Annotated in this window: 103 protein-coding genes and 3 tRNA genes (2 of these 106 only partly in view); 59 read left to right on the top strand and 47 right to left on the bottom strand. The window is 32.7% G+C overall.

Going from position 1 to position 115,343, the window contains the following annotated elements; genetic code table 11:
• Positions 1-1,072, bottom strand: the 5' portion of a protein-coding gene (locus tag B0A75_RS07490; RefSeq protein ID WP_089053667.1) for a S8 family peptidase. The gene continues 563 nt to the left of window position 1, outside the view; the window shows 1,072 of its 1,635 coding nt (coding positions 1-1,072); it begins with the start codon at positions 1,070-1,072; its stop codon lies beyond the left edge, outside the window.
• Positions 1,073-1,352: 280 nt separating this feature from the next.
• On the opposite strand from B0A75_RS07490, the gene B0A75_RS07485 reads away from it, so the two are divergent.
• The 3 genes from B0A75_RS07485 (at position 1,353) to B0A75_RS07475 (ending at position 11,888) form a co-directional block, all read left to right on the top strand.
• Positions 1,353-6,551 carry a T9SS type A sorting domain-containing protein gene (locus B0A75_RS07485; protein WP_089053666.1) on the top strand — a complete coding sequence of 1,733 codons (5,199 nt, stop codon included), beginning with the start codon at positions 1,353-1,355 and terminating at the stop codon, positions 6,549-6,551.
• Between the two features lie 2 nt (positions 6,552-6,553).
• Entirely contained in the window at positions 6,554-7,252 is a 699-nt protein-coding gene (locus B0A75_RS07480; protein ID WP_123872337.1) for a glycoside hydrolase family 78 protein, read from the top strand.
• Positions 7,253-7,463: 211 nt separating this feature from the next.
• Positions 7,464-11,888, top strand: coding sequence for a T9SS type A sorting domain-containing protein (locus B0A75_RS07475; RefSeq protein ID WP_089053664.1), 4,425 nt, complete (start codon positions 7,464-7,466; stop codon positions 11,886-11,888).
• 75 nt (positions 11,889-11,963) lie between these two features.
• Here the strand turns inward: B0A75_RS07475 and B0A75_RS07470 are convergent, their stop codons facing one another.
• Together B0A75_RS07470 and B0A75_RS07465 are read right to left on the bottom strand one after the other, a co-directional pair.
• A complete protein-coding gene (locus tag B0A75_RS07470) occupies positions 11,964-12,821 on the bottom strand; it encodes an MBL fold metallo-hydrolase (RefSeq protein WP_089053663.1) in 858 nt (285 codons plus the stop codon).
• An 83-nt stretch (positions 12,822-12,904) separates the two neighbouring features.
• Positions 12,905-13,816, bottom strand: coding sequence for a hypothetical protein (locus tag B0A75_RS07465; RefSeq protein WP_244284359.1), 912 nt, complete (start codon positions 13,814-13,816; stop codon positions 12,905-12,907).
• 389 nt (positions 13,817-14,205) lie between these two features.
• Here B0A75_RS07465 and B0A75_RS07460 point away from each other — a divergent pair, with 389 nt between their 5' ends.
• The 5 genes from B0A75_RS07460 to sufD all read left to right on the top strand — a co-directional run bounded on the left by B0A75_RS07460 (position 14,206) and on the right by sufD (position 18,706).
• Positions 14,206-14,535 carry a HesB/IscA family protein gene (locus tag B0A75_RS07460; protein WP_073483816.1) on the top strand — a complete coding sequence of 110 codons (330 nt, stop codon included), beginning with the start codon at positions 14,206-14,208 and terminating at the stop codon, positions 14,533-14,535.
• An 85-nt stretch (positions 14,536-14,620) separates the two neighbouring features.
• Entirely contained in the window at positions 14,621-16,069 is a 1,449-nt protein-coding gene (gene sufB, locus B0A75_RS07455) for a Fe-S cluster assembly protein SufB (protein WP_089053661.1), read from the top strand.
• 7 nt (positions 16,070-16,076) lie between these two features.
• Positions 16,077-16,565, top strand: coding sequence for a flavodoxin family protein (locus B0A75_RS07450; RefSeq protein ID WP_089053660.1), 489 nt, complete (start codon positions 16,077-16,079; stop codon positions 16,563-16,565).
• 11 nt (positions 16,566-16,576) lie between these two features.
• The gene (gene sufC, locus B0A75_RS07445; protein ID WP_089053659.1) at positions 16,577-17,323 is read left to right on the top strand and encodes a Fe-S cluster assembly ATPase SufC; all 747 of its coding nucleotides are present in this window, start codon (positions 16,577-16,579) and stop codon (positions 17,321-17,323) included.
• A gap of 66 nt (positions 17,324-17,389) precedes the next feature.
• A complete protein-coding gene (gene sufD, locus B0A75_RS07440) occupies positions 17,390-18,706 on the top strand; it encodes a Fe-S cluster assembly protein SufD (RefSeq protein WP_089053658.1) in 1,317 nt (438 codons plus the stop codon).
• A 116-nt stretch (positions 18,707-18,822) separates the two neighbouring features.
• Here sufD and B0A75_RS07435 read toward each other — a convergent pair whose 3' ends face one another.
• Entirely contained in the window at positions 18,823-19,293 is a 471-nt protein-coding gene (locus B0A75_RS07435) for a hypothetical protein (protein WP_089053657.1), read from the bottom strand.
• 3 nt (positions 19,294-19,296) lie between these two features.
• Positions 19,297-20,646 carry a serine hydrolase domain-containing protein gene (locus B0A75_RS07430; RefSeq protein WP_089053656.1) on the bottom strand — a complete coding sequence of 450 codons (1,350 nt, stop codon included), beginning with the start codon at positions 20,644-20,646 and terminating at the stop codon, positions 19,297-19,299.
• 220 nt (positions 20,647-20,866) lie between these two features.
• On the opposite strand from B0A75_RS07430, the gene B0A75_RS07425 reads away from it, so the two are divergent.
• From B0A75_RS07425 to B0A75_RS07400, 6 genes are all read left to right on the top strand, one after another.
• Complete coding sequence (locus B0A75_RS07425; protein ID WP_089053655.1) at positions 20,867-22,081, top strand: aminotransferase class V-fold PLP-dependent enzyme; 1,215 nt, start codon at positions 20,867-20,869, stop codon at positions 22,079-22,081.
• 11 nt (positions 22,082-22,092) lie between these two features.
• The gene (locus B0A75_RS07420) at positions 22,093-22,518 is read left to right on the top strand and encodes a hypothetical protein (protein WP_089053654.1); all 426 of its coding nucleotides are present in this window, start codon (positions 22,093-22,095) and stop codon (positions 22,516-22,518) included.
• Positions 22,519-22,520: 2 nt separating this feature from the next.
• Entirely contained in the window at positions 22,521-22,946 is a 426-nt protein-coding gene (locus B0A75_RS07415; RefSeq protein ID WP_089053653.1) for a SufE family protein, read from the top strand.
• Positions 22,947-23,081: 135 nt separating this feature from the next.
• Positions 23,082-23,405: an SUF system Fe-S cluster assembly protein gene (locus B0A75_RS07410; RefSeq protein ID WP_071636312.1), complete on the top strand. Its 324-nt coding sequence runs from the start codon at positions 23,082-23,084 to the stop codon at positions 23,403-23,405.
• A gap of 82 nt (positions 23,406-23,487) precedes the next feature.
• The gene (locus B0A75_RS07405) at positions 23,488-23,997 is read left to right on the top strand and encodes a DUF2480 family protein (protein ID WP_089053652.1); all 510 of its coding nucleotides are present in this window, start codon (positions 23,488-23,490) and stop codon (positions 23,995-23,997) included.
• Positions 23,998-24,076: 79 nt separating this feature from the next.
• Positions 24,077-25,027 (top strand): DUF3078 domain-containing protein, encoded by a 951-nt coding sequence (locus B0A75_RS07400; RefSeq protein WP_089053651.1) that lies wholly within the window; start codon positions 24,077-24,079, stop codon positions 25,025-25,027.
• A 139-nt stretch (positions 25,028-25,166) separates the two neighbouring features.
• Here the strand turns inward: B0A75_RS07400 and hflX are convergent, their stop codons facing one another.
• The 11 genes from hflX to B0A75_RS07340 all read right to left on the bottom strand — a co-directional run bounded on the left by hflX (position 25,167) and on the right by B0A75_RS07340 (position 37,932).
• Positions 25,167-26,399 (bottom strand): GTPase HflX, encoded by a 1,233-nt coding sequence (hflX, locus tag B0A75_RS07395; protein ID WP_089053650.1) that lies wholly within the window; start codon positions 26,397-26,399, stop codon positions 25,167-25,169.
• Between the two features lie 167 nt (positions 26,400-26,566).
• Positions 26,567-27,430 (bottom strand): hypothetical protein, encoded by an 864-nt coding sequence (locus B0A75_RS07390; protein ID WP_089053649.1) that lies wholly within the window; start codon positions 27,428-27,430, stop codon positions 26,567-26,569.
• A 121-nt stretch (positions 27,431-27,551) separates the two neighbouring features.
• Positions 27,552-28,901, bottom strand: coding sequence for a DUF5689 domain-containing protein (locus tag B0A75_RS07385; protein WP_089053648.1), 1,350 nt, complete (start codon positions 28,899-28,901; stop codon positions 27,552-27,554).
• A 17-nt stretch (positions 28,902-28,918) separates the two neighbouring features.
• Positions 28,919-31,735 carry a peptidase associated domain and porin domain-containing protein gene (locus tag B0A75_RS07380; RefSeq protein WP_089053647.1) on the bottom strand — a complete coding sequence of 939 codons (2,817 nt, stop codon included), beginning with the start codon at positions 31,733-31,735 and terminating at the stop codon, positions 28,919-28,921.
• A 246-nt stretch (positions 31,736-31,981) separates the two neighbouring features.
• Positions 31,982-33,199 (bottom strand): MFS transporter, encoded by a 1,218-nt coding sequence (locus B0A75_RS07375; RefSeq protein ID WP_089053646.1) that lies wholly within the window; start codon positions 33,197-33,199, stop codon positions 31,982-31,984.
• Positions 33,200-33,384: 185 nt separating this feature from the next.
• Positions 33,385-34,425, bottom strand: coding sequence for a Gfo/Idh/MocA family oxidoreductase (locus B0A75_RS07370; RefSeq protein ID WP_089053645.1), 1,041 nt, complete (start codon positions 34,423-34,425; stop codon positions 33,385-33,387).
• A gap of 164 nt (positions 34,426-34,589) precedes the next feature.
• On the bottom strand, positions 34,590-35,660 hold the full coding sequence (locus tag B0A75_RS07365; RefSeq protein ID WP_089053644.1) for an NADH:flavin oxidoreductase/NADH oxidase: 1,071 nt from the start codon (positions 35,658-35,660) through the stop codon (positions 34,590-34,592).
• Between the two features lie 328 nt (positions 35,661-35,988).
• Positions 35,989-36,606, bottom strand: a complete 618-nt coding sequence (locus B0A75_RS07355; RefSeq protein WP_244284358.1) for an HlyD family secretion protein — start codon at positions 36,604-36,606, stop codon at positions 35,989-35,991.
• A 261-nt stretch (positions 36,607-36,867) separates the two neighbouring features.
• Complete coding sequence (locus B0A75_RS07350) at positions 36,868-37,065, bottom strand: hypothetical protein (protein ID WP_089053643.1); 198 nt, start codon at positions 37,063-37,065, stop codon at positions 36,868-36,870.
• Between the two features lie 583 nt (positions 37,066-37,648).
• Positions 37,649-37,774, bottom strand: a complete 126-nt coding sequence (locus tag B0A75_RS20790) for a hypothetical protein (protein WP_262490098.1) — start codon at positions 37,772-37,774, stop codon at positions 37,649-37,651.
• 17 nt (positions 37,775-37,791) lie between these two features.
• Positions 37,792-37,932, bottom strand: a complete 141-nt coding sequence (locus B0A75_RS07340) for a bacteriocin (protein ID WP_109191337.1) — start codon at positions 37,930-37,932, stop codon at positions 37,792-37,794.
• 311 nt (positions 37,933-38,243) lie between these two features.
• Between B0A75_RS07340 and rseP the strand changes: the two genes are divergently transcribed.
• The 3 genes from rseP (at position 38,244) to B0A75_RS07325 (ending at position 39,856) form a co-directional block, all read left to right on the top strand.
• Positions 38,244-39,584: an RIP metalloprotease RseP gene (gene rseP, locus B0A75_RS07335; RefSeq protein WP_089053640.1), complete on the top strand. Its 1,341-nt coding sequence runs from the start codon at positions 38,244-38,246 to the stop codon at positions 39,582-39,584.
• Positions 39,585-39,670: 86 nt separating this feature from the next.
• A tRNA-Asn gene (locus B0A75_RS07330) sits at positions 39,671-39,744 on the top strand.
• Positions 39,745-39,782: 38 nt separating this feature from the next.
• Positions 39,783-39,856 (top strand) — tRNA-Asn (locus B0A75_RS07325).
• Positions 39,857-39,911: 55 nt separating this feature from the next.
• Here the strand turns inward: B0A75_RS07325 and B0A75_RS07320 are convergent.
• The 18 genes from B0A75_RS07320 to B0A75_RS07235 form a co-directional block, all read right to left on the bottom strand.
• Positions 39,912-40,601, bottom strand: coding sequence for a tetratricopeptide repeat protein (locus B0A75_RS07320; RefSeq protein WP_089053639.1), 690 nt, complete (start codon positions 40,599-40,601; stop codon positions 39,912-39,914).
• A 202-nt stretch (positions 40,602-40,803) separates the two neighbouring features.
• Positions 40,804-42,000 (bottom strand): C1 family peptidase, encoded by a 1,197-nt coding sequence (locus tag B0A75_RS07315; protein ID WP_089053638.1) that lies wholly within the window; start codon positions 41,998-42,000, stop codon positions 40,804-40,806.
• Positions 42,001-42,211: 211 nt separating this feature from the next.
• Positions 42,212-43,300, bottom strand: a complete 1,089-nt coding sequence (locus B0A75_RS07310) for a BamA/TamA family outer membrane protein (RefSeq protein ID WP_244284357.1) — start codon at positions 43,298-43,300, stop codon at positions 42,212-42,214.
• Between the two features lie 170 nt (positions 43,301-43,470).
• Positions 43,471-44,436, bottom strand: a complete 966-nt coding sequence (locus B0A75_RS07305; RefSeq protein ID WP_089053636.1) for a SphA family protein — start codon at positions 44,434-44,436, stop codon at positions 43,471-43,473.
• A 57-nt stretch (positions 44,437-44,493) separates the two neighbouring features.
• Positions 44,494-45,687, bottom strand: coding sequence for a helix-turn-helix domain-containing protein (locus B0A75_RS07300; protein ID WP_089053635.1), 1,194 nt, complete (start codon positions 45,685-45,687; stop codon positions 44,494-44,496).
• A 143-nt stretch (positions 45,688-45,830) separates the two neighbouring features.
• Positions 45,831-46,409 (bottom strand): DUF4136 domain-containing protein, encoded by a 579-nt coding sequence (locus tag B0A75_RS07295; RefSeq protein WP_089053634.1) that lies wholly within the window; start codon positions 46,407-46,409, stop codon positions 45,831-45,833.
• Between the two features lie 254 nt (positions 46,410-46,663).
• Complete coding sequence (locus B0A75_RS07290; protein ID WP_123872335.1) at positions 46,664-47,413, bottom strand: DUF6515 family protein; 750 nt, start codon at positions 47,411-47,413, stop codon at positions 46,664-46,666.
• 20 nt (positions 47,414-47,433) lie between these two features.
• Entirely contained in the window at positions 47,434-48,174 is a 741-nt protein-coding gene (locus B0A75_RS07285) for a DUF2092 domain-containing protein (RefSeq protein WP_089053632.1), read from the bottom strand.
• Between the two features lie 26 nt (positions 48,175-48,200).
• Entirely contained in the window at positions 48,201-49,601 is a 1,401-nt protein-coding gene (locus tag B0A75_RS07280) for a DUF2252 domain-containing protein (RefSeq protein ID WP_089053631.1), read from the bottom strand.
• A gap of 124 nt (positions 49,602-49,725) precedes the next feature.
• Positions 49,726-50,553 carry a hypothetical protein gene (locus B0A75_RS07275; protein ID WP_089053630.1) on the bottom strand — a complete coding sequence of 276 codons (828 nt, stop codon included), beginning with the start codon at positions 50,551-50,553 and terminating at the stop codon, positions 49,726-49,728.
• 130 nt (positions 50,554-50,683) lie between these two features.
• Positions 50,684-52,306, bottom strand: coding sequence for an arylsulfatase (locus B0A75_RS07270; protein WP_089053629.1), 1,623 nt, complete (start codon positions 52,304-52,306; stop codon positions 50,684-50,686).
• A 90-nt stretch (positions 52,307-52,396) separates the two neighbouring features.
• Entirely contained in the window at positions 52,397-53,416 is a 1,020-nt protein-coding gene (locus B0A75_RS07265; protein ID WP_089053628.1) for an HAD family hydrolase, read from the bottom strand.
• 68 nt (positions 53,417-53,484) lie between these two features.
• On the bottom strand, positions 53,485-55,170 hold the full coding sequence (locus tag B0A75_RS07260; RefSeq protein ID WP_089053627.1) for an arylsulfatase: 1,686 nt from the start codon (positions 55,168-55,170) through the stop codon (positions 53,485-53,487).
• Positions 55,171-55,842: 672 nt separating this feature from the next.
• Positions 55,843-57,276: a pyruvate kinase gene (gene pyk, locus B0A75_RS07255; RefSeq protein ID WP_089053626.1), complete on the bottom strand. Its 1,434-nt coding sequence runs from the start codon at positions 57,274-57,276 to the stop codon at positions 55,843-55,845.
• A gap of 5 nt (positions 57,277-57,281) precedes the next feature.
• Positions 57,282-57,770, bottom strand: a complete 489-nt coding sequence (locus B0A75_RS07250) for an IPExxxVDY family protein (protein ID WP_089053625.1) — start codon at positions 57,768-57,770, stop codon at positions 57,282-57,284.
• 125 nt (positions 57,771-57,895) lie between these two features.
• Complete coding sequence (gene rnc, locus B0A75_RS07245; protein WP_089053624.1) at positions 57,896-58,636, bottom strand: ribonuclease III; 741 nt, start codon at positions 58,634-58,636, stop codon at positions 57,896-57,898.
• Between the two features lie 9 nt (positions 58,637-58,645).
• Positions 58,646-59,899: a beta-ketoacyl-ACP synthase II gene (gene fabF / locus B0A75_RS07240; RefSeq protein ID WP_089053623.1), complete on the bottom strand. Its 1,254-nt coding sequence runs from the start codon at positions 59,897-59,899 to the stop codon at positions 58,646-58,648.
• 237 nt (positions 59,900-60,136) lie between these two features.
• On the bottom strand, positions 60,137-60,373 hold the full coding sequence (locus B0A75_RS07235; RefSeq protein ID WP_007137004.1) for an acyl carrier protein: 237 nt from the start codon (positions 60,371-60,373) through the stop codon (positions 60,137-60,139).
• 175 nt (positions 60,374-60,548) lie between these two features.
• On the opposite strand from B0A75_RS07235, the gene purN reads away from it, so the two are divergent.
• Positions 60,549-61,127 (top strand): phosphoribosylglycinamide formyltransferase, encoded by a 579-nt coding sequence (gene purN, locus B0A75_RS07230; protein WP_089053622.1) that lies wholly within the window; start codon positions 60,549-60,551, stop codon positions 61,125-61,127.
• A 126-nt stretch (positions 61,128-61,253) separates the two neighbouring features.
• Positions 61,254-61,733 (top strand): ribonuclease HI, encoded by a 480-nt coding sequence (rnhA, locus tag B0A75_RS07225; RefSeq protein WP_089053621.1) that lies wholly within the window; start codon positions 61,254-61,256, stop codon positions 61,731-61,733.
• 52 nt (positions 61,734-61,785) lie between these two features.
• On the opposite strand, the gene B0A75_RS07220 is transcribed toward rnhA, so the two are convergent.
• A complete protein-coding gene (locus B0A75_RS07220; RefSeq protein WP_089053620.1) occupies positions 61,786-62,133 on the bottom strand; it encodes a DUF6249 domain-containing protein in 348 nt (115 codons plus the stop codon).
• A gap of 274 nt (positions 62,134-62,407) precedes the next feature.
• On the opposite strand from B0A75_RS07220, the gene B0A75_RS07215 reads away from it, so the two are divergent.
• The 3 genes from B0A75_RS07215 to B0A75_RS07205 are packed head-to-tail and all read left to right on the top strand — an operon-like array spanning position 62,408 to position 64,306.
• Entirely contained in the window at positions 62,408-62,995 is a 588-nt protein-coding gene (locus B0A75_RS07215) for an RNA polymerase sigma factor (RefSeq protein WP_089053619.1), read from the top strand.
• Entirely contained in the window at positions 62,979-63,374 is a 396-nt protein-coding gene (locus B0A75_RS07210) for a hypothetical protein (protein ID WP_089053618.1), read from the top strand. Before B0A75_RS07215 ends, B0A75_RS07210 begins: the two co-directional genes overlap by 17 nt.
• An 8-nt stretch (positions 63,375-63,382) precedes the next feature.
• Complete coding sequence (locus B0A75_RS07205) at positions 63,383-64,306, top strand: alpha/beta hydrolase family protein (RefSeq protein WP_089053617.1); 924 nt, start codon at positions 63,383-63,385, stop codon at positions 64,304-64,306.
• Positions 64,307-64,386: 80 nt separating this feature from the next.
• On the opposite strand, the gene B0A75_RS07200 is transcribed toward B0A75_RS07205, so the two are convergent.
• Positions 64,387-64,947 carry a hypothetical protein gene (locus tag B0A75_RS07200; RefSeq protein ID WP_089053616.1) on the bottom strand — a complete coding sequence of 187 codons (561 nt, stop codon included), beginning with the start codon at positions 64,945-64,947 and terminating at the stop codon, positions 64,387-64,389.
• Positions 64,948-65,191: 244 nt separating this feature from the next.
• On the opposite strand from B0A75_RS07200, the gene B0A75_RS07195 reads away from it, so the two are divergent.
• A complete protein-coding gene (locus B0A75_RS07195) occupies positions 65,192-66,115 on the top strand; it encodes a PfkB family carbohydrate kinase (protein ID WP_089053615.1) in 924 nt (307 codons plus the stop codon).
• Positions 66,116-66,194: 79 nt separating this feature from the next.
• Complete coding sequence (locus tag B0A75_RS07190) at positions 66,195-68,093, top strand: amidophosphoribosyltransferase (RefSeq protein ID WP_089053614.1); 1,899 nt, start codon at positions 66,195-66,197, stop codon at positions 68,091-68,093.
• A 660-nt stretch (positions 68,094-68,753) separates the two neighbouring features.
• Here B0A75_RS07190 and B0A75_RS07185 read toward each other — a convergent pair.
• The 4 genes from B0A75_RS07185 to B0A75_RS07170 all read right to left on the bottom strand — a co-directional run bounded on the left by B0A75_RS07185 (position 68,754) and on the right by B0A75_RS07170 (position 72,257).
• Entirely contained in the window at positions 68,754-69,362 is a 609-nt protein-coding gene (locus B0A75_RS07185) for a superoxide dismutase (protein ID WP_089053613.1), read from the bottom strand.
• A 141-nt stretch (positions 69,363-69,503) separates the two neighbouring features.
• Complete coding sequence (gene pth / locus B0A75_RS07180) at positions 69,504-70,181, bottom strand: aminoacyl-tRNA hydrolase (RefSeq protein WP_089053612.1); 678 nt, start codon at positions 70,179-70,181, stop codon at positions 69,504-69,506.
• 399 nt (positions 70,182-70,580) lie between these two features.
• Positions 70,581-71,192 (bottom strand): 50S ribosomal protein L25/general stress protein Ctc, encoded by a 612-nt coding sequence (locus B0A75_RS07175; protein ID WP_089053611.1) that lies wholly within the window; start codon positions 71,190-71,192, stop codon positions 70,581-70,583.
• Between the two features lie 123 nt (positions 71,193-71,315).
• Positions 71,316-72,257: a ribose-phosphate pyrophosphokinase gene (locus B0A75_RS07170; protein WP_089053799.1), complete on the bottom strand. Its 942-nt coding sequence runs from the start codon at positions 72,255-72,257 to the stop codon at positions 71,316-71,318.
• Positions 72,258-72,548: 291 nt separating this feature from the next.
• Here B0A75_RS07170 and B0A75_RS07165 point away from each other — a divergent pair.
• Positions 72,549-72,628: transfer RNA gene (locus tag B0A75_RS07165), tRNA-Leu, on the top strand.
• 117 nt (positions 72,629-72,745) lie between these two features.
• Here the strand turns inward: B0A75_RS07165 and B0A75_RS07160 are convergent.
• The 5 genes from B0A75_RS07160 to B0A75_RS07140 form a co-directional block, all read right to left on the bottom strand.
• A complete protein-coding gene (locus B0A75_RS07160) occupies positions 72,746-73,213 on the bottom strand; it encodes an OsmC family protein (protein ID WP_089053798.1) in 468 nt (155 codons plus the stop codon).
• 288 nt (positions 73,214-73,501) lie between these two features.
• On the bottom strand, positions 73,502-74,680 hold the full coding sequence (locus B0A75_RS07155) for an aldose epimerase family protein (RefSeq protein ID WP_089053610.1): 1,179 nt from the start codon (positions 74,678-74,680) through the stop codon (positions 73,502-73,504).
• Between the two features lie 106 nt (positions 74,681-74,786).
• Positions 74,787-76,295 carry an L-arabinose isomerase gene (gene araA / locus B0A75_RS07150; RefSeq protein WP_089053609.1) on the bottom strand — a complete coding sequence of 503 codons (1,509 nt, stop codon included), beginning with the start codon at positions 76,293-76,295 and terminating at the stop codon, positions 74,787-74,789.
• A 100-nt stretch (positions 76,296-76,395) separates the two neighbouring features.
• Positions 76,396-77,097, bottom strand: a complete 702-nt coding sequence (locus B0A75_RS07145; protein WP_089053608.1) for an L-ribulose-5-phosphate 4-epimerase — start codon at positions 77,095-77,097, stop codon at positions 76,396-76,398.
• A complete protein-coding gene (locus B0A75_RS07140; protein WP_089053607.1) occupies positions 77,081-78,772 on the bottom strand; it encodes a ribulokinase in 1,692 nt (563 codons plus the stop codon). Before B0A75_RS07140 ends, B0A75_RS07145 begins: the two co-directional genes overlap by 17 nt.
• Before the next feature lie 833 nt (positions 78,773-79,605).
• Here B0A75_RS07140 and B0A75_RS07135 point away from each other — a divergent pair.
• Positions 79,606-80,295: an NUDIX hydrolase gene (locus B0A75_RS07135; protein ID WP_089053606.1), complete on the top strand. Its 690-nt coding sequence runs from the start codon at positions 79,606-79,608 to the stop codon at positions 80,293-80,295.
• A 297-nt stretch (positions 80,296-80,592) separates the two neighbouring features.
• On the opposite strand, the gene B0A75_RS07130 is transcribed toward B0A75_RS07135, so the two are convergent.
• Positions 80,593-81,591 carry a GntR family transcriptional regulator gene (locus B0A75_RS07130; RefSeq protein ID WP_089053605.1) on the bottom strand — a complete coding sequence of 333 codons (999 nt, stop codon included), beginning with the start codon at positions 81,589-81,591 and terminating at the stop codon, positions 80,593-80,595.
• A gap of 102 nt (positions 81,592-81,693) precedes the next feature.
• On the opposite strand from B0A75_RS07130, the gene B0A75_RS07125 reads away from it, so the two are divergent.
• From B0A75_RS07125 to B0A75_RS07110, 4 genes are all read left to right on the top strand, one after another.
• Positions 81,694-82,749: an aldose epimerase family protein gene (locus tag B0A75_RS07125; protein WP_089053604.1), complete on the top strand. Its 1,056-nt coding sequence runs from the start codon at positions 81,694-81,696 to the stop codon at positions 82,747-82,749.
• A 24-nt stretch (positions 82,750-82,773) separates the two neighbouring features.
• Entirely contained in the window at positions 82,774-83,934 is a 1,161-nt protein-coding gene (gene galK / locus B0A75_RS07120; protein ID WP_089053603.1) for a galactokinase, read from the top strand.
• 16 nt (positions 83,935-83,950) lie between these two features.
• Positions 83,951-84,994 carry a UDP-glucose--hexose-1-phosphate uridylyltransferase gene (locus B0A75_RS07115; protein ID WP_089053602.1) on the top strand — a complete coding sequence of 348 codons (1,044 nt, stop codon included), beginning with the start codon at positions 83,951-83,953 and terminating at the stop codon, positions 84,992-84,994.
• Between the two features lie 247 nt (positions 84,995-85,241).
• On the top strand, positions 85,242-86,927 hold the full coding sequence (locus B0A75_RS07110) for a sodium/sugar symporter (protein ID WP_089053601.1): 1,686 nt from the start codon (positions 85,242-85,244) through the stop codon (positions 86,925-86,927).
• Positions 86,928-87,028: 101 nt separating this feature from the next.
• On the opposite strand, the gene B0A75_RS07105 is transcribed toward B0A75_RS07110, so the two are convergent.
• Complete coding sequence (locus tag B0A75_RS07105; RefSeq protein WP_089053600.1) at positions 87,029-88,279, bottom strand: NAD(P)/FAD-dependent oxidoreductase; 1,251 nt, start codon at positions 88,277-88,279, stop codon at positions 87,029-87,031.
• Positions 88,280-88,380: 101 nt separating this feature from the next.
• Here B0A75_RS07105 and B0A75_RS07100 point away from each other — a divergent pair, with 101 nt between their 5' ends.
• The 29 genes from B0A75_RS07100 to B0A75_RS06960 form a co-directional block, all read left to right on the top strand.
• Positions 88,381-89,901 (top strand): HAL/PAL/TAL family ammonia-lyase, encoded by a 1,521-nt coding sequence (locus B0A75_RS07100; RefSeq protein WP_089053599.1) that lies wholly within the window; start codon positions 88,381-88,383, stop codon positions 89,899-89,901.
• A gap of 37 nt (positions 89,902-89,938) precedes the next feature.
• Positions 89,939-91,174, top strand: a complete 1,236-nt coding sequence (locus B0A75_RS07095; RefSeq protein ID WP_089053598.1) for a WG repeat-containing protein — start codon at positions 89,939-89,941, stop codon at positions 91,172-91,174.
• Positions 91,175-91,183: 9 nt separating this feature from the next.
• Positions 91,184-91,915: a 3-oxoacyl-ACP reductase FabG gene (fabG, locus tag B0A75_RS07090; protein WP_089053597.1), complete on the top strand. Its 732-nt coding sequence runs from the start codon at positions 91,184-91,186 to the stop codon at positions 91,913-91,915.
• Between the two features lie 192 nt (positions 91,916-92,107).
• Entirely contained in the window at positions 92,108-93,343 is a 1,236-nt protein-coding gene (locus B0A75_RS07085) for a beta-ketoacyl-[acyl-carrier-protein] synthase family protein (protein WP_089053596.1), read from the top strand.
• Positions 93,336-93,590, top strand: a complete 255-nt coding sequence (locus B0A75_RS07080) for an acyl carrier protein (RefSeq protein ID WP_089053595.1) — start codon at positions 93,336-93,338, stop codon at positions 93,588-93,590. Before B0A75_RS07085 ends, B0A75_RS07080 begins: the two co-directional genes overlap by 8 nt.
• Positions 93,590-94,468 (top strand): LpxL/LpxP family acyltransferase, encoded by an 879-nt coding sequence (locus B0A75_RS07075; RefSeq protein ID WP_089053594.1) that lies wholly within the window; start codon positions 93,590-93,592, stop codon positions 94,466-94,468. Before B0A75_RS07080 ends, B0A75_RS07075 begins: the two co-directional genes overlap by 1 nt.
• 304 nt (positions 94,469-94,772) lie before the next feature.
• Positions 94,773-95,675: an NADPH-dependent FMN reductase family protein gene (locus tag B0A75_RS07070; protein ID WP_089053593.1), complete on the top strand. Its 903-nt coding sequence runs from the start codon at positions 94,773-94,775 to the stop codon at positions 95,673-95,675.
• Positions 95,676-95,691: 16 nt separating this feature from the next.
• Entirely contained in the window at positions 95,692-96,825 is a 1,134-nt protein-coding gene (locus B0A75_RS07065; RefSeq protein WP_089053592.1) for a beta-ketoacyl-ACP synthase III, read from the top strand.
• Positions 96,825-97,256 carry a hypothetical protein gene (locus tag B0A75_RS07060; RefSeq protein WP_089053591.1) on the top strand — a complete coding sequence of 144 codons (432 nt, stop codon included), beginning with the start codon at positions 96,825-96,827 and terminating at the stop codon, positions 97,254-97,256. Before B0A75_RS07065 ends, B0A75_RS07060 begins: the two co-directional genes overlap by 1 nt.
• A gap of 8 nt (positions 97,257-97,264) precedes the next feature.
• Positions 97,265-97,729 carry an ABC transporter permease gene (locus B0A75_RS07055; RefSeq protein WP_244284356.1) on the top strand — a complete coding sequence of 155 codons (465 nt, stop codon included), beginning with the start codon at positions 97,265-97,267 and terminating at the stop codon, positions 97,727-97,729.
• A gap of 24 nt (positions 97,730-97,753) precedes the next feature.
• Entirely contained in the window at positions 97,754-98,158 is a 405-nt protein-coding gene (locus B0A75_RS07050) for a hypothetical protein (protein ID WP_089053590.1), read from the top strand.
• The gene (locus B0A75_RS07045) at positions 98,158-99,156 is read left to right on the top strand and encodes a BtrH N-terminal domain-containing protein (protein WP_089053589.1); all 999 of its coding nucleotides are present in this window, start codon (positions 98,158-98,160) and stop codon (positions 99,154-99,156) included. The genes B0A75_RS07050 and B0A75_RS07045 overlap by 1 nt, the downstream gene beginning before the upstream one ends.
• Positions 99,157-99,162: 6 nt before the next feature.
• Positions 99,163-99,915 (top strand): ABC transporter ATP-binding protein, encoded by a 753-nt coding sequence (locus B0A75_RS07040; protein WP_089053588.1) that lies wholly within the window; start codon positions 99,163-99,165, stop codon positions 99,913-99,915.
• A complete protein-coding gene (locus B0A75_RS07035) occupies positions 99,905-101,185 on the top strand; it encodes an ABC transporter permease (protein WP_165765098.1) in 1,281 nt (426 codons plus the stop codon). The genes B0A75_RS07040 and B0A75_RS07035 overlap by 11 nt, the downstream gene beginning before the upstream one ends.
• Entirely contained in the window at positions 101,160-101,609 is a 450-nt protein-coding gene (locus tag B0A75_RS07030; protein ID WP_089053587.1) for an acyl-CoA thioesterase, read from the top strand. Before B0A75_RS07035 ends, B0A75_RS07030 begins: the two co-directional genes overlap by 26 nt.
• Positions 101,610-101,695: 86 nt before the next feature.
• Complete coding sequence (locus B0A75_RS07025; protein ID WP_089053586.1) at positions 101,696-102,835, top strand: beta-ketoacyl-[acyl-carrier-protein] synthase family protein; 1,140 nt, start codon at positions 101,696-101,698, stop codon at positions 102,833-102,835.
• Between the two features lie 96 nt (positions 102,836-102,931).
• Complete coding sequence (locus B0A75_RS07020; RefSeq protein WP_089053585.1) at positions 102,932-103,549, top strand: beta-ketoacyl-[acyl-carrier-protein] synthase family protein; 618 nt, start codon at positions 102,932-102,934, stop codon at positions 103,547-103,549.
• Positions 103,550-103,551: 2 nt separating this feature from the next.
• Positions 103,552-103,809, top strand: coding sequence for a phosphopantetheine-binding protein (locus B0A75_RS07015; RefSeq protein ID WP_089053584.1), 258 nt, complete (start codon positions 103,552-103,554; stop codon positions 103,807-103,809).
• 129 nt (positions 103,810-103,938) lie between these two features.
• On the top strand, positions 103,939-105,138 hold the full coding sequence (locus B0A75_RS07010; protein ID WP_089053583.1) for a beta-ketoacyl-[acyl-carrier-protein] synthase family protein: 1,200 nt from the start codon (positions 103,939-103,941) through the stop codon (positions 105,136-105,138).
• Between the two features lies 1 nt (position 105,139).
• On the top strand, positions 105,140-106,201 hold the full coding sequence (locus B0A75_RS07005; protein WP_089053582.1) for a beta-ketoacyl synthase N-terminal-like domain-containing protein: 1,062 nt from the start codon (positions 105,140-105,142) through the stop codon (positions 106,199-106,201).
• Between the two features lie 92 nt (positions 106,202-106,293).
• On the top strand, positions 106,294-106,974 hold the full coding sequence (locus tag B0A75_RS07000) for a polysaccharide deacetylase family protein (protein WP_244284355.1): 681 nt from the start codon (positions 106,294-106,296) through the stop codon (positions 106,972-106,974).
• 121 nt (positions 106,975-107,095) lie between these two features.
• The gene (locus B0A75_RS06995; protein ID WP_089053580.1) at positions 107,096-107,722 is read left to right on the top strand and encodes an outer membrane lipoprotein carrier protein LolA; all 627 of its coding nucleotides are present in this window, start codon (positions 107,096-107,098) and stop codon (positions 107,720-107,722) included.
• On the top strand, positions 107,688-108,323 hold the full coding sequence (locus B0A75_RS06990; protein ID WP_089053579.1) for a hypothetical protein: 636 nt from the start codon (positions 107,688-107,690) through the stop codon (positions 108,321-108,323). The genes B0A75_RS06995 and B0A75_RS06990 overlap by 35 nt, the downstream gene beginning before the upstream one ends.
• Positions 108,324-108,360: 37 nt before the next feature.
• Positions 108,361-108,966 carry a porin family protein gene (locus B0A75_RS06985; protein WP_089053578.1) on the top strand — a complete coding sequence of 202 codons (606 nt, stop codon included), beginning with the start codon at positions 108,361-108,363 and terminating at the stop codon, positions 108,964-108,966.
• Entirely contained in the window at positions 108,967-109,584 is a 618-nt protein-coding gene (locus tag B0A75_RS06980) for an outer membrane beta-barrel protein (protein WP_089053577.1), read from the top strand.
• Between the two features lie 12 nt (positions 109,585-109,596).
• A complete protein-coding gene (locus B0A75_RS06975) occupies positions 109,597-109,968 on the top strand; it encodes a hotdog family protein (RefSeq protein WP_089053576.1) in 372 nt (123 codons plus the stop codon).
• Between the two features lie 2 nt (positions 109,969-109,970).
• Entirely contained in the window at positions 109,971-110,456 is a 486-nt protein-coding gene (locus B0A75_RS06970; RefSeq protein ID WP_089053575.1) for a hypothetical protein, read from the top strand.
• A gap of 18 nt (positions 110,457-110,474) precedes the next feature.
• Positions 110,475-111,662: a DUF2062 domain-containing protein gene (locus B0A75_RS06965; protein ID WP_089053574.1), complete on the top strand. Its 1,188-nt coding sequence runs from the start codon at positions 110,475-110,477 to the stop codon at positions 111,660-111,662.
• 269 nt (positions 111,663-111,931) lie between these two features.
• Positions 111,932-115,343, top strand: the 5' portion of a protein-coding gene (locus tag B0A75_RS06960) for a 1-acyl-sn-glycerol-3-phosphate acyltransferase (protein WP_089053573.1). It continues 266 nt past the right edge of the window; only the first 3,412 of its 3,678 coding nucleotides appear in the window; its start codon is at positions 111,932-111,934; its stop codon lies beyond the right edge, outside the window.

The raw sequence follows: 115,343 nt of genomic DNA, 5'->3' as shown, positions 1-115,343 counted from the left end.
GAGAGAAGCTTTTACCAAAACTTCCGTTAATTATTTTTGCACCGTTATCAACTGCATAACGAATTGCTAAAGCAATATCTTTATCATACTCATCTCCATCTGGAACAGCTCTTACTGTTAAGATTTCAACATTTGCAGCAACACCGTCTCCGCCTAAATTATTACCACGAACTTGCGCAACGATTCCCGCTACGTGAGTTCCGTGTAGTGCTTTTTCTTTGTCTGGACCAAAAACAATATTATTTCCGTAATACTTGTTTTTGATGTCTTCAGGATTATCCCCTACGATTTTTCTTCCATCATAATCTTTATTCAAATTATAATTTAATTGATCGTAAACTTGGTCCTTATACTCTCCAAAATCAGCTTCTGGATCAAATGTTGGACCTGCGTTGGTAAATATTTGCATCATGACCCTTTTACTTTTCAAAACATCTGGATTTGCTGAAGTAATTGTACTTAGATCCTCTATTTTATATGTTGTTTTGTTAAGTTCTTTTTGGATTGTATTATGAAAACCTAACAACATATCTACTTGTTCTTTGTCCTTTAAAGCTTTTTCATACTTCTCTGTATATTGAGCCAAAGCTTCTTTGTATTGGGCAGAACCATCATCGCCTTTTTTAACGATACGTGTCATTTCTAGATTTTCATGAACAGCATTTCCAAGGAAATTCCATCCGTGAACGTCGTCGATGAAACCGTTTTTATCATCATCGATTCCGTTTCCTGGAATTTCTTTTATGTTTGTCCAGATCATTCCTTGTAAATCTTCGTGCTCAATATCAACACCAGAATCTACAATTCCTACAATAACTTTTTGACCTTTTTTTCCTTGTAATAGTTCAGCGTAAGCCTTATCAACACTCATACCTGCAATAGAATCTTTGATTAAATCAAGATGACTCCATCTTTTTAGTTCGTTTTCGCTGACTGGTGCTTTTTTGACAACTGTTAATGGCGCTTTAATGAATTCTTTTGAAGTTGAAACTTGCGCTTGCAAAGTAGCACTACAGCCTGCTAAAACAAGTAATGCAAAAGCAGATAATTTAAGAGGTTTTATATGACTCATGTATCTAAAAATAATATATAGTTAAAAGATGGGACTAAATTATGATTTTTTGTTACAAAAAACTAACCATTAACACTGTGTTATGATTTTTTGAAAACATAAAAAGACATGCTAACCTACTTCTTTTCAAATGATTTCACCCAATTTGATTGGGAAAAAATATTCTAGTTTGTATGCTCTTTCTTTATATCGAAAAAAAACTTTTTCTCTTTACGTCTTCCCGTAAGGAAAGTCCGTTTAAAATAGTTATCCTTGCGCGACTGAATTGTAAACCGAATCTATGAAAACAAAACTACTCTTATTGCTGTTACTGGCAAATTTTTCTATTTACGCACAAACCAACTTAGTTCCGAATGGGAACTTTGAAACTTGGACTTCTTCGTCGCAGCCTGACAATTGGTTTCGCTTTTTTAGCGGTTTCGCTTCTCAAAGCAGTATAGCGCAAAACGGCACATCTAGTACCAACATGATGATTGCCAGCGGAACATCTAATTTTATCAATAGCGAATATTTCCCTGTAATTGCAGGTAAAACGTATAAGGTGATTTTGTATCACAAACTTGCAAAAGGAACATTTTCTTCTATTGATCTTAGTTTGTATCATAAACCCAGTACTTTTAAGTCGGAAATAATTAAAAAATCAGATGTAACTTTTTCTACTACCGAGTGGAGAAAAATAGAATTCGAATATACTCCTACTGTTTCTGAAAGTATTGAAGTTGATATTTGGACTTATGGAACTCTGAATTCTGAAATTTTGGTTGATAATGTATCTGTTGTAGACATTGCCGATATTCCTGCACAATACACCAAGATTCCTGACATCGAGTTTGAAAAAAGATTAATTTATTTAGGACTTGACTCTGGTGCAACTGATGGCAAAGTATTAACGTCAAAAATCAACACCATAAAAACGCTAAATTTAGGAAGCGAACGCAAAATAACTGACTTAACAGGAATTCAAGACTTTAAAGCTTTGACTTCTTTAGATTGCAGCAACAATCTTTTAACAAAGTTAGACGTGTCTCAAAACACTTTATTAGTAGATTTATCTACTCAATATAACAATATTAATGAGCTAAACTTATCCAAAAACACTTTGTTAGAAAATCTTAATATATCTGCTAACAAGCTAAGCTCTATAGATCTATCAGCTAATAAGGCTCTGCAAAATTTGAACTGTCACTCAAATTTAATGACAATATTAGATGTTTCGGAAAATACAAACTTGACTACTCTAAATTGTTCTTCTAACAAAATCCAAGCTTTAAATGTTTCTAAAAACACTGCTTTAATGTTTTTAGACTGTAGTTATCAACAACTTACACTATTAAATGTAAGCAGCAACGTCGCTTTAATAAAATTAAATTGTTCAGGTAATAGTTTAAAAAATTTAGATTTAAACAAAAATACCAATTTAACCTTTTTGGACTGCAGCTCTAACTTACTAGAAACTTTTGATGTAAGCTCAAACACATCGCTTCAATATTTGGACGTTGGTAATAATAAGTTTTCAACTCTAAATGTTTCCAACAACACCAATCTTATCGAATTAAATGCTAGTGGACTTGCAAAATTGTCAGAACTTAATTTAGCCAAAAACACAGCACTAAAACAACTAGATTGCGGCAGCAGTAATCTATCTTCTTTAGATTTATCAGCGAATACAGCATTAGAGTATGTGCTTTGTAATTCAAATAAATTATCAACCATAGATGTTAGTAAAAACAAACAACTAAAATTTTTATACTGTAGTTATAACCAAATAACTTCATTGAATCTTAGCGATAATAAATCTTTAGTTTTTCTAAACTGTAGTTTTAATAAACTAAACAGTCTGAATCTGAAAAATGGAAATAATTCCAATTTTTCAAAAGAAATGGGCGTATATTTCCAAAGTATGTCAGGAAGCTCAGGTTTAGGTTATTCTTCTTCTTTCATAAACAATATAGACCTGACTTGTCTTCAGGTTGATAACGTTGATTATTCTAAAACTAATTGGTCTAAATTGAAAGACGACGAAACGTATTTTTCTTCACTAGATTGTACTATTTCCACCAGTATTGCAGATCCAAATTTTGAAGACAAATTAATAGCACTTAAAATTGATAATGACGGAAAAAACGGAGCTGTTCTAAATTCAAGCATTAACACCATTACAACATTAGATATATCAAATAGTTCAATTACCAATTTAACAGGAATACAAGGTTTTACGGCCTTGACAAATTTAAATGCTTCTGGTAATTTATTACAGAAACTAGACCTTTCTAAAAACACTGCTTTAAATAATTTAAATACAGTTAACAACCCTTCACTAACATGTATTCAAGTTCCAGATGTTGCTGCCACAGCAAACTGGACAGTAACTAAAGATGCAATAGCAAGTTTTAGTTTAGATTGTAATGTGTATACCCTTATTCCTGATTCTAGTTTTGAAGATCAACTTATACTTCTTAACATTGATAGAGATGGAAAAAACGGAAAAGTTAAAACTGAAAGTATTGCTAAAGTCACTAATTTAGGTTTGTCAGGAAAAGGCATATCTGACTTAACGGGTATTCAAGATTTTACTTCTTTACAGCAGATAACAGCTAATAATAACAATATAACTACAGTAGATTTTTCACAAAATCAAGCATTGACTAATGTAAATTTATTTGCTAATAAATTAACTTATATTAATGTTTCCAAAAATATTGCATTAACTTCTTTAGATCTAAGTTTTAATAGTCTTTCGAATATTGACCTTACAAACAATATAAATTTAAAAGCAGTACAAATCTACTCTAATAAATTATCTAGTTTAAATGTTACTAAAAACACAAAACTATCTACCTTATTTGTAAATGGAAACATGTTAACTTCATTAAACGTTTCAAACAATCCAGAATTGAATCAAATTTGGTGTAATAACAACGAAATAAAAACATTAGATTTTTCAAAAAATCCTAAACTGTCTCAAGTACTTGCTAATAACAATAAGTTATTAAACCTGAATATTAAAAATGGATCTAATAGCTCAATATCTGTTTCTTCTTCCAATAATGATGGTGTAAGATTTGCTCAAAATCCTGATCTAAAATGTATACAAGTTGATAATGTTGACTATTCTAATGCAAATTGGGGAGCTAAAAAAGATTTAACAGCTACTTTCTCATCAGATCCTTGTCCATTTGTTGTACCATACACTTTAATACCTGACTCTAAATTTGAAGATAAACTAATTGAACTTAATATAGATAAAGACGGGAAAAACGGAAAAGTTGCAACAACAAGTATTGCCGATCTAACAAGTCTAAATGTTGCAAATAGCAATATTACAGACTTAACAGGAATAGAAGATTTTTCTATGTTGACTTCATTGGAATGTAATAACAACCAATTAACAACGATAAACATCTCAAGACAACCTTTGTTAGCAAAACTAAATATTAGTCATAATAAAATAAACACTTTTTCTGTCTCTGCAAACTTATCATTAATCGATTTAAATTTAAGTAATAATGAAATTTCTGACTTAGATGTTTCTAAAAACACGAAGCTTATTACTCTAAGTGCTAGTTTCAATAAATTAAGAAATTTAGATGTTTCAAAAAACACTATTCTAAAGGAATTCGACTGTACTGATAACAACTTGTATAGTTTGAATTTGAAAAACGGAAATAATGCAAACATGCAAAACATGACTCTTGGAAATTTTACGAAAAATCCAAATTTACTTTGCATTCAAGTTGATAACGTAGCTTTTTCTACCGAAAAATGGATCGCAAAAGACGAAAAAGTAATTTATTCATCTGAGGCTTGTGCGCCAAACTATCAATACACACTAATTCCTGATATAAATTTTGAAAAACTTTTAATCAAAAATGGCATTGATAAAGATGGTGAAAATGGAAAAGTTCTAACCTCTAGCATTGAAAATCTTATCGAATTAAATGCAATTGATGCAACCAATAAAATTACAGATTTACAAGGTATTGAAGATTTTAAATCATTAGAAAAACTGTACTGCTCTAAAGGAGCAATTACTAAAATCGATGTTTCTAAAAACCTAAAACTAAAAACTTTAGATTTATCTAGTAATCAGGTTGCTACATTAGATCTTACTAAAAACACTGCTTTAGAATCTCTAAATTGCGGTAGTAATAAATTGACGGAATTAAATATTTCAAACAACTTAGCTTTACAAAATTTAATTTCTGACAACAACAAACTAACAACTATTAATGTATCTAAAAACACAGTATTAACTCGATTAGATGTTGGCTCAAATCAAATTACAACTATTGATATAACTGCTAATTTAGCCTTAAAAGAACTAGGTGTTTACGGAAACAAAATAACAACTTTAAATACTTCTAAAAACACTGCTTTAACTAGTTTAAGTGCTTTTTCAAATGAATTAACAACTTTAGATGTTTCTCAGAATAAAGCGCTAACTTATTTAAATGCTAAAAAATGTCAATTAACCGCTATTGATGTTTCAAATAATGTTTTACTATATGGTCTTGAAGTTAACGAGAATAAAATTGTAACAATCGATGTCTCAAAAAATCCTCTATTAAGCAGTTTGATGGTAAACTCAAATCAATTAACGAGCTTAAACCTTAAAAATGGAAAAAATACGTTACTAAATAACAATTATGTTTCATTTTCTTCAAACTCAAAACTATATTGTATTCAAGTTGATGATGTTAACTATGCAACTACAAATTGGCCTTCTAAAAAAGATGCAATTGCAACTTACAATACAGAATGTACAGGAGAACTAAATTTACCTGCAAACAATTTTACTGTTGAAACTAAAGGAGAATCTTGTACAGGAGAAAATAATGGCGAGATTAGTATTGTTGGTAAAAATTCATTTGCATATGCCGCAACAATAAACGATAAATCATACAACTTTACTAACAACAGTTTAAAAGTTACTAGTTTAACTCCGGGAACTTACAAAATCAAGATCACTATTCCGGAAATGATTTTCGAACAAAACTTTACCGTAACTATTCCAAAAGCTTCTAACGTTGCAGGAAAATCAAGCGTAACTTCTAAAAATGTAGCAGTAGAAATTACTGCAGGAACGGCTCCTTTTACCGTGTTTGTTGATGGAACTCAACAATTTCAAACAACAGATTCTAAGTTTAATTTAAGTTTAGAAAAAGGCGGTTTAATTGAAGTAGCAACTGCTAAAGCTTGTGAAGGTGTTTTTTCTAAAAAAGTGGCCACAATGGATCTTTTAGGAACATTATCTGCTTACCCAAATCCAACTTCTGGAAGTTTTGAAATTGAAATTCCAACTGGTCAAAAAGAAGTTAAAATCGAATTGTACAATTTTGCTGGACAATTAGTTTCGACTAAAACATATTCTATCGAAAATGGAAAAGCGCAGTTAAGTCTTGAAAACCAAGCTTCGGGAATTTATGCAGCAAAAATCTATTTAGAAACTCCAGAATACATTAAAATTATAAAAAAATAAAAATGAAGAATTTTATATACCTATCAATCATTGGTTTTTTGTTTGCTGCATGCGGAGGCGGGGGCGGAGACGATCCTGTTACTCCTCCAGTTACAAATACGGCGCCTACAGTTCCAGTATTAGTATCTCCTACCGATGGTAAATTATGTTTAGACAATACTGTTTCTTTACAATGGAATCAATCTACTGATACTGAAAAAGATCCTATTGTATACCAAATTCAGGTTGCAAAAGATAACGGATTTACTCAAATTGTTAACACACTTAACAACTCAACCGTTAGCTCTTCTCTTACATTAGAGAAAAATACTGCATATTATTGGAGAGTACAGGCAGCAGACAGCAAAGGTTTATCTAGTGCTTACTCTGCAACTTTCAAGTTTTATACTGCAGGAGCAGCTGTTGTAAATCATTTACCATTTGCTCCAGAGTTAGTTCAGCCAGCAATAAATTCTACTTTAAGCACAGCAACAGCAGCTTTAAAGTGGAAAGCATCTGATGTTGACGCAAATGATATTCTAACTTACGATGTGTATTTTGGTACAACTAATCCTCCAACAGCAAAAGTTACCGAGAACACAAGCACTTCATCATTTGATGTTACATTGGAAGCTACAAAAGAATACTTCTGGAAAGTTGTCGTAAAAGACAACAAAGGAGGTGAAACTGTTGGTCAGGTTTGGAAATTTAAAACTAACTAGCACTTAAATAATCACAATTAGTTAAACTAAAAATCCCGAATTCATTTTATTGAAAACGGGATTTTTTTTCTAAAAAGAAAATCTTACCCATTCTTATAACTATTTATTTTAAAACCATTTATCCTTATAACTTGCTTTTTTTCATACATTTCCGTAAGAAAAATTAATATAAATTGCGTAAAATTGTATATCCTAACCCTAAACCTACTTTATGAAAACAAAACTACTTTTATTACTGTTGCTTGTAAATTTTTCTATTTATGCGCAATACACAGAAATTCCAGATGTTAATTTTGAGAATAAACTTATTGCTTTAGGAATTGATAGCGGCATACCTGATGGAAAAGTATTAACCTCCAAAATATCAAGTTTGATTTCATTAGATGTCTCATATAGCTCTATCAAAGATCTAAAAGGAATAGAAAATTTTTCTGATTTAGAGATTCTAAAGTGTAACAACAATGAAATAACTAGTTTAAATATTTCACAAAATATCTATTTATCAACTTTTAATTGTTCGAATAACTTATTAACGAATCTAAATATTTCTCAAAATAGGGACCTGAAATACTTTTATTGTTCTAATAATAAATTGAAGAATTTATTATTTACTAACAATTCAAAGTTAAAAGAACTACAATGCAACAGCAATTCAATAGAAGTTTTATTTCTAAGCGGCGCAATTTTACTAGAGAATCTATATTGTGATTCTAATAATTTATCTTTTATAAATACTGACGCCAATACTATATTAAAAACACTTTCCTGCAGTAAAAATCAAATTACATCCCTGAATTTATCTCAAAACACACAATTAAACAGCTTAACGTGTTGGGAAAATCAATTGACAACTTTAAATCTATCAAAAAACACAGCTTTAGTTTCACTATATTGTGATTCAAACAAAATAGCAAAGCTAGACCTTTCTACAAATATTAATTTAGTTGATTTCACATGTGTTTCAAACAATTTAACAAAATTGAATTTGAAAAATGGCAACAATACTAAAATAAATAAAACGCAGCTTAATTTAAGAGATAATCCTAATTTAACATGTATTGTTGTAGATGATATCGCTTATTCTAACACTAATTGGCTGCCAGCATCTAAAGATTCTTCGGCAAACTATAATATTGATTGTACATTTTACACCCTTATACCAGATCCAAATTTCGAAAATAAACTAATCCAGCTTGGGTACGATTCTGGCATTGTTGATGGTAAGGTATTAACTGATAATATTAGCACTGTCCTTTCATTAAATCTAACAGGAGTTCCGATCTCGGATTTCACTGGAATCCAGGATTTCACTTCATTGCTTGAATTTTACTTCACTAATAATTCTCTCAGCACTCTCGACCTGTCTAAGAACACCAATTTAATTAGAATTGATGTCAGCCGTAATAAATTGACTAATCTGAATGTTCCGAAAAGCACTTCATTAACAACTCTAGTTTGCAACAATAACTTAATTTCAAATTTAGATTTATCAGGCAACACTAATTTAACATTTTTAGATGTAAGCGAAAATAAATTAACTGAAGCAAACATCTCTAAAAACATAAACCTAGAAACCCTGCAGGCAGGAAATAATGAGTTAACAACTTTAAATTTATCTGAAAATAAAAGCTTAAAATTTCTAACAATTTCTAACAATCAACTGAGTTCTCTAGTTACTTCAAAAAATATAAATTTAGAACATTTAGATTGTAACTCTAACAAAATAACTTCCTTAGATCTTTTAAAAAATACAAAATTAAAACATGTAATCGCTGACTCAAACCAACTATCCTCGATTGATTTATCAGAAAATCCAAATCTAGATTTTTTTTGGTGTCAGAATAATAAATTGACCGACTTGAATATTAGCAAAAACACCTTGTTAACAAGTTTAAATTTCGGAATCAACTTTGTAAAAAAAATTAACCTTACTAATAATACTCATCTAAAAGAATTTATTTGTTATACAAACCAATTAACATCTTTAGATATTTCAAAAAATACCCTACTTGAGCATTTGTACTTTTCAGACAATGCTATTACCTCCATTAATGTTACAAAACATAATAATTTAAGTAAATTTCATTGTGATAATAATAGTATAACCAAACTAGATTTATCAAAAAACATCAAATTAACAGAAGTAACTTGCACTAATAATCAACTAAAATATTTGGATTTAAAAAATGGGAACAATACTTCCTTAAACAACTACCTTTACGCTACAAAAAACCCTGGCTTAACATGTATTCAAGTTGACGATGCTGTTTATTCAACTACAAATTGGTCAAAAAATGTTGATACAACAACAAAATTTTCAGATAATTGTCCAATGTTTACAATCATTCCCGATGTAAATTTTGAAAATAAATTAATTGCCTTAGGATTTGACTCAGGAACTCCTGATGGACAAGTTTTGACATCAAAAATTTCCTCAATCACAGAAATAGATCTTTACAATAGTAATATTTCTGATTTAACCGGAATACAAGATTTTGCGTCTTTAACAAATTTAAGTGTTATGTCTAACAAACTAACAACTATAGATATTTCGCAAAATTTAGCTTTAACTAATTTAAGTCTTCCCTACAACAAACTAACTGCTTTAAATACTTCAAATAATATTTCTTTACAATATTTATCACTCTCTGGTAACGAAATAACAAGTCTTGATCTTTCTCAAAATACTGAATTAAGTCTTTTATCCTGTGGAACAAACAAATTAACTAACATTGATGTTTCGAACAATAAAAAACTAACTACATTTTGGGGACCTTCAAATCAATTTACAACTTTAGATCTTTCTCAAAATCCCCTTTTAAGTTCTATACTATGTGCAGATAACAAATTACTTACCAAAGTAAATATAAGAAATGGTAACAACCGTTATATACAGCAAACTTCCTATGCTATAGATTTTACAAAAAACCCATCTTTAACATGTATTCTTGTAGATAATGCTCTTTTTTCTAATGAAAAATGGGGAAATTTTAAAGATGTTTCCGCATCATATTCTATTGTCGATTGCTCTCAGGTTACTGCTATCCCAGATCCGGCTTTCGAAGATAAATTAATCGCATTGAAAATCGATACAGATGGTAAAAACGGAACTGTTTTAAACAGTAGCATTGCAAACCTTACATCTTTGGATATTACATCAAGTTCTATAAAAGACATAACTGGAATATCTGGTTTCATTAGTCTAACTAATTTAAACTGTTCAAGTAATCTACTAACGTCTTTAGATCTTTCTAAAAATAAAACTTTAACCACAGTAAACAGCAGTAACAACAAATTATTGAGTCTAAATTTAAAAAATGGAAACAATGCGAATTTTAGTCTTAGCTCAAATTTTAAAAACAATCCAAATTTAAATTGTATTCAAGTTGATGATGCCATTTTATCTACGAATAATTGGCAAACACTTAAAGACGAAACTGCAAGCTACAATATTGACTGTAATGCATATACGTTAATTCCTGACCCAATTTTTGAAGACAAATTAATTGCTTTAGAAATAGATACAGACGGTAAAAATGGTAAAATCCTTACCTCGGTTGCTAATAAAGTTACCTATCTTGATCTTTCAAATAGTAATATTTCAAACGTAACAGGTATCGAAGATTTTGTTTCATTAATATATCTGGATTGTAACTTTAACAAAATAAACAGCATTAATATCAGCAATAGCAAATCACTTACTAAACTAGCTTTACATGATAACAAATTAACCAGTTTAGACGTTACCCAAAATACTCGTTTAGTTAATTTAATGCTCTCCCAAAATCAAATTTCAACAATTGATTTATCTCAAAATAAAGCTCTTCTATTTTTAACTGTCGATAGAAATTCATTAAGCAGTCTTGACATTTCATCAAATACTGTGCTTGAATCTCTATATTGCGGCAGTAACAATTTCACAACATTGGATGTATCAAACCAACCTAATCTTTTGCAATTGAACTGCACTAATACAACAATTTCAAAACTAGATGTTTCTTCAAACAAAAAATTGGAAGATTTGTATTTTAACAATGCTCAATTAACCACTTTAGATCTAAGCAACAATCCATTATTAAAAAGAATAAATGTAACTTGGAACCAATTAACAACTTTAGATTTATCACATAATCCTCTTTTAGAACTTGTCTTTATTGAATTTAACCCAATAACAACATTAAATCTTCAGAACGGTAATAACAAAAACTTCATATTGCCTCCTGCAAATGCTACAAATAAAAACACGGCAGCTATAGATGCCTGCAGTTTTTTAAATAATAAAAATCTCTCTTGTATTCAGGTTGATAATGTCGAATTTTCTAATTTAAAATGGTCAAAAATCAAAGAACCTACTGCAACTTATTCAAATACCTGCAAGAATCTGGGCATCGAAGATTCAGTATTTGATAAAGTTGTTATCTATCCAAACCCAACAAAAGGAGAAGTTCACCTCAATAATATTACATTAGACAAAGCAACAGTTTACAACTCATTAGGGCAATTAGTAAAATCATTTACTTTGAATTCTGCAAACACAGATAATACTATAAATTTATCTGGTTTACCAAAGGGAGTTTACTACATATACTTAATCAACGGAGATGCTGCTTCAGCAAAAAAAGTAATAGTAGAATAAATCATAAAATGTTTAAACCAAAAATCCCGTTTTCAATAAAATGAAAACGGGATTTTTTATGTTTTAAAATTCATATTAAAGAATCTCTTCACAAGTAAAAACGTCTTTCAGCCGCACGCCTTTCTCAGTATGTTCAACCGTTATAATTTGATTATGTGCGTCGTGTTCTAAAAACAAATAATAATTATTATCAGCAGCGGCATTCAAAAATTTTGATTTTTCAGGCATTGTCAATAACGGACGCGTATCGTAGCCCATTACGTACGGCAACGGAATATGTCCGGCTGTTGCCAATAAATCTGCACAAAAAACGATGGTTTTGCCCTGATATTGAATGTGCGGAATCATCTGTTTTTCGGTATGCCCATCAACGTAATAAATCCCAAAATTCATTTCTTCAGAAAATGCCAAGTCATTTTCAGGGCGTTTTATAAAATTCAACTGACCGCTTTCCTGCATTGGTAAAATATTCTCCGAAAGAAAAGAAGCTTTTTCACGAGCATTTGGTTTTGTAGCCCATTCCCAATGATTTTCATTTGTCCAAAACTTTGCATTTTTAAAAGCCGGCTCATAAAAAGTTTTATCAGAATTCCACTGAACACTTCCTCCGCAATGATCAAAATGCAAATGCGTCATAAAAACATCGGTAATATCATCTCTATGGAAACCATATTTTGCCAAAGATTTATCAATCGAATGAGATCCCCAAAGTGAGTAATAACCAAAAAACTTTTCTGATTGTTTATTCCCCATTCCAGTATCAATTAAAATCAAACGATTTCCATCTTCAATCAACAAACAACGTGCGGCTATATCGATAAGATTATTATCATCTGCAGGATTGGTTTTATTCCAAATTGTTTTTGGCACAACACCAAACATTGCGCCGCCATCTAACTTAAAATTTCCTGATTCTATTGGGTAAAGTTTCATGAGTATAAATTTCTAATAAGAAAACAAAGCTAGGAAATCAATTTCCTATATACTACAAATTCTAATTAAAAACTCCTACCCCCTTATTCTAAAGTAATCGAAGTGCTTCCCATGATTTCTTGCTTATCAAAAAAGTTAACAAAATAAGTTCCTTTTTTAAAATCATTTTCATCAGCATTTAAAATGCCGTAAACATTGACAGGTTTTCCTTGAAAATCTACTGCTACAATAAAACTGTAAACCAAAGCTTTATCATTTCCAAATTCAATTAATTTATCTTCACCTAAAACTGTATTTTTTTGATCTAAAACTTGAATATAAAAAATCTTTTTTCCCGTTTTAGCTACTGAATTTCCATTGATAGAAAAGCTGACTTTGAGTTTTTTTGTGTGTCTAGCTTTTTCAGTCTCCAATTCCTTTCCGGAGCTATTCTCTCTTAATGCAATAACCTTAAAATTATTTGATGATAACCTTGAAGCGTCCTTTATTGTCGATTCTAATTTTTTTTGCTTCAAAATCAAGGTGTCGTTTTGTGCCTTTTGCTGATACATTACAACATTTTGAGACTCAATTTCAGTAAGCAGATTTTTGTTTTGAGATTTGAGGCTTTTAATTTCCAAACCTTTAGATTCTAATGTTGTTTTTAAATCTAAAAGTTGTTTTCTATAAATTTGAATCTGAGTAATCGAAGGATTTTTTGAAGCTTTAATAATCTCCATTAAGTTTTCGACATTTTTTCGCTCAAGCTCCAATTGATGCGATAATGAAGTCTTTTCTAAAATCGCCAAATCGTATTGCTGTTTTAGAACATTCAGAGAATCGATAATGTTTTTTTGCGCTGTAGATTCCTTACTTGGCTCTGCAAGATTAGTTTTAATCGAAGGAGTCTCAGCATCTTTGGCACTTTCCTTTAATTCACTACTAAAAATAAAGAATGTAGCTCCTATTCCAAAAACAAAAAATACTGCAAAAAGTGGTTTTATCCACTTATTCATATACTGTTTTTTCATAATTACTCACAATTAATTACAAAAATAACAATATAACGACAGTTATAATAAGTACAAATACGGTTTTTAACTTTATTTGCCATTAAAATACGAGAATCGCAAAAAAACACAGAAATCATCAACCTTTTCGTTCAACAAACAGATTCACTGTAAAAAAAAAGAGATACATTTTTGCCCTGTTTTCAGCAAAATAAATTCTATCTATTTTAACATTTGTTATAATAATGTGAACCGCTATGGAAAAAGGTTTTTAAGTCGTATCTTTGCAGACAATTTCATTTGAACAGAGAAATTGGCATTTTATTTAATGTAATATTTTGATTACTATTTAGATGCGATTTTAAATGATCTTTTAAAAACAAATACCATAAACAATGATAAAGGTTTCTGATACAGCCAAAAAGAAAATCATCGATTTGATGACTGATGATGGTTTTGACGCCGCAAACGACTATGTAAGAGTAGGCGTAAAAAGTGGTGGATGCTCTGGTTTGTCTTATGATTTAAAATTTGACAAAACCAAAGGCGACGATGATAAAGTATTCGTAGACAATGACATACAAATAGCAGTTGAAAAAAAATCATTCCTATATTTAGCCGGAACAATTCTAGAATTTTCAGGCGGATTAAACGGAAAAGGATTTGTTTTCAACAATCCAAATGCCAGCAGAACTTGCGGCTGCGGAGAATCATTTTCTCTTTAGTTAAAAGTAGAAAGTCGTAAAGTCGTAAAGACTTCGATTGACTTTCAAACTTTAGACTTTAAATCTTTTAGACAATAAAAATATAATGAGCAAATACACCGAAGACGATTTAAAAATCGAACTGGAAACTAAAGAATATGAATACGGATTTTATACCAATATAGAATCTGAAACCTTTCCTATTGGCTTAAACGAAGAAATTGTAAGAGCTATTTCTCTTAAAAAAGAAGAACCTGAATGGATGACGGATTGGCGCATTGAAGCTTTTCGCGCATGGAAAGAAATGATTGAGCCAGAATGGGCAAACGTTCGTTACGAAAAACCAGATTTTCAGGCAATTTCTTATTATTCAGCTCCAAAACAAGTAGATCCTAACAAAACTTTGGACGATGTAGATCCAGAATTATTAGAGATGTACAAAAAACTAGGAATTTCTGTTGATGAGCAAAAAATGATGAACAATGTTGCTATGGATATTGTTGTCGATTCTGTTTCAGTAGCTACAACTTTCAAAAAAACTTTGGCTGAGAAAGGAATTATTTTCTGTCCAATTTCTGAAGCTATCAAAGAACATCCTGAATTAGTAAAAAAATATTTAGGAACTGTTGTACCGCAAAAAGACAACTTCTACGCAGCATTAAACTCAGCAGTTTTCTCTGACGGAAGTTTCTGTTATATTCCAAAAGGCGTTCGCTGCCCTATGGAACTTTCAACGTATTTCAGAATCAACCAAGCAGGAACCGGACAATTCGAAAGAACTTTGGTAATTGCTGATGCTGGAAGTTACGTTTCTTATTTAGAAGGCTGTACCGCTCCAAGCCGTGATGAAAACCAATTACACGCTGCTGTAGTTGAATTAATCGCTTTGGATGATGCTGAAATTAAGTATTCTACCGTTCAAAACTGGTTCCCTGGAAACAAAGAAGGAAAAGGCGGGGTTTATAACTTCGTAACCAAAAGAGGTTTATGCGAAACAAACGCTAAAATTTCTTGGACACAAGTTGAAACAGGTTCTGCTGTAACTTGGAAATATCCATCTTGCGTACTTAAAGGAGACAACTCAGTAGGAGAATTTTATTCAATTGCTGTAACAAATAATTACCAACAAGCTGATACTGGAACTAAAATGATTCATTTAGGTAAAAATACTAAATCGACTATTATTTCTAAAGGTATTTCGGCTGGTAAATCACAAAACAGTTACCGTGGTTTAGTGCAAATCTCTCCAAGAGCAGAGAATGCAAGAAACTTTTCACAATGCGACTCATTGTTAATGGGTAACAATTGTGGAGCGCATACTTTCCCGTATATCGAAAGTAAAAATCCATCGGCTAAAATTGAGCACGAAGCAACGACAAGTAAAATTGGAGAAGATCAAGTTTTTTATTGCAACCAAAGAGGTATCCCAACTGAAAAAGCGATTGCCTTAATTGTAAATGGTTTCAGTAAAGATGTATTGAACAAATTGCCAATGGAATTTGCAGTTGAAGCGCAAAAATTATTGGAGATTTCTTTAGAAGGTTCTGTAGGATAATTTGAAGATGGAAAATAAAAAAGTCATCATTTTAGGTTCTTCCCGAAAAAATGGAAATACAACCAAAATTATAGATGAAATTTCGAAAGAATATAATATTGACGTAGTAAATCTAAGTGATTATAATATTTCTTATTATGATTACGAAAGCAAAAATATAGAAGATGATTTTTTGCCTTTGATTAAAAAGATTATCGAAAATCATGATACTTTCATTTTTGCAACGCCCATTTATTGGTATAATATGAGCGGAATTATGAAGGTCTTTTTTGATCGGTTTTCTGATTTAATCCGAATTGAAAAAGAAACCGGAAGAAAACTTAGAGGAAAAAAAATTGGCGTGATATCAAATTCACACGATAATGAAATCGAAGATAGTTTTTACATTCCGTTTAAAAAAACTGCCGATTATTTAGGTATGGAATATTTAGGTCACGCGCATTTTAACGCCAATATCCTAAACCAAACAACAAAAATAGAATTGACATTTATATAAAATAAAAAACAATGTTATCAATAAAAAACCTTCACGCCTCAATTGGTGATAAAGAAATCCTGAAAGGAATTAATATAGAAGTTAAAGCTGGCGAAGTACACGCTATCATGGGACCAAACGGTTCTGGAAAAAGTACACTTTCTGCAGTTATTGCAGGAAACGAAAACTATGAAGTTACAGACGGAGAAGTTTTCCTTGACGGAGAAGATCTTGCAGATTTAGCTCCAGAAGAAAGAGCACATAAAGGAGTTTTCCTTTCGTTTCAATATCCTGTAGAAATTCCTGGAGTTAGTGTAACTAACTTTATGAAAACTGCAATCAACGAAACTCGTAAAGCAAACGGTCAGGAAGAAATGCCTGCAAACGAGATGTTGAAAGTAATTCGTGAGAAATCTGAATTATTAGAAATCGATCGTAAATTTTTATCTCGTTCTTTAAACGAAGGTTTTTCTGGAGGAGAGAAAAAAAGAAACGAGATTTTTCAAATGGCAATGTTGGAGCCCAAATTAGCTATCCTTGACGAAACCGATTCTGGTCTTGATATCGATGCTTTAAGAATTGTGGCTAATGGTGTAAACAAATTAAAAAGCGACAAAAACGCAATTATCGTAATCACACACTACCAACGTTTGTTAGATTATATCGTTCCTGATTTCGTTCACGTTCTTTACAACGGAAGAATCGTAAAATCTGGAGGAAAAGAACTAGCTTACGAATTAGAAGAAAAAGGATACGACTGGATCAAAGCAGAAAACTAGTTTACAGTTACAGTTTACAGTTTGCAAAAACTCATAACTCATAACTCATAACTTACAACTAAAGAAATGGATTTAAAAGAAAAATTAGTATCGTCTTTTATGGCTTTTGAAGAGCGTGTCGATGTACATTCAGATTTACATGACATACGCACAAATGCTTTAAAAAACTTCGAAAATAAAGGTTTCCCAACCAAAAAAGAAGAAGCTTGGAAATATACATCGCTAAATGCCATCTTAAAAAATGACTTTTCGGTTTTTCCAAAACAGGAAAATGCAATCGAATTTAGTCAGGTAAAAAAATACTTTTTACACGAAATCGACACTTATAAATTAGTATTTGTCGATGGCGTATTTAGTTCGCATTTGTCTTCTACAACACATGACGGAATCGATGTTTGCTTAATGTCATCAGCATTAACCAAACCAAAATATAAAATGATTATTGATACTTACTTTAATCAAATTGCAAGTAAAGATGACAGCTTGACTTCATTGAATACTGCTTTTGCAATGGAAGGTGCTTTTATCAATATTCCGAAGAAAAAAGTAGCCGATAAACCAATTGAGATTATGTATTTCTCAACTGGAAGCGAAGCAGCTTTAATGGTTCAGCCAAGAAATTTGATTATTGTGGGTGAAAATTCACATGTTCAAATTATTGAGCGTCACCAAAGTTTGAATGAAAATCCTGTTTTAACAAACTCTGTTACTGAGATTTTTGCTCAAAAACGCGCGATTGTTGATTATTACAAAATTCAAAACGACAATAGTGAAGCCAATTTAATTGACAACACTTACGTTTCTCAACAACAGGAAAGTCATGCTTATGTACACACTTTTTCTTTTGGTGGAAATTTAACTCGCAACAACTTGAATTTTTATCATTTTGGTGAAAGATTGACAAGTACGTTAAACGGAATTTCGATCTTAAACGACAAGCAACATGTTGACCATTATACTTTGGTAAACCACGCAACGCCAAACTGTGAAAGTTTTCAGGATTATAAAGGAATTTTCTCTGATCGCTCAACAGGAGTTTTCAACGGAAAAGTTTTAGTAGAAAAAGAAGCTCAAAAAACAAATGCTTTTCAAAAAAGCAACAACATTTTATTGAGTGACAAAGCGACTATCAATGCAAAACCACAATTAGAGATTTTTGCTGATGACGTAAAATGTTCTCACGGTTGTACAGTTGGACAATTAGATGAAACAGCAATGTTCTACATGCAGTCACGTGGTATCCCTCAAAAAGAAGCTAAAGCTTTATTGATGTACGCATTCTCAAATGCCGTTATCGAAAGCATCAAAATACCAGAATTAAAACAAAGAATTACTAAAATCATTGCTACGAAATTAGGCGTGAATTTAGGATTTGATTTGTAGATATACTTAACCGCTAAGAGCGCTAAGATTTACGCAAAGTTCGCAAAGTTTTTCACTAAACTTTGCGAACTTTGCGCTTTTTACTTGGCGTCTTTGCGGTTAATTATTTATAAATTCTATAAAATCTCTGCACTTCCAACTAAATTTGGTCCTTCATGAATCCACCAAACTTGTCCTTTATTAAGATATTTTTCAATTGGTTGATTAACTAGAAATCTGACTGTAACTATTTTTTCTTCGCCCGGTTCAATTGTTGATTGATTTTCGAAAATAATATCTCCCATAAAGGCTTGATTTACTTTTCCATCATTTCCATACTCAAAAACATGATCCGGCCTAAAACCACTAGCAATACCTGTCTTCCTTCCTCCTTCATCAGTTTCTTTAAGTTTAATTTTAGCTTTAACAGGTAATAAGCCATTCGAATTCTCGTATTGCAAATCTTTATAACTCATTAAGGTATATTTGTCATAAGCCATAACATCAATTATTATAGAATTTCCAGAACTTAGCCAACGCTTAAATATCAAAGCTCCATTCATATATAAATAAAGCTCGTCATCTTCTATTCTTTTTAAAATTGCCATTTATTATTTTTTCACACTCTCAATTATCCCTTTCAAAAACTCATTAAAATCAAATCCAGGTTCTTCTTCCTTCACTCCCATTCTCACAATTACCATATCCAAAGACGGAATAATCGCCACCATTTGACCTTGATAGCCACTGCAATAAAACATATCACGAGGAACATCCGGGAATTTTCCTCCGGCGTTTAGCCAAAATTGAGCTCCATATTTTCCTTCAGAAGTATTCGTTGGCGTTGCTGTATATTTTACCCAGCTTTCGTCTAGAATTTGCTCTCCGTTCCAGTTTCCTTTATGCAGATATAATAATCCGAATTTTGACCAGTCTCTTGGCGTTGCCCATCCGTAAGACGAACCTACGAAAGTTCCACTCATGTCTTGTTCGACAATCATCGAGTTCATTCCGATTTTGTCGATTACGGCGCTGTACCAAAAATCAAGATATTCTTGTTGTGTTTTAAATTGGCTTCTTAAAATTCGGGATAATAAATTGGTTGTTCCTGATGAATAATACCAATGTGTGTTTGGTTTGTATTTCGCAGGTTTATCCATTTGTACTTTTCCCATGTCTTCAGACTGAAAAAGCATTTGAGTAGCATCACAAATCGTACTGTAATTCTCTTCCCATTCTAAACCAGAATTCATATGAAGTAAATCGTTAACCGTAATATTTTTACGCTCATCATTTTGCCATTCTTTAATTGGCGCTGGTTTATAAATATCAATTTTTCCTTGTTTGGCTAAAACTCCAAAAGCTGAACTTGTGATACTTTTAGTCATCGACCAACCCAGAATTTTACTGTCTTTATTAAAACCTGTATCATATTTTTCGGTAATTAATTTGTCTTTATATAAAACAACAACAGCGCGTGTTCTTTTCTTTTTCCCGCCATCTTTATCAAAAGAATTGTCAACAGCTTTCTTTAATTTTGCATAGTCGACATTTGCAAAAGCAGAATCTTTTGGTTCATTATTTCCGTACGGAAAAGGCAAATCATTAACTAATTTTGTTCTTTTTGGAAGCAAGTACGGTTTCGAAATATCAAAATCATCATTAATTAATAAAGCTCCCAAACCTTCTCTGTAAATTGCTTTTCTTTCTTTCAATCCATAAACAGATGAAACTGCAAATTTTCCAGCATCATCTATTGAATTTTTAGCCAAATCAATCATATCGATATCATTGTCTGTTTTTTCAATTAAATCCAATGGACGATTATCGATAAAATGTCCTGATGCAACACTTTTGGCAGAAAAACCAGAAATCAGATCCAATTTCGGATAAGTTGTAAATCCGAAATACAAAAAGGCAAGAACCAAAACAAGCAGAAATACTTTGAGAAACTTTTTCATGACTATTTAGATATTTTTATTGCAATATAAATAATTTATGCTCACGATTTTAGAACTCAATTTACAAATCTGTTTCGGATAATTCAAAAAACGGAATTATTTTTTACGGAATCAATATTTACAACAGCTGACAATGGCGCCATAAAAGGAAATTATAGAATTGCTGTATAAACAAATTTAGTTTTAGTACTTTTGTAAATAGATTTTTTCTAAATAAGACATGCTAGATATCCAAAAAATAAGAGCTGATTTCCCGATACTTTCGCAAACTGTAAACGGAAAACCATTAGTATATTTCGACAACGGAGCTACTTCGCAAAAACCACAAATTGTGATTGATGCCGAAGTAAAATATTATCAAGAAATTAATGCCAATATTCACCGTGGCGTTCACACTTTAAGCCAATTAGCTACTGATGCTTACGAGATTTCTCGTGGCAAAGTAAAAGACCATATAAATGCAAAACACGCTCACGAAGTACTTTTTACTTCGGGAACTACACACGGAATCAACTTGGTTACAAATGGTTTTGCTTCAATCTTGAAACCTGGCGACGAAGTAATTGTTTCTTCATTAGAACATCACAGTAATATTGTGCCTTGGCAAATGTTATGTGAAAAAACAGGTGCTGTTTTGAAAGTAATTCCGATGAATGAAAATGGAGAATTAATCATCGAAGAATTTGATGCATTGCTTTCAGAAAAAACAAAAGTGGTTACAGTAAATCATATTTCAAACGCTCTCGGAATTATCAATCCGATTAAATATATTATTGACAAAGCACACGCTGTTGGTGCTGCAGTTTTGATTGACGGCGCGCAGGCAGTTCCGCATTTAAAACCAGATGTTCAGGAATTAGATTGTGATTTTTATGCTTTTTCAGGACATAAAATGTGCGGTCCTACTGGAACTGGAATTTTGTATGGAAAAGAAGAATGGCTGAACAAACTTCCTCCTTATCAAGGCGGCGGCGAAATGATTAAAGAAGTTACTTTCGAGAAAACTACTTATGCTGATCTTCCTCATAAATTTGAAGCTGGAACACCAAATATCGCTGGCGGAATTGTTTTAGGAACTGCTATTGATTATTTAAATAATATTGGTTTCGAAAATATTCAGGAATATGAGCACGAACTTTTAGAGTACGCTACAAAGCGTTTATCTGAGATTGAAGATTTAAGAATCTACGGAACTGGAAAGAATAAAGCGTCTGTGGTTTCATTTAATATTGATGGAATTCACCCTTACGATATTGGTTCAATTATCGACAAATTAGGAATTGCGGTTAGAACCGGACATCATTGTGCGCAGCCAATTATGAATTTTTTCTGCATTCCGGGAACAATTCGTGCTTCTTTTTCTTTTTACAACACCAAAGAGGAAATTGATCTAATGGTTGATGCAGTTAAGAAAGCCCAAACTATGCTGAGCTAAAAACCTTTTATATGAGAATTTTATCTTTATTACTCTTAACTATTTTTATTGGAACGAGCTGTTCTAGTCAAAAAAATGCAGATATGACCAAAACACAATTGGAATACACTGCCGTTTCAAGAGGAATTTACAAGAAGATAATTATTCAAAATAAAACAGCAGCCGTTACCAATGGCAGAAATGCGGAAGCTGTAGAAACAAAGATTGATGAGGCAAAATGGAAACAAATTGTCGCTCAATTTTCGAAAATAAATTTAGAAAATATTCCAAATTTGAAAGCTCCAACAGAAAAACGTTTTTACGACGGTGCCGCGATTGGAAATTTAAAAGTAACTCAAAATCAAAAAACCTACGAAACAAAAGGTTTCGACAATGGTTTTCCTCCAAAGGAAATAGAAAAACTGGTTAATTTACTGGTTGATTTTGCTAAAGAATAATTATGACAATAAAAGAAATTCAAAACGAAATAATAGACGAATTTTCGATGTTCGACGACTGGATGCAGCGTTATGAATACATCATCGAACTAGGAAAAAGTCTTCCGTTAATTAAAGAAGAATACAAAACCGACGAGAATTTAATCAAAGGATGTCAGTCTAAAGTTTGGCTTCAAGGCGAACAAAAAAATGACAAAATTGTTTTTACGGCTGATAGTGATGCTATTTTAACAAAAGGAATAATTGCGATTTTAATTCGCGCTTTCTCCAATCAAAAAGCAGAAGATATTATAAATGCAGATACTGATTTTATTGACGAAATTGGTTTAAAAGAACATTTATCAGCAACACGTGCCAACGGTTTGGTTTCGATGATCAAAAACATCAAAATGTACGCTTTAGCTTTTGACGCAAAAAATAAAAATTAAAAAAAAGAATTAACCATTAAGGCATTAAGGTTCATAAAGCTTTGAGCTTAATTTTCTAAGTAATTACAAAGAGAATTAAGCGAACTGTAAAACTTAATTTTCTTAATCTCTTAATGGTAAAAACAAATACACAAAATGGAACAAGAAATCGATACAAACGAATTAGGAGAATCAATCGTAAAAGTTTTAAAAGGAATTTACGATCCTGAGATTCCTGTTGATATTTATGAATTAGGATTAATTTACGATGTAATGGTTAATACTGATTATGAAGTAAAAATCTTAATGACACTTACATCTCCAAACTGCCCAGTTGCGGAAAGTTTACCGAGAGAAGTTGAAGAGAAAGTAAAAACAATCGAAAACATCAAAGATGTAGAGGTAGAAATTACTTTTGATCCGCCTTGGAGTAAAGATTTAATGAGCGAAGAAGCAAAATTAGAATTAGGAATGCTTTAAAAAATAGTCATAAAGTTGAAAGTCATAAAGTCTAAAATAAAGGACTTTACGACTTTCGACATTCGACTTTAAGACTTACAGAATGGAAGAAATCATCAATAAAGTTGCCAATAGTGCTTTAGAAGTTTTTGATCTTGAGGATTATTATCCAAAAGGAATCCGTACACAAATTGACATTTCACAATGGCTATTGGAAGGATTTTTATTGAAAGAAAAAGACTTTAGAGAACACTTAAAAAATCACGATTGGTCGCAATACCAAGATCAATATGTGGCTGTGCATTGCAGTACAGACGCTATCGTTCCGGCTTGGGCATTGATTTTAGTAAGTGTACATTTGGCACCATACGCTAAAAAAGTGGTCAATGGAACTATTGAAGATTTAGACGCCAGTTTATACGAAGAAATCTTAAGTAAAATTGATTATTCAGCCTACAAAAGTAAACCTGTAATTGTAAAGGGCTGTTCAAGAAAGCCAGTTCCTATGCGCGCTTATATTTTGGCCGCGACTTATTTACAGCCATTTGCAAGAAGTATAATGTATGGCGAAGCTTGTTCGGCAGTACCATTATACAAAGAATCTAAGAAATAACCTGCTTTTACGATCGCTTAAGTCCTGTGCTTTTAACAGTTTTTTAGTATATTTGTTTATACACTAAAACTAAACAACTATGAGAAAGCTGACGTTATTACTCTTCATTTTAGCGAACTTTACTTTTGTTCAGGCACAAAATTCAGAAAAAGAATTAATTCAAAATACCGAAAAAGCGGTAAAAAAAATAAATGATACTATTGAGAAAGAAGGCTGGAAAGCAAAAGGAACCGTGTCTCTTTTGCTGAATCAGTCAAGCTTTAACAATTGGATTGCTGGAGGAGAAGACAGCTTTTCCGGAACTTTGGGAATCAATTATGATTTCAATTACAAAAAAGAAGACTTAACTTGGGATAATAAAGTTTTAGCTTCTTACGGACTTCTACAAACAAAAAATGATGACTACACAAAGAAAACAGATGACCGTTTAGAATTCAACTCTATAGTCGGAAAAAAAGCTTTTGGGCAGTGGTATTACTCATACTTCCTAAATTTTAGAACACAATTTTCTACCGGTTACATTTATGATAAAGATGCCAATGGAAAGCAAATAAGGACTGAACAAACTAAATTTATGTCTCCTGGCTATCTTACTACAGGTCCAGGTGTTTACTGGACGAAAGATGACAATCTTAAAATAAATTTTGCACCTCTAACTTCAAAATTCACTTTTGTAGACAACGCTTATACAACTGGAATCGATAGATTTACTGGTCTGCCATATGTAGACGGCAGTTATTTTGGTGTTGATGAAGGTAAAAGTATGAGATACGAATTAGGTTTTTATGCTTCGGTTTATTACAAATTGGCAATTATGACGAATGTAACAGCCGAAAACACATTAAATCTTTACTCTAATTATTTAGAAGATCCTCAAAATGTAGACATCAATTACTCGCTGAATATTGTTATGAAAATAAACAAATTCCTTTCAGCAAACTTAGCCTTCCAAGCTATTTATGATGATAATGCGTTTGCAGGTCTTCAAACTAGAGAAGTTTTTGGTTTAGGAGTTAATTTTGGGTTTTAATTTAAACTGCAAACCGCTTAATTTTAGCGCAAAGAAAACTTAGACTAAAATATCTCAATAAACACAAAGTTCGCAAAGCTATATAGATTTAGCTTTGCGAACTTTGTGTTTTAATAAAAGGAGTTTATAAAAACTTAACTTATTCTTGTTCTTCCTTTTCAACTGCATCCTTATAATCTGGATACAAAAATTTATTGTACGGGAATCTCGTTATATGAATCTGACGAACTGCTTCGTAGACCATTTCTCTAAATTCTTCAAAATTTTGCTTTTGTGTTGCCGAAATAAATAAAGTATTATTTTCTCCAACATTACTCATCCAAGTTTGTTTCCATTCCTCAAGTGTATAATGTTTTCTAGTTCTTTCGGTAATCAAATCATCTTCATCGATAGTCAAATGTTTGTAAGCATCGATTTTGTTAAAAACCATAATTGTTGGTTTGTCATTGCTTTTAATTTCTTGCAAAGTTTGATTTACCGATTCGATATGATCTTCAAAATCTGGATGCGAAATATCTACAACATGCAAAAGTAAATCGGCCTCACGAACCTCATCAAGTGTACTTTTGAAAGAATCTACCAATTGTGTAGGCAATTTTCTGATGAAACCAACGGTATCAGAAAGTAAAAATGGCAGATTTTTAATTACCACTTTTCTAACTGTTGTATCTAAAGTCGCAAACAATTTATTTTCGACAAAAACATCACTTTTACCAATCGCATTCATCAAAGTCGATTTTCCAACGTTTGTATATCCAACTAAAGCCACACGAACCATTGCTCCGCGATTACTTCTTTGAATACTCATTTGTTTGTCGATCGTTTTGATCTTATCTTTCAAAAGTGAAATACGATCACGTACAATACGTCTATCTGTTTCAATCTCTGTTTCACCAGGACCACGCATACCAATTCCACCTTTTTGACGCTCAAGGTGTGTCCATAAGCCAGAAAGTCTTGGTAATAAATATTGGCATTGCGCCAACTCTACCTGAGTTCTTGCGTACGAAGTTTCGGCTCTCTGTGCAAAAATATCCAGAATCAAATTGGTTCTGTCAAGAATTTTACAATCGATAATTCTTGAAATATTCTTTTGTTGAGATGGCGACAATTCGTCATCAAAAATTAAAGTCGATATATTGTTTTCTTTTACAAAAAGATTGATCTCATCAATTTTTCCCGTACCAACAAATGTCTTCGGGTTTGGACGCTCCATTTTTTGCGAAAAACGTTTTATAACTTCACCGCCAGCGGTAAAAGTCAAAAACTCTAATTCGTCCAAATATTCGTTAAGTTTTTCCTCACTTTGATTTTGAGTTACAATACCAACAATGGCAGTTCTCTCAAAATTTATAACTTCTTTTTCTAACATAGCTTTGAATAAGTTGCAAATTTAATGATTTGCCTGCTACTTACAATTATAGAATTAGGTTTTTAAATTGTATTTAAAAAGATAAGCCATTTATAAACTATGTTTTACAAAGGATTTTCTTTTATAAAACTTGTTTACAAATGGCTTAAAAACGATTTGAAACGTATTTATTCGTAAATAAAGGTTTTCTCTGTTTTTACGATTCCGTTTTCCTCAATTTGCGAACACGAAATTGGAAAATTTAATTTGTTGTATTTATATTTTCTGCTTACAGCAACTAATACAGTAGATGATGGACTAAAATTCATTTCGTTGTTGTATGAAATCGACTCAAAACTAAACTCATCTTCATGATAAGAAATCATTGGAACGATTACTTTATAATTATCACCAAACAAGCTTTGTACAATTAACTGATCGACAGATTTTTTATCATCATAAGTGAATGATTTAGAAATTTTATCTCCAACTAATCCTTTATGTTTAGATACATTATCGTTTAGGTAAACATATTCGATTTTCCCAATGATTGCCTTGTTTCGATCACGAGAAGTGCGTCTTACAATAATTCCGTTTTCTACAATATATTCGATATCATCAACTAAATTCTGGTGATTGGTACTTTTTTTTGTAGTTACTTTTACGCGAGCTCCTTCGTATACAAAAGTGACCACTTTAGTTATATAGTCAGGTCCTTCTTGGTATTTTTTTACAAATTTGGTAATGTTATTATCGGTATTATAAGTGTAATTAATAACTTCTTTCCAGTCGCTGCCCACTTTGTCTTTAACTGTCATATCAAGCAGACCATTTTTATTATAAAAAAAATGCTGAATAACGTCTGAAGTGGTAATTGTTTGAAGTTTACCGTCTTTAAATACAACTGTCTTGTTTACAATTTCACCGTCTTTTGAATTCTGGTAATTTGTTTTTACAATGTTGATTTGTTTTAATTTCACAGGAGTATCGTCCTGACTATGTGCTAAGAAAGGAAACACCATCATTATGATGGCAATAAAGTAGATTTTCATTTTGTTTTTGTATTGATTTGGGATGACCAAAATACAAAATTCTATCAAAATTTAACACTTTAAAGCTTAAAAAAGGTCAAAATGCTCTGCAACAGATTAAAACTGAATTTTGAACTCTATTTTACTTTTCTCCAAAAATCTTTACATCATCAACCATAAAAGCACCATTAAGCGTTTTGTCTTTTCCAGATCCTACATATCTAAAGCCGATATGAATATTTCCTGAATAAGATGATAAATCGATACCGCCTGAACTTATAAATTGGCGTGCAGGAGTTGAAAGCGCCGGAATCTTTGCATCCAATTTTGTCCATTTTGCTTTTGTTATATTCGAACCATCAAAATTTGTTGAAACATAAACTTCGAGTGTATTTAACGGCGAATCAACTTTTAAATCATGTTGCGCACTTCTAAAAGACAATACCGCATTCTTATATCCTGTTAAATTAATTTTAGGAGAAACCAGCCAGGCAATATTTTCTGCAGCTGTTGTGCTTGTGGTATTAAATTCGGCATAACCATTTCCTGCATAAACTATACTTTTCCATAATTTTGTTGCCTTTTCTACAATATTACTCCAACCGGGAAGTGCAAAATTGACATTGTTTTTAACTGTTTGGAAATCTTCTGAAAAAAACGGAGTATTTCTTTTCCCATTCATTACAACATCATTTTCAGATCGTACCATCAATTGATAATCTGAACCAAATTTGGTTAAAATCCCTCTAACCTTTCCACTTCCTTCTGGCACAAAATGATCTGCAAATTTTGCATAACTGCTTGTTCTAAAAATAATTTGATTTCCCGTTTTATCACGCAAGTTCCAATTTGTTGACCCTCCCACGTTATTTGATTCTTCAAAATAATGACGACCAAGAGCTGTTTCCGTAAATTCTACATCATTGAACTCTATTAACGTATTTAATTTACTATCAATAAGTGCCTCTTCTATAGAAAGTGATTCAACTAATTGGTTTTCATCAATTGTAGTACAGGAGGCATTTAATATATTCTTAAAGTCATTCTGAGAAATTCTGCCAATTGCAGGATCTCCTGAATTGCTAACGTATAAACTTCCTATTCTTAAACCTCCATAATACAAATCCGTGAATTGATTTTTGAGTTTCACATAAACTTTGTTCCCCAAACGATAATCAATATAAGTATTAGAAACATCAACTGGAACACTAAACCCCACTGCAGGGCTGTTAGCTGTTGCTTTTGTTTGCAGTGAAATGGTTTTAAAAAAGTTTCCTCCTTCGTCACTCGATACTACATAAGCTTCAATAATATCATCATACAAATATTGCTTTGCCGCACTGCTCGAAAGTTCGTACACTTTTTCGACTGTTTTATTTACTGTAAAATCTGGTTGTGTACAAACTAGTTTTGGGATTTCAACTTCGGTGTTGCAGCCTAAAACAAATAGTAATAATGACGCAAAAAATGAGTTTAGGATTATATTTTTCATGATAAATAAATTTTCGTTTATAAACCGATTGTGAGATTTAAGAAATAAGTTCTGCCGTAACCATAGTAATATTTTGGTCCAAAAGAAGGCGTTCCGCTGGATACATCTTGATTTAAGGCTCTAAAGTTTGCATTCCGCGCCTGCTCAAAACCGCCAGTTTTATATATTGAATTCAAAACATTATTAGCGCTGGCAAAAAGTCCGATATATTTTTTATGAACCCTCCAAGATTTTCCGCCACTAACATTTAATAAGCTTACAGGATCAAATTTTTCTTGTTTTAATAATTCATTTCCTCTTTCAGATGTTGCTTCGGGAAAAGGAAATCCATTTGCGGGATTAATGTAGAACTGAGAAGTTCGAGAAATTGGAGAAACATCAATATAATTATCTGTCAAATAATTTATATTAGTTCCAATCCACCAGAATTTAGGATCACGATATTCTAAACCAACTGAAAAGGCGCTTTGAGGTGTTCCAGATTGTTTGTAGTTTTTAAGATAGGCGGAGCCAAAGTCAAAAGTAGTTTGTGCACCATCTTTTGCTGCATTTGCATCATTTGTAATCGATACATTTGGATTACTGCTGTAAATATAATTACCGTAAGTGGCACTTAACGTTGTTTTTAATGTTGATGAGATTTGATATTCAAAACTCAACTCTGCTCCAGTATTTTTCTTATCTAAATGTGTTAAAGTCTGACTTACAAAAGCATCTGTTGCATCATAACCTGCGCCATTATCAAAAATTCCTTCGGCATAAAAAAAAGACGTTTTTGAAGTGTTTTTAATTAAAGTGTAAAAAGCTGTTAATCGCATTTTAAGCTTTGGAGAACTATACACATAATTGGCTTCAGCACTGCTAATGTTTTCACTTTCTATTCCGTTTACTATATTATTATTTAAACGTGAATTTGAAAATGTATTTCGAAGAGACGGCGCTCTTGTAAGATGTGCTCCATTAAAAAACAGCCATTGTTTTCCCGAAATTTTATAGGTGAAGCCTCCTTTGAAACCAAAATTCTCAAAATTTACTTTCTCACTTTTTCCTAAAGATGCCGTGGCATAAATTCCGTTTTGATACAATCCTTCTCTTTGATAATTAGATACCGAATATGATTGTGCCAAATAAAACTCGGTTTTATTATAAGAAAATTTAAACTGTGTAAAAGCATCGATTGTATTGGCTAAAAAATTATAATTGTAACCAAAAACGTCTCCCTCTTTTACCTGTCTATTTGGATTCTGTAAATCAGATTGAGAAAAATCTCCTTTGTAAAATGGATCAATATCTTCAAAATATTTTCCGCCGAGAAGATCTAGTAAATATTGAAAATTATGCGATTTTAAATTTCGGTACGTAACTCCTCCATCAAAAGAAATATTTGAAGTAATCTGGGCATTTAGATTAGAATTTACTGCAAAAGTTTTATCATCTGTTCTGTCTTCGTATAGAATATAATGACTTTGTGCCGGCTCGTAATCATTTTCTCCTAGTTTTTGATTTGCCAAATACATGGCATTCCAATCTATCTGGGAATTTGTCAAAAATATGTTTTTACTTTTCTCTGCATTTTCATAATCTGGAGTAAATTCGCCTGAAAACTCTCCTTTATCTTTTGCATAAAGTGAGCTAAAATAACTTGGCATTTTTCTATAATAAACAGGATCGGGACTATCTGCATTTTGATAATCAATTGTACTGTTTCCAACTTTCCCAAATTGATACATAAGACTCGAATTCAGGTTTGTTTTTTCATCTATTCTAAAATAATGATTAAGCATAAAAAGAGGTTCTTCAACCTTTTTCACTCTTGCATTTCGTTTTTTTCCATTCTGAAATCCCCAATACGAATTGTATGTTTCTCCCATTAAACTAGTTACTTCTGCTGTATTTGGCGAATTTTTCCCACGGGAATTTGGCGTATAAAACCCTGTAAAATTGAGAGAATGCTTATTGTTTAATTTCTTTTCGACACTCATAAAAAAAGAATCGGCATCAAAATTTGTTCCTTCAAAATAGCCTTCGTCCGCCCATCTTTTACCTGCTGAAACCGCATAAGCCCAGCCCGAAGAACTCATTCCTGAAGCTATCGTTGCAATTGCTCGTAAACTATAAGTTGTATTACTTCCTGAAAAGGTAAGCTGTGATCCTTTTCGATAAAGAGAAGCTCGTGTAAAAATCTGCTGCGTTCCTAGAATACCTCCAAAAGTATAATTTGAAGCTGCTGTTCCAATCGAAAAATCCTGATTACGAAGTACGTTATTTAATCCGCCCCAATTGTTCCATTGCGGTCTGCCATCGTAGATTTTATTCATTGTCATTCCGTTCAGCATCATGGTGCCATTTTCGCTGTCTAGACCACGAATCCTAAATCTTGCCGGGCTCCAATTAAATGCTGAAGCCTGCATAAAAGCATCTTTTGAAGATTGCAAAAGCCCCGAAGTCATTTCAGATGAGCTGTTATCATCAGATAAATCACTGTCTAATAAAGTTATCAAGGCGGCTGGAACTTCATCTGAATAAATATCTTCTAATTGTAATACGCCGAGATATATAATCTGACCAAAATTTGAGTTAATTTTAAGAAGTAAGTCTTTGCAGTCTTGACTGTGAATCAAAAGCAGCTGCTCTCCCTCTATAGAAGAATGCAGTTCAAATTTGCCGCTTTTTGAAGTAAGTTTTGTTATTGAAGAATTCTGAATGCTTACTACAACATTCTCTAGAGGATTTTGCGTTTTGGCATCAATAACAACTCCTCTAAAGATTGTTTCTTGTGCAAAAGCAAAACTAAAAGACCATAGAATAAAAAAGACAATGTATTTTTTTACCATTAAAAATTCCAATTTACTTTGAAAATTATTTTCGGATATTAATCCTATTCAAAAGATAAAATTGGTTTTTGGAAAAGAGTTTTGTCTTGTTGTTAATACAAACAAGAGAAAGTTCAAATATAGATAAATTATTATAAAAGAAAATAAATTCTTACAAATTTAAAATAACTATGTTTAATCTTTTAGATAATTTTCTAAAAAAATAAAAATTTAGTGTTACGCTATAAAGTTTGTGAGCAAAAAAGATTACGCTGTAGTTCTAATTTTTGAAACCATAAAAGCAATTAAAACACCAAAAATTCCGATAAAAGCAAAAGAAAACTGAAGTCCGAAATTTTGAGCGATATGCCCAATAACTGGCGGCCCCATTAAAAAACCTAGAAAACTAACACTTGAAACAATTGTTAATGCTTCTCCAGGCGGAACAGTCGGATTTTTTCCAGCCATACTATAAACTGTAGGAACAATAGTTGCAACACCCAAACCAACTGCCATAAAGGCAATGGTGCATGGAATAATATAAGGAAGAAAAACTGCTGTAAAAAGTCCAGCAGAAATTAAGATTCCGCTAATTTGCATTACACGTTCACGACCAAATTTATTGATTAATCCATCGCCTAAAAATCTTCCTCCTGCCATCATAATCATAAATGAAGTATATCCTAAAATAACCAATGGTCCTGGTGCTTTAACTATATCTTTAAAGTAAACACCACTCCAGTCAAACATTACTCCTTCACTTGCCATACTGCAAAATCCAATAACACCAAGCCAAATTAATGCGCTGTCTGGTTTTGTAAACAGCTTTTTCTTTTCGGCAGTATGTTTGATTTTTTCTTTGGCTTTGACCAAAAATTTAAAATTAAAAGCTACCATTAAAAGTACTATGCCTCCTACTATAATAAAATGATGCAAAGGAGTTAAATTTAAAGCTAACATCCCTAAACCTACTAATGCTCCCGTAAATCCGGCAAAACTCCACATGCCATGAAACGAAGACATGATTGTTTTTTTAAAAAGAACTTCGGTATAAACACCTTGAGTATTAACGGCAATGTTTGCTAAGTTTCCAAATAGTCCAAACAAAAATAAGCCTAACGATAATTGCAAAGCTGATGTCGCCAACCCTAAATTAGCCAAACATAAAACATACATAATTAAAGAGAATACCAAAACACGGTGGCTTCCGAATTTAGTAACCATCTTTCCAGAAAACGGCATGATTATTAACTGCCCCATTGGTAAGGCAAAAAGAATAGAACCTAAATCACCTTCGGTTAAGTGTAAAGCGGTTTTAATATCTGGAATTCTGCTTGCCCAGGTTGCAAAACTTAATCCCATTCCAAAATAAAACATTCCAACAGCAAAACGAATTCGGTTCAGGTAAGAAGCTTTTGCTTCTCTAAAAACTTTCTTGATTTTTCCTTTTGTCTGGAATAATTCTAATGGATTGAAATTTATCAAAATGGATACTTTTTTAGGTTTGACAGTATAAAAGTACAAAAAAGAGATTTTATTGACCGCCAAACCCTACTAGTTCTACAAGTTATAACGTTGTAGTTTTATAAGTTGAAGCCATAAATTGTTTTTAACACATAAAAACATTCATTTTTACTAAACTCAAAGAACCATATTGAATGCATCAAATCTTATAAGTTAATCGCTTTTCTCTCGGCATTACTTGCAATTGCTGCTTCGATAATCTGCATTACTTTTACACCGTCTTGTGCTGTAACAGGCTCTATTGTATCATTTGATATTGAATTAAAAACACCATCGAAAAAAGAGAAATAATTTCCTTGAAGAGTGGATACTTTTTCTCGAATTACTTTTCCGTTAATTTCAGTATGAAGTATTCCTTGTAAATCTTCAGATTCAGTTCCCCATGTTTCTAAATTCGGCTTCTTGCCAATTTTTAATTCATCTTCCTGAACATCGCCGCGAGGTTTTAAAAAACTCCCTTTTTTTCCATGAATTGTGTATGCTGGATTAGCTTCTCTAACAAAAAATCCTGCTTTTAAACGCACTCTAAAATCTTCATAAATCAATAATAAATCAATCCAGTCGTCCACTAAAGAATTCTCTCTTGTAATTCTAATATCTCCAAAAACCGACTTTGGAGAACCAAATAAACAAACAGCCTGATCTATAATATGCGGGCCTAAATCTTTTAGAACTCCAGCTCCATCATTAGCCGTTTCTTTATGCGCTTTTGGGCTCAATAATGGATTGTATCTATCAAAATGAATTTCGGCTTCTACCAGCTCTCCTAAAACGCCGTCATGGATTACTTTTTGAACGGTTTTAAAATCGCTGTCCCATCTTCTATTTTGAAAAACGGCTAGTTTTAATCCCTTTTCTTTTGCAAGCGCAGTAAGTTCTTCGGCTTCAGCAACAGTTGTTGTAAATGCTTTTTCTACAACAGCATGTTTGCCTGCTAAAAGCACTTTTTTTGCATACTCGTAATGAGTTCCAACTGGTGTGTTTACAATTACTAAATCAACATCATCTGCTAACAGATCGTCTATTGAAGGATAACTTTTTACTTCAGGATAATCTGCCTGAATGAGTTTTTTACTTCTTTCCCAAGATCCCAATAATTCAAAACCGGGATGAATATCCAAAAATGGGGCATGAAAAACCTTCCCTGACATTCCGTATGATAATAGTGCTGTTTTAATTTTTTGCATGTTGTTTTAGTTTTTTTTCACAGATTAATGTGATTTTTTTCGCCACGAATTTCACGAATTATCACAAATTATTTTAAGCTTTCGAACGCACCTATTTGTGCAAATTCGTGGCGAAAAAACTCAAAAAAATCCTTTCAATCTGTGCAATCTGTGGCTAAATAAATTTATAGTTTAGCTCTTTCGTATTGTTTTGGCCAATGAATATCGTCGTTTAATGCTGCAGCAAAATCTAAAGGCAAGTTAGGATTTCTTAACGATGCTCTAGCAAATAAAATTAAATCGGCTTGATCTTTATTAAGGATTTCTTCGGCTTGTTTTGCTTCAGTAATTAAACCTACAGCACCTGTAAGGATGTCTGTTTCTTTTTTAACTTTTTCAGCAAAATGAACTTGATAACCTGGGCCAACTGGAATTTTTTGATGTGAAACCAATCCTCCTGATGAAACATCGATTAAATCTACTCCTTTTTCTTTTAAAATTTTTGAAAGCTTTATAGACTCTTCAATATTCCAGCCTCCATCTGCCCAATCTGTTGCTGAAATTCTAACAATTAAAGGAAAATCTTTTGGCCATTCTGTTTGAACAGCTTCTAAAATTTCAAGTGTAAAACGGATTCTATTTTCAAAACTCCCACCATATTCATCAGTTCTAACATTTGTTAAAGGCGATAAAAATTGATGCAGTAAATATCCATGTGCTGCATGAATTTCTAAAACTTTATATCCAGCTTCAACTACTCTTTTTGTTGCTGTCTTAAAATCGGTAATAACTTTTTGAATTCCGTTTTGGTCTAAAGCTTCTGGAAGAAATGGTTCGTTATCATGATACGGAATCGCGCTTGGAGCAACAGTCTGCCATCCGTCTTGATCGAAATTTAATTTTTTATTTCCAAGCCACGGAGCCGAAACACTTGCTTTTCGTCCTGCATGCGCCAATTGAATTCCTGGAACCGAATTTTGAGAAGTAATAAATTCGGTAATTTGCTTTAGTTTACCAATATGTTCCTCTTTCCAAATTCCAAGATCAGCAGGAGAAATTCTAGCTTCTGGTGAAACTGCTGTAGCTTCCTGAATAATCAATCCAGCACCTCCGCTCGCACGACTTCCTAAATGAACCAAATGCCAATCGTTTGCAAACCCATCAACAGCCGAATACTGACACATTGGCGAAATCGCAATTCTGTTTTTTAAGGTTATACTTTTTATAGTTAAAGGAGAAAATAATTGTGATGCCATATTTGTAACTTTTAATGGTTTTGTGCTGCCAATAAAAATGACAGTATCGTAAAACGTAAAGTTACGGCATCTTGCTAAAACGAGAAATTGAAATGTTTATTTATTAACAAACATTTAAAGCAGATTCTGTTTACTCCAAAGATTATAATACTCTGACTTTTGATTTAATAAATCTAAATGATTTCCAGATTCAACTATAGTCCCTTCTTTCAACACCAACCATTTTTCGCAGACTTTGATAATGAATAAATTGTGTGTCAAAACTTCCAATGTAGATTTTTCCTTCTTTTGTCGAATACAGATTTTGAAGTAATGAAATTATGTTGTTTTACCATTGCCGCTTTCTCCAATTATAGCTGTGGTTTATATAACTTTGCAAAGCTTGTTTGCTTAAGCGTAATTCGTATTCAAGTTTTTCAAAGTCTGCCTTTGCAATAATATCTTTATCATAAAGAATTTTATTGCGGTCATAATTTATTTGAGCTTGCGATATTTTGCTTTGCAATTCATTTTTTTTAGATTGAAATCTAAATAAATCTTCCCTTGCTGTAGAGGTCAATAATTGCGCTGTTTTATTATTCAAAAGATTTGAAGTGTCATTTAACAATGAAAAAACAGAACTAGATAATGTATCCTGAGTTCTTTTATCGCTTTCAAGATTTTCTTTGGAGATTTTTACAAGTGTATCTCCTTTATTTACAAAACTATTATTTTTAAAAAAAATCCCATTTATTTTTCCGCTTACTATTGTAGAGACAGGAACATTATCAATTTTACTACGGATTATTCCACGGCTTTGGCTACTTATATCTACTTTAATTACAGGTAATAATCCTAAGAAAATAAGGATTCCTAAAAGAATAATAAAGTAAATTGAAAAACTTTTTATTTTGTTTTTTGCTATAAGATTTTCGAGGGTATTTATTGAGTCTGAGCTAAAATTCATTTTTTTAAATAAAAAGAATATTCTCTTTCTTATGTTTTTGGAAAGAGAATATTCTAAAAAAATTAATTATTATTTACTTCTTGAAATACTTTTTTTAGTAATCATATACACAGAAAAAGCAATACCTAATGCTGCAAATACACCAGATAAAAACGATAAAACATGATTTTCAGGATATTTTCTCATTACTATTATAATAGAAAAATATACAAGAGCCGACAGAAAGAGAACGATTTTTTTCATAAACAACTTACATTAAAATTATTTTTTTCTAAAAATTGCAAAGATGCTTATAGATGTACTTATAGCAATTGCTATTAATAATGGTACTGAGAACAGTTCCTCATTTCCTTTCTTTGATGCAATAACTTTTCCCCAAATATAAAACCCTGTATTAGTAGCAATTAAAATCGACACGAAAAAAATTGCAAATTTTTCTAATGATATTTTTTTTTTCATTTTATTATTTTATATAAGTTAAATAATACTAAGAATGTTAGAATGGCAATAATTATGATGAAGAAAATTGGAAAACTCTTTGTTTTGTTTTTTGAGATAAGGTTTTCGAGAGTATTTATTGAATCTGAGCTGAAATTCATAGACAATCTGACTTTAATGTTTTGATAAGAAAAACCACAATAGTCTAAACAACTGTAGAATTCAAAAAAATTATATTTCTTTATCCCTTTTATTAAAATAGGCTATGATAAAAACAGCTGCTAGTGTTAATTGGTAAATTCTGTAAATCCAGATATTAGCCTTAAAGAAAAATAATTCGTGAGTCAACTCCAATTTAAAAAATGAATTAATAAATCCAATAGCAGATAATACTCCTAGCACTAAAAAAACATATTTTAAAAATTTCATATATTACAGTTTATTTATCTTAAATAGGAATTTTAATAATTTGCTTGATTATTAATCTCTCAATTATCAAACCTTGATTTAAAAAAAATATGATTTAAAATGAGTTTAATTTTTTTGATAAACATTGACTACGAAAAGGAGAAACTTCCTTTTCAGGAAGTTTCAAATGATTTTTTTAAAGAAACAATAAAATTAAACAACCTAACTCAATAGCCCTTCTCCATCTTTGTCCTGCTTCAAAACAATCTTGGCATCCTCCTTCAATTTCAATTAATTCTGTCTTATTTAATTCTACTAACATAATTTTTAAGTTTTAAATTAATATATTCCTGTTAATCCTTGAAGAAAAGAAGTAATATGAGGTCCATATTGTAACCACATACAAACTGGGCATCCTCCATCAACTTCTTGCACTTCATAAGTACTAAGCTCAACTAAATTCAACTCTTCTAAATTCATAACTTTAAAATTTAAAGGTGAATTAATAATTCCAACAAAAATCATTTTCTTGAGAACGTTTTCGTTACATCGAACTTATTATGGTTTTGTTAGAAAAATAGCCAGTAAAAGTTTTTTAAGTATCATAATAAGACATTTGTAACATTGTTGTCGAATGATATACTAATTATAAAGACATCAAATAAGTTCTGGTTAATTTAAAAGAAGAACATTTATTAACAAACATTTAAAACCTTAAACGTTATCTTGCGGTCTTAAATTAAAATAGAAAACGCTACTTTTGTGCGTTAAATACGAACTAAAAATAAAAAATGGATATAGTTATCAAACTCTCTCAATTTCTATTGAGTTTATCTTTACTTATTATTCTTCATGAATTAGGGCATTTTATCCCTGCAAAATTATTTAAAACAAGAGTCGAAAAATTTTACTTATTTTTTGATGTTAAATATTCGCTTTTAAAAAAGAAAATTGGCGAAACTGAATACGGAATTGGATGGTTACCGCTTGGAGGTTATGTAAAAATCTCTGGTATGATCGACGAAAGTATGGACAAAGAACAAATGGCTTTACCTCCACAACCTTGGGAATTTCGTTCTAAGCCGGCTTGGCAGCGTTTGATTATTATGCTTGGCGGTGTTACAGTAAACTTTATCTTGGCATTTATCATCTATATAGGAATGGCTTTTGCATACGGCGATACTTATATTGCTAATGCAGACTTAAAAGATGGTGTGGCAGTTGAAAATCCTGCAATGATTAAAGCTGGTTTTAAAACTGGTGACAAAATTATTTCTATTGATGGAAAAACTGTTGAGAATTTTGACAAGGATATGAACATGAATATCATCATGGCAAAACATATCTTGATTGAAAGAGACGGGAAACAACAGACTATTACAATGCCTACTGATTTTGTAGATCAGCTTTCTAAAACAGAAAAAGGGTTCCTTGTTGATATAAGAAGACCTTTTGCAGTAGGAAAAGTAACTGAGGATTCTGCTAATCAAAATTTAAAACCAAAAGATTTATTTCTTTCTCTTAACGGACAAAAAATTAAATATTTTGACGAAGTAAAAGCAATTTTAGAAGTAAACAAAGGAAAAACAATTCCTGCTGTTGTTTTACGAGATTTAAAAGAAACACCTATTAGTGTTAAGGTTTCAGACAAAGGAACATTAGACGTATTGGTTGGTGGTTTAGACATGAAATCATTGGAAAAACTTGGATATTATAAAGTAAGTACAAAAGAATATGGTTTCTTAGAATCTATTCCTGTAGGAATTGAAAAAGGAAAAGATCAATTAGTAGGTTACGGAAAACAATTGAAAATGATTTTTAATCCTGAAACAAAAGCATACAAACAAGTAGGTGGTTTTGCGGCTATTTATAACATTTTTCCAAGTTCTTGGAGCTGGGAAACTTTCTGGTCAATCACAGCTTTATTGTCAATTATGCTTGGAGTAATGAATTTATTGCCAATTCCAGCACTTGATGGCGGTCATGTGATGTTTTTATTATACGAAATGATTAGTGGTAAAAAACCGAGTGATAAATTCCTTGAAAACGCCCAAATGGTTGGCTTCGTACTACTTATAGCGTTGCTTTTGTTCGCAAACGGAAACGATATTTATAAGGCAATTATGAAGTAGAAAAAAAAATTGAGAAAAAGAGTTAAAATATTTTTGAGAAACTAAAAAATCGATTATATTTGCACTCGCTAAAAAGAGCAACAACTTCCTCCTTAGCTCAGTTGGTTAGAGCATCTGACTGTTAATCAGAGGGTCCTTGGTTCGAGCCCAAGAGGGGGAGCAACTTTTTTTAGCAAACATATTTACCTTTAAGGTGATTCCTCCTTAGCTCAGTTGGTTAGAGCATCTGACTGTTAATCAGAGGGTCCTTGGTTCGAGCCCAAGAGGGGGAGCTTAAAAAAAAGACGATCAAATTGATCGTCTTTTTTTGTTTTAATACTTTATGCTTTATTTTTTAGCTAGTTCACTGTTTCCGTTTTTGCTTTCAAACAACTTCATCATTTCTTCAGCTTTTTCTATTTCACTTATTGCTTTCAAAGACTGGGCATATCTAAAATAAAATACTGCGTCTAAATTTGACTCAAGATCAATAAGCTTAGAATAATACTTGGCTGCTTCCTCATAATTATCTTCAAAATAAAACTTATCAGCCACTTTTTTAAGCATGTCTACAGATTTGTATCCTTTGTCTAAAACATGGGCATAAGTGTTTAAAATATTTATGTTTGCCGAGTTCTCAGTATAGGCTGGCGTAATTACCTCAACTTTTATTGGTTTAATTTTTTGAGACATAGTATCAACAATAGCTTTCGAAGGCAAAATCATCTCTGTTTTTCTAACTTTTGCCTTTTTGTATATTGGAGTAACGGTTCTTGTGTTATTTGGTCCTAGATCGTTTGTATATACCATATCAAGCTTTGAGACTTCATATTTAGTTGTTCTTTTTCCAAATGGCATATTTATTACTTCGACCACCAAATAAGAATCAATAACAAGATCTTCATTTGATTTGCTATCTACTTTTGACTGCGTTTTTCCAGTTCCAGCATGAGCAATAGTCTGCTCTATAGACTGAGCGTAACAACTAAAAGAAAAAACGCATACAATCACTCTAAAAAGCACTGCATTTGTTTTCATGACGAATTGATTTTGATTAAAAGGGTCGTAATACTATATAAAGGTACCGCATTACAAACTTTTTACTTTAATATCACTACAAACTACGTCAAAAAACGTTCAAATGCAGAATCACGCCCAAAAGCAGCAACAAAATAGTACAAAAAAAGCGCTGCAAATTCTATTGCAGCGCTTTCTTATTTTTCAAAAGTTTGAAGTAAACTTACACTCCTAACTTCTTAGCAATGTCAGTTGGAATTCCACCTTTATTTACCATTAAGGCAGTAGTTTTATATTTTACGAAATTCTTAGTTACAAACAAGAAACCTTTATAGTCGTTTGTTTCTCCCCAAGAATTTTTTACGATATAATATTCTTTTCCTGTTTGATCTTTTGCTAGACCAATAATGTGCATTCCGTGGTCGTCTGTTGTTGTGTAGTTATCAAACGCTGTTTGACGCATTTCTGGAGTGATTTCCGGTTCTGCTTTTGGCCCGTTAAACATATCTGCTTTTTCTTCGGCTGTCATGTCATCAAATTTCTTTGTTGCAACGTATGCTACACCATTTTTCCAGCTGAAACTTTTCTCGCTCACATCTGTCGCCCATGCAACTGTGTATCCTTTTTTCAAAGCATTATCAATTACATCTGTCATATCGTTTACTTTTACGTTGTAAACTTGATCTAATGACCAGTTGTCTGGCACCATCATAGTTGTTTTTTGGTAATATGGAGATGTTGTAAATGATGACATTTCGATATACTCATCTGGATTAATTCCAACTACTTCTTTAGCGAAAGATTGTGGTGTGTAATTTTTTCCTTTATAATTAAAATTATCCGGTACTTTTCCTAAATAAGAATCAATAACAGCTGCATATGCTTTTTGCCAGTTTGGCGTTAATTCTCCATTTGGGTTTTTAACTACCGCTGCAAGAACTGCTTCGATTAAAGCTCCCATTTCACCAAATTTATTTTTATCTGTACCGTAGTTTAATCCTGTATAAACTTCTCTAGGAACAGTTCCGTATTTTTTGTACATATTAATTACATCATGCAAAGCACCACCATCACCTAAAGAAATCGCTCCATGCATACGAACATAATTCACTCCTTTTTCTACATAAACATTTCTTGCAGAAAAAATTTGCGACAACTCTACTGGTTGTTTTCCTAAACGAATCATTTCTGATTCTAAAAATGAGTTTGTTGAGTAACTCCAACAAGTTCCAGATGATCCTTGAGATTTTACAGAAGTTGTTCCTAAGTTAATTACTTCAGTGAATTTAAAGTTCTCTTTACTTTTATCACTTGCATTCAGCTTTAATGAATTTACCAAAATGTCTTGCGCAAAACAGCTGCTCACACCAACCAAAAATGCTGACGCAACGAAAACTGATTTCATCGTAATTTTATACATAATCAATGATTTAAATAGTTGACTAATTAGTAGCCTGTATTATATTTTTGTTACAAAACAATTAAATATTAAAGTATTTGTGCGAAACACAACTGTTAATTTTTTCTTAATATCTCTTATTATCAAAGTATTTATTACAAAAAGCCTCTATAGAGATGTCTACAGAGGCTTTTGTATTATATTTTTAAAAAGTAACTTCTTACATATTTTTTTATCTTAACCAATTACTGCCAAAAACAATATAATAAGCCCAATCTTCCGGACCTTTTGCAACGTCAACTCCCATTCTGAGTTTAAACTTTCTGGCAACTAAGTATCTAAATCCTGTTCCGTAGCTGTAAACTACAGGTTTTGCAAAAGCTTTATCCCAATCATTAAATGCGCTTGCTACGCCGCCAAATCCCATTAAACTCCATCTTCGGTACAAATCCCATCGTAATTCTCCTTCGGTTACAATACTGGTTTTTCCTTGATATCGAGCAGCAGGAATTCCTCTTAAATTAATACCTGGACGAAGATAAAAAGGCGGACTTCCAAACGCCTGCTCTCCTTCTATCCTAAGCCCGCCAATTAATTTTTTAGTTAAAGGATAATAACCTATTGCCGATAAATTAACGCGCCACGCATCATAATCGCTTCCTATTGCATCATCTGACCAAAAAAAGTCTGACTGCAGTCTTATCCCTTTATCTGGCGTAAATATATTATCGCGTCCATCAAACTGAATGGCAGCTCCAAGCTGACTTACGGTACTTTTAATATCTCCTGGCAGAACAAATGGCGGAGGAATATTTATGTCTGGTAAATTTATTTTAGAATTTAAAAAAAGATACTGCGGCCCAGCACTCCATTTTGCGTTTCTAAACTGCTTTAGCCATTGTGTATAGAAAACAGTAGATCTAAAATTGAGTTTGAATTCCTGATCTTTTCCATTTGGCAGATTGTTTTCGTAAAATGATAAATTCATATCGCCGTAACCTGCCATAACGCGGTATAATATTCGAGAGTTGACTAATGTACCTGAACGAAAAGCTCCTGCCATCCAACTTTTATTTCCCGTATACATACCAATTCCGCCTGTTATATCTGGATTTATAAATCGCTTTTTTTCGTTTTCATCTATTACCGGCGGGCGTTTTTTAAGGAAAATTGGCACTAATGCTCCTCCTATTCCACCCAAAGCGGGTTCGGTAATAACAGTTGGCACTACAATAAAACCATGTGCATAAATTATATAATCGCTCAAATCAAAAGCTCCATCTAGAGAATCTTTTACACTTATATGCTGTTTTTGTCCCATAATTGTATGACACGAAAAAAGGCAAAATGTAAAAATGAAAATTAATTTCTGAAAAAAAAATCTGTTTTTTATCACTGAATCTGAATAGTTTTTTTTCATTTAAATTAATTTTAAGATTATCGATTTTATAAAAAAGTATCAACCATTTAACCTGCAATTAGTTTCTTAAACTATTCTTTTGCAAAGCTGAAGACATGAGCCAATGTTAGAAAAAATGTATTTCCTTGAAATCTGTTTACAGCACCAATCTCTGAAACCCATCGTAATCCTGCTGTAGTTTTACAGCCAATATGAAAATAATTTACCTCGGCACCAATTGCTCCAACTCTGTCTTTGCTTGGTTCAAGCAGCAGCGTTCCGGCTGGAATTTCATCATGTGATACTTTATACTGTAAATAATAAATTAATCCCGCATTAAGTATACCTTTTGGAGCGGTTTTCTCTGCATTCATCATATAAAATGTTTTGCCTAAACCGCCTTCAATACTTAAAATATCTCCTGTTTTTATGTTAGTGTCTTTCTTTTTACCATTCATTTCGTAAGCCGCTAAAGCTGAAAAATGAAACGTTTTTTTATCATTAAAAAACAAGGTTGTTCCTGCCGAAAGTTCATTCATAAACATTCCAAGTCCGCTATTATCACTTGCTCCTAGTTCATATTTTCCTGTTGGAAGATATAATTGATAACTAAAAACAAAATCTGCTCTTTTATTATGCCAGCCTAATTGAATTGGCTGCACAAGCATATCTGTAAATGCAAAAGAGCTTTTTGAGTCGACATAACTGCCTTGAATAGTATTTGATGCAAAAGCTACTAAAATTGTTGCTCCGTAATTAGCTCCTAAAATTTTAAAATCACTTACATAATTTGCCCCAACACCTGTTAAAAACATATTGATATCTGGATTTGCAATTGATTTATCACCATCAGAATTTCTTAAAGAACCGGCTTCATAAAAATACCCAGGCACATACAAACTCAAAGTATTAGCTGGAGCCTGAGTACCAGACTGTAATCCAGATGAACCTAGTATATGTCCGCCTTTTAGTTGTGAATACCCTGAAAAAGAAACAAATAAAAGAAGTAATGTCAGTGTCGATCTTATTTGTCTGTAACTATTAAATTTCGTTGTCATAATCTCTTAATTTAAATTTAGTACTTCTTCAAATTCAATCTAGGCAGATAATTCTTTTTAGTTTGGAGACTGTTTTAAAAAATAGGAAGGTGACTTTTCAGGACTAATTCTGATAACTCTAAAATATTCTGAAGGAGATTTTCCGGTATGCTTAATAAAAGCTCTAAAACAAGTTGTTCGAGATTTAAATCCCGAAGCCCATGCCATTCCTTCTAATGATAAACCCTTCCAGTCAGAGTCATTGATTTTTTCTTTAAAAAACTCAATTCTTTTTAAATTAATGTAGTCTTGAAAATGAAGATTAAATTCTGAATTAATTAAATTAGAAAGATTGTTAACTGAAATTCCTGTTTCATCAGCTACATCACGAATCACTAAATCTTTTTTCAAAAAGAGTTTTTTCGCATCAAATATGCTTTCTAATTTAGTTATATAGATTTGTTTTTTTTCTGGCGTTAACTCCTTAACAATAGGCAATGTATTTTTTACCTCTCGAGATGCAACAGTAATTAAACCATCCTCAACAAAATCAAGAGTATCAACTGTATTTTTATCATAAAAAATATGAGGTGTAAAATAAAGCCACCCAACAGTAAAAATAAGAACCAATGAAATTAAAACACAGCAGGAAAAATCGATAGTACCTGCCTTATTAATCAAAAAGAAATGCACAAAAAGAGTCGAGAATAAAAACAAGATCATCAAATTATAAATTCTGATCCATTTTAAGGTCTTTATTTTATGAAGATGATTGCCTTTAAATTTTTCTAAGTCATAATTTAAAATCATCATGGTCTGACAAAAAGCATACATCAACCAAGTACCTAAACTCAGAATTGAGAAAGGACTGTTGACTTTGGCAGAAACATAAACAATAAAATTACTATCACTATAATTTCCTATCCACACTAAAACTGTCAGCAAAAAGTAAATGACAAAAGGTACAAAATGAAGCCAGTCAAATTTTTTAAAAACGATCTCTGGAAACAATATACTTCTAACATATAAAAATGCACTGGGAGCAGCCAGAAAAATAAACGATTTTGTAATCATAAATAAATCTGGAAAGGCTTTAAAAATATTTGCCGATAAATAGAAATTGTAAATACTGACAACGGTCAGGCTGAACAAAAATAAGCCTAAGAAAAAACTTTTTGAGTAGTTTCTCTTTGAAAACAGAACCATAAAAGAGGTTGCAAAACCAACCATTGCTGCTATAAAAAAGAAAATTGAAAGTACTATATCGGCCATACGCTTTAAGCTTAATATAATGAATATCTTCCTTTTTTCTTGAGTATCTAAATACTTAAAAAAGGGTTACAGTTTACATTTTCATAACAGCTGCACTTATACTAAACGAAAAGTACAGCTGTTATAAAAAATAAATTTCAAAGCTATTTTTTTGCTAAGCCGGGAGGAAATCCTGCTAATATTTTTTTAATCGAACTATTAATAAATTCTTCAGGATTATCTGGTTTATTGTCTATTTCAGCATTTCCTATGCCTTGCCAAACCAGTTTGTCTGTTTTTGTAGAAACTATATCAATGACTAATGAGCCATCAACATAATCATAACTATTAAATGTTGTGTTTGCGCCGCCCATCATTGCACCGCCTCCCCAATATCCATATGGACGATACATTCCGCCATATCCATAAAAATCTGTATTAGCAGAAACTGAGGTTTTATTTTTTAAGATTGAAACAGCATTTACTTTTAAGTCAGGATTTGAACTTTCAGTAAATCCTTTTGAGATCATTTCAGCACGAATTGCTTTCGTAACTCGGTCAATATTTAGTTGGTTTACTTGACCTTGTTGTGTTTTTAAATCATAAACTGCAAAAGTTTTGTATTCACTAAAATTTGCGGCATGATCATAATCGGTTGTAACTTTTACTGTTGGGGAGCAGCTATAAAGTAAGCCCAATACTATCATTGGGATTATGCGAAGATTTGTTCTTTTAATATTCATAGTATGGTATTTAAATTAATGATTAAATTAGTTTAACTTCAAATTATTAAAATTCCGAAAAATCTGAGAATGAACGTCTATATAACTCTTAAACTGTATGTTACCAATGTTAATTTTTCGTAAACAGCTTATTTTTACACTCTCAAAGATAAATTATTTTATTTAATTTAACATAATTGTTTGCAAAATATTCTTACTTATTTTTACCAAACATTCATTTTCTAAAGCAAATTAAATTAGCAATTGAACCTTTTCTATTTACCTTGTACAACTACATAACTATCTTGGCCGTCTTTTGAAATTGGCTGATAGTAAACATTATTATAAATCATATATTTTTGCCCGTCTATTGTTTTCTCTTCAGATCCTTCTGGCAAATGCGTAACTATAGCTCCTACCGGCGCATTTACTACTTTGTATTTTGACGTATCTTTAGAATAATAAGTTCCTCCATAGTAATAATAGTCGACACCAGACACATTAATGGTTACATAACCTTTGGGCAATTCAGAAATAGTTGCTCCCAACGGTGCTGGAACTACTTTGTAACCGCCTGAATCTTTTACATAATAAACTCCATCATCATAATTGTATTGATTATCCTCAACCGAAATTACAATTGCTGCTGTAGTTAATGTGGCTGCAAAAAAGCCAATTGGATACCACGTTGGCCCCCAATAGTAAGGAACAAACGGATGATATATGTAAGGATAAGGCACCGGATAAGGATGAAACGGCGGCAGTGGCAATGGCCTAGGATAAGGATGCGGAGGTATTGGTCGCGGTCCGGGCGGAATTGGACGCGGCCCTGGAGGTATTGGTCTAGGCGTAGGAGGAATTGGCCGTGGTGATGGCGGATGTATGGGCATTGGTCTCGGCATCACTGCATGAGGTGTAAAATGACCAAATCGTTGTGCATTTGCAGATTCTGGAACAATCAGCATTATTACAAATATTATAGCAACAACAAATACTTTTATATGTTTTAGTAAATCTAATTTCATAACGGTAGAATTTTAGATGATTATTTTTTTGTCTCTCTTTCCTTAAAGGGAACTTTTACTGCCTTTGGCGGAGCTGCAAATTCAAACATATAATCGGGGAAATCTGGATTTACAACCCAATCTTTGTATACTGCTTCATATTGAGGTTTGTCTTTGTCATTACTATAAACTATTACCATTTTCACAGGCAGGAAAAAATCATCGCTTCCAATCCAGAATTGAAAACTTTTGTTTGTATCTGCACCTGCAATATGAAAACATTCTTTGTCATCAATAATAGTTTTGCCTAAATAAATTAAATTTCCTTTTTCTGCCTTAAGATCATCTAAGAATGTTTCGTAGAAAAAATCGGCTGCAGGAAATTCAATTCCAAATTTTTTGCTGGTTTCATCAATCGTTTCTATAACCGTTTTTGGTGCCGCTGCAGTTGCATAAGTATTATTATCAAAAGAATAATAGTATAAACTCTTGCCGTTATACCATAAACTTCTGTTTCCTTTATCTCCAGTTGAAGTAATTTTTAATTTGTCTGGAAATTTGATCGAAACTTTTTCATTTATCGAATGCTTAATTAATCCCAGACTTTCATTAGAAATATCATAAGTCATTATCGATTTAAAGCTGCATGATTTTATGTATTGCAATGATTCTGTAGTTCTATGCAAAATATAAACTGCTGCAGAATCAATTCTTGTTGTCTGGCTTTGCATTGTAATTGTTATAATAGCAAAACCGATTAAAAACATAATTTTTTTACTCATACTTACAATTATTTAATTAACGAAAATTATATTTCTGCCGAAATAGGCAATCTTCCTTCTTTTACTGCTTCAACCAATTTGTTATAATCCAATTCGTTTTGATGGGCATATGAAATCGAAAATTTTGAAATTGCATTCGCAAATTCATCGTTGTTCCCTATATATCCCGACAATATCGACGGATCTCCTGATCTCGCATGAGCTCTTGCAAGCGCCCATCCGCAGGCTTTTGCATAATCGGCCATGTTTTCTGCTTTCATTATTTCGATAACAGGTTTTATTTTGGCATCTCTAAGCTGACGGATATAAAAAAACCTGCCTCTATCATCATTTGTCCATCCTAAAAACATATCTGAAGCCGACTGCATTAACTTTTGTCCCATTACAATTCGCTCTCCCTGATGCTTGTATTTTCCTTTAATTTTTACATTGGGTTCCAAAACACTTTGTCTGGCTTCTTTAAATTGTAAAAAAATAGGTTCTCCAGTTGCAGACATTAATAAACTGATTCCGCAAAGTGTTCCAACACTTCCCACACCAACCACTTTTATCGCAAAATCATGTATGGTATATCGGCTTAATAAAATCTGCTTATCTTCAGGAAGCGATTCTACATATCGTTTATGAATTAATTTTACTTCTCTTAAAGTATAGTTTTGATCTGTTCCAGATGGATGATAAATCAATGGTGGATCATCTTTTATTTTTGCTCTAACCCCATCTAGATAAGTCATTTTTGCAAACTCTTTTTCATGCGCTGTAGATTCAGCCGCTTTTTTTATTCGTTTTTGCTGAAACTCTTTTAACTCTTCATCTTTTCCTAATTCAATAAGTTCTGCCAAATCAATATCGGCATACCAAATTTGAAGTGCCGATAATTTACTGTATTCAAGCATGTGTCTTTTATAACTGTCTGCAACATGCCAGGCAAATTCTTTACTTATTTTATTTGAAAATTTCCTCCATTTTCCCGCTATTGCAAAACTTGCAGCGAGTCTTTTAACATCCCATTCCCAAGGGCCAGGAAAGGTTTCATCAAAATCATTTATATCAAAGACCAATTTACGTTCTGGAGTTGCAAAACCGCCAAAATTCATTAAATGACAATCACCGCAAAGCTGTAAATATATTCCGGCATTTGGGGTGTTAACTAAATCCGCGGCCATAATTGCCGCCGCACCTCTATAAAATGCAAAAGGAGACTCAATCATTCTTCGATATCGAATGGGCAGCAAATCTTCAATTCGACCAATGCTGGTTTTTATTAAAATTGCAATTGGATCTTCTCGATCTTTGGGAGCTGACCATTCTTGATGAGAAGAACGAGGCACGTCTTTTCTGATCGCTGCGCCTTTATCGTAGCGTTCTGCTTTTGATGCCAAAGGATCAAATAAGTTCTCGTTGTTATCTGTTTCTTTTTCGGTCATAAAACGGTTTAAATTTTACTTCAATACAAGCACACCTGTATTGATATCTCAAAGTTTTATTTTTACATCGCACAACAAATAAGAATTCAATTCAAATGTGAATCAAAAGTAAAAACCAAAGAATTTAAGATCCCGGAAATACAAAAGCCACCACCGCTCTTAATCCCCAATCTGGTCTTATGTTTGAATGACCTACGATTGGTATTAAAGGCATAACTGCAAATTGCATGGTCTGACCTCCTAATTTTGTAATTGCACCTACATTTGGACTCACTGTAATAAGAGTTGTATTTCCCTGCCAATTCTGTGTTATTTCTGAAGTGATCCCTAAACTTGCGCCACTTTTATAACTATGCGTCAGGAATATTTGTGTGTAAAACTGATTGAAATCTGCTCTATCAGCATTTCCTGCTACAGACCAAATTTGATTGGCTAAAAAACCTATAGAAAGTCCCTTACCCTGATGCATTACCAAAACGCTGGGTCCTATGCCGAATTTTTCTGTTCCTAAAAATTTCTCTGTGGCAGTTGGTACTAAAAAAGCGGGACCAATTCCTAAGATAATTCCTTTCGTTTTAGGAGCAAAAAAGGCTGTTACTGTTGCATCGCTTAAACCAAACTCATGTGTATTTTCTCCCGTAACATCCTGCTGATCTACAACTGGAAGAATATAACGGGTAATTAAATTTAGATTATCACTTAATTTAAAAGGAACAACGGGCTGAATATTGATCTGATATTTTGATCCATTGTAAGGACCAATCCCATAAGTAAGATTATTTTGTAATGGTACACTAATTAAACTTGCTACCGGGTTTGCTAATTTATCAGCAAGTTCCTGTGCACTCGCTCCTGCCTTAGGTTCTTCTTGTGCGAAAACTGAAAAATGTGAAAGAATTAAAAATGTACTGAATAAAAGTTTTGTTGTAAAATATATTCTTGTGTGTTTCATGATTAATTCTCTTAAAGATTTATAATAATTTTTAAAAATCAAAATGAAACAACTTTCAACTTATAAAAGTTGTTTCATTTTTTAGATTATAATCAAGTTCAAACCATACGATTTGTCACCTAGTTACTTATCATCCGCCTCCGCTTCTTTTTGCAGTTGTTGAGGCTTTCAGTTTTTCTTGAACATTTCTAAACATTAAATAATCTGAGATTGTTGTTGGCCCAGGATATAAGTTACTTTGTACTGGATGTGGAGGATATTTCTCATAGGTTTTAACGAAGTCTGCAATAATATTTTGAATTGTTGGTAAGAACCATGTTTTCTCCGTAAAATTGTTCATAAACAAATCATAGCGCTCTTGCGGATCTGCCCATAAATCGAAAATTTGTGGTGCAAGAGCCACATAACTTGAAGCTCCTTTCCATCCCAAATTAGAGTCTACTGCTAAACCTCCCGTTTGAGCTCCGTTATCACCACGTAAATTAAATACTGCTTTGAATTTTCCTACTCTAATAGCTCCAGGAGTTAATTCATCCTCAGTAAAATAAAACCACATATTTCTTTTTGATTTTCCTGTGCCAAATAAAACAGGAGACATATCATAACTATCAAAAATAGTAGGTTTACCTTCTCTATCTACTGTTGGCAATTCTTGTCCTGACAAGGCAGCAAATGTTGCCATAAAATCAAGTGTTCCTAAAATGTCGCTGTTTTTACTATTTGCTTTAATTTTTCCAGGCCACCATGCCAAAGTCGGAATACGACTTCCTCCCTCTCGATCCGTTCCTTTTGTTCCTCTAAAAGGAGTGTAGCCACAATCCGGGTAAACATCCTGCCATGTACCATTATCTACCGTATAAATAATTAATGTATTTTCGGCAATTCCTAGATTCCGAACTTCATCCATAATACGGCCTATTCTAGTATCTAATTCTATTATACAATCTGCATACTTATTTTTACCCGCAGATTTACCTGCAAAATCAGGATGCGGTAAGTTTGGCTGATGATTTTTTGCAAAAGATATTTCCATGAAGAAAGGTTTATCTTTTTTCGCGTTTTCTTTAAGCCATTTTATAGATTCTTCTTCTGTATATTGATCTAAAAACGGAATTACTTTTCCATCAATTTTTCTAACTTCTCGATATGGTTTCCCAGCCTCTCCCTCTAAAGCACCTTTGGTTCCTTTTGCCCATTGTGCTCTAATATCTTCAGGCATGTCTGCATTCCAATTTGGGTCTGTATATGTGTAAGCATTTAAGTGATATAATGTTACATTTTTCATCACATCAAAACCTTGTGCAATTGGCATGGAATAATCTTCTTCTCCAAGGTGCCATTTTCCAGCAAAAAACGTATTATAGTTTTTACGTTTCAATAAAGATGCTAAAGTCCATTCAGCTTTAGGCAGACCTCCTCCATCGCCAGGAAATGCAACCGTTGTCATACCGCTTCGATTAGGTATTCTTCCAGTTATTAATGCTGCTCTTCCGGGTGTACAACTTGGCTGACCGTAAAAGGACCAAAACTGCATTCCTTCGTTTGCCATTCTATCGATATTTGGAGTTGCTGCTCCTCGCGCATCACCACCGCCATAAGGACCTAAATCTCCCCAACCGGTATCATCAGACAATAAAATTATAATATTTGGACTCTTTTGCGAATACCCAGGCATAGTTGTAAGAAAAAAACAAACTATTGCAAAAGCAACGAAAAAAGCTCGCTTTCTATTTAAAAATGTTTTTTTTATCATGGTACTTTTTTTTAGAAATTATTAATTAATCAAAGCATACAGCTTTTAAATTAAAAGCTGTATCGCTTTAAAAACCAACCAAAACCAGTTTTATTTGTCTGCAAAAACTTTTTTCCAATCGTCTTTCATGCTTATAACATGATATTTGTATTTTGCAGCGGTATTTAATGACAAATTATCTTTTTCCTGATAATTGTACTCTCTAATAGAATCATTATGGTTTACAATTAATTGAAAAGATGGATATTTACTTCCTGAAGAATATCTAAGCATAGCAAGATCTCCGGCTCCGCCTTCATTTCCGCACGCAAAAACAGGTCGTTGACCAATGTGTAATTGTATACCAACAGGTTTTCCTTCTTTATCATTAAAATGATCTAAAGCCGGTTCTCTTAAAACTGCATTTTTAGCATCATCAAATTTATATTTGAAAGAAGTTCCAACTACTTGATCTTTTGGAATTCCGTAAAAATCCTGAGATATTGCTCTCACAACTTCAACCGTTCCGCCTGTTACAATGAAAGTTTTGAAACCATTTGCACGCAAATAATTCAAAAGCTCCAATTGAGGCTGGTATCTGATTTGTTTTAGCGGAACATTTTTACCAGGATATTGGGCACCAGCAAAAAACTCTTTTGCTGATGCTTCAAACTCATCTTCAGTCATTCCTGTATGAGTTGCAGCAACTAACTCAATAAGAGCCTTATCTCCTCCTTTTTCGAAAAAAGTTTTATCTTTTTCTACTACGGCCTTAAAAGGCTGTTTTTGGGCTAAAGCCGGATTAGCTTCAACCATTTTTTTCACACGATAAAAAGCGAATAATTCCTGAACATATGGTTTTTCAGCCCAAAGTGTTCCATCGTTATCAAATGTGGCAATTCTATTTTCTATCGGAATAAAATCTGGACTTCCTTCTTTGGTTACTTTTTCAACATATGCTATGATGTCTTTCTTTAAAGTTCCATCATTCCAACTCGGCAATGGATCACCGCTCGTTGCAATAGTTTCAGTACTCTCTTTTGGATTTGCAGTTGTATTTTCTTCTGATTTATTTTTACAAGAAACAAACAAAAATAAAAATAGAGCTGCGAGATATAATTTTCTATACATAATGCGAGTCATTAAACAGCAAAGCCCAAATTATAAGAATAACTCAGGCTTTACTGAAGATTATTACTTTATTTTTTCTTTTTGGATGTGTCTTGAACCTCTTCTTTTACCTTAGGAAGAACGTTTTTCTCTATATACTTTTGTGCTTTGATATCTTTCATAGCTTCTTCCATAATTGTATAAGCAGAGAAACTTGGCGGGATTGATCTTGGAGGATATTCTTTAAAGGTTTCTGCAAATACAACAACATCTTGTATAGCTCCATACATTAACTGTACGTGATTCATCTGCCAATCCCAAAAAGTATTAGATGTTATATCAGCTCTTTCAAAAGGGTCTTGGTATAAATTAAATATCTTTTGCAAACGCAATTTTGTAAATGGTTCCGCCCAAACTCCCATTGTACCTCCCAAACGCTGCTCTGCAAAAACATATTTATAATCTCCTTCTCTCAGACCAACCAAAAGACCATCATCGTCTGTGTAGAAGAATTTATCTCTTGCACTTTTTGGTGTTTTGCCTTCTAAGAATTTACTTTGATCAAAACCATCTAAATGCACTTTATAGTTTTTTCCGTTTGCGCTATATCCTTTTAAAAGTTTATTAACGATATCTGGTTCTCCTGCGATTGACGCAAAAGTTGGTATCCAGTCATTATGGCTCATTAACTCAGTTGTTACTGTACCTGGTTTAATGTGTCCTGGCCAACGCACAATACATGGTACACGGAAAGCTCCCTCCCAGTTCGTGTTTTTCTCTGAACGGAATGGCGTCATAGCACCATCTGGCCATGTGTTCATATGTGGTCCGTTATCTGTTGAATACACTACAATAGTATTATCAGCAATTCCTAAATCATCTAAAGCTTTCAAAATACTTCCGATAGTTTCATCGTGTTCGATCATACCATCAATATATTCACTGTCTCCATGTGTATATCTTCCTCTATGCTCTGCTCTTACGTGTGTACGAAGGTGCATACGAGTAGCATTGAACCAGCAGAAAAATGGTTTTCCTGCCGCATTTTGTCTTTTAATAAAATCAATTGCTGCTGCAGAAGTTTCATCATCAACGGTTTCCATTCTCTTTTTAGTAAGAGGTCCCGTATCTTCAATTCTTTGTTTTCCAACTCTTCCAAAACGAGGATCTGTAGTTGCATCATCAACATTTGTTGCTGTACATTTTAAAACTCCTCTCGGGCCAAATTTTTTCAAATATTCTGGATCTTTAGGATAATCCGGCAATTCTGGTTCTTCCTCCGCATTTAAATGATACAGATTTCCAAAAAATTCATCAAAACCGTTTACAGTTGGTAAACTTTCATTACGATCTCCAACGTGATTTTTACCAAACTGACCTGTTACATATCCCAATTGTTTCATAATTCCTCCAACAGATGGATCTAACTGGCTCATACCCATTGGCGCTCCCGGAAAACCTACTTTAGTTAGTCCTGTTCTAAGACCGTGCTGCCCTGTTAAAAATGCTGCACGTCCTGCAGTACAGCTTTGTTCTCCATAATAGTGCAGAAAACGTATTCCCTCGTTTGCCAAACGATCAATATTTGGTGTAGTATATCCCATCAATCCGTCGCTGTAGGCGCTAATATTGGTAGTCCCAATATCATCACCCCAGAGCACTAAAATATTGGGCTTTTTACTGCTTTGCGCATTTATCTGAACAGCTGCAAAGCATATAAATGCAAACAATGTCATTGCATTTTTAAATTGACTTTTAAACTTGATTTGTTTCATGGTAATTGAATTCGTTAATAATTATGCTTGTCAAGAAGATTAAAATAAATTCGTACAAAAATTATTTATAAAAATTAATCAGAAAAAAAAATGTTTATTAGTATCAGTCAAGTTTTTTAAATTATTGTGCGTGGGGGAATTTGCAACAATATTTTTTTAACTTTTTATTAAGCATTTCAAATTTATGCAATAAAACACGAGATGTTTGTGTTTGTACGGTTTTACTTCGTTTCATTTTATAACTTGCAACATCAAAACTGTTTTAATCTGCTACTATTTGTTTCAAATTATAGATTGCAACTTCCAAAAAAGTGCTTAATGAAGCTGTTAGAATGTCATTCTTTTAAATCAGTCTCAAAAAAAAGAGCCTAAATTTCATGCATTTTTAGATTAAATAACTTTGAAATAATATAAATTCTAAGTCGATTTCGCCAAAAAAGCAACTATTTTAAGTTCAAGTAGTCTATTTTGCAACATCAATCTGAAAGAAAAAACTTCATTTAATTAATTTACTAACTGTTACATCTTTTATTTTAAAAGATAAAACCCTACTTAAAATTGCCTTTTTCTTGATTTAATATTCTAGAAAAACTACGAATATGACAGTTTTGCACAAAAAAAAAGCCATCAAAATGATGGCTTAATTATATTATATATAGTATGTTTTAAAAACTATTCGATTTCAGAAACTCTCATGGTGTTTACCATTCCTTTATCTTTAATTGGCATAGCAGCAAGATTAATCAAATAATCACCTTTTGCAGCATATCCTTTTTCTACAGCAATTTGATTTACATCTGTAACGGTATCATCTGTACTTTCTTCATTATCATAAAAGAATGATTTAACTCCCCATAATAAATTCAATTGCGTAAGGATTCTTCTGTTTGAAGTAAATACTAAAATGTGAGCAGTTGAAGGTCTCCAAGCCGAAATTTGAAAAGCTGTATAACCGCTGTTTGTTAAAGTACAAATTGCTTTTGCCTCGATTTCATTTGCTAATAAAGCCGCTTGATGACAAACTGTTTTAGTAACAAAACGTTTTGTTTTAATTTGAGGTGTATTTTGTGGAACGTGAATAAGTTCTGAATTTTCTACTGCCTCACAAATTTGAGTCATTCTTTGAATTACCTGAACTGGGTAATTTCCTGTTGCAGTTTCTCCAGACAACATTACAGCATCTGCTCCGTCCATTACTGAGTTAGCAACGTCATTTACTTCGGCTCTTGTTGGTGTTAAACTTGTAATCATTGTTTCCATCATTTGTGTAGCAACGATAACAGGAATTCTAGCTGTTTTAGCTCTGCGAATTAAATCTTTTTGAACTAATGGTACTTCGTGTGCAGGAAGTTCAACTCCAAGATCTCCACGAGCAACCATTAAACCATCACAATATGCTACAATTTTATCCATGTTCTCAAGAGCTTCCGGCATTTCAATTTTAGCAATAATTGGAATTTTAACGTCTGAATGTTTAGCGATTAATTCTTGTAAATCTTGTAAATCGCGTGGTGTTTTCACGAATGAAAGTGCAATCCAGTCTACTTTTTGCTCAATTGCAAAAATAGCATCAGCAATATCTTTTTCAGTTAAAGCAGGTAAAGAAATTTTTGTATTAGGAAGATTTACACCTTTCTTAGATTTTAATTCTCCACCCTGAATAACTTTAGCGACAACTTCTGTTTTTTTATCTGTTGAAACAATTTCGAAAATAAGTTTACCATCGTCAAGCAAAATACGCTCTCCAACATTTACATCATTTGGAAAATTTTGGTATTTCATAAATGCTTTTTGAGCATTTCCTACAATATCTTCTGCAGTTGTAAAAGTGATTTCATCACCATCATTTACAACAGTTCCTTCTTCCATAACCCCCACTCTAAGTTTTGGCCCTTGCAAATCTCCAAGAATTGCTGTGGTATAACCAAACTCTTCGTTAAGTCCTCTAATAATATTAATCTTCTCTTTTACTCCTTCGTAATCAGCATGCGAAAAATTGATTCTAAACACATTAACCCCTGCATCGATCATATCCTTGATAATCTCTCTTGTACTACATGCAGGCCCAAGTGTAGCAACAATTTTGGTTTTCTTATTTGTTAACATTTTTTTTAAAAAATTAGATTGTTTTTTGATTTTATTTTATTGGTATCCACAGCATAAACTGCTGCAATACTTTCTATTGAGTTTAAATGTTGTTGAATTTCTGAAAAATCGACAGCCTCCTCGCTGTTTTCAATTTTCAGGAAAAAATCTACTTTCTTGAATTCAGGAAGTAAATGAATTGTCGTAGAAACCTCACTTGTTTCATTAGAAAACAAATTCTGGAAATCATTTGTACTCACAGAAATGATCTCATTTTTATTCTGAATCAAATTCCATGAAACAGCCTTTTCAGAATCATAATAATAAAATCTAGAAAAATTTGCCTCGCCTTCTTTAGTTTGAGCATGGATCTCGTTTTTGCTCTTACTTAAGTTAATCGGAAGGTTTTTATTGATAAAATAAGCCAATCTATAATCTTCTAATGAAGTATGAATAGCCATTAAATAATAATCAATTTCGTCAAATTCGTCTAAATCCAATCTATGAATAGCCATGTCATGAAAAATCAAGTTGTAAATATACTACTTCTATCGGAGCATCTATACTTATGAGTCGCTTGTTTTTGTTAATTTATAAACGAAAACGATTTAGCTTTAAGAAAACTACAGCGACTTTGTAATCATTTCTTGTCAATTTTTTCTTGAAATGCAAAATAAGCTCTTTGGGAAGCTTTTTCTTCTGCTTTCTTTTTTGAAGTTGCTCGCGCTCTTGCGATTACTTTATCATCAATGCTTAATTTGACACCAAACAAGCGTTGTCCGTCAATACCATTATCTTCAAAAATGTCGTAATGAAAAATTCTCTTTTCTTTTTGACACCATTCAATAACTAAGCTTTTATAACTAATTACTTTTCCTTCTAATCGAGCAATATCAACATAAGGAGTAATTACTCTTTTTTGAATAAATCTTTCACAATACGAATATCCTTTATCCAAATATATTGCACCAACAAGTGATTCAAAAATGTTTCCGTGAATGTTCTCTCCAAAATGCTGTACAGGTACTTTGCTTTCAACAAATTGTACTAAATTCAGATCTTTACCTAATTCATTCAAGTGCTCTCGGCTCACGATTTTCGAACGCATTTTTGTCAAATATCCTTCATCTCCATTTGGTGCTTTATTAAACAAATGTGCTGCAATTACGGCACTTAACATAGCATCTCCTAGAAACTCTAAACGTTCATAATTAATCGGATTTCCTGATTCATCTAATTTATTTGAAGATCTGTGCGTAAACGCTTTCTTATAAAAATCGATTGTAACAGGCTGAAAACCAACTATTTTTTGAATAGTGTCAAAAAAAATCCCGTCTTCTAGAGAACGGGATTTAGAAAATATTTTTTTGATAATATTCATATACGAAAATTAGTCAACTAATTTTTTAAACAATACACAAGCATTGTGTCCGCCAAAACCAAAAGTGTTACTCATAGCAACATTTACTTCTCTTTTTTGAGGTTTGTTTAAAGTAAGGTTCAATGATGGATCAATGTTTTCATCAACCACAGTATGGTTAATTGTTGGAGGAACAATACCATGTTGCATTGCTAAAATTGAAGCGATTGCTTCGATAGCTCCAGCAGCACCAAGTAAATGTCCTGTCATTGATTTCGTTGAGTTGATATTGATATTTTTTGCATGCTCACCAAATACAGCGCTAATCGCTTTTAATTCAGCAACATCTCCTAATGGAGTAGAAGTTCCGTGAGTATTGATATGATCAACATCTTCTGGATTCATTCCTGCATCTCTTAAAGTATTTTTCATAACTGCAATAACTCCAATTCCTTCCGGATGCGGTGCAGTTAAGTGATAAGCGTCAGATGACATTCCGCCTCCGCCAATTTCGCAATAAATTTTTGCTCCTCTGGCTTTTGCATGTTCATAATCTTCTAAAACTAAAGCTCCTGCTCCTTCTCCTAAAACAAAACCATCTCTAGTTGCGTCAAAAGGTCTTGAAGCCGTTTCTGGACTTTCGTTTCTTGTAGACAAAGCGTGCATTGAACTAAAACCACCCATACCAGCAATGGTAACAGCAGCTTCAGAACCACCTGATACAATTACATCACACATTCCTAAACGAATGTAATTAAAAGCATCGATTAATGCATTTGCAGAAGATGCACATGCAGAAACAGTAGTATAATTTGGTCCCATATACCCATTACGCATAGAAATATGCGCAGGAGCGATATCGGCAATCATTTTTGGAATAAAAAACGGATTGAATTTTGGAGTTCCGTCACCTTTAGCATAATAAATTACTTCATCTTGAAAAGTCTCTAAACCTCCAATTCCTGCTCCCCAAATAACACCAACTCTTTGTTTGTCGATATTATCATTAGTAAGTCCGGCATCTTTAATAGCCTCGTCACTAGCAGCAACAGCATATTGAGCAAATTTATCTAATCTACGAGATTCTTTACGATCCATAAAATCTTCAATATTGAAGTTTTTTACTTCACAGGCAAATTTCGTTTTATGCTTTTCTGTATCATAATATGTTATAGGAGCCGCTCCGCTAACCCCATTCACAAGTGCATTCCAATATTCCTGGATATTATTCCCGATAGGAGTAAGTGCACCTAATCCTGTTACAACAACTCGCCTTAATGCCATAAATATGTATTTTGTACTTTAAACAAATAAAACCCACGCTTTCTTAACAGTTTTGTTACTTAAGAGCCATGGGCATTACAATATAAATATATCTTTTTGATTGAAAATCAATCGAAATTTAAATTTTAAAAAAATAATAACACCCGACTCTTAAAAATTTCAAATTTCAAAAATCAAATTCCAATTGGAATTTGGAATTTCAAAAATTGGGATTTTTAGAAATCGGGTGCGGTATTATTATTTTTTAGCTTCTTCGATATAAGAAATAGCTTGACCTACAGTAGCAATGTTTTCTGCTTGATCGTCTGGAATTTGAATATCAAATTCTTTTTCGAATTCCATAATAAGCTCAACAGTGTCTAATGAGTCAGCTCCCAAATCATTAGTGAAGCTTGCTTCTGTTACAACTTCGTTTTCGTCAACACCTAATTTGTCTACGATAATCGCTTTTACTCTTGATGCAATGTCTGACATAATCTTTAATTTTAGAATTTAATTTGTTGGCAAAAATAAAAAACTTTATTTTAAAACAACTATTTAGTTTATAAATGTGACACTAATTTATAAAATTAATTTTAAGAAAGGTCTTTTAAAGCTATTTATTTTCGTTTTTTATTCCGTTTTTTGCATTCTCAAAATAAGCACTATTATGAAAAAAATTATCGTTTTTGCCTCAGGATCAGGAACTAATGCAGAAAATATTATAAAACATTTTGCAAATACTGAAATTGCAAAAGTTGTTTCGGTTTTTACCAATAATGCCTCTGCAAAAGTTATTGAAAGAGCAAAAAAACATCAAATTCCAGTCGAAATCTTCTCAAAAAACGAACTTTTAGAACGAAATGTATTACAAAAAATACAAAAAATCGACCCGGATTTGATAATTCTTGCTGGCTTTTTATTGAAATTTCCTGAAAACATAATTGAGCACTATCCAAATAAAATAATAAATATCCACCCTGCACTTTTACCAAATTATGGAGGCAAAGGAATGTATGGAATGCACATACATAGAGCAATAGTAAATAATAAAGAAAAGGAAACTGGAATTTCTATTCATTATGTAAATGAAAACTACGACGAAGGAGCTATTATTTTTCAAGCAAATACAGCATTAACTGAAGAGGACACCCCAGAAACAGTAGCCGAAAAAATCCACGAATTGGAACAAAAACACTTTCCGGAAATAATTCAGACTATCTTAGAAAATTCAAACTCTAATATTTAGACCATATAAGGCATATTAAGAATATATAAGTTCGACGCTTAAATAATTATCGCCATATTGACAAAGAAATATAAGATCGTATTTTAAATGAACTTATAGCACTTATATGGTTAATCAAAAATTAAAATGACCCAACACGAAGTACATATATACACTGATGGTGCTGCCAAAGGAAATCCTGGAAACGGCGGTTATGGCGTAGTGATGGAATTGGTAGGAACACCGCACAAAAAAGAGTTTTATGAGGGTTTTCGTCTTACGACTAATAACAGAATGGAACTTCTAGCTGTAATTGTCGGCCTTGAAAAACTAAAAAAACCAAACATGAAAGTTCTTGTAATTTCAGATTCTAAATATGTAGTAGATTCTGTTGAAAAGAAATGGGTGCTAGGCTGGGAAAAAAAGAAATTTGCCGGCAGAAAAAATCCTGATTTATGGAAACGTTTTTTAGTTGCTTACAGAAAACACCAAGTCGATTTTAAATGGATTAAAGGACACAACAATCATCCTCAAAATGAACGCTGTGACCAATTGGCCGTTATGGCATCAATGCAGCCCAAACTTTCGATTGATGAATATTACGAAACCATCGGTTCTAAAGAATAAAAAAAAGCATCAATATAATTGATGCTTTTTTTGTACTAACTTAATTTCCTACTTACTCTTTATCTAAATCTTTTGCTGTTTTAAACCCTGTCAAAAGCCCGATTCCTGCCATTATAAAAATAATTGAAGGATAAACTGCTCCGTCCTGAAGAGAAGTATAAGTAGTTATAAGTAACGCAAGAAAAATTCCAACACCGCTTCCTATTAATAAGAAAGCAAAATTTACCACAAAAATTTTCCAAACCGGAACACCGCTTCCTTTTCCCTGCAAAAAGATACTGGCATCTACTCCTTTTTCTATAAGAGCCAAACGCTCTCTATTTCTTGTTGAAAAGATTAAATAAACGATCCCGAAGATCATTAAGAAAAGACTAATTGGAATTAAAATTTTTTCGTCCATGATATTTTATGTTTTTAATTGATTGATATACCCATATGACGAGGCTTTTTAAATTGAGGTTACACGTTTTTGTAAAAACTTTCAAAAATTAAATTCAAAAACCCAAAAATCACTGATAATCAGTTAATTTTGAATATATTTTTTACAAGACAAACTTTGTCAAACTTTAAAACTTTGACGAAGTTCAATACTGCAATTGGAATTTCCTTTTCATATTTAGAATTTATTTTTAAAATGTTGTAACCTAAATAAACAAACTGTCGTCCTATATAATATGAGCACACTAAATGATCAACATTATATCGATAAAATTTTGCATGGCGAGACAAATGCTTTTGCCACACTTGTTGATCGTTATAAAGATATGATCTTTACATTGGCGCTCAAAATGGTAAAAAATCGAGAAGAAGCAGAAGAAGTTGCACAAGATACCTTTATTAAGGTTTTTAGTTCTTTAAATAAATTCAAAGGTGATTCTAAATTTTCGACCTGGATTTACAAGATTGCTTATAATACTTGTTTAGACAGATTGAAGAAAAACAAAAAAGAAGATCTAAACATTTCGATTGATGATTTTTCTTCTCATTTAATCAAAACCATGGATAATGCACTAAGTGTTTTAGAAGAAAAAGAACGAAAGCATACGATTCAGAAATGTTTAAACTTATTACCCAATGATGAAAATTTCCTTTTGACTTTATTTTATTTTGACGATCAAAATTTAGAAGAAATTGGAAAAATCATGAATATATCAGCAAATAATGCGAAAGTAAAATTATTTAGAAGCAGACAAAAATTAGCCGTAATTTTGAGAAAGCAGCTAGAACCAGAAATAATAGAATGTTATGAAAGAGAGCGATAAAAACATAGAACAACTTATTGATAAAATGATGGCTGAAGAAAAACTGCAGTCACCATCATTCGATTTTACTTCTAAAATAATGACCGAAGTTCATTTATTAGAAGAGAAAAAAATCAAAACATACCAACCATTGATTTCTAAACCTGTTTGGTTTTTTATAGGAACTGCAATCGTTGCTTTAATTATTTACATATCTCTTTTTTCAGTTTCAGAAAATAATCTGGAAATTGGAAAATTATATACGGACAAAATTGCAAATGCATTCTCAGGAATTCATCTTTCTAAAACCACATTGTATGCTGTTTTAATAGTACCTTTTATGGTTTTAGTTCAAGTTGGGATTTTAAAAAATTATTTTGATAAGAAATATCAACTATAGATCTAAAGATGAAAAATAAAACGTCAATTTTCAAATCTGTTCTAAGAGCAAAAAAAACACACGCCCATTATATCTTACTATTATTGTTATTATCTGTTACTAATTACACATCAGCAGTTCCGCCAAACTTTACTACTAAGGAAATAAAATTTGTTAGCGAAGGAATCTCACTCGCGGGAACTTTTTTTACACCTAAAAATATACAAGCAGCCGTTGTGATTGTTCACGGATCAGGGCAAGAAAAAAGAATGATAGACTTTGCTGCAAATCTAGCCAACAATGGAATTGCTGTTTTAACGTATGATAAACGCGGCGTCGGAGAATCAGCTGGTGTATATGCCGGACCTGAAGTAGGAACTAACAATGTTGATTTCTTCAATCTAAATCTTTTGTCTTTAGATGCAAGTGCCGCTGTAAATACTTTGTCCAAGCATTTAAAAAATGATCAAATAGCAATAGGCTTAATAGGAGGCAGTCAAGCCGGATGGATAATTCCATTGGCTGCGGAGAAAAATAGGAAAGTCAAATTTATGACCATATTTAGCGGAGCACTTATAACCGTTAAAGAGCAATTGAGATTCCAATTTTATACAAATGGTGATAAAAATTTTTGGGATACACATTCCGAAGAAGAGGCAAGAAAACACGTATTCAATGACCCAGACAAATATGAGTTTATTGACACAAATCCCAATGATATTCTTTCTAAATTATCAATTCCAGGAATCTGGATTTTTGGAAGCAAAGATATTCAGGTTCCAGTGAAACTATCCCTCGAATATCTTGATAAATTAAAATCAAAAGGAAAACCTTATGAATATAAATTGTTTCCAGAATTAGGCCACAACACAGCATTTTCAGACAATCAAGAGCCTATGAAAGATGCCATCAATTGGATTAAAAATGTAGATAAATTAAAGAATCACAACTAAAATCACTATCGCTGACAGTTACTAGAACATATTTTACGCTTTCTAAAAAATTATTTTGAGAAGAAGTATCAGTTGTAGTTTTATTTAAAAGAATCTTCTCTTTTTCGAATATAATCAATTCCTAGATAACAGTCAGAACTTATATCGTATTTGTTTATATATAAAAGATATTTTACTGTTGAATATTCAATAGAAGTTAAATTTGATTTTTTTAATTCAAGCCTATCTTTTCTATGTGATGATTTTGAATATTTTTTCAAAAAATCATGAAATTCTAAACTATTGTATTCATTTTTGATTTTTGAATTTAATTTAAAGCTTTCTAAATAATAACTCTTGTTTTTAAATAGCTTTTTATCAAAAACAAAATTGGTATTAAGACTCGAATCTAGAAATTGATTAAAAGACTTGAAATCCTTAGAATAGTATTTTTTATAAAAAAACATCAATTCATTATTATTTGTCTGATGGATTTCGTTATTGTTTGTTAAAATATATAAATCTAATCTCAGATAATACGGAGGCAAACCATCATCCTTAAAAACTAACTTTTGAATCATTTCTTTCGAAAAATTAGGCTCTTTTTGTTCGCAAGAAATCAAAAAACAGATCAACATTAATAAGCTTATAATTTTCTTCATAAATGAGATTTGATGTTGAAACAAATCTAACAAAAATATGCAGCATTTTTTCCAAAATAAATATTGCAATTTAATTCTGAAAATGATATTTTGAGCACTCAAAAGAACCTTCGATAATTTACTCATTCCCAATAGTTTTAAGCTCGAAATCGTCCTCAATTTTTTATGAAAATTTTGAGAACTTAAACCATTGCAATATTGCAACTTATGAAGTATCTTTGCACCCTAATTCGAAATTCATAAAATGAATAAATTATTGATTGTTGGAACAGTTGCTTTCGACGCGATTGAAACTCCTTTCGGAAAAACAGATAAAATATTAGGTGGTGCTGCAACGTACATTGGTTTATCAGCATCCTTTTTTAACTTGCAATCGGCCATAGTTTCTGTAGTTGGCGACGATTTTCCTCAAGAACATTTAGATCTTTTAACTTCAAAAAATATTGATATCTCTGGTATCGAAATTGTAAAAGGCGGAAAAACCTTTTTCTGGAGTGGTTTGTATCACAACGATTTAAATTCTAGAGACACTCTTGTAACGGAGTTAAACGTTTTAGCTGATTTTCAGCCAAAAGTTCCTCAAAACTACAAAGATGCTGATGTTGTGATGTTAGGAAACTTACATCCGTTAGTACAAAGCAGTGTTTTAGACCAAATGGAGAAAAAACCAAAATTAGTTGTTTTAGATACAATGAACTTTTGGATGGACTGCGCTCTTCCAGAATTACTAGACGTTATTAAACGTGTAGATGTTATTACAATCAATGATGAAGAAGCAAGACAACTTTCTGGTGAATATTCATTAGTAAAAGCAGCGGCTAAAATCCAAGATATGGGACCAAAATATGTGGTGATCAAAAAAGGAGAACACGGCGCACTTTTATTCCACAATAGAGAAGTATTCTTTGCACCAGCTTTACCATTAGAAGATGTTTTTGACCCAACTGGAGCAGGAGACACTTTTGCAGGTGGATTTTCAGGATTCATTGCACAAAGCGAAAACATTTCGTTTAACAACTTGAAAAATGCAATTATTTACGGTTCGAATTTAGCTTCATTTTGTGTAGAGAAATTTGGAACTGAAAGGATGGAAACATTAAGCAAAGCCGAAGTAGCGATTCGATTACAACAATTTAAGTCGTTAACTCAGTTTGACATAGAAATATAATGCCTAAGAGCCTCGATAAAACGGGGCTTTTTTATTACGTTAATACACACAACTTACAACAACACAAAATACAAAAACAATGAGCGACGCTTTAAAACACGAATGTGGTATAGCCTTAGTTAGACTTCTTAAACCGCTTGAATATTATAAAGAAAAATACGGAACTGCATTTTACGGAATTCAGAAAATGTATTTAATGATGGAAAAACAGCACAACCGTGGTCAAGACGGAGCTGGATTTGCAAGCATTAAACTTGATGTTGAGCCTGGACAACGCTACATAAGCAGAGTTCGTTCAAATCATTCACAGCCAATACAAGATGTTTTTAAACAAATCAATGAGAGAATCAGCGAAGAATTAAAAGCGAATCCTGAAATTGGTGATGATGTTGATAAAATAAAATCACAAATTCCATATGTTGGCGAATTGTTCTTAGGACACGTTCGCTACGGAACTTTTGGAAAAAACAGCATCGAAAGTGTTCATCCATTTTTACGTCAAAGTAACTGGATGCATCGTAATTTGATTTTGGCAGGAAACTTTAACATGACGAATGTTAAGGAACTTTTTGAAAATCTAGTTGAGCTTGGACAACATCCAAAAGAAATGGCAGATACTGTTACGGTAATGGAAAAAATTGGTCACTTTTTAGATAAAGAAGTAATGCAATTGTACCAAGACTGCAAAGCTGAAGGTTATTCAAAAAGAGAAGCTTCACCGGTAATTGCTGAAAGATTAGATATTGCAAAAATCTTAACTCGCTCAGCTAAAAACTTAGATGGCGGTTATGCAATGGCAGGTTTGTTAGGACATGGTGACGCATTTGTTTTTAGAGATCCAGCTGGAATTCGTCCAGCATACTTCTATCAAGATGATGAAGTTGTTGTTGTAGCTTCTGAGCGACCAGTTATTCAAACTGTGTTTAATGTTCCGTTTGAGAGCGTTCAAGAAATCGATCCAGGAAATGCTTTGATTATCAAGAAAAACGGAAATGTTTCTATGAACCAAATCTTGGAACCAACCGTTAAAAAAGCGTGTTCATTTGAAAGAATTTATTTCTCAAGAGGAAGTGATGCTGAAATTTACCAAGAACGTAAAAACTTAGGAAAACTAATTTTACCAGCCGTTCTTAAAGCTATTGACAGCGATACAGATAATACTGTTTTCTCGTATATTCCAAATACAGCCGAAACATCATTTTATGGTTTAGTCGAAGCTGCTCAGGATTTCTTAAATCAGAGAAAAAACAATTATATTTTAGCAAACAGAAATACACTTACTGCTGAAACATTGCAAGAACTATTAGCAGTAAAAATCCGTACGGAAAAAGTTGCTATTAAAGATGCTAAACTTAGAACCTTTATTACCGAAGACAGCAGTCGTGATGACTTAGTTGCTCACGTTTATGATGTTACTTACGGCGTAATTAAACCAGAAGACAATTTAGTTATTATTGATGACAGTATTGTTCGTGGTACGACTTTAAAAATGAGCATCATAAAAATGATGGATCGTTTAAATCCGAAACGTATCGTTATTGTTTCATCGGCACCGCAAATTCGTTATCCTGATTGTTACGGAATTGATATGGCGAAACTAGAAGGTCTTGTTGCTTTTAGAGCAGCATTAACTTTACTAAAGGAAAGAAACTTATACCATATCGTTGATGAAGTTTATGCTAAATGTAAAGCGCAGGAAAATTTTGAAGATAAAGATGTTGTTAATTATGTAACTGCAATTTACGATCAATTTACTCCTGAAGAAGTTTCAGATAAAATTGCCGAAATGTTAAGCTCACCAGAGATTAATGCCGAAGTTAAAATTATTTTCCAAAAAGTAGAAGATTTACACATTGCATGTCCTAAAAACCTGGGCGACTGGTACTTTACAGGAGATTATCCAACTCCGGGAGGAAATCGAGTTGTAAACAGAGCTTTCATGAATTTCTATGAAGGAAAAGATGCAAGAGCTTATTAATAAAATACTAACAAAAGGTTAATTTGTGCATTTCATCGGTTTTTTTTGCCGTTTATCCTGTTTGTTTGGTAAAAATGAAAAGCTATAATACTTTTGAACTACCATAACATTAGTAGGTTAAGTTTATGGTAGATTTGGGGCAAAAAGGGTGGAAGCAATTCCACCTTTTTTATTGGAGTAAACTCAAATATCTCACCTTGCATCTTTTATTCCATTTTGTCGAATATATTTGCCATTCAACTAGAAAGTTTTTTTCACAATAATAACTGCCATACATTTACTGAACCATAACATTAGTAGGTTAAGTTTATGGTAGATTTGGGGCAAAAAAGGCGGAAGAGATTCCGCCTTTTTTATTGAAATAAATTTAAACACCTAAAAAACAGATATCTACAGCTTTTTGTCGGATATATTTGCCATTCAACTAAAAAGTTTTTTTCACAAGAATAGCTGCCATACATTTACTGAACCATAACATTAGTAGGTTAAGTTTATGGTAGATTTGGGGCAAAAAAGGTGGAAGAGATTCCGCCTTTTTTATTTTACTTTTTTTTAGAGAATAGAATAAAGAAAATAGAACAAAGAGAAAAGATGATACTAAATAAAAAAAGACGGACACTTGCGCATCCGTCTTTTCTCTTTATTCTTTACTCTATCTTCTTATTTATCTAAAGCAAATCTTCTAGCAACTTCTGTCCAGTTAATTACGTTGAAGAAAGCCTCAATATAATCTGGTCTTCTGTTTTGGTAGTTTAAGTAGTAAGCGTGCTCCCAAACGTCCATTCCTAAAATTGGAGTTCCACCACAGCCAACTTCTGGCATTAATGGATTGTCTTGGTTTGGAGTTCCGCAAACGTCTAATTTACCGCCTTTGTGTACACATAACCAAGCCCATCCTGAACCAAATTGTGTTGCACCAGCTTTAGCAAACTTTGCTTTAAACTCTTCAAAAGTTCCAAAAGAAGCTTCGATAGCAGCTAATAAATCACCAGTTGGCAATCCGCCTCCATTTGGAGCCATTACTGTCCAGAATAAATTGTGGTTGTAAAAACCTCCACCATTGTTACGAACAGCTGCATTAGTTTTATCTAGGTTAATTAAGATATTTTCGATTGTTTTTCCTTCTAAATCTGTACCTGCAATAGCAGCATTAAGATTTGTAGTGTATGCATTATGATGTTTTGAATGGTGAATTTCCATTGTACGTGCATCAATATGTGGTTCTAATGCATCATATGCATAAGGTAATTGTGGTAATTCAAAAGCCATGGTATTATGATTTTTATGGTTTATAAATAATTTATTCCAAATTTAGACATTTAACTTTGGAATTGAAAATAGTATTTCGTTATAATTCAATTTAATTAATTGATAAATTGAATTTTATCCAAGACAAACATCTGATACTCTTTATTTTCCGTTAAAGGTTGTCATCGTGTTTTCAAGACCGGCTGTACCAAAAGATTTTATAATTTCTGATGCAACCTCTAAACGTTCTGTCAATTTTGCTTTTTCATCTTCATCCCATTCTCCCAAAACATAATCAACCTGCTGCCCTTTTTTAAACTGATCACTGATTCCAAATCTAAAGCGGGCATATTGCTGCGTATTCAAAACAAGATTGATATTTTTTAGTCCGTTATGACCTCCATCACTTCCTTTTGGCTTAATTCGGATCGTTCCAAACGACAGGTTTAAGTCATCAGTAATTACCAAAATATTTTCTAACGGAATATTTTCTTTATCCATCCAATATTTTACTGCTTTTCCGCTCAAATTCATGTAGGTATTTGGCTTAAGAAGCAAAAATGTTCTTCCTTTAAATTTGTATTCCGCTAACGCTCCTAATTTTACAGTTTCAAATGAAAGACCTTCTTTTTTAACTAAAAAGTCTAATACTTTAAATCCGATATTATGTCTTGTGTTTACGTATTCGGCTCCGATATTTCCTAAACCTACAATTAAATATTTTTTACTCACGCTTTTTATATTGTTTTTTTGGTGTTCGTGAACCTCCGGTTTCATATTATCTTCTGTGTTCTCTTCTTTTGGTGTTGATGAAAACAGTTTTGTTATCCATTTTATCATGATGCAAAAGTAAGATTAATTAGAGAATGTGGCAATTGGATAATTAGATAATTTGTGAATGTGACAATTAGATAATTGCCTGTTAGTGGTTATTTAACCGTAAAGGTCACTAAGAATGGTACGCAGATAAAACAGGCTAACACTGATTTTATTTTGTGCTACTCTTATGTCATCCTGAGCGAAGTCGAAGGATCGCAAGTAGCTCTACAATACATAGTTATAACTATACAGAGCTTCGACTCCGCTCAGCCTGACAAACATTAAGCGTGTCAAGCTGAGCGAAGTCGAAGCCCTCTCATATTAAAAAACTTAGAACCTTAGTACCTCAGCATCTCAGAACCTCAAAAAAAAAAAAGCCCCAATCGTAAGATTGAGGCTTTTTGTATGATTTGAAAAAAATTATTTTTTCTTTCCTTTTGCAGGAGCTTTTGCAGCTTTTGCAGCTTCTTGAGCAGCTTTCATAGCAGCACGAGAAATTCTTACTTGAGCAACAACTGTGTTGTCTGGGTGCATAATTTTGTATTCTGGAGCACCAACTTTAGTAACATATAATTTGTTACCCATTTCAAGTGGAGTGATGTCAGCTTCAACAAAATCAGGAAGATTTGCTGGTAAAGCTTTAACTTTTAATTTACGTTGGTTTAAACGTAAAACACCACCTGCAAGAACACCTTTAGATGTACCAACAATTTTTACTGGAACTTCCATAGTGATTTCTTTCTCATCAAATAATTGAAAGAAGTCAATGTGTAAAATTTTGTCAGATACAGGGTGAACCTGAATGTCTTGTAAAATTGCATTGAATGATTTTCCTTTTCCAAGTTCGATCACAACTGTGTGAGCGTTTGGAGTGTAAACCAAGTTTTTAAATGCTGTAACGTCTGCTGAGAAGTGTACTGCCTGATTTCCTCCGTATAAAACGCAAGGAACCTGTCCAGCATTACGTAAGGCTTTAGTTGACACTTTGCCCACGCTTTCTCTTTCTGATCCTTTAATTGTAATCGATTTCATTGTAAAAAAATATAGTTATTAATAAAATATTCTATTTTGCTGTAAGCTTTAAGCAATACGCTTTAAGCTTTTTTTTAAAATGAGTAACATTGCTTACGGCTTATAGCCTAAAGCCTACTGCTTCTACATTATAAATTTTCCACTAATGGAATTGTTGTGGTGCACCATGTGCATAACTTCTGCAAAAAGCGGTGCACAACTCACTACTTTTATTTTCTTTGATTCTTTCTTTAACGGAATTGAATCTGTAACGATTAATTCTGTCAATTTTGAATTTTCGATTTTCTCATACGCACTGCCAGATAATATAGCGTGTGTACAAATTGCTCTAACACTTAGCGCTCCTTTTTCGATCATTAGGTCTGCAGCTTTTGCTAAAGTTCCTCCTGTATCGATCATGTCGTCTACTAATATTACGTTACGACCTTTTACCTCACCAATCAATTCCATAGTGTCGATAACGTTGGCTGCTTTTCTTTGTTTGTAACAGATTACTACATCTGATTCTAAAAACTTAGAGTAAGCATATGCTCTTTTTGAACCTCCCATATCTGGAGATGCAATTGTTAGGTTTTCTAATTTTAAACTTTCTACGTATGGTAAAAAGATAGTAGATGCGAATAAATGATCTACTGGTTTTTCAAAAAATCCTTGGATTTGATCTGCATGCAAATCCATTGTCATTACTCTTGTCGCTCCTGCAGCATCTAATAAATTAGCTACTAACTTAGCTCCAATTGGAACTCTTGGTTTATCTTTTCTATCTTGTCTTGCCCAACCAAAATAAGGCATAACAGCTGTAATGTGTCTTGCTGATGCGCGTTTTGCCGCATCAATCATTAATAACAATTCCATCAAATTATCAGCAGTTGGAAATGTTGAGCACACGATAAAAACGCGTAATCCTCTAATTGACTCTTCGTAAGACGGCTGAAATTCTCCATCACTGTACGTTGACATCGTTACTTTTCCTAACGGAATTCCGTATTGTTCTGCAATTTTTTCTGCAAGATAAACACTTTGTGAACAAGCAAAAATTTTAGCTTCTGGTTCTAGGTGCGACATTATAATTTGTTGTTTTTGCTCCGCTGCGCTCTGCACAATTCGACTTTATCATTTTAGGTAAAGCAAAACCTGCATAAATGCCTCGGGTGTAGTTAGTTGTGTGTGCGTCGTTTTAACGAGGTGCAAATTTATAAAATTTATTGGACACTGAAAGGAAAAATTTAAGTATTTTTAGTAGTTGGTTTAAATTTATTTTTTACATTTGCACCGTGTTAAAGGAATGGCGCCATTTATGACTTCATTCTATTGCGTTAAAACAATTGACTTATTAGTTGTTTTTTCGTCTGCTAAGCCCGGATGGCGGAATTGGTAGACGCGCTGGTCTCAAACACCTGTGGGAAACCGTGCCGGTTCGACTCCGGCTCCGGGTACGTAAAACCTCTTCAGCAATGAAGAGGTTTTTTTATGGTATTTTTTAAACCATATAAAGCATGTAAGTAAATATAACTTTGCGTTTAAAGCTCTGCATTTAAATGAACTTACATCACTTATATCCTGGAAACCTCACAACTTGCATCATGCAAAACAGGAAAGTTGCACGAATTTGCTATAAAACACAATTGGTTTGCTTTAAAATGTAATTCCAAAGCCAATTCAATTTGATCTGGATTTGAAATTTTTACTTTTGGATTTAACCTAACCTCAACAAAACGCCCTCTTCCATCTGTAGAAACTTCAAGTACTGCTTCGGCGTTATCTGCATATTCGAGAACTTCTATTCCGTTTTGAGAACATACATATAAATAGGACATCATATGGCAGGAAACTAAACTGCTTAACAATAAATCTTCTGGATTATATAATGCGGGATCTCCTTTAAATGCTTTTGCCGCCGAAACATCCAAAACTGGCTTGCCTTCAATTTTAATTTGATGTGTTTTACTGTAAATTTTTGAAGTTGGATTTTCTTCTTTTTTTGAAGTCCAATTTAATTCTGCTTGGAATAAATGTTTCATTTTTATTTTTATTGCTAAATTAAGTTTTTTCTTTTTCGAATCAATTAATCTGGCAAAGTCGTAAAGTTTTATCCGCAATCTTGTCATTTCGACGAAGGAGAAATCTTCACAAGAAGCTCTACATAGGAATTCTCAAATCTTTATCGAGTTACTCGCGGAGATTTCTCCTTCGTCGAAATGACAAAAATGAGCGAATTCTTTGTTTCTATTGGTACTTTTATAAAAAAAACCTCGAAAGCAATGCTTTCGAGGTTTTTTGAGAACTGAACTAATTAACAAATTCCAAAACTATTTCTTTACTGAAAATTTAAAAGTAGTTTTAGTTTTATAATTTTCTCCCGGGTTTAAAACCGTTGTTGGGAAATTTTTCTGATTTGGAGAATCTGGATAATGCTCTGTTTCCAAACATAATCCCGTTCTGTGTCCGTATGTTTTTCCGTCGCGTGTTGGTAAAGTTCCATCAAGGAAATTTCCTGAGTAAAACTGAATTCCTGGCTCATCAGTAGTCATTTCCAAAACTCTTCCGCTTGCTGCGTGGTATACTTTTGCAATGATTGTTTTTCCTTTTTCAGGATTGTTCAACACCCAGCAGTGATCGTAACCTTTTCCTCTTTCTAACTGCTCGTTTTTAGCTTCGATGTCTTTACCAACCAATTTTGGTGTTCTAAAATCAAAAGGTGTATTGGCAACATCCTCTAATTTTCCTGTTGGAATTAAAGTCGCGTCAACTGGAACAATTTTATCCGCATTTAAAGTCAATTCGTGATCTAAGATTGTTTTAGAAAAATCTCCAGATAAATTAAAATACGAATGCTGCGTTAAGTTCACAACCGTTTTCTTGTCTGTTGCTGCTTCATATAAAACTTCTAATTGATTATCATTTGTCAATGTATAAGTCACAAAAACTTGTAAATTTCCTGGATAACCTTCTTCCATATCTTTACTTAAATATGATAATTTTAAAGAAGCTGTTTCTCCAGATTTAATCTCATCTGCTTTCCAAACCACTTTAAAAAAACCATTCGGTCCTCCGTGTAAAGCATTTGGCGCATTATTTATTGCCAATTGATACTCTTTTCCATCCAAAGAAAATTTTCCTTTCGCAATGCGGTTTCCGTACCTTCCAATTAAAGCTCCAAAAAACGGATTCTCTTTTTCGTATTGTGCCAAAGAATTAAATCCGATTACAACATTTTCAGAAACACCTTCCTTATTAGGAACTTTCAAATCGGTAATAATACCACCAAAAGTGATAATATCTACTTCCATTCCGTTTTGGTTTTTCAACTTATAACTGTCGATTTTTTCTCCTTTTGCAGTTGTTCCGTAAGCCGATTTTTCGATCGTTACTGCTGCTTTTTGATCTGAAACTGTAGCATCCATTTTTTTATCGCTTTTGCATTGAACTGAAACTAAAGCCAGACTTAACAGGCCGATTCCAAAAACACAACGTTTTAATACATTCATAAATAATATTTTTAATTGTAAAAAGTGAAATGTAAGATATGAAAAAATCAAAAGCGACAAAATTAAAACCTATGAACCTTTGCCTCTTTGAACCTTGTACCTTTAATTAAAGTCCATGCTGAAACGAATGAAAATAAGCTTCATTCGCATTAATCTTATCTTTAAACTCTCTAACAGTTGTTTTTTCATCAATAACCAATAATTCGATTCCAGCAATATCTGCAAAATCTTCCATATATTCAGTTGTTATCGATTGGCTGTAAACGGTGTGATGAGCTCCACCTGCTAAAATCCATGCTGTTGCTGCAATATCAAGATTTGGTTTACAATCCCATAAAACTCTGGCAACTGGTAATTTTGGTAATTCAGCCAATGGTTTAACCGCTTCAACTTCGTTTACAATTAAACGGAAACGAGTTCCCATATCTACCAAAGAAACATTGATTGCATCTCCAGCAGGCGAATTAAATACCAAACGAGCTGGGTCTTCTTTTCCGCCAATTCCTAAAGGATGCACTTCGCAAGAAGGTTTTCCATCAGCGATAGATGGACAAATTTCCAACATATGCGACCCTAAAACATATGATTTTTGCGGCGTGAAATGGTATGTGTAATCTTCCATGAAAGAAGTTCCGCCTTCAAGACCAATATTCATTACTTTTAAAGCTCTAACCATTGCAGCCGTTTTCCAGTCTCCTTCACCGCCAAAACCATAACCGTCGGCCATTAATCTTTGTGTTGCAATTCCTGGTAGTTGTTTCCAAGCTCCAAGATTTTCAAACGTATCCGTAAAAGCACCGAAACCTCCTTCTTCAAGGAAAGCTCTTAAACCTAATTCGATTTTTGCTGCTTCAACCAAAGAACTTCTTTGTGCTCCGCCCTCTTTTAAAGAATCAGTCAAAGTATATGATTGTTCGTAAACCGCTAATAAATCAGCTAATTCTTTCTCTGTTATTTTTTCGATATGTTTTGTCACATCTGAAGAATCGTATCCGTTTACCGACATTCCGAAACGAATCTGAGCTTCTACTTTATCACCATCTGTAACGGCAACTTCACGCATATTGTCTCCAATACGAGCTACTTTTAGGTTCTGAAGTTCGTCCCATCCAAGAACTACTCTTGACCAAATTCCTATTTTTTTATGAACTCTTTCATCTTCCCAATGCCCAACTACAACTTTACGCTTTTTACGCAATCTAGACATGATGAAACCGAATTCACGATCTCCGTGAGCCGATTGATTCAGGTTCATAAAATCCATATCGATAGATCCCCATGGAATTTCAGCATTGTATTGTGTATGTAAATGACATAATGGTTTTTTCAAAATACTCAAACCGCCAATCCACATTTTTGCAGGCGAAAAAGTATGCATCCAAGCTATAATTCCGATACAGTTTTTTTCTGAATTCGCAGCCAAACAAACATCTAAAATCTGCGAAGGCGATTTCACCACATCTTTGTAAACCACTTTTACCGGAATTGAAGATGAAGCATCTAATCCTTTTGCAATTATCTGAGAATGTTCTGCTACTTTTCTAAGTGTTTCTTCACCGTATAATTCTTGGCTTCCTACTACAAACCATACTTCTTTTTGAGATATATCTATCATTTTGTTGAATCGTTTATTTGTTGAACTGTTTATTTGTTGAATCGCTTAATCGTGAAAAACGGAACCGATTAAACGATTTACCGATTCACCGATTAAACAATTATTGTCCGTAATACGAATCTTTTCCGTGTTTACGATTGTAATGTTTCTTTATTAATGAATCTTTTAATCTTGGTGCGTTTGGATTTATTTGCAAAGTCAAGTAGGCCATTTCGGCAACAACTTCTAAAACTTTACTGTTGTAAACCGCTTTTGCCGCGTTTTTTCCCCAGGCAAACGGACCGTGATTTCCTATCAAAATCATTTCGACTTCTTCGTACGAAAGGTTTTTTTCTTTGAAACAATCCAAAATCTGAATTCCAGTATTGTGTTCGTAGTTTCCTTCAATTAAAGAATCTGCCATTGGAGGAGCACACGGAATATCAGCTGTTAAATGATCCGCATGAGTTGTTCCGAAAATTGGAATATCTTGTTGCGATTGCGCCCAAGCCACAGAATAGGTTGCATGTGTATGCGCCACGCCTCCAATATTTGGCCAGTTTTTGTATAAATAAGCATGTGTTTTGGTATCAGATGACGGACGCATGGTTCCTTCGATAACATTATTATCAAAATCGACAATTACGATATCTTCCGGTTTTAAATCTTCGTAAGGAACACCGCTTGGTTTAATAGCAAAAACACCATTTTCTCTATCAACGGCACTTACATTTCCAAAAGTGTACACCACCAAATTCAATGCATTTAACTGCATATTGGCTTCGTAACATTCTTGTTTTAAATCTTTATATTGAGAACTCATTTTCTTTAATTTTAATAGTTGGATCTTCGAAAGCGCTTAATTGATCGTAAGCAATAAGCAGTTTGTTATACGCTGCCACTTTATCTAATTGAGGGAAATATTCTCCGTCAAAATCACTTCCTATTTTTTGGCTTGCTTCGATTACATTTGGATAAATTCCAGCTGCAACAGCTGCATAAATCGCCGCACCCAAAGCCGGAGTCTGATCTGAAGCTGCGATTTTAATTGGCTTGTTTAAAACGTTTGCCAAAGTCTGCATAATAAAAGGAGATTTACGAGCAACGCCGCCAATTCCGATAACGCTGTCAATTTTCACACCTTCTTCTTCAAAACGATCTACGATTTTCTTAGCTCCAAAACAAATTGCGTTTACTAAAGCTTTGAAAATATGAGGTGCTTTTGTTCCTAAAGAAAGATTCGAAATAGCGCTTTTTAATTCCTGATTGGCATCTGGAGTTCTCCTACCGTTGATCCAGTCTAAAGCAATTGGAAGACTTTCTGAAACTGGAATTTTCTCCGCTTCTTTCGTTAATTCAACAATTAATTTATCGCTGAATTCTTCTCTTAATTGTTCTTTTTGAGCATCGTTTAAAACAGATGAAGAACCTAATAAATGATCTGTAGGCCAAAGCAATAATTCTTTGTACCAAGCCAATAAATCTCCAAAAGCAGATTGTCCAGCTTCAAGACCAATAAATCCCGGAATTACCGATCCGTCAACCTGTCCGCAGATTCCACGAACGGTTTTTGTTCCTACTTCATCATAAGAACCAACTAGAATATCACAAGTTGAAGTTCCCATAACTCGAACTAAAGTGTTTTCTCCAATTTTTGCTCCAACTGCTCCAGAATGTGCATCAAAAGTTCCAACTGCTACAACTGTTTCTGTCGAAAGTCCTAAACGGTCTGCCCATTCTTTGCTCAAATTTCCTGCTGCTAAATCAGATGTATAGCTTTCATCATATAAATTACCGCGAAGCTGCGCTAAATAAGGATGTAATTTTTCTAAAAATTCAACTGGCGGCAATCCGTTCCAGTCTGTGTGCCACATTGCTTTGTGTCCTGCTGCGCAACGGCTTCTTTTAAAGGTTTTTAAATCTTTGTCTTCTATTAACAAATAGGTCATTAAATCGCAGTGTTCCATCCAAGTGTGTGCTGCATTTCTAACAGCCTCATCTTGTCTTGCTATATGAAGAATTTTTGCCCAAAACCATTCTGATGAATAAATTCCGCCCACATATTTTGTAACGTCTTCTCCGCCCCAGTTTACTGCCAGTTCGTTAATTTCGTTTGCTTCATTTATTGAAGTATGATCTTTCCATAAAACCATCATTGCATTTGGGTTTTCTTCAAAACCTTTTGTCAATGCTAACGGAATTCCATCTTTTGTTACAGGAACTGGAGACGATCCAGTCGTATCTATACAAATTCCTTTTACTAATGAAGGATCAACTTTACTTTCTTTTATAACCGTTTGAATCGTGATTTCCAATCCTTCAATATGATCTAAAGGATGCTGACGAAATTGATTTATAGCAGCGTCGCAATATTGCTTATTCTTCCATCTTTTGTAATGAGAAACATTCGATGCTAATTCCTGCCCATTTTCAGCATCTATAAGCACCGCTCGAACAGAATCTGTTCCATAGTCTAATCCTATTACGTAATTTTTCATTCGAAATTTATTTTTAATGGTGACAAATATACTTATAAATATTTATAAGTGTACAAAAAACACTTAATAAAAAAGATGCAGTCTTTTTTTACAGATATTACACTAAAACAGTTCTTTGGAAGAAAAAGACAAAATAAATGTTTAAATAACATTTATTATATTGCGATTATCTCATCTTACAATCTAAAACTGCACAGCACAACCTGCTTTTCTAACTCTATTTTATCTGATTTTTTTCTTTTTTAACTTACTTTTATTCTAAAACCAAAACCTAAAAAGACATAAAAACTGATTTCTATTTCTTCTTCGTTTACAATCGAAATCATTGTAGTTTTAATTTTTTCCACTTCAAACCTTAAATAAGTGTCTCTTTAACATTTGTAAATTTAAATAAAAAAATGTCTTAAAAACAAATTAAAATTCTAAAACAACTGGTTGCAAAAAATAGATTTCATAATTATGATTTTGAAAACTATCTTATACAAACTGCTTTTTAACTTTAATTCAGCTTTCGTAAAAAGTTTAAAAATTATAAATTCTACAAAAAACTAATAAATACTGGGAGTTTGCAGCTTTTTTTGACAGTTTGATTTTTTAAAAATAAAATATCCAGCTTTATACGAATTCTCTTTTTAAAAATGTTTTTACCTTTGATCCTGATTTTGGTAATAAAAAGAATAATAAATAGAGAAATTATATTCTATTTATAGATGCCGAAATATATTATTGCCGATTCATATTTTTATTGCTATTTTCACATAAGTGTAAATGTTACATTAATAAGTTATGAAACAATTTAGGAAGTTTATATCTTTACCAATAAATTATTATATATGCTAAACAGTTATAGCTCTGCCGATAAGGTTTTACTAGCGGTAGATTGTATTATTTTTGGATTCGACAGTGAAGGTCTAAAAATACTTTTAATCAAAAGAGATTTTGAACCTGAAAAAGGAAAATGGTCCTTGATTGGAGGATTTTTAAAGCGTGATGAAGTTTTAGATAATGCAGCTATTAGAATATTAAATACGTATACTGGTTTAAACGATATTTATATGGAGCAGCTGTATGCTTACAGCGAAATTGATCGTGATCCTGTCGAAAGAACCATTTCTGTTTCTTATTTTGCCTTGATTAATATCGAAAACCACAATGCTGAACTTATTAAAAATTATCATGCTGAATGGTTCCCTATAAATGATGCGCCAAATTTAATTTTTGACCATAACGAAATGGTTCAAAATGCAATAAAAAGACTGCGATATAAAACTTCTATAAAACCAATTGGATTTGAATTACTGCCGGAAAAATTCACCATGCGTCAGCTTTTAGAATTATATGAAGCTATTTTAAGTAAGGAATTAGACAAAAGAAACTTCATTAGTAAAATAAACTCTCTTGAGATTTTAAATAAACTTGAAGAAAAAGACATGCAGTCGTCCAGAAAAGGATCGTATTTGTACACTTTTAATAAAGAAAAATACGAAGAGAAATTACTAAATGATTTCGTACTGAATTTATAAAAAAAACAAAACCCTGAAATTCCACAATTTTCAGGGTTTTTTCTTCAATAAAACTACTATTAAAAAAAATAAACAAAATTATTATCTTTTAACCTATGTATTTAGCTGTTATTATGAACACTAACTGCTAAAACATTAATAAGTGTAAAATTTACATTTGCAAATGTAAGCAAAATAATTCTTCAAAAACAAAAAATATCATCTTTATTTTTTTTATTAATAAATAAGAGAGTTTTTAATCAAATAAGGATTTAACCATAGTATGAATAACTGCATGTTAAATTCTTTATTAAATTACTACAAAGAATTTCGCATTATTAACGAGGACTTGTTCTCGATTTGTTCCTTTTTTCCCTTTAAAACCATTTCTGCCAAAATTTTTCCCATCGCTTCAAAATGAGTAGAAATTGTAGTAATTCCGTTGGCTACCACTTTTTTCAAAGGTGTTTCATTATAAGAAATGATTCCAAAATCTGTTCCCAGTTTTAAATTTTGATCTCTCGCGCTTTCTATTACCCGAACCAAATCACGATCATTTGGTATAATGTACAAATCTCCTGTGTTTATCTTTCTATTTGTAAATTCGGCAATAATTTCAGATTCAAAATTATGTGCTGTACAAAAATCTTCAAAACCCATTTTCATTCCTATTGGCTCTCGGAAACCTGGAAAAATCAAAATCAATTTCTGATATTTACTCAACCGTTCTTTTCCCCTCTCTAATCCTTCAAAAATATCCTTTTGATGATTCTGATAAATTGCAGGATACGATTTTAAGTCAGCGTTTGTCTGATCCAGTATAATAACATCACCCACTGGTAGGGTTTTTATAGAGCCAACTATATCTTTTAAATTTGTTGGCATTAAAATGTATTTCGTATAATTCCCAATACTGTCATTAATCAGTTTCTGAAAAACAACATTATTAAAATGATGAAAGTAAATATCGACCTGAACATTTTTCCCAATATTGTTTAAAAAGGAGTTATAAATATCTTCTTTGAAAATATTCAATTCATCAAACAACAAAAAAATCTTCTGCTTAATCGTGATTTCTACACTCTTAACGTAGTATCCTTTTCCGGGAATAGCATAAATAATACCTCTTTTTTTGAGCTCTTCGTATCCTAACAAAACGGTATCTCGGGATAATGAAAATGCTAGACAAACTTTATTTACAGAGGGCAATCTGTCTCCTTTAACCAGTTTTTCGTCTTCAATTGCTTTTTCAATTGAAAGAATAATCTGCTTATATTTTGGCAGACCAATGTTGTTTTGAATCGAAATTATGTTCATATAAAATAAAGGTCTTTTAAAATTTACACAAAAACTGGTAGGTACCGGTATGCAAAAATAAAGAATGTTTTTATTTTTGACTTTCATTTTTCTAAAATTTTAATGAAAACAATAAACAAATCACACAGTAACGAAACTTCTAATGCCGATTTTTCTGATTTTGAACCAGAGATCGAAAAAATTCGTTCTTTCGAATTATCGAATAAAAACGGAATGAAGGTTCAGATTTTAAATTACGGTGCAACTATTAGTTCTATTCAGATTCCAATTTCTGAAGGTAAAATTGTTGATGTTGTTTTGGGATTTGACTCTCCGAAGTCTTATTTAGAATCTTATAATTTACCAAGCGCTCCTTATTTTGGAACAACGGTTGGGCGTTATGCGGGGCGAATTCATAAAGGACTTTTTTCTTTAAATGGAAAAACATACCAATTAACAAAAAACAATAACGGAAACTCTTTACATGGCGGAAATATTGGTTTTGGCAAAAAAATATGGACTGTTACCAATCAAACTTCTAATGAAAATCCGTCGATAACATTTAGTCTTTTAAGTGAAGATCTTGATGAAAATTATCCTGGAGAATTACAAGTTGACTTAACTTACATGCTGACAGAAGATAATGAGCTGAAATTAAATTATAAAGCAATTTCGACAGAAGATACCATTATAAATTTAACGCATCATAGTTATTTTAATCTTGATGGTCACGATGGCAGTGTTCTGGATCAAAAAGTTTTTATTGATGCCGAAAAAATGCTGGAAACTAATCAAGAGAATATCCCAACTGGAAAATTTATTGATCTCAGCAATCATAAATTTGATTTTAGAACTGAAAAAAATTGTCCGGCTTCAATCGACAACTCTTTTGTTATCAATAAAACCAATAATCCTTCAGCATCTTTATTTAGTTCAAAAAACAATTTAAAAATGAACATTTATACGGATCAGCCAAGTGTACATATATATGTAGGCGGTAATTGTTTTGACATTTTAAAAGGAAAAAACAAAACTGTTTACCATAAAACGAGCGGGATTTGCTTTGAAACTCAAAACTTTCCAGATGCTCCCAACCAAGCGCATTTTCCTAATTCAGTTTTAAGAAAAGGTGAAACATATAATCAAGAAACCGTTTATAAATTTGAAATTTTAAACTAAAAACGGTAAACTAATTACAGTATAATGAATGACATTTTAATACAAAACACTACTACTTTTTTTGAAAAATCTTTTGGGACTAAACCAGAAAAAATAGTGCTTTCTCCAGGAAGAATCAACATTATTGGCGAACATATTGACTATAATGATGGTTATGTTTTACCTGCAGCAATTGACAAAGTAATTTGCTTTGCTTTGAAAAAAAACAATTCCAAAAAATCAAAAATAATTGCCATCGACTTAAACGAGGAATTTGAAATTGATTTAACTGAGGAAGTAAATTTAAATGATATTGTCTGGACAAATTATATTCGAGGCGTTATTAAACAATTGCAGGATAATGGCTTTTCTTTTGAAGGTTTCAACTGTGTTTTCAGCAGTAATATTCCTGTTGGTTCTGGTTTATCATCATCTGCCGCTTTAGAATGTGGAATGATTTTCGGGATTCAACAGCTTTTCGATTTAAAAATTGAGAAAGTAGACATAGCATTATTAGGACAAAAGGCTGAACACTGGGTGGGAATTAATTGTGGTATAATGGATCAGTTTTCAAGTGTACTTGGTCTTGAAAACAAAGTTATTCAATTAGATTGCAACACATTAGATTATCATTATCATAATGCTGATTTTAAAGATTATTCTTTGGTTCTGTTTGACAGCAATGTTAAACATTCTCTTTTTACATCTGAGTACAATACACGCAGAATAGAATGTGAGCAGGGATTGTCGATAATTAAAAGTCATTTTCCTGAGGTAAAAAGTTTTAGAAATTGTACCGAAGAACAACTTTTAAGTATTCAAGACAAAATGGATGAAACTGTTTTTAAAAGAGTTCATTATGTGGTAAAAGAAATTAATCGAGTTATAAAAGCCTGCGAAGCGCTGGACAAAGGAAATATAGAAGAATTAGGACAATTGCTCTTTGAAACACATTATGGTTTATCTCAGGAATACGAAGTAAGCTGCGCCGAATTGGATATGCTTGTTGATACGGCAAAAGCAGATAATACTATAATTGGTTCTCGCTTAATGGGCGGCGGTTTTGGCGGATGCACCATTAATTTAATTAAAAAAGGTCATGAAAATGAGGTGAAAAGTAAGTTTTCAAATCTTTATTTAAATACATTTGGGATTGAATTAAAATTTTACGACGTAAAAATCTCAAACGGAACAACATTACTTTAAATACCACACCAAAAAAATGAAAAATTTTGACATTAACGAAGATCCTCACAGACGTTTTAATCCTTTACTCAATGAATGGGTTTTAGTTTCACCTCATCGTGCGAAACGTCCTTGGCAGGGTCAAAACGAAACCATTTCGACTGAGAAACTTCCCAAACATGACCCAACTTGTTATTTATGTCCGGGAAATGTTCGTGCAAACGGCTTAAGTAATCCGGCATACAAAAACAGTTTTGTATTCGACAATGATTTTGCTGCTTTAAAACAAGATGAGATCATTTTTGAAGAAGATATTAAACATACCTTTTTTAAGGCTGAACCTGAACAAGGAATTTCGAGAGTGGTTTGTTTTTCACCAAGACACGACCTAACAATTCCTGAAATGGAAGTTACCGATATTGAGAATATTATTAAAACTTGGCAAAAAGAATATGCGGATCTAGGGAGCATTAAATACATTAACCACGTTCAGATTTTTGAAAATAAAGGAAGCGTCATGGGATGCAGTAATCCGCATCCGCATGGGCAGATCTGGGCGCAGTCATCATTACCTACTCAGGTTGAAAAAACACACAAAAGCTTAAAAGCGTATTATGATAAAAATCAAAGAACACTGCTTGAAGATTATGTGAAGGCTGAATTAAGAGTTGACAGTCGAATTGTAATCGAAAACGATCATTTTGTTGCATTAGTTCCGTTTTGGGCAATCTGGCCTTATGAAACTATGATTGTGAGCAAAAATCCAATTAGCAAAATCACAGATTTTAATGCCGAAGAAGTTACCGCTTATGCTAAAATTTTAAAGCAGCTTACCATTAAATACGATAATTTATTCAACACATCATTTCCTTATTCTTCAGGAATTCATCAAGCGCCAACAGATAATTTTGATCATCCAGAATGGCATTTTCACATGCATTTTTATCCACCGCTGCTTCGCTCAGCAACTGTAAAAAAATTCATGGTCGGCTATGAAATGATGGGAGAATCGCAAAGAGATATTACACCAGAAAAAAGTGCTGAAATTTTAAGACAACAATCAGACGTTCACTATAAATAAAAATTGGCTGAATTTTTCTTATAAAATAAGTATTGGATCGAAAATTTAACATAATATTTTATTTATAAATGTAAATAATACATTTACAATAGCAGATATATAACTTTTTATTTTAAATTTGGCTTCCGTTCTTGTTTTAATAAAAAAATAACAGAATAAAAACACATTTTTCATTTTTTAAACAAATTAAACCATACAAAACCACAAAAAACAATCGCTATACTAATTATCTAATATACCATTATCAATGAACCAGAACCTCACTATTGCAGATTATGCAGTATTTATTATCTATTTTCTCGTAGTATCTATTTATGGATATACGATTTATCGCAAACGCGAAAAAAACGAACATGATGCCAAGGCTTATTTCCTTGCAGAAGGAACACTTACATGGTGGGCAATTGGAGCTTCGTTAATTGCATCAAACATTTCGGCTGAACAATTTATCGGAATGAGCGGAGAAGGTTTCTTTTTAGGAATCGCGGTTGCTGCTTATGAATGGATTGCTGCTATTGCTTTGATTATTGTTGCAGTTTGGTTTATTCCAGTATATCTTAAGAATAAGATTTACACGATGCCTCAGTTCTTAAAAACACGTTACAATGAATCTACGGCTTTAATCATGGCAGTTTTTTGGTTGTTTTTGTATGTATTTGTAAACCTTACTTCTATTTTATATTTAGGAGCAGTTGCTATTAATGGTCTTGCTGGCGGAGAATATCTTCATGCCATTATGATAGGCTTAGCTGTTTTTGCATTAATTATCTCTTTAGGAGGAATGAAAGTTGTTGCTTATACCGATGTAATTCAGGTAGCGGTTTTAATCATTGGAGGTTTAGTTACAACTTATATCGCTTTGACTGTAGTATCTGATCATTTTGGTTTTGGAAAAGATGCCCTTGCAGGTTTCAATCTATTAATGGAAAAAGCACCTGAACATTTCAAAATGATAATTGACAGACCTACTGCTTCTTCATCTCAACTTGAAATTGATAAATATTTAACTTTCCCTGGTTTAATGTCTTATTTAGCGGGTATCTGGATTATCAATCTTAACTATTGGGGATGTAACCAATATATCACGCAAAGAGCTTTAGGTGCCGATTTGCAAACGGCTCGTAATGGTATTTTATTTGCAGGATTCTTAAAATTATTAATGCCTCTTATCGTTATGCTGCCTGGTATTGCTGCTTATGTTTTATACCAAAATGGTGGTTTACCACAATTGATTGGCGGAAAAGACGGAGCTTACTCGGCAATGTTAACTTTCCTTCCAACAGGTTTAAAAGGATTATCTGTTGCAGCCTTAACTGCTGCTATCGTAGCATCATTAGCAGGTAAAGTAAATAGTATTTCTACAATCTATACTTTAGACGTTCACAAAAAATACATTCAAAAAAATGCGAGTGACAGACACCAAGTAAATATCGGAAGATATGCTGTTTTTGCTGCTATGCTTTTAGCTGTATTATTTACATGGAATGATATATTAGGAATTGGCGGTGTTGGTGGATTTACTTATATTCAAAAATATACTGGCTTTATCAGCCCTGGAGTTTTTGCCATGTTCTTCCTTGGAATGTTCTGGAAAAGAACTACTGGAACTGCAGCAATTGTAGGTGTAATTTTAGGATTTGTATTGTCTGTTTTATTCAATGAATACGCTCCAATGCTTTTCGGAAATGAAACCTTATTATATACTGCTTATTCTAATGGAAAAGGCGCATTCGAAATTCCGTTCCATATTTGTATGGGATTATCATTCTTCTTTACAATGCTGGCAATGATTGCAATCAGTTTTGCTGGACCTAAAGTAAACCCTAAAGCATTTGAAATTGATTCTGAAATGTTTAAAGTTAAACCACAAACTACTGTGTTAATCGTAATTACATTATTGATTATTGTAGCATTATATGTGAAGTTCTGGTAATAACAAAATTTTACAAAATACGATTAAAAGAAAAGAGGATTCTAAATTTAGAATCCTCTTTTTTATTACAGTGCAACAATAGAAATAACCAAAAAACCAGATTATTCAGAGCTTTGTTCTTTTTGCATATTTAGTAAATACGCCATATTTGCAATTACATGATCGTGTTTCTTAACAAACGAATTTTCTTCGTTCCAAACATAACCTGCCAAAACAGCACATATTTTTTCTTTTACTTCAGGATTTTCCGGCTGATGGAAAAATAAAGTCTGCAGATTTCCTGTGTACCATTCTTGTACATAAGTCGTAAATACTGCAATTCCGCGTTTCATATATTGCGTAAACTCAACTTCCCAGTCTACAGGAGTTCCTTGTGCTTCTTTCAAATATAATTTCGCCGCTAGCATTCCAGATTCAGTTGCAAAAGCTACACCTGACGAGAAAACGGGATCTAAAAATTCTGAACTGTTTCCCGTTAAAGCAAAACCGTCGCCATACATTCTTTTTACAGCTCTCGAATAATTTTCCAATTTTACAGGCTCAAACAAAAACTCAGTTCCTTGAAATCTTTTAATATAAAAGTCTGAAAGCTGAATGGCATTTTTTAAAGCCTCGGCATTATCTTTATTTTCAGAAAGAGAATTGATAAAATCTGTTGGGCCAACAACTCCTAAACTCGTGTTTCCGTTAGAAAACGGAATTACCCATAACCAAACTTGAGTTTCTAGAATATCAAATGAAATTTGAGTTCCTTCTTCTCCTTCTTCTCTATTAATATCTTTTACGTGTGTAAATATTGAAGAATGCGGATCTAATTTCGAAGGCGTATCCAAATCTAAAAGTCTTGGTAAAACACGTCCATAACCGCTTGAGTCTATAATAAACTTCGCGTGAATTTCTTTTAAATTCCCATCCTTATCTTTTACAATAGTTTTAGAATTTTTCCCTTCAAAAAAAACTTCCAAAACCTCTGTTTCAAATTCCAGATCAACACCTTTTCGCACGACTTCCTGAGCCATTGTATTATCAAAATCAGCACGCGGAACCTGCCAGGTCCAATCCCAGCCTTCTCCAAATTTCTTACTGAAATCAAAAACACAAATTTCTTCACCTCTTATAAAACGAGCTCCCAGCTTCTTTTCAAAATTCATTGCATTAAGAGCGTCAAACAATTCTGCCTCAGCAAAATGATCCATTACTCTAGGAATTAAGCTTTCGCCAACAACAAGTCTCGGAAACCTTTGTTTTTCAACAACTTTTACCTTAACATTGTTTTTATGAAGATACGATGCCGATACGCATCCAGAGGGTCCGGCGCCTATCACTAAAACATCTACAAACTCCTTTGTCATAATAAAAATATTATCAATTATTACCTTACATTTGCCATCATCAAAATAACTACATTTATTTTGATTAATAAAATTAAATTAGCACAATCAAAACCGATTTAATGAATACAATTAATGAATATTTAAGTTTAGCAGAATTCGAATCTATTATATTTGGAAATAATAAAGTTGCAATCAGCGATGTCGTTCTAAACCGAGTAAATGAAAGCTTTAATTTCCTAAAAGAATTTTCTGGAAACAAAGTAATTTACGGCGTAAATACTGGCTTTGGCCCAATGGCGCAATATAGAATTAAAGAATCTGATCAAATTCAGCTTCAATATAATTTAATCCGAAGCCACTCATCTGGAACCGGAAAACCTTTAAGTCCAATTTGTGCAAAAGCAGCAATTCTAGCACGATTAAATACACTTTCATTAGGAAACTCAGGCGTTCATCCGTCAGTAATCAACCTAATGTCTGAACTTATTAATAGAGATATTACCCCATTAATCTTCGAACACGGCGGTGTTGGTGCCAGCGGTGACTTAGTACAATTATCCCATTTAGCTTTAGTTTTAATTGGTGAAGGCGAAGTTTTTTACAAAGGCGAAAGAAGACCAACTCCAGAAGTTTTTGAAATTGAAGGCTTAAAACCAATTCAAGTAGAAATTAGAGAAGGCTTGGCATTAATCAACGGAACTTCGGTAATGACCGGAATTGGTGTTGTAAATGTATATCACGCTAAAAAATTATTAGATTGGTCATTAAAATCTTCATGTGCGATCAACGAACTAGTTCAAGCTTATGACGATCATTTCTCAGAAGAATTAAATCAAACCAAACGTCATAAAGGACAACAGGAAGTGGCGGCGAAAATGCGTCAAAATCTTTCAGACAGTACTTTAATCCGTAAAAGAGAAGACCATTTATATTCTGGTGAAAATACCGAAGAAATCTTCAAAGAAAAAGTACAAGAATACTATTCATTAAGATGCGTTCCTCAAATTCTTGGACCGGTTTTAGAGACCATTAATAACGTTGCTTCAATTCTAGAAGACGAATTTAACTCGGCAAACGATAACCCAATTATCGACGTAAAAAATAAACACGTTTACCACGGCGGAAATTTCCACGGAGATTATATTTCGCTTGAAATGGACAAATTGAAAATCGTTATTACAAAATTAACGATGCTTGCAGAACGTCAATTGAATTATTTATTGAATTCAAAAATCAACGAATTGCTGCCTCCATTTGTAAATTTAGGAACATTAGGATTTAATTTCGGAATGCAGGGTGTGCAGTTTACAGCAACCTCAACAACTGCCGAAAGTCAAATGTTATCCAACCCAATGTACGTGCACAGTATTCCAAACAACAACGATAATCAGGATATTGTAAGTATGGGAACCAACTCAGCTGTTATTACCTCAAAAGTTATCGAAAATGCTTTTGAAGTTCTAGCTATCGAAATGATTACCATTGTTCAAGCAATTGATTATTTAGAACAAAAAGATAAAATTTCATCGGTTTCTAAAAAATGGTACGATGAAATTCGAAATATAATTCCTACTTTTAAAGAAGATCAGGTGATGTATCCTTTCGTTCAAAAAGTAAAAGATCATTTGATCAACAATTAAAACTTGTTTTACATTATTAATATTGAATCTTAAAATCATGAAAAAACCATTTATTTTTTTGTTGCTCGTATTTATTCAAACTGTTAATAGTCAAGAATTGGCATTAGTTAAAAAGAATTCCAAAATTGGATATATTTCTAAAGATGGATCTTTTAAAATTGAACCGCAGTACAAATCTGCCAAAAGCTTCTCTGAAGGTTTGGCCGCAGTAGAAAATGGCGGAAAATGGGGTTTTATTGATGCAAAAGGAGAATGGGTAATTCCGGCTGATTTTAAAGATGCTAAAGATTTTAACAACGGAATTGCTATAGTACAAAAAGATAAAGAATGGGTTTATATTGATAAAAAAGGAGAAATTCAAAAAAATCCTGCATCAGATAAATTATTCGATTTTAATAATGGCGTTGCTTTTTTCAGACAAAATAATAAAGTTGGACTGATCAACAATAAAATGGCAATAGTTTTAGAACCAAAATACGATCAAATCAAACCTTTTGAAAATGGTTTTGCAAGAGTGGAACTGAATAAAAACTGGGGAATTATAAATGCTGAAGGAAAAGAAGTAGTTGAGCCGGCTTACGCCGAAATTGGAAACTATTTTAAAAACACAACTTGGGCTAGAAAAGACAAAACTTTTGGACTTGTAAGTGCTGGTAAATTTATTCCAGTTGATGGAGCCGAAAAAATTTGGGATTTTGAAACACAAGATTTGACGTTTGCTAAAAAAAATGGAAAAATTGGATACATTGACTTAAAAGGAAACTGGACCATTTTACCAATATATGATAAAGGAAAAGCTTTTTCTAAAAATTTAGCACCCGTTTTAGTTGGAAAAAAATGGGGATACATTAATCCAAAAGCAGAATTTGTAATTGAACCAACTTATAACGATGCCGAAGTTTTTAGTGCAAATGGTTTAGCTCCAGTTAAAGAAAGCAATTGGGGATTTATTAATGAATCTGGAAAATTGATCATTCCAACACAATATGGTATTACTACAAATGCCATTATTGCTATGTTTGTACAACAAGACAAAGGTTTTATAGATGGCGTTGCAAGAGTAAAAAATGAAGGAAAATGGGGTTTTCTTAAACCAGACGGAACAGTATTAAGCAATCAATGGTTTGAAAATGCTGAGCTGTTTTCAAAATCTGCAGAAAAACCTCAGCCAGTTGCAGCTGCAGCTCCCGCTGAAGCTCCAAAACAAGAAACAAAAACAACAAAACCTGCTGCTAAATCGACACCGAAACCAGTAGCTAAGAAAAAGAAATAAATTTCACTTATGAAATGTGTATTAGTAACAGGCGGTTCCAGAGGAATTGGAAGTGCTATTTGTAAAAAATTAGCTGTTGAATCTAATTATCATATTTTGATCAATTACCATTCAAACAAAACCGCTGCTGAAGAAACACTTCAGGAAATACAAAAATTAGGAGCAACAGGAGAAATCTTAGGTTTTGATGTTGCTAATTTTGAACAAGTACAAAATGTTTTAACAAAATGGCAGGAAGCTAATCCTGAAGCAATTGTAGAAGCTATTGTAAACAATGCCGGAATTACAAAAGATGGTCTTTTTATGTGGATGACTCCAGAAGATTGGAACGGTGTTGTAAACACAAGTCTAAACGGGTTTTTTAATGTAACTCAGTTTTTCATTCAAAAAATGCTCCGTAATAAATATGGCCGAATCGTAAATATGGTTTCGGTTTCTGGTGTAAAAGGAACAGCAGGACAAACCAATTATTCCGCAGCAAAAGGTGCAATTGTTGCTGCCACAAAAGCATTGGCACAAGAAGTAGCAAAACGTAACATTACCGTAAATGCTGTTGCCCCGGGATTCATTAGAACTGACATGACAAGTGAGCTGGACGAGAAAGAATTATTAAAACTAATTCCTGTAAATCGTTTTGGCGAAGCTGAAGAAGTAGCAGATTTGGTAAGCTTTTTGATTTCAAAAAAATCAAGTTATATTACCGGTGAAATTATCAATATAAACGGAGGGATATATTCTTAAAAAATATTTTAAACACATAGAAACATAGAATTTTATGTGAAAAGAATGCAAAAAAGAAATGCATTTCTTTAACATAGATTGCTATGTGTATTTCAAATAAGTGAAACGCCTATTTTGAGTTTACAAAAGCTATTTTTCTATGTGTTAAAAACAAAATTACACGTAACGGATATAAAATTACTTTGAAAGACGATGAATAAGAGAGTTGTAATTACTGGAATGGGAATTTATTCTTGTATCGGAACTTCTTTAAATGAAGTGAAGGAATCATTATATAACGGAAAATCAGGTATTCTATTTGATTCTGACCGAAAAGAATTTGGTTTTCAATCAGCCTTAACAGGAATGGTTCCGAAAGCTGATTTAAAAAATTTATTGACACGCAGACAGCGTATGAGCATTGGTGAAGAAACCGAATATGCTTATATGGCGACTATCGAAGCATTGAAAAATGCTAATATTGACGACGCTTTTTTTGAAAATCGCGAGGTTGGAATTATGTATGGAAATGACAGCGTTTCTAAAGCTGTTATTGATGCTACAGATATTGTACGTGAGAAAAAAGACACCGCTTTAATTGGTTCTGGAGCTATTTTTAAATCCATGAATTCTACCGTTACAATGAATCTTTCAACGATTTTTAAACTGCGAGGTATTAATTTAACGGTTAGTGCAGCTTGTGCGAGCGGTTCACATTCTATCGGACTTGCTTATTTTTTAATAAAAAGTGGTTTTCAAGATATTATTATTACCGGCGGTGCACAAGAAATTAATAAATATGCTATGAGCAGTTTTGACGGATTAGGCGTTTTTTCGAATAGAGAAAATGATCCCGAAAAAGCTTCTAGACCTTTTGACAAGGATCGCGACGGATTAATTCCAAGCGGCGGCGGCGCAACTTTAATTCTAGAAAGTTACGAATCTGCAATTGCACGCGGCGCAAACATTATTGCCGAAGTTTCGGGTTACGGTTTTTCATCAAACGGCGGACATATTTCGACTCCAAATGTCGAAGGACCTGCCACAGCAATGCAAAGAGCTCTTGACGATGCAAAACTAAAAGCATCAGATATTGAATATATCAATGCACATGCAACCTCAACCCCTGTTGGAGATGCAAATGAAGCTAAAGCTATCTTTGAAGTTTTTGGCGAGAAAAACCCATACGTAAGTTCTACAAAATCAATGACAGGTCACGAATGCTGGATGGCTGGAGCAAGTGAAGTCATTTATTCTATCATAATGATGCAGCATGATTTTATTGCGCCAAACATCAATTTAGACAATCCCGATGAAGATGCTTCTAAATTAAATTTAGTTAAAACTACGTTAAACAAAAAATTTGACATATTTTTGTCCAATTCTTTCGGTTTCGGAGGAACCAACTCTGCGTTGGTGGTTAAAAAGTTTAAATTAAACAATGAATAAAGAAGAGATTATAGCAAGAATTAATGGTTTTTTAGTTGATGAATTTGAAGTTGACAATGACGACATTGAACCAAATGCTAATTTAAAAAACACACTTGGGTTAGACAGTCTGGATTATGTTGATTTAGTAGTTTCGATAGAATCTAACTTTGGTGTAAAACTAGTTGAGGCAGATTTTGTTGGAATTTCTGATTTTCAAAGTTTCTACGACCTTATTGAAACCAAATTAAAAGCCAAAACAGCTTAATGAGTCAATGGGATGGCAAATCAAAAGGAACTGTTTTAGGTTATAGAATATTCGTTTTTTTGATAAAAAAAGCGGGTATAAAGTCTGCTTATGTCCTGCTTTATTTTGTTGCCTCTTATTACTTTCTGTTTTTAAGAAAAAGCAATCGTGCTATTTTTTATTACTTTAAAGAAAGACTCAACTATTCTTATTTTAAATCAAAAAAAATGGTTTTCAAAAGTTACTATACTTTTGGACAGACCATTATTGATAAAATTTCCATTTCGGCAGGAATGCGAAACAAATTCACCTATGAGTTTGACGGAATCGAAGCGCTGAAAAAACTTTTAGCCGAAAAAAAAGGCGGTGTTTTAATCAGCGCTCATGTTGGAAATTTTGAAATCGCAGAACATTTTCTAGGCGACATCGATCTTAATTTTCAAATTAATTTAGTCACAACAGACTTAGAGCATTCTGCTATTAAAAATTATCTAGCAAGCGTTACTCAAAAACCAACCGTAAAATTCATCATCATTAAAGACGATTTGTCTCATATTTTTGAGATTAATGCAGCTTTAGCCAATAACGAATTAGTCTGCTTTACGGGAGATCGCTACTTTGAAGGAACAAAATCACTTTCAGAAAACATTTTAGGCAAAGAAGCCAGCTTTCCTGCAGGACCATTTTTAATCGCTTCAAGACTAAAAGTTCCTGTAGTATTTGTTTATGTTATGAAAGAGCCAAATCTGCATTATCATTTATATGCAAGAGAAGCCACAGTTAAACATCGTGACGAAAAAGCACTCTTGAAAGAGTATGTAACCAGCGTAGAAAATATCTTAAAAAAATATCCGCTTCAATGGTTTAATTATTTCGATTTTTGGAATGATTTATCATAATTTGTAAAAATCAAGCAGGTTTTTTCTCATTTTTGTCATTTCGACAAAGGAGACCCAAGCGATAGTGAACAGGCGAAGCAAATCTCTACGATGAGCTCCACAAAGATTGGCTTATAGGAACGGAGCTACTTGCGAAGATTTCTCCTTCGTCGAAATGACAAACCGTGCTTTAAAGTGTTCTGCGAGATTAAAAACCCGCCATAAATCCACATCAAAAAAAACTTATAAAACGAAACATTAAACAAGAAAATTCGTTTAAATAAAATTACTTATTTTTGTTCGCAACCATAGCCAATCAACCCAAATGAAAAAAGTTCTCGTTATTTATTATACTCAATCAGGACAATTAGAAAGTATTGCACAAAACATTGCAAAACCATTTTTAGATTCAGAGGAAATAGATGTAACTTTTTATCAAATACAACTAGAAAAACCTTTTCCTTTTCCTTGGAATAAGGATTCTTTTTTTGATGCCTTTCCAGAATCATTTTTACAGATTCCAACCGCTCTAAAACCAGTTCCAGAAGATATTCTAAATACAAAATTCGACCTGGTGCTTTTCAATTATCAAGTTTGGTATTTATCGCCTTCCATTCCTATTAACTCTTTTTTGAAAAGCAGCGAAGCAAAAAAAATTCTAAACAATACACCCGTAATCACCATTAGCGGTTCACGAAATATGTGGATAATGGCGCAGGAAAAAATCAAAACCCTGCTTAAAGAAGCCAATGCACAATTAGTAGGAAACGTTGCTCTAGTAGATCGTGTAGGAAACTTAATCAGCGTTATTACAATCGTAGAATGGATGTTCTCTGGCGTTAAGAAAAAATACTTAGGAATTTTTCCGCTTCCAGGAGTTTCAGAAAAAGACATTCAGGAATCTCCAAAGTTTGGAGAAATAATACTTACAGATCTAAAAACAAACAGTTTAAATGATCTACAACCAAAATTAGTCGCAAACGGCGCCGTAAAAATCAGTCCCTATTTAGTGACCGTAGACAAAACAGCTAATAAAATTTTTAATAAATGGTCAAACCTCATTTATAAAAATCAAAAAAACCGAAAACTGCTTCTAAAAGTATTTAATGTTTATTTATTCCTTGCGATTTGGTTAATCTCACCAATAGTGTATATATTGCACCTTATTTCCTACCCATTTAAGTTAAAAACCATAAAAAGAGAAACTCAATATTATCAAGGAGTTTAGCATACTAAATTAGATTATGTTTGAAGTATATATCACTAAAGCTGCAAAATATTTGCCAAATGAAGCTGTTTCGAATGATGAAATGGAAGCCTATTTAGGCCTTATCAACGATACTGCCTCAAAAGCAAGACGTATTATTTTGCGCAACAACAAAATTACAAGCCGTTATTACGCTGTTGACAAAACAGGAAAAAGTACACACAGTAATGCCGAATTAACACGAAATGCTATTTTACCGTTGTTCGACGAAAACTTTACATCTCAGGATCTAGAAGTACTTTCGTGCGGAACCTCAACTCCTGATATATTCCTGCCTTCGCACGCTGCCATGGTTCATGGTCTCTTAAAAAACAAATCGGTAGAACTAAACTCTTCAACAGGTGTTTGTTGTGCCGGAATGAATTCATTAAAATTTGGTTTTCTTTCTATAAAATCTGGAAATTCAAAAAATGCAATCTGTACAGGATCAGAAAAAGTTTCAACCTGGCTGAATGCCCAAAAATACAATCACGAAGCCGAAAACTTAAAAAATCTAGAAGAACAGCCCATCATAGCTTTCAAAAAAGACTTTTTAAGATGGATGCTTTCTGACGGTGCCGGCGCTTTTTTATTAGAAAATAAACCAAGAGGTCCGATTTCTCTAAAAATAGAATGGATGGAAGCTTTTTCGTATGCATACGAACTAGAAACATGCATGTATGCAGGAGGTGATAAATTAGAAAACGGCGAAATCAAATCATGGAGCGATTACGCACCAGAACAATGGTTGAACGAATCTGTTTTTGCCATCAAACAAGATGTAAAATTATTAGACGAATTTATCCTTTCTAAAGGCGCAGAAAGCATGAAAGATGCCATGGATAAAAACAATATTAAATCTGACGATATCACTTATTTTATTCCTCACGTTTCTTCTAACTTTTTTGTTGAAGGATTAAAAAAAGGATTAAATGAAAGAGGTATCGGAATGAATGATGATAAATGGTTCATGAATCTTTCTAGAGTTGGTAACGTAGGTTCTGCCTCAATATATTTAGCTTTAGAAGAATTAATGAATTCAGGAAACTTGAAAAAAGGAGACAAAATTCTTTTATCAGTTCCAGAAAGCGGAAGATTCTCTTTTGCCTACGCTTATTTAACAGTTTGCTAATGGAAACAACAGCACTTTTAGAAAAAGAAACGGTCGAAAATTTATTGCCTCAAAAGTTTCCTTTTGTAATGGTTGATGCAATGTATTCTTATACCGAAACTTCTTTGATTTCGGGTTTAACAATTCAGAACGATAACATTTTTGCCGAAAACAATATTTTTCTAGAAGCAGGTTTAATCGAACACATGGCACAATCTGTTGCCTTGCATACCGGTTATCAGTTTTTTTTAAGAAACGAAACTGCACCGACTGGATATATTGGTTCTATTAAAGAAATTGAAATTAAAAAACTGCCACAGATTAACGATTCTATTCAATCTGAAGTTACCATTTTACAAGAATTTGCAGGTATCACTTTAGTGAATATTGTTACCAAATTAAACAATGAAGAAATTGCAAACGGACAAATGAAAACCGTTTTAGCCAAATAATATAAAAATTGAATACTGGAGTTGACATACAAAATTATCTGCCGCACCGAGCACCAATGCTTATGGTAGATTTGATTTTGGATATAGATGCCAACTTTGTAGAAACCACTTTTTTGATAAAAGAAGACAATATTTTTGTTGCCGATACTATTTTTACAGAAGCTGGTTTAATCGAAAACACAGCACAAACCTGCTCCGCAATTGTTGGGAAAAAATATTTTTTTGAAGAAGACGGAACAGAAAATGAAAACGTAAATGTAATTGGATTTATCAGCGCCTTAAAAAATGCAAAAATTCATTCACTGCCAAAAGCCGGCGACACTATAATTACCAGAGCAAATTTAATTTCGAAATTTGCCGGCGACGATTATACTTTATGCACAATGAGCTGCAAAAGTTTACTCGACGAACAACTGCTCTTAGAATGCGAAATTAATTTATTCATTCAAAAAACAATTTCGGTTCCAGAATAAATCCCAATAGAAACGATAAATGTCATGGAAAAAGAAAATGTACCACAAGATAAAAGTAACTTAACCAAAAACAACGTTAAAGAGCTTTTATACGCGACTGATGAAAACGGCAATTATACCACAACCTTAAGTACAGGTTGGGAACCCAAAACAATTGCATTATCAAATTCTATCGACGAAATAAACGAACGTATTGCCGAAGCTAAACAACAAGTTAAAACTGGCGAAGTAAGTCCGATTTCTTATTATATGGAACTCAATAAAATGGATCTTACCATTTTGTCAAGCTACGTAGGAATGTGGAAATGGCGTGTAAAAAGACATTTTAAACCTGCTGTTTTTGCCAAATTAAGCGATTCTATTTTGAAAAAATATGCTGATGCTTTTAGTATTTCAGTATCCGAATTAAAAAACTTTAAAACAGATTAATGCAAGTCACTTTTACACATCACCAATCTGCTCACTGTGAAAATGGAGTAGCATCGAATCTGTTAAAAAACAACGGACTCAACATAAGCGAACCAATGGTTTTTGGTATCGGTTCAGGACTTTTCTTTGTGTATTTACCTTTTATAAAGGTTAATTACGCACCAGCAATCAGCTATAGAACTTTACCGGGACAAATTTTTAATAAAGTCGCAACCCGTTTAAATCTTAAAATTAAAAGACAAAAATTTTCGTCAACAGCAAATGCAAACAAAGCACTTGATGAAAATTTAAAAAATAATATTCCAACCGGATTACAAGTAGGCGTTTATAATTTAAGTTATTTCCCTGACGAATACCGTTTTCATTTCAATGCACACAATTTAGTGGTTTACGGAAAAACCGAAAAAGACTATTTGATCAGCGATCCTGTTATGGAAACCGTAACCACTTTAACACATGATGAATTAGATAAAGTACGTTTTGCAAAAGGAGCTTTTGCGCCCCGCGGACAAATGTATTATCCAATTCAAATTCCAAAAGATGTTGATTTAAAAAGTGCCATCATTAAAGGAATAAAAAACACTTGCAGAGATATGCTTGCGCCAATGCCAATTGTGGGTGTTCGCGGAATCAAATTCGTATCTAAGCAAATTAGAAAATGGCCTGTAAAACACGGTACCAAAAAAGCCAATCATTACTTGGCACAAATGGTTCGTATGCAGGAAGAAATTGGAACCGGCGGCGGAGGTTTTCGTTTTATTTATGCCGCATTTTTACAAGAAGCTTCAGTTATTCTAAACAATGAAGAACTTAAAACGCTTTCTAAAGAAATGACAAAAATTGGCGATTCTTGGCGCGATTTTGCTGTTGAAGCTTCACGAATTTATAAAAACAGAAGTGCCAAAGAAGACGCTTACAATACCATTGCCGATGAGCTTCTAGACATTGCCAATAGAGAAGAAATCTTTTTCAAAAAATTAAAAAAAGCCATCAGCTAAGATATTTTGCAATCTATAATTAAAATAGAATCCCTTTCGAAAAAGTACAAAGATGCCGACCAGTTTTCTTTGAACAATGTTTCGCTGGCTATAAATGAAGGAGAAATTTTTGGTTTACTAGGTCCAAACGGCGCCGGAAAAACAACCTTAATTTCAATGCTCTGCGGATTGGTAAAACCAACTTCAGGACATTTTACAATTGATGGTTTAAACTATGCCAATCATTCTTCAAAAATTAAAAAAATTATAGGAGTTGTTCCGCAAGAATATGCCTTATATCCTACTCTTACCGCAAGAGAAAATCTTCATTATTTTGGAAGTATGTACGGTTTAAAAGGCTCTGATTTAAAAGATAAAGTAATCGAAACTTTAGACCTTTTGGGTTTGTTAAAATTTGCCGATAAACGAGTTGAAACTTTCTCTGGCGGAATGAAACGCCGTGTCAATTTAATTGCCGGGATTCTGCATAAACCAAAAGTTTTATTTCTAGACGAACCAACCGTTGGCGTTGATGTTCATTCTAAAAATGCCATTATAGAATATCTGAAAGTGTTGAACCAAAACGGAACAACGATTATTTATACTTCACATCATTTGGCTGAAGCCGAAGATTTCTGCACCAACATTGCTATTTTAGACCAAGGTCGAATTTATGCGCAAAACACACCTTCAATTTTAATTGAATCAACAAAAGATGCTCGAAATCTTGAAGACGTTTTTATTTCATTAACCGGTAAAGACTTGAGAGATGATGTATAAAATTTGGATGTCTGTCGTAAAAGAATTTTTACTCCTTAAACGAGATTTAGGCGGGTTGATTATTCTATTTATAATGCCATTAGTTTTGGTCATTACCGTTACATTAATTCAAGACAGTACTTTTAAAAAAGTCAGCGATTCTAAAATTCCGATTTTATTAGTCGATAATGATAAAGGTTCGGTATCAAAAACTGTTTTTGATAATTTAGAAAAAAGCGATTTATTCAGCGTTGTTACACAAATCGACAATAAAACGATTACAGAAGATATTGCCAGAGAAAATGTTTACAAAGGAAAATTTCAACTGGCTATTGTAATTCCAAAAGATTTAAGTTCTGATTTACAAGCCAAAGTAGATCAAAATGTCGAGAAAATTGTCAGCAGTTTAGGCATGACTGATAGTACTGCAGCGAGTGAACCGCAGCGAATAATAAAAGAAAAGGAAGTAAAACTGTATTTTGATCCAGCGGTTCAAATGAGTTTTAAAAATGCGGTCATGAGTTCGATCGACAAAATGATTTCGCAAATCGAAACCAAATCTATTTACACCACTTTCCAAAATCAATTAGGAGGAAATGCCGACTTCGAGCAAAAAAGCTTCATTTCTTTCAAAGAAATAATTCCGAGAATAAACAACAAAGAAGTTCGTCCAAATTCTGTACAGCATAACGTTCCAGCTTGGACGCTTTTTGCGATATTTTTTATTGTAATTCCGTTATCCATTAATATTGTAAAAGAAAAATCGCAGGGAACTTTCGTTCGATTAAGAACCAATCCCGTTTCTAATTTAGTTGTGATAATCGGAAAAACCATTACCTACTCGATCATCTGTATGATTCAGTTTTATATGATGGTTGCCGTTGCCGTATTCTTATTTCCATCCATTGGATTGCCTTCTTTAAACATCGAAGGACATTTAGCATTAATGAGTGTGGTTGCTTTATTTTCAGGTTTCGCCGCCATTGGATTCGGAATTTTATTAGGAACCGTTGCCAGTACACAAGAACAATCGGCTCCTTTTGGAGCAACGAGCGTTATTATTCTCGCGGCAATTGGCGGTGTTTGGGTTCCTGTTTTTGCCATGCCGAAAATCATGCAGATCATTGCCAAATCATCACCTATGAATTGGGGATTAGAAGCTTTTTATGATGTTTTATTGCGCAGCGTTTCATTCCTAGAAATCATCCCAAAAATAAGTTTGTTATTTTTGTTCTTTATTATCACAACATCCATTGCCTTATTTTATGACAAAAAGAAAAGAACAGTTTAACGAAGCCACAGATTTAACCATTTCTCACGAAATCAGAATTCGTTTTAACGAAACTGATCCGCTTGGAATTGTTTGGCACGGCAATTATATCACGTATTTTGAAGATGGACGCGAAGCATTTGGTCGTGAACACGGACTTACCTATTTAGATATTGCAAAAACGGGTTATACAACGCCAATTGTAAAATCAAAATGTGAACATAAATTGTCTTTACGCTACGGCGATGTTGTAACAATTGAAACAACGGTTGTTGATACACCTGCCGCCAAAATGATTTATCGTTTTAAAATTATTGATGCTAAAGGTGAAATAGCTTGTACTGGCGAAACCGTTCAGGTTTTTTTAGATAAAGAAGGAAATCTAATGCTGACGAATCCTCCTTTTTATGAAGAATGGAAAAGGAAAGTTGGGCTGTTGAAATAAAGTTTTAGCCACTAATTTCACGAATTAGCACGAATTAAAAAAATCCTTTTAATCTGCGTGAAACTTTAAAAATTGAAAATCATAAAATGTTAAAAGAAATATACATCACACAAACGAATTGTATCACACCTTTAGGTTTTGATGTTGAATCAAATGTTGAAGCGATTCTTCGCGGCGATTCTGGAATTCAGCTTCACAATGATATTTCTTTAATGCCAAATCCATTTTATGCTTCAATTATTTCTGATGAAAAAATAAACAGTGCTTTTTCAAAAATCAGCACTGAAACCAAATATTCTCGTTTAGAGAAAATGATGATTTTGGCTTTAGAGCCAATTATCAAAAACTCAGAAATCGAATTCAATTCAAAAACTGCCTTTATACTTTCGACAACAAAAGGAAATGTGACGGCTTTAAAATACAATACTAGCGACAGTTTCAATAATGCGCATTTAGATGTTTTAGCCAAAAATGTTTCTGATTTCTTCGGATTTACGACGCAGCCAATTGTAGTTTCAAATGCTTGTGTTTCTGGAATTTTAGCAGTTTCAGTTGCCAAAAGAATGATTCAGTCTGAACTTTACGACAATGTTTTTATTGTAGCAGGAGACGAAGTTTCAGAATTTGTTTTATCTGGATTTAATGCTTTTCAAGCAATGAGTGAACTGCCTTGTAAACCTTATTCTAAAAACAGAACTGGAGTAAGTTTAGGCGAAGCGACGGCTGCTGTTTTAGTTGCGGCGGAAGCCAAAAATGCAAAAATAAAAGTAATTGGCGACAGTTCGATAAACGATGCCAATCATATTTCGGGTCCGTCAAGAACAGGTGAAGGTTTGTTCAGAAGTATTCAGAATGCTTTAAAAGAAGCACAAATTGAAGCCGGCAAATTAGATTATATTTCAGCACACGGAACCGCAACTCCGTTTAACGACGAAATGGAAGCCATTGCTTTAAATCGATTGGATTTGCAAAATGTTCCTGTAAATAGTTTAAAAGGTTTTTACGGTCATACATTAGGCGCTTCAGGATTATTGGAAACCGTAATTGCTATAGAATCGGTAAATAAAAATATGCTTTTTGAATCAAAAGGTTTTGACGAAATTGGGGTAAGTGAAGTTATAAATGTGACTGAGAAAAATGAAAAGGCAACTATTAATTATTTCCTGAAAACAGCTTCTGGATTTGGAGGTTGTAATACGGCGGTTGTTTTTGAGAAAGTAAAATAAAACACCAATTACACTAATTCACACGGATTAATTAGTGTAATTTTTAAGCCTAAATAATTTGTGACAATTCGTAAAATTCGTGTTTAAATTATAATAATGAATCACAACAAAACCAACATACAATCCTACATCACCATCCAAAACAACGAAATTGTTTTGAACGGAACTTCTGTATTCAAAATTGAACCAACAGATTTTGCTGATTTCTCGAAACAAGCCTATCGTAATTTTGAAATGCAGTATCCAAAGTTTTTCAAAATGGATGCTTTGAGCAAACTCGCTTTTTTAGGATCAGAATTGCTTTTGAGTCCGATAACTTTAACAGAAGAAGAAAATAATATCGCTTTGGTTTTAGCCAATAAATCGTCGAGTTTAGATACCGATGTAAAATATCAAGAATCTATTTCAAACAAAGAAAACTATTATCCGAGTCCAGCGGTTTTTGTTTATACACTGCCAAATATTTGTCTGGGTGAAATAAGTATTCGTCATCAGCTGAAAAGTGAGAATTCTTTCTTTATATTTGATGCCTTTAACACCGAATTCATGTCGAATTATTCGGACATTCTTCTGAATACGAATAAAGCAGATATGGTTTTGTGCGGTTGGGTAGAATATTTTAATGATAATTATAAAGCTTTTCTCTGCACTATAAGCAAAGAAGAAAGCGCAAAATATACAAACGAAACTATCAATACATTATACAATAAATAATCATGGAAGCATTAAAAGAAGAATTGAAAAACAAAATTATTACTACTCTAAACCTTGAAGATATCACAGTAGAAGATATTGCTGATAACGATCCTTTGTTTGGAGATGGTTTAGGTTTGGACTCCATTGATGCACTTGAATTGATCGTGATTTTAGATAAAGATTACGGAATTAAATTAGTAGATCCGAAAGAAGGAAAAACAATTTTCCAATCTATCGAAACTATGGCGGCTTATATCAGCGCTAACAGAACTAAATAAGACTTCTTAGACTGACTTAGATTTTTAGACTTCTTAGACAAAAAAACTGTCTAAATCTAGAAATCCAAAAATCTAAGCAAGTCTAAATTCTAATAATCTAAGCAAGTCTAAAAATCTAAGAAGTCTAAAATGACAAAGGGTGTTGCAATAACTGGAATGGGAATTATCTCTTCGATCGGAAATTCGGTTGAGGAAAATTATCATTCGTTAATCGAAAATAAAATCGGGATTTCTCGTATCTCAAATATTTCTACAGTTCATGCAGATGTTATTAAAGTAGGTGAAATCAAAAAAACCAACGATGAGCTTATCAGCGAACTGGGATTAAACAGCGATAATAATTTTTCGAGAACTGCTATGATTGGTACTTTGGCGGCAAAACAAGCCGTTGAAAATGCTGGAATCACCGCTATAAATGAATTTAGAACTGGACTTATTTCGGCTACTAGTGTAGGCGGAATGGACATGACAGAGACACATTATTACGATTATTTCGAAAAACCTGAATTGGTTAAATACATTACCTGTCACGACGGCGGTGATGTTGCTGAAAAAATTGCTGAAGAACTGGGGTTAAAAGGAATGGTTACAACCATAAGTACCGCTTGTTCCTCTGCAGCAAATTCGATTATGTTAGGTGCAAGATTGATTAAAACCGGAAAATTAGACCGTGTAATTGTTGGCGGTGCCGATGCTTTAGCAAAATTCACTATCAACGGATTTAAAACTTTAATGATTTTATCCGACGATTACAACAAACCTTTTGACAATAACAGAAAAGGGTTGAATCTTGGAGAAGCTGCTGCTTTTTTGGTTTTAGAATCGGATGAAATTGTTGCCAAACAAAATAAAAAAGTGCTGGCAAGAGTTTCGGGTTACGGAAATGCAAATGACGCTTTTCACCAAACGGCTTCTTCAGAAAATGGAGACGGCGCTTTTCTAGCAATGAAAAAAGCGTTTGAAGTTTCGGGTTTAAAACCTTCTGAAATAGATTATATCAACGTTCATGGAACTGCTACTCCAAATAACGATTTATCTGAAGGAAGAGCTTTGCGCCGAATTTATGAAGAGGAAAAAGTTCCCGATTTTAGTTCAACAAAACCATTTACAGGTCACACTTTAGCAGCTGCAGCAGCAATTGAAGCTGTTTACAGCGTTTTGTCGATTCAGAATAATGTCGTTTATCCAAATTTGAATTTTGAAACCCAAATGGAAGAATTCGATTTGACGCCGCAAACTACTTTAAAAAATAAAAACATCGAACACGTTTTATCTAACTCTTTTGGATTTGGAGGAAATTGTTCAACTCTTATATTTTCAAAAAGCTAAAATGAAAAAAACATATATAAATGGAGTAGGCTGTATTTCGACTCAAAAAACATTTGATACTGTTTTTTTAGAAGAAGCTGTTGTAAATCATAACGAAAATGTACTGGCGATAGTTCCTCCGGCATACAAAGAATATATTTCGCCAGCTGCAAGCCGGAGAATGGCAAAAGGCGTAAAAAACGGAATCGTAGCTTCGGCTTTGGCTATGAAAGATGCCAATGTTGAAATTGTTGACGCAATCATAACTGGAACTGGTTTAGGCTGCATCGAAGATTCTGAAAAATTCCTGAAAAGCATTTTAGATAATAAAGAAGAGTTTTTAACGCCAACTTCTTTTATTCAATCTACGCATAATACCGTTGGTGCGCAAATTGCACTTTTACAACAATGTAAAGGTTATAATTTTACGTATGTAAATGGTGCGGTTTCTTTTGAATCGGCGCTTTTGGATGCAAAAATGCAGATCGAAGAAGACGAAGCCAATTCGATTTTAGTAGGCGGTGTTGACGAAAACGGAGAATATACTACTTCTCTTTTCAAATTAAACGGACGTATTAAAGCAGATAATTCTGCTCCTTATGATGTTTTAAATGCTGCAACCAGCGGTGCCGTTTATGGTGAAGGTGCGAGCTTTTTTGTTTTAGAAAACGAAAGAAAAGATACTACTTACGCTGAACTTCTAGATGTTGCTATTGTAAATACGCTGGAAGAAAATGAAATTGAAAATGAAATTACATCATTTTTGAAATCCAATAATTTAGAGATTTCAGATATCGATGCATTAGTTTTAGGTTTTGACGGAAATGCCGATTTTGAAAATTATTACAGCAATCTAGCTGAAAATGCTTTCGCAAAAACGCCTATTTTGTATTACAAACATTTGAGCGGCGAATACGATACGGCTTCTGCATTTGCTTTTTGGATGGCTTCTAAAATTTTAAAAACACAGGAAATTCCAGAAATTATAAAAGTAAATTCGGTTACAAAACCCGCTTACAAAACCATTTTATTATACAATCAATTAAGCGGAAAAAATCATAGTTTTACGTTACTTTCAAAATGATAACGCATAAAAACATCTCGATATTTTTTATCTTTTTATTGCTTTTACTGCTTCTTTTGAATGTCTATATCGCAATAAATATATGGTGTTTTTTGGCTCTAATTTTTCTTTGGATCGGAATAAATGCTTTTGGTTCTTCGAGAATTTCATCTAATTATCATGTAAAAACTTTCTGCAATAATCCATTAGAAACAGAGAAAAAAATTGCGCTCACTTTTGATGACGGACCAAGTGAATTTACTTTGGAAGTTTTAGCGCTTTTAAAAAAATACAATGCCAAAGCGACTTTTTTCTGCATTGGTAAAAACGTAGAAACACATCCTGAAATCGTAAAACAAACTATTTGCGAAGGTCATTTGGTTGGAAATCACTCTTATTCCCATTCTAAGTTTTTTGATTTTTATAATGCCAAACAAATAAAAGAAGAAATAGAAAAAACAGATTCGCTTCTGGAAAAATATACTTCAAAAAAAATAAACTTCTTTCGTCCGCCTTACGGAGTTACTACACCATCTATTCGAAGAGCCTTAAAAATTACCGGACATAAAACAATTGGCTGGAATATTCGCTCGCTTGACGGAGGGACAACAAATGTGGAATTAATCTTCAACCAAATTATAAAACGAGTTTCTCCCGGCGGAATTGTACTTTTGCACGATACTGGTTCACATTCCGTTATAGTATTGGAACAGTTTTTGCAATTTTTACAACAAAATAATTATCAGGTCGTTTCAATCGAAGAACTTTTAAATCTAAAGGCTTATAAAAATTGAACACAGATGAAACAGATTCGCTATCGCGAAAACGCGGATAAAAACGGATTTTATTAAATCGAAAATTCGTGAAAATTGGTGCAATTCGTGGCAAAAAAATTAAAGTACAATTTAAAAAAACATGAAAACTAAAATAGCATTAGTAATTCTTTTTATTTCAAGCAGTTTGTTTGCTCAAGAGCAAAAAATGACTGCTGCAGAAATCACTCAATTTAAAGAAGACGTAAATATTGTCGCGAAAAAAATTAAAACTTTAAGTACCGATTTTGTTCAATACAAGCATTTAGATTTTTTATCAAAAGACATTGAAACTTCGGGAAAAATGGTTTTTAAAGAACCTGCACTTTTGCAATGGCAGTATAAAAAACCATACAACTACAGCATTACTTTCAAAAACGGAAAAATCCTAATTAATGATGAAGGAAAGAAAAGTGCGGTTGATATTGGCAACAGCAAAATCTTTGCAAGAATTAATAAATTAATTGTCGGAAGTGTAAGCGGCAATATGTTTGATGACAAAGAATTTGCGATTTCGTACTTTAAATTGAAAGGGCAGAATCTGGCAAAATTTATTCCGAAAGATGCTGCGCTGAAAAAATACATCAAACAAATTGAACTGAGTTTTGACAAAGAAGAGGCAACTGTTGTTCAGGTAAAATTGTTAGAATCATCTGAAGATTATACTAGAATTGTACTTAAAAATAAAGTAATCAATGCAAAAATCGACGATTCAGTTTTTACTAATTAATTGCTTTCTGGCAATTGTTTTAGTTTCGTGCGGTTCGGTCACAAAAAACTATACGCCCAAAAAAATAGACAAAACGTCTTATGATGTTCCGTATTTTTCAGATTCAAAAACCGATTATGTTTATAAAACTAACATAAGCGTTTACGGAAATGAATTATCAGGGATTTTCATTGCGAAAAAAATAAACGATACCACACACCGAATTGTTTTTACAACAGAATTTGGAAATAAATTAATGGATTTCGAAATTTCTGAAACTGATTTTAAAATCAATTCTATTGTTTCTGAATTAGATCGAAAAATATTGATCAATACTTTGAAAGAAGATTTTAGACTGCTTTTGAAAAAACAATATTTGATTCAAGAGCAATTTGAAAATGAATCAGATAATATCTATAAATCGGCAGATGGAAAACGAGACAATTACATTTTTGTTTCTAAAAAAGATCAAAAACTAGAAAAGATAGTTCACGCCTCCAAAACAAAAGAAAAATTTACGCTGTATTTCAATTCAGAAAACAATATTTTTGCCGAAAAGATTCAGATAATTCATCAAAATATTAAATTGAAAATTGAGCTTAATTATTTTAAATCAGAATAAAAATTTAAACTAATCCTAAAACTAAACTAATCTAATGATGAAAAAAATAACCTTAATTGCATTCGTTTTATGCATCGGAATTCAATTATCTCAAGCACAAGTAAAAGTTAGTCCAGGGCTACGAGGTGGTTTAAATGTGTCAACATTAACCAATATTGATGATAATCAATCTAAAACAGATTTCTATGTTGGTGGATTAGTGAATATTAAATTTAATAAATATTTTTCGCTGCAGCCTGAAATAACCTATTCTAGACAAGGTGATGAAGGAAGAGAATATTTTGGGAACAGCAATAATTATCGTTATGTAAATTATGAACTAAATTATTTAACACTTGGTGCGGTTGCAAAATTTAATATTGGCGGTAAAGGCTTTCACATTTTGGGCGGTCCATCTTTAGATTTAAAAGTTTCTGATAATTATATCAATAGCAATCCCGAAAGTTTTGACCTTGCCATTGTTGGCGGAATTGGCTATACATTGCCAAACGGATTAACATTTGAAGCCAGAATTAAACAAGGATTAATTGATATTTATGGTTACGACGGAATTGATTACGATAATAACGATTATTACTATAATGATGTTATCTTAAATCAAGTTTTTCAAATTGGTATTAGTTATACTTTTAAAGTAAAATAGATGTATAAAAGTAAAATAGTGACTGCCCTATTTCTTTTTTTCGCAGTTGTAAACATACAAGCTCAAGCAACTTTTAAACCCGGTTTACGAGCAGGTTTGAGTCTTTCGACAATTTCAGAAATGCATGCAGATTACAGACCTGACTTTTATATAGGCGGTTTTGGCGAAATAAATCTAACGAAACGTTACGCGCTGCAGCCTGAAATAAATTATATCCGACAAGGATCAAATAATGTTGCGCGAAATTTTATTGACCCAAATACACAAACAGAAAAAATCGTTTATCAGGATTTACAAATGAGTTATTTATCTATCGCTATGATTAACAAATTTACATTTGGGCAAGGTTTTCAAATACAATTTGGACCAGCTTTAGATGTTCTTTTAAACGATAATTTAGCTTTTAGAAAAACATATAATGATCTTTCATTTGTAACAGGTCTTGCTTATAAAATGCCTTCTGGATTAGCTTTTGAATTTCGATTTAAAAAAGGACTTTTAGACGTTTTAGACAGCGATTACTATTATAACAATTCTAATAGTCATTATCTTTTTGGTGATTATAATACTAATGTCAATTTTCAAATTGGTGTTTCTTACTCTTTTGAGGTGAAATAAAAAAATAAAATTATGGTTTTAAAAGACTTCTATAAAGTACTTTCAGAAGAGAAAACGGGCGATGCTAAATATAATATTCGTATATTAGTTAATGCCAATCATGAGGTTTTTAAGGGGCATTTTCCTGGAAACCCAATAATGCCGGGCGTTTGCATGATTCAAATTATTAAAGAACTTACCGAATCTATTACCAAAAGTTCGTTGATGATTCAAACCTTGACAAATGTAAAATTCATGGCATTAATAAATCCTGAGACAAATCCTGAGTTACGCTTAGAACTTGATATAACTGTCACAGAAGATGATTTGGTAAAGGTGAAAAACACCACTTATTTTAATGATACCGTTGCACTGAAATTGAGCAATGCGTATAAAAAATTATAATTATGAAATTACTTATATCATTACTTCTTTGGATCAATTTTGTTGGAACTCCTGATCTGGCTTCTATCCGAAAAATGTATTCTGATGTTGCAAAATCAGAAACTAATGCAAAAGAATTTACGCAGAAACTTTCTGGTGTTTCTAATGATGATGATAAAATTTTGGTGGCTTACAAAGCGGCATCTATTTTATTAGATTCAAAATTCGAGAAAAAATTGAGAGACAAAATGGATCGTTTTAAGGAAGGTGCCAAATTACTGGAAGCGACGATAAAAAGTGATCCAAACAATATCGAAATTAGAATGATTCGCTTAAGTATTCAGGAAGATGTTCCTGGAATTACCGGCTACAAAAAAAATATTAAAGAAGATAAAGCTTTTATTACCGCTCATTATGCCGAGCAAAATACTGCTTTAAAACTATATCTAAAGGACTTTGTTTTACAATCTAAAAGTTTCTCTGACAAGGAGAAGCAGTTTGTAAAATAAGCTCAAGAACAACTCCCAATGAAACCTATATTATCTCAGCAAGATCTGCTCAGTTCAACTTCTTTTTGTGTTATTGTACCCACTTACAATAATCAAAAAACATTGAAAAAAGTGCTGGATTCTATTTTAGATTTCACCTCAAATGTCATTATTGTTAATGATGGTTCGACTGATCAAACAAACGAAATTCTTAAACAATATCATCACCTAACTCAAATTCATCATCCTAAAAATCTAGGAAAAGGCAGAGCACTGCGTAATGGTTTTAGAAAAGCAATTGAACAAAATTTTGAATACGCCATTACGATTGATTCAGACGGACAGCATTTTGCTTCTGATATTCCTGTTTTTATTGAAGCAATTCAAAAAGAACCCAATTCGCTTTTAATTGGAAGCCGAAACATGACTCAGGAAAATGTTCCTAAGAAAAGTAGTTTTGGAAATAAATTTTCGAATTTCTGGTTTAAGTTTGAAACCGGAATTGTGCTTGAAGATACACAATCAGGATTTAGATTGTATCCTTTAAAATTAATTCCGAAACAATTTTACACCAATAAATTTGAGTTTGAAATTGAAGTAATTGTTCGTTCCGCGTGGAAAGGAATTGTAGTTAAAAATATTCCTATACAAGTTTTATACGATCCTGCTGAACGTGTTTCGCATTTTCGTCCCTTTAGAGATTTTACCCGAATCAGTATTTTAAATACCGTTTTGGTAATCAACGCTCTGTTGTACATTAAACCGAGAGATTTTTTTAGAAGAGCAAAAAAAAAAGGTTTTAAAAAATTCTTTCTTGAAGATATTTTAGAAAGCAACGATTCTAATTTCATAAAATCGGCGTCAATTGCTTTAGGAGTTTTTATTGGTATCTCACCATTTTGGGGTTTTCAAACCGTACTGCTTTTTACTTTTGCAGCCTTATTCAGGCTCAACAAAGTCATTGCTTATCTAGCTTCAAATGTAAGTTTCCCGCCTTTCATTCCGTTTGTCATATATGGTTCCTTAAAAATGGGAAGTTTTTTTGTAGCAGGAGATGACACTTTAGTTTTAGATAGTTCTGTCACGTTTGATGATATTCAAAAAAATGCTACGCAATATATCGCAGGAAGTCTTATTTTAGCATCCGTTTCGGCACTATCAGCTGGCTTTATAAGTTATTTGCTTTTAAGCGCTTTTAGTTCTAAGAACAAAACGAATATTAAGTAAGGTTTGCCACAGATTACACGGATTAAAATGATTTTTACATCCAATTTGTCAGGCTGAGCGAAGTCGAAGCCCACGTCCAATTGGAACGCCCTTCGACTTCGCTCAGGGCGACAAACTAAAACTAATCTTTTAATCTGTGGCTAAAAAAAATTACGCTATCTCTGCTATATTAATTAGTGGAAATTCGTGAAATTCGTGGCAAACTGACACAGATACTAAAATCATTTTAATCCATGTAATCTGTGGTAAAAAAACAATAATAAATAATTATGCATCAATACTTTTACGCCATTCATTTATTTGTAAACCGACGAAAATCTTTATCGGTTCTTTTGGCCGTTTTGATGCTTTTAGTATTTGGCTTTTTTGCATCACAAATTAAGTTTGAAGAAGACATCAGCAAACTTATTCCAGCAAACGACAAAGCCGATGCAACTGCAAAAGTTTTAAAACAATTAAATTTTGCTGATAAAACAACCGTTATTTTTAAACTCGAAAAAAACGGTTCGCAAGATGATTTAAAAGAAATGGCTGCTGTTTTTTCAGACAGTGTTTCTAAATCCTGCAAACCATACATTACTGGAATTCAAGGAAAAATAGACGAAGAAAACATTCAGGAAACCATTGATTTTGTTTACAATAATCTGCCTCTTTTTCTAGATGATAAAGATTATACTGCCATTCAAAACAAACTGCAAAAAGACAGCATTGCGGCAACTGTACAAGGAAATTACAAATCGATTATTTCTCCATCTGGATTTATTACCAAAGATTTTATTCTTCAGGATCCACTTGGAATTTCTTTTATTGCTTTAAAAAAGTTACAGCAATTAAATATTGGCGACGATTTTACACTCGATAATGGTTTTGTAATGACAAAGGATAAAAAGAATTTACTGCTTTTTATAACCTCGGATATTTCATCAAGTGAAACTGAAAAAAATTCCATTTTTGCCGAAAAACTTAAATCAATTCAGGAAAACTTAAATCAGCAGTTTAAAGGAAAAACTTCTGTGAGTTATTTTGGTTCCGCTTTAATTGCGGCTGCCAATGCAAAACAAATTAAAAGCGATATTGTTTTAACAACATCAATTGCGATGTTTACTTTGATGTTGATTCTGATATTGTTTTATAGAAAAATATTAATTCCGCTTATTATTTTTCTTCCAACCGTTTTTGGAGCTTTATTTGCCGTTGCCTTTTTATACTTTGTGAAAGAACAAATTTCAGCTATTTCACTCGGAATTGGATCAATCTTGTTAGGAATTACGATCGATTATTCGCTTCACATTCTTACGCATTACAAGCATAACAGCGATATTAAAACATTGTACAAAGATATTACAATGCCAGTAATTATGAGCAGTTCAACAACTGCCGTTGCATTTTTATGTCTGCTTTTTGTAAAATCTGATGCCCTAAATGATCTTGGAATTTTTGCCGCTGTAATCGTTATGGCAACTGGAGTTTTCTCTCTTTTGATTATTCCGCATTTGTATAATCCAAAACAAGACAATTTTGAACATAAAAAAAATGCGATTGATAAACTCGCGCATTTCTCCTTTCATAATAATAAAATCCTGATTGGGCTGTGTGTTATAATAACAATCGTTTGTTGTTTTACTTATAATAATGTTGGTTTCAATAACGATTTATCGCAGTTAAATTTTGTCCCAAAAGACATTAAAGCTGCCGAAAAACAATTGGAAGAAAGCACAAGTTTAACTTCAAAAACCATTTATGTTGCCTCGTATGGAAAAAGTATGGAGCAAGTACTACAAAACAACAACAAGCTTTTTGGAGATTTATCGAATGAAAAAGAACAAGATAAAATATTAAATTTTAGTTCAATTGGCGGCATTGTACTTTCGCAGGAAGCGCAAAAAAAGAAAATTGAAAAATGGAATTCATTTTGGAATGCTGAGAAAAAAGAAAATTTAAAATCACAATTGATTTCCGAAGGCTCAAAACTTGGTTTTAAACCAACGACCTACTCGATCTTTTTTGATCATTTAGATTTTGATTTTAAACCAATTTCTATTTCAGATTATTTAAAAGTTCAAGCGCTTCAGTTGAAAGAATTTGTAACCGAAAAAAATGGTTTTTATACGATTTCATCTTTAGTAAAAGTTACCCCAAAACAACGTGATCTTTTTGTAAAATCAACTTCTGCCAAAGACAACATCATTGCGATTGATCGTCAGCAAATGAATGAAACCTTTTTCAGTACTTTAAAAACCGATTTTAATTCTCTTGTAAATTATTCTTTTGTTGCCGTAATTTTGATTTTATTTTTCTTCTTCCGAAGAATCGAATTAGTGATTATCAGCTGTATTCCAATTGCTTTAACAGGAATTGTTACGGCTGGAATTATGGGCATTTTTGGTATTCAAATGAATATTTTCAGTATGATTGTCTGCACCTTGATTTTTGGTCATGGTGTTGATTTTAGTATTTTCATGACAAGTGCTTTACAAAAAGAATATTCTTCTGGGAAAAATGAAATTGCCATTTACAGAACTTCAATTATTCTAGCGGTAATTACAACCATTTTAGGAATTGGCGCGATGATTTTTGCAAAACATCCAGCATTGCGATCTATTTCTTCTGTTTCCTTAATTGGAGTTTTTGCAGCTTTAATTATCACGTTTATTTTTTATCCTATACTGTTCAAATTGTTTCTGTCGAATAGGCCTAAAAACGGAAATCCTCCTTTTCAATTACGCACTTTTGTTCATGGTGTAATTTCGTTTTTCTATTATGGCATGGGCGGCATTTTAATGTCGATTTTCAGTTTTACCATAATGCCGATTTTACCGCTGAGCAAAAAAACAAAAATGAAAGGTTTTAGATATGTGATTTCAAAATTCATGAAATCTGTATTGTATTCAAACCCATTTATACACAAAAAAGTTGTCAATAATTTTAATGAAACGTTTGATAAACCAGCTGTTATAATCGCAAATCATTCTTCGTTTATAGATATTCTTGCTATGGGAATGCTGAGTCCAAAAATTATTTTTTTAGTAAGCGACTGGGTTTACAACTCTCCTATATTTGGCGGTACAGTTCGAAAAGCAGGCTTTTATCCTGTTTCTGAAGGCCTTGAGGGCGGTGTGGAACATCTGAGAAAAAAAGTTGAAGAAGGTTACTCTTTAATGGTATTTCCAGAAGGAACCCGTTCTGAAAACAATGTCGTAAAAAGATTTCATAAAGGAGCCTTCTTTCTTGCTCAAGAATTTAACTTAGATATTATTCCCGTTGTAATTCACGGTGCCTCAGAAGCGATTCCAAAAGGCGATTTTGTAATTCATCGCAGCACACTTACCGTTTCAATTTTAGAACGAATTACTCCCGAAAATAATTCTTTTGGAAATAATTATGCCGAGCGTACCAAACAAATCAGTTCTTTCTTTAAAGCTGAATATCGCAAAATTCGCCAGCAGCTCGAAGGTCCTGCTTATTTTAAATCAATGCTCATTAACAGCTATGATTATAAAGAACTTGAAATAGGCAATAGTGTAAAAAAAGATCTAAGTCAAAATTTAGAAACCTATTACAACTTAAATAAATACATTGATTCTAAAGTTAAAGTACTTCATCTTACAAATGATTATGGGCAGCTCGATGTTTTATTGACTTTGCAGGAACCGCAGCGAAAGGTGTTTTCATTTATAAATG

It is taken from the genome of Flavobacterium oncorhynchi, assembly GCF_002217355.1.
GTDB lineage: Bacteria > Bacteroidota > Bacteroidia > Flavobacteriales > Flavobacteriaceae > Flavobacterium > Flavobacterium oncorhynchi.
Note: the sequence above shows the minus strand (reverse complement) of the source record. Positions and strands in the feature narration are given on the sequence as shown.

Bases quoted from the DNA above. Each gene is read 5' to 3' on its own strand.
- B0A75_RS07485 (WP_089053666.1), top strand. From the start codon at position 1,353: ATGAAAACAAAACTACTCTTATTGCTGTTACTGGCAAATTTTTCTATT.
- B0A75_RS07480 (WP_123872337.1), top strand. From the start codon at position 6,554: ATGAAGAATTTTATATACCTATCAATCATTGGTTTTTTGTTTGCTGCA.
- B0A75_RS07475 (WP_089053664.1), top strand. From the start codon at position 7,464: ATGAAAACAAAACTACTTTTATTACTGTTGCTTGTAAATTTTTCTATT.
- B0A75_RS07470 (WP_089053663.1), bottom strand. From the start codon at position 12,821: ATGAAACTTTACCCAATAGAATCAGGAAATTTTAAGTTAGATGGCGGC.
- B0A75_RS07465 (WP_244284359.1), bottom strand. From the start codon at position 13,816: ATGAATAAGTGGATAAAACCACTTTTTGCAGTATTTTTTGTTTTTGGA.
- B0A75_RS07460 (WP_073483816.1), top strand. From the start codon at position 14,206: ATGATAAAGGTTTCTGATACAGCCAAAAAGAAAATCATCGATTTGATG.
- sufB (WP_089053661.1), top strand. From the start codon at position 14,621: ATGAGCAAATACACCGAAGACGATTTAAAAATCGAACTGGAAACTAAA.
- B0A75_RS07450 (WP_089053660.1), top strand. From the start codon at position 16,077: ATGGAAAATAAAAAAGTCATCATTTTAGGTTCTTCCCGAAAAAATGGA.
- sufC (WP_089053659.1), top strand. From the start codon at position 16,577: ATGTTATCAATAAAAAACCTTCACGCCTCAATTGGTGATAAAGAAATC.
- sufD (WP_089053658.1), top strand. From the start codon at position 17,390: ATGGATTTAAAAGAAAAATTAGTATCGTCTTTTATGGCTTTTGAAGAG.
- B0A75_RS07435 (WP_089053657.1), bottom strand. From the start codon at position 19,293: ATGGCAATTTTAAAAAGAATAGAAGATGACGAGCTTTATTTATATATG.
- B0A75_RS07430 (WP_089053656.1), bottom strand. From the start codon at position 20,646: ATGAAAAAGTTTCTCAAAGTATTTCTGCTTGTTTTGGTTCTTGCCTTT.
- B0A75_RS07425 (WP_089053655.1), top strand. From the start codon at position 20,867: ATGCTAGATATCCAAAAAATAAGAGCTGATTTCCCGATACTTTCGCAA.
- B0A75_RS07420 (WP_089053654.1), top strand. From the start codon at position 22,093: ATGAGAATTTTATCTTTATTACTCTTAACTATTTTTATTGGAACGAGC.
- B0A75_RS07415 (WP_089053653.1), top strand. From the start codon at position 22,521: ATGACAATAAAAGAAATTCAAAACGAAATAATAGACGAATTTTCGATG.
- B0A75_RS07410 (WP_071636312.1), top strand. From the start codon at position 23,082: ATGGAACAAGAAATCGATACAAACGAATTAGGAGAATCAATCGTAAAA.
- B0A75_RS07405 (WP_089053652.1), top strand. From the start codon at position 23,488: ATGGAAGAAATCATCAATAAAGTTGCCAATAGTGCTTTAGAAGTTTTT.
- B0A75_RS07400 (WP_089053651.1), top strand. From the start codon at position 24,077: ATGAGAAAGCTGACGTTATTACTCTTCATTTTAGCGAACTTTACTTTT.
- hflX (WP_089053650.1), bottom strand. From the start codon at position 26,399: ATGTTAGAAAAAGAAGTTATAAATTTTGAGAGAACTGCCATTGTTGGT.
- B0A75_RS07390 (WP_089053649.1), bottom strand. From the start codon at position 27,430: ATGAAAATCTACTTTATTGCCATCATAATGATGGTGTTTCCTTTCTTA.
- B0A75_RS07385 (WP_089053648.1), bottom strand. From the start codon at position 28,901: ATGAAAAATATAATCCTAAACTCATTTTTTGCGTCATTATTACTATTT.
- B0A75_RS07380 (WP_089053647.1), bottom strand. From the start codon at position 31,735: ATGGTAAAAAAATACATTGTCTTTTTTATTCTATGGTCTTTTAGTTTT.
- B0A75_RS07370 (WP_089053645.1), bottom strand. From the start codon at position 34,425: ATGCAAAAAATTAAAACAGCACTATTATCATACGGAATGTCAGGGAAG.
- B0A75_RS07365 (WP_089053644.1), bottom strand. From the start codon at position 35,660: ATGGCATCACAATTATTTTCTCCTTTAACTATAAAAAGTATAACCTTA.
- B0A75_RS07355 (WP_244284358.1), bottom strand. From the start codon at position 36,606: ATGAATTTTAGCTCAGACTCAATAAATACCCTCGAAAATCTTATAGCA.
- B0A75_RS07350 (WP_089053643.1), bottom strand. From the start codon at position 37,065: ATGAAAAAAAAAATATCATTAGAAAAATTTGCAATTTTTTTCGTGTCG.
- B0A75_RS20790 (WP_262490098.1), bottom strand. From the start codon at position 37,774: ATGTTAGTAGAATTAAATAAGACAGAATTAATTGAAATTGAAGGAGGA.
- B0A75_RS07340 (WP_109191337.1), bottom strand. From the start codon at position 37,932: ATGAATTTAGAAGAGTTGAATTTAGTTGAGCTTAGTACTTATGAAGTG.
- rseP (WP_089053640.1), top strand. From the start codon at position 38,244: ATGGATATAGTTATCAAACTCTCTCAATTTCTATTGAGTTTATCTTTA.
- B0A75_RS07320 (WP_089053639.1), bottom strand. From the start codon at position 40,601: ATGAAAACAAATGCAGTGCTTTTTAGAGTGATTGTATGCGTTTTTTCT.
- B0A75_RS07315 (WP_089053638.1), bottom strand. From the start codon at position 42,000: ATGTATAAAATTACGATGAAATCAGTTTTCGTTGCGTCAGCATTTTTG.
- B0A75_RS07310 (WP_244284357.1), bottom strand. From the start codon at position 43,300: ATGGGACAAAAACAGCATATAAGTGTAAAAGATTCTCTAGATGGAGCT.
- B0A75_RS07305 (WP_089053636.1), bottom strand. From the start codon at position 44,436: ATGACAACGAAATTTAATAGTTACAGACAAATAAGATCGACACTGACA.
- B0A75_RS07300 (WP_089053635.1), bottom strand. From the start codon at position 45,687: ATGGCCGATATAGTACTTTCAATTTTCTTTTTTATAGCAGCAATGGTT.
- B0A75_RS07295 (WP_089053634.1), bottom strand. From the start codon at position 46,409: ATGAATATTAAAAGAACAAATCTTCGCATAATCCCAATGATAGTATTG.
- B0A75_RS07290 (WP_123872335.1), bottom strand. From the start codon at position 47,413: ATGAAATTAGATTTACTAAAACATATAAAAGTATTTGTTGTTGCTATA.
- B0A75_RS07285 (WP_089053632.1), bottom strand. From the start codon at position 48,174: ATGAGTAAAAAAATTATGTTTTTAATCGGTTTTGCTATTATAACAATT.
- B0A75_RS07280 (WP_089053631.1), bottom strand. From the start codon at position 49,601: ATGACCGAAAAAGAAACAGATAACAACGAGAACTTATTTGATCCTTTG.
- B0A75_RS07275 (WP_089053630.1), bottom strand. From the start codon at position 50,553: ATGAAACACACAAGAATATATTTTACAACAAAACTTTTATTCAGTACA.
- B0A75_RS07270 (WP_089053629.1), bottom strand. From the start codon at position 52,306: ATGATAAAAAAAACATTTTTAAATAGAAAGCGAGCTTTTTTCGTTGCT.
- B0A75_RS07265 (WP_089053628.1), bottom strand. From the start codon at position 53,416: ATGTATAGAAAATTATATCTCGCAGCTCTATTTTTATTTTTGTTTGTT.
- B0A75_RS07260 (WP_089053627.1), bottom strand. From the start codon at position 55,170: ATGAAACAAATCAAGTTTAAAAGTCAATTTAAAAATGCAATGACATTG.
- pyk (WP_089053626.1), bottom strand. From the start codon at position 57,276: ATGTTAACAAATAAGAAAACCAAAATTGTTGCTACACTTGGGCCTGCA.
- B0A75_RS07250 (WP_089053625.1), bottom strand. From the start codon at position 57,770: ATGGCTATTCATAGATTGGATTTAGACGAATTTGACGAAATTGATTAT.
- rnc (WP_089053624.1), bottom strand. From the start codon at position 58,636: ATGAATATTATCAAAAAAATATTTTCTAAATCCCGTTCTCTAGAAGAC.
- fabF (WP_089053623.1), bottom strand. From the start codon at position 59,899: ATGGCATTAAGGCGAGTTGTTGTAACAGGATTAGGTGCACTTACTCCT.
- B0A75_RS07235 (WP_007137004.1), bottom strand. From the start codon at position 60,373: ATGTCAGACATTGCATCAAGAGTAAAAGCGATTATCGTAGACAAATTA.
- purN (WP_089053622.1), top strand. From the start codon at position 60,549: ATGAAAAAAATTATCGTTTTTGCCTCAGGATCAGGAACTAATGCAGAA.
- rnhA (WP_089053621.1), top strand. From the start codon at position 61,254: ATGACCCAACACGAAGTACATATATACACTGATGGTGCTGCCAAAGGA.
- B0A75_RS07220 (WP_089053620.1), bottom strand. From the start codon at position 62,133: ATGGACGAAAAAATTTTAATTCCAATTAGTCTTTTCTTAATGATCTTC.
- B0A75_RS07215 (WP_089053619.1), top strand. From the start codon at position 62,408: ATGAGCACACTAAATGATCAACATTATATCGATAAAATTTTGCATGGC.
- B0A75_RS07210 (WP_089053618.1), top strand. From the start codon at position 62,979: ATGAAAGAGAGCGATAAAAACATAGAACAACTTATTGATAAAATGATG.
- B0A75_RS07205 (WP_089053617.1), top strand. From the start codon at position 63,383: ATGAAAAATAAAACGTCAATTTTCAAATCTGTTCTAAGAGCAAAAAAA.
- B0A75_RS07200 (WP_089053616.1), bottom strand. From the start codon at position 64,947: ATGAAGAAAATTATAAGCTTATTAATGTTGATCTGTTTTTTGATTTCT.
- B0A75_RS07195 (WP_089053615.1), top strand. From the start codon at position 65,192: ATGAATAAATTATTGATTGTTGGAACAGTTGCTTTCGACGCGATTGAA.
- B0A75_RS07190 (WP_089053614.1), top strand. From the start codon at position 66,195: ATGAGCGACGCTTTAAAACACGAATGTGGTATAGCCTTAGTTAGACTT.
- B0A75_RS07185 (WP_089053613.1), bottom strand. From the start codon at position 69,362: ATGGCTTTTGAATTACCACAATTACCTTATGCATATGATGCATTAGAA.
- pth (WP_089053612.1), bottom strand. From the start codon at position 70,181: ATGATAAAATGGATAACAAAACTGTTTTCATCAACACCAAAAGAAGAG.
- B0A75_RS07175 (WP_089053611.1), bottom strand. From the start codon at position 71,192: ATGAAATCGATTACAATTAAAGGATCAGAAAGAGAAAGCGTGGGCAAA.
- B0A75_RS07170 (WP_089053799.1), bottom strand. From the start codon at position 72,257: ATGTCGCACCTAGAACCAGAAGCTAAAATTTTTGCTTGTTCACAAAGT.
- B0A75_RS07160 (WP_089053798.1), bottom strand. From the start codon at position 73,213: ATGAAACATTTATTCCAAGCAGAATTAAATTGGACTTCAAAAAAAGAA.
- B0A75_RS07155 (WP_089053610.1), bottom strand. From the start codon at position 74,680: ATGAATGTATTAAAACGTTGTGTTTTTGGAATCGGCCTGTTAAGTCTG.
- araA (WP_089053609.1), bottom strand. From the start codon at position 76,295: ATGATAGATATATCTCAAAAAGAAGTATGGTTTGTAGTAGGAAGCCAA.
- B0A75_RS07145 (WP_089053608.1), bottom strand. From the start codon at position 77,097: ATGAGTTCTCAATATAAAGATTTAAAACAAGAATGTTACGAAGCCAAT.
- B0A75_RS07140 (WP_089053607.1), bottom strand. From the start codon at position 78,772: ATGAAAAATTACGTAATAGGATTAGACTATGGAACAGATTCTGTTCGA.
- B0A75_RS07135 (WP_089053606.1), top strand. From the start codon at position 79,606: ATGCTAAACAGTTATAGCTCTGCCGATAAGGTTTTACTAGCGGTAGAT.
- B0A75_RS07130 (WP_089053605.1), bottom strand. From the start codon at position 81,591: ATGAACATAATTTCGATTCAAAACAACATTGGTCTGCCAAAATATAAG.
- B0A75_RS07125 (WP_089053604.1), top strand. From the start codon at position 81,694: ATGAAAACAATAAACAAATCACACAGTAACGAAACTTCTAATGCCGAT.
- galK (WP_089053603.1), top strand. From the start codon at position 82,774: ATGAATGACATTTTAATACAAAACACTACTACTTTTTTTGAAAAATCT.
- B0A75_RS07115 (WP_089053602.1), top strand. From the start codon at position 83,951: ATGAAAAATTTTGACATTAACGAAGATCCTCACAGACGTTTTAATCCT.
- B0A75_RS07110 (WP_089053601.1), top strand. From the start codon at position 85,242: ATGAACCAGAACCTCACTATTGCAGATTATGCAGTATTTATTATCTAT.
- B0A75_RS07105 (WP_089053600.1), bottom strand. From the start codon at position 88,279: ATGACAAAGGAGTTTGTAGATGTTTTAGTGATAGGCGCCGGACCCTCT.
- B0A75_RS07100 (WP_089053599.1), top strand. From the start codon at position 88,381: ATGAATACAATTAATGAATATTTAAGTTTAGCAGAATTCGAATCTATT.
- B0A75_RS07095 (WP_089053598.1), top strand. From the start codon at position 89,939: ATGAAAAAACCATTTATTTTTTTGTTGCTCGTATTTATTCAAACTGTT.
- fabG (WP_089053597.1), top strand. From the start codon at position 91,184: ATGAAATGTGTATTAGTAACAGGCGGTTCCAGAGGAATTGGAAGTGCT.
- B0A75_RS07085 (WP_089053596.1), top strand. From the start codon at position 92,108: ATGAATAAGAGAGTTGTAATTACTGGAATGGGAATTTATTCTTGTATC.
- B0A75_RS07080 (WP_089053595.1), top strand. From the start codon at position 93,336: ATGAATAAAGAAGAGATTATAGCAAGAATTAATGGTTTTTTAGTTGAT.
- B0A75_RS07075 (WP_089053594.1), top strand. From the start codon at position 93,590: ATGAGTCAATGGGATGGCAAATCAAAAGGAACTGTTTTAGGTTATAGA.
- B0A75_RS07070 (WP_089053593.1), top strand. From the start codon at position 94,773: ATGAAAAAAGTTCTCGTTATTTATTATACTCAATCAGGACAATTAGAA.
- B0A75_RS07065 (WP_089053592.1), top strand. From the start codon at position 95,692: ATGTTTGAAGTATATATCACTAAAGCTGCAAAATATTTGCCAAATGAA.
- B0A75_RS07060 (WP_089053591.1), top strand. From the start codon at position 96,825: ATGGAAACAACAGCACTTTTAGAAAAAGAAACGGTCGAAAATTTATTG.
- B0A75_RS07050 (WP_089053590.1), top strand. From the start codon at position 97,754: ATGGAAAAAGAAAATGTACCACAAGATAAAAGTAACTTAACCAAAAAC.
- B0A75_RS07045 (WP_089053589.1), top strand. From the start codon at position 98,158: ATGCAAGTCACTTTTACACATCACCAATCTGCTCACTGTGAAAATGGA.
- B0A75_RS07035 (WP_165765098.1), top strand. From the start codon at position 99,905: ATGATGTATAAAATTTGGATGTCTGTCGTAAAAGAATTTTTACTCCTT.
- B0A75_RS07030 (WP_089053587.1), top strand. From the start codon at position 101,160: ATGACAAAAAGAAAAGAACAGTTTAACGAAGCCACAGATTTAACCATT.
- B0A75_RS07025 (WP_089053586.1), top strand. From the start codon at position 101,696: ATGTTAAAAGAAATATACATCACACAAACGAATTGTATCACACCTTTA.
- B0A75_RS07020 (WP_089053585.1), top strand. From the start codon at position 102,932: ATGAATCACAACAAAACCAACATACAATCCTACATCACCATCCAAAAC.
- B0A75_RS07015 (WP_089053584.1), top strand. From the start codon at position 103,552: ATGGAAGCATTAAAAGAAGAATTGAAAAACAAAATTATTACTACTCTA.
- B0A75_RS07010 (WP_089053583.1), top strand. From the start codon at position 103,939: ATGACAAAGGGTGTTGCAATAACTGGAATGGGAATTATCTCTTCGATC.
- B0A75_RS07005 (WP_089053582.1), top strand. From the start codon at position 105,140: ATGAAAAAAACATATATAAATGGAGTAGGCTGTATTTCGACTCAAAAA.
- B0A75_RS06995 (WP_089053580.1), top strand. From the start codon at position 107,096: ATGAAAACTAAAATAGCATTAGTAATTCTTTTTATTTCAAGCAGTTTG.
- B0A75_RS06990 (WP_089053579.1), top strand. From the start codon at position 107,688: ATGCAAAAATCGACGATTCAGTTTTTACTAATTAATTGCTTTCTGGCA.
- B0A75_RS06985 (WP_089053578.1), top strand. From the start codon at position 108,361: ATGAAAAAAATAACCTTAATTGCATTCGTTTTATGCATCGGAATTCAA.
- B0A75_RS06980 (WP_089053577.1), top strand. From the start codon at position 108,967: ATGTATAAAAGTAAAATAGTGACTGCCCTATTTCTTTTTTTCGCAGTT.
- B0A75_RS06975 (WP_089053576.1), top strand. From the start codon at position 109,597: ATGGTTTTAAAAGACTTCTATAAAGTACTTTCAGAAGAGAAAACGGGC.
- B0A75_RS06970 (WP_089053575.1), top strand. From the start codon at position 109,971: ATGAAATTACTTATATCATTACTTCTTTGGATCAATTTTGTTGGAACT.
- B0A75_RS06965 (WP_089053574.1), top strand. From the start codon at position 110,475: ATGAAACCTATATTATCTCAGCAAGATCTGCTCAGTTCAACTTCTTTT.